Genomic DNA, 112,834 nt, shown 5'->3' with positions numbered 1-112,834 from the left:
CATGTTCGAAGGGGCTACCGGTGTAGGAACTCGTACCCAGGGTACTGCGAGGGACAGTGTAGTCCGTGCCTCCCGTTCCGCGCACCCAGATCACGCCCCAGGCGCTGAGCAAGGGATTGATCAGCCGCTGCCCGACCCGCACCCGCCAGAGCGGGATCCCAGCGGCCAGGAGCCGATCACAGGTTTGGGTGACGATCTCGACCGGGGAGAGAGCCTCGCGTGCCGGGCCGACCAGCCAAGTGGTGAATTCGAGGATATCGAAGTCGAGGATCCGCTGATGAGGCATGGCTTATCACACCTGTGCGTTGCCGATGCCGGAAGGATGCAGTTACAGTTACACTCGTTTGGAGCGCTCCAGACGATTATCTGGCCAGACCCATGCCGACACAACCCTGCGCAAGGGCCCTCGTGGCACTTCTCGCAAATCGACCCAACGTCGGCTCAAGCGGACAACACCGGACGTTCTTAAGAGGCACAGATCATCGCCTTCTGATCCAACGCGGACATTCTATGAATGAATTCATAAGCGGAGCCGCCCTACAATTTTGCGACTAGGCCTTCGTAAGCAGGCACCGTTAATGGCCACGATCCACGCCCAACGGCGCCTCGCCACCATCCTGGTCGAGGTCGTCGCCTGTACGGTGGCCGTGCAGAACGGCGTCCCCGACCGATAGGTGGAGGGGCCACCCGGCGGGGGACCGGAATTCGGATCGGGGTCAACATCGCCGCCCGCGTGGAGCATGTCTGCAAACCCGTCAGCGTGATGATCTCATCCTGCCCCGGATGGAGAGTCGATCACTCCATCCTCGGTGACAACCTCGAAACAGTACTGCTCGAACAGACTGGGCAGGAACGGGTCCAGGACAAAGAGCCCAATGCCGAGCCGCGCGAGTTCCCGCGCAGCGGCATCATCGGGACAGTCATGGCCGATACTGTCCCGGGCGACAATGCAGGGGCCCAGTCTGAGATGGAAAAAGTAGCGGGGCATCAGGCCCTCCTCATCCCACCGTCATGGCCGCTGACGTGAGACCGCCTCAAACCCCGTCAGCGGAGCTGAGCCGATCGCACGCCTCCCGCAGGAGTTGCCACACGCGTGCGATGTGTTCCTCGGTGGTGCGAATGTTGCCGACGGCGAGGCGCAGGGTGAACCGGTCGTGGAGCTTCGTATGCGAGAGGAACGCCTCGCCGGTCGCATTGACGGCATGCATGATCTGCTCGTTCAGGCGGTCGAGGCGGGCGGCGTACTCGTCGTCAGGCGCTTCGCTGCGCGGCGGGCAGGCGCGGAAGCAGACGAGGCTCAAGGGGACAGGCGCGAGCAGTTCCCAGCCGGGCGTGGCCTCGATCCACGAGGCGAACAGCCGTGCGAGGCGGCAGTGCTCGCGGATGCGCGCCGCGAGCCCGTCGCGACCGAAGTAGCGCAGGACCATCCAGAACTTGAGAGCACGGAAGCGGCGCCCGAGCTGGATGCCATACTCGGAGTGGTTGCGGACAACTTCAGGCTCATGTTCGAGCGTGCGGAGGAACTCGGGCACGAGCGAGAAGGCGCGGTGCAGCAGATCCATCCGCCGCGTGTACAGGACGGACAGGTCGAAGGGCGTCATCAGCCACTTGTGCGGGTTGAGCACGAGCGAGTCCGCCCGCTCGCTGCCATTGAGGATGTGGCGCAGCTCCGGAACGACCGCGGCCGAACCTGCATAGGCGGCATCGACGTGCAGCCAGAGCCGTTCGCGCCCGCACAGCTCGGCGATGGCCGGCACGGGATCGATGCTCGACGTCGAGGTCGTTCCGATGGTAGCGACAACGCAGAAGGGCAGGTGGCCGGCGGCCCTGTCCTCCGCGACAGCGCGTGCGAGCGCGGCCGGATCCATGCGGAACTCGGCGTCCGTGGGGATCTTGCGCAAGGAGCGCTGGCCGAGGCCGAGCGTGATGACGCCTTTCTCGACCGACGAGTGGGCCTGCTCGGAGGCGTAGACGCGCAGCAGCGGCAGGTCGGCGCGCCCGCTCATGCCGTCCTCGCGCACGCGCAGATCGAGACCCTCGCGTGCAGCCGCGATGGCGTGGAGGGTCGAGACCGAGGCGGTGTCGTAGATGATCCCCGAGAAGGCCTCGGGCAGGCCGATCATCTGGCGCAGCCACGACAGGGTGACTTCCTCGAGCTCCTGCGCGGCGGGAGCTGCGCGCCAGAGCAGCGCCTTTGTGTCAAAGGCGGCCGAGAGCAGCTCCCCGAAGATGCCGGGCGCCGAGGTGGAGGTGGCGAAGTAGGCGAAGAACCCCGGATGACTCCAGTGCGTGAGCGCCGGCACGATGAGGCGGTCGACGTCGGCGATGATCGCCTCCATCGACTCGCCGGTTGCCGGCGGTTCGGCCGGAAGTTTCGCGATGAGCGCGCCCGGCTCGACCTGGGCTAGGACGGGGAACCGTTCAATGCCCTCAAAGTAGTTGGCGATATAGTCGACCATGGTACGGCCGTAGCGCCGGAATTCGTCAGAGCTCATGTCGCCGAGCGGCGGAGCAACCCCGTCCGGGCCGACAACGTTCAAGGCTTCCGTTGTCGTCGCACTCGGCGCCACGCTCAGCGGTTGGTCCTGAAGGTCGTCCTGGGGCATCGGTACGCCTCCATCATGGCCGCACGACGGGTCGCGCCGGACGGTGGGCAAGCGGGAGAACCTCCGCAGGATAGATGAAATCCACATGGCAGGCAAAAGCGGCGGCTGGCTGAGGCTCGAGGTGCCACTGAGACTGGTTCTTGACTGACCCTCGGCCTGCCACCACAGCCGTTGCGCGCCGTCGAGGTTGCGGCTGACGCGCCGCACGGCTTTTGGGGCATTGGGGTCGAGTTCACGACCCCGAGGCCCAGAGCGTCGGACTGGGAAATCGGACGTCTGGGCTGATCTGCGGTTCCTCTTTATGATGGGATGTGAGCGATGGGACGTTCCCCGTCCCAGGATTGGGATACGGTGCTCACGACGGAGGTCCGAATGCCACAGCTTCTTGAACCCAGCGCAACGTGGTCAGCCGCACGCCAAGACGAATTCATCAGTAACCAGTTCAATCCTTGCGTGGGAACCCGCCTCCTGTCCCAGGACCGCCGAGTGCGGGTTTGGGAAGTCCGGCTGAAGCCCTCAGAGCGGCTCGGCTTCCATCGCCATGTTCTGGACTACTTCTGGGTCGCCATAGCACCCGGAAGAGCGCGCTCGCACCAGCAGGACGGCACGGTGGTGGAGGCCGCCTATGTGGCGGGCCAGACGAGCCATCTCACCTATGGGCCAGGAGAGTTCAAGATCCACGACCTGGAGAACATCGGGGACACTGAGCTGATCTTTACGACGGTGGAGTTTCTCGACAGCGCCAACCCGCCTCTTCCGTTGCCGAGCGAAATAGCGGTCGGGCCCCAAGGAGCCGGATCCGCTGAGACTGAGGACTTTCTCTGAAACGACGAGGAGACGCGTCATGAAGGTCGACGGGCGCTGCCACTGTGGCTTCATCACCTTTGAGGCTGAGATCGAGCCCGACAAGGTGTGGCTCTGCCACTGCACCGATTGCCAGACGCTCTCGGGATCCGCCTTCCGCGCGGTGGCTCCCACCCGGGAGGGGGCCTTCAGGCTGCTCTCGGGTGAGGTGAAGAACTACGTGAAGATTGGAACGAGTGGAGCGAGACGGCTTCACGGGTTCTGCCCCGAGTGTGGGACGCCCATCTACTCGACGTCGGAGAGCAATAGACCGAAGGTCTACAACCTGCGTGTCGGAACGATCCGGCAGCGGTGGGACCTCGTGCCCCGAAGGCAGATCTGGTGCCGGTCGGCCCTGCCCTGGGCCACCGAGATCAAGACCCAACAGCAATTCGAAATGGGGCCGGATCGACGCCCATAGAGTCATCACTGATACGTGTGCCGTGCACAGCCTTCCGCGAAATTGAACCATAATTAGGAAGGTCTCTCCTTGGCACGTTCCCACGGGGACGAACGTCCGCTTTGGACCGGAACATCGGATGTTCCTGTCAGTGAACGAATTTCAATGCCTGAGCCCAAGCCGACATTCCTGATTGGCTGTCTTCGCAGGTGCAGCGACAGGAAGGCAGCTCAGGAGTAGAATAAACCCTGTGGCGTTCTGTTGACGCTCTGACGAGTGCCTTAACCTCTTGTGCATGGGAGCAGCCCATGTCTCTCAGGCTTGAGCTTCTTGTCCCTGTTCTTCTCGCCGGACCTTTGCTGCCGGCAGCGTCGGCCGATCCAGTGGACTGCAACGACATGGCCCCCATTGTCAGCGAGATGCTCGTCGACCGCATGCAGGTGCCCGAGTACTTGGCACTCGATACCGCCGCAGCCGCCGAGGCCACCTTCCGGATGAACTATCTCCATGCCGAGCAGCGTGAATTCCATCGCACCGTCTGCTCAGCCGTAATCCGATTCAACTCCAGCCGCTTTGCCGAAGCAGAGCGCCGGGCGACGGCCAACGATCCAGCGCGGGCCCTTCACGATCTGGCCGGAGCCGCTACAGGTGGGCTCGCGCGGTATGCCGACTTTCCCGATGGGCTCAAGCTCCACTACCGGCTTGAGCTGATCGGCAATGGCAGAACCTGGGTAGTCACCCTCTCGGGCGACCCCGCTGCCGGACACATCTGTGCGCTGCAAGATCGACATCGCTATGTGGTGGATGACAGGCTGTGTACGCCCTCCGGACACGACCTGCAATGGCGCCGGTCCGGCCTGGTCGACGCAGCAGGTGTGTCGGCTTCCGACCGTTGAAATGTGCTCTTCTGTGAGGAACCCGGCATGGCCATGGCAGGCAAGGCGGTTCCCGCATCGGCTCTGTTAACTCAGTCCCGCCAGTTCCAAACCACGCTCGGAGTGTTCCAGGTCAGCCAGCATCGTATTAGGCCGGGCAAAACGCCCGCTTAGACTGGTTCGTTGCTGGCTCACCTCCTGATGTACCGATGGAGCCTTCCGGATACGCTCGAACGCACCTTTATCCGGCTCCATCAAGGCGCTTGTTGGAAATTCGCGGCCGCACTTCGCGCGCGACAAGGGCCTCACTGGAGAGTAGAGTGGCCGGAGTAGCGTTTCCCGACGCTCTGACGAGCGCCGCCAACCCCTTATGAGGGAGAGCGGCCTATGTCTCTCAAGCTTGGCCTCATTGCCGTTCTGCTCTTCGCCGGCTATGAGCCGACGACCGAAGCCCACGACATCTACTCACCTCTCAGAGACAAAGCCGGGAGGAATTGCTGCGATGACGGGGCTTGTCGCCCTGCGTTCTACCGAATGAGGCCAACCGGGGTGCAGATGTTCGTCGAGGGAAAGTGGATCTGGGTGCCAGACCACACGATCCAGTATCGGGCGCTAGCTGGTGATACGGGTGAAACCGACGGGGGGCATTGGTGCGGGCGGTTCGAGAACGGGCCTGGCTTCATGAGGGGCTATGCAACCTACTGTGCCATCCTGCCGCGAAACCCGACAGCGATTTTCGAACCTGCGTTTGCCCTTCGCGAGCGGTCCATCCGGCCTGTCCCATGACGAAGCCTGCCCTTGAGAAGGCGAGAGGGCGGACGACTTCGCAAGGTCGACCAAAACGGCTGCCCGCTGAGCGGTGCCGGATCCAGCTTCATCTCCCGGCGATCAAGGATGGGCATGCTGGCGGTACCTGACGACTGATCCATCGACGGACCTTCCGACCCCGGCAACAACCGGGACGTCCGGACACGTTGGGTGAGTGATTGCTTGCCTTCCTGGGGATCGGGCGTAAGATTCCGCCATGCTACGGTGGTGTCAGTCGCTGGATCGTCGTGGCGATTTGGATCGGGCGCACGTCGGAGATGAGCGTGATGCGGTCCTCATGGGTTTTCGCCCTGGCCTTTGCCGTCTGCCTCGGGGGCATCGGCGGCCAAGGGAATGCCGCGCCGCTCCATGACGCGGCCCGCACAGGCAACATCGACCAGATCAAGCAACTCCTTGCCACCGGCAGCGACGTAAACAGCCGCGACGACAATCGCGAGACGCCCCTGATCGAGGCCGCCCTCGCGGACCAGCCCGAAGCCGTTGCGGCGCTGATCGAGGCCGGAGCCGATCTCGAGGCGCGCAACGACCGCGGGTTCACCGCACTCCATGCCGCGGCCTATGCGGGCAGCCTACGCATCGCGATCCTGCTGCTGGACCATGGCGCCATGGTCGATGCCAGGAGCCTGCACGCCATCAGGCCGCTGCATGTCGCCGCCGAGCAGAACCAGGCCGCGGTTGCCGAGCTGCTGATCGCACGCGGAGCCGATGTCGAGGCGGTCCAGGGCGACGGCTACTCGCCGTTGACCCGGGCGACCTTCTACAAGAGCGCCGCAGTGATGGCGCTGCTGAAGCGGCACGGCGCCCGATGCCAGCCGAAGGAAAAGATCGGCGCCTCGGAGGCCGCGTGCCTTGCGGCCGCGAATTGACCGGATCGGAGAAGAGGAGTGCCTGCCATGGTCTTGCGCTGCTTCCCAACCTCTGGATGGTTGCCACGTGCGGTGAAACCCGTCCCGCTGCTCCTCTGCCTGGGCATCGGCACCGCCGTAGGAGCCGACGGCGTGAACACCGGTTACTTCGGCAACATCGCCATCAAGGGCTACGACCCGGTTGCCTACTTCACCGAGGGCCGCCCGACCAAGGGGGCTCCCGAGTTCAGTTACGATTGGCTCGGCGCCACGTGGCAGTTTTCGAACACAGGGAACCGGGACGCCTTCGCGGCCGAGCCCATTCGTTACGCGCCGCAGTATGGCGGCTTCTGCGCCCTGGGAACGGCGAACGAGGAAGCCTCGGCCAACATCGATCCGGAAGCCTGGCGGATCGTTGACGGAAAACTCTACCTGTTCGGCGGAGGGGAAGGCCTGGAGGAGGATTTCGACGCCCACGCCGGCGATGTGGTCGCGAAGGCCGACGTCAACTGGCCGGAGATCCGGCAGAAGGAATTCCAGGCCCGGCGGGCTGGCAAATGAGCGTCGGCCTCGAGCCTCCGACCTGGGCCGCGGCCCTTCGTGGCGACGTCATCGGGCGACCGAAAAGTACCGGACGGTGGTGGAGTCGGGATAAACGTACTCGTCCCGAGTCTCGGCGCTTCCGCCGGGATTGCGGTAGACCGGGCTACAGAATTTCCGGCCGAGCAGGACCCCCGCGGATTGCGTGCAGAAGCGGTCCTGTTCGAGCGTGAACCGGCCCACGGCCATCCTCGTTTGCGTACGCACCGCGAAATCGCCGTTCGAGCCGAGCTGCATGACGAACGATGCGCCGTTCTGGAGGTGCCCGGTCCACGTCCTGCCCGAAGCGAGGGAGCGGATCGCCGCCGCGTCCAGCCGATCCTCCGGGCGGCCCCTGAACCCGAAACACCACTCCGGCAGGCCCGCCTTGAGGAGGGCCGACATCCGGTGGTCCAGATCCTCCGGCCGCCGATGATGCCCGTACATGACGCGGAGACTGGCAACACTTTGACTGTCGATCCTCCTGAGAATGGCCTCCACGGCCTTGTGCGCATCCTCCATGCGGCCCAGTTGGGCGCTTGCCATGGCGATGGTCTCGATGCCGACATCGCCCAAGCCGTCAGGGCCGGCCGAGCGCAGGACCTTGAGCGCCTCCTCGTACCGGCGGTTCATGTACAGCACCAGGCCGTAGTAGTCGTAGACCTGCGCCTTCGGCTTCGGATCGAGTTGCAGCACCCGTTCCATGGCCGTCAAGGCTTCGGGGTGTCGCCCCGCATAGGTGAGCACGATGGCGAGGTTGAGCTTGGCGTCGGCGCCGTTCGGATCGAGCGCGACCGCCCGTTGCACCGACTCGATCGCGCGGTCGATCTCGCCGTCGAGCATTTGCAGGATGCCGAGGACGGCATAGGCCCGCGGCAGTCCCGGATTGAGTTCCAGGGCCCGACCTGCCGACGCATAGGCCTGCTGGCGGGCGACCGCACTCAGCATTAGGGGCTGGAAGTCGAAGGCGAGGACGTCGACGATCGCTCGCGCATGGCCCGCATAGGCGTCGGCGAACCCGGGATCGAGGGAGATCGCCTTCTCGTACATGGTGAGGGCTTCGCCCAGGGATCGGGCCCCGACCGAATAGACCTTCTGTTCGGCCCGCAGGTAGAAATCGTAGGCTTCGAGGTTGCGGGTGGGCAGGCGGGTGATGGCGGAGGCCTCAGTCTCGGTCAGCCGGACCGACAGGGCCTCGACGACACGCTTGATCAACTGGTCTTGCAACTCGAAGATCCTGGTGGCGCTGCCGTCATAGCGCTCCGCCCAGACGGTGCTGGCGGTGGCGGCATCGGCAAGCTGCATATTGACCCGGATGGTGTCGCCCGCACGGCGGACGTTGCCCCCGAGCACGTACCGGACGCCCAACTGCCGGGCGATCGTGCCGACGTCCTTGGGCTGGTCCTTGAACGCGAACGCCGAGTGGCGGGCAATCACCGTCAGCCCTGAGATCTTGGACAGGTCGGTGATGAGATCGTCGGTGAGTCCGTCGGCAAAATAGTCCTGCTGGGGATTGTCGCCGGGACCGTCGAACGGGAGGACGACGAGCGAGGGCTTGCCGCCCCCCAGCCCGGCCGAGCGCAGGAGGTCCGACACTAGGGTGGCCGGCCGGGGCCAAAGCGCCACACCGGTCGCGGCCACGATGGCTAACAGGACCAGCGCCGCAGCCAGGGTGGACCAGCGCGGCCGCTGGCCTAGGCGTCGTGCAGGCAGCTTCAGCAGGACGCGATAGACCCGGACCGGCTCGGGGATGTTCTTCAGGTGTCGGTTGCCAAGCGACTGGAACGCAACGTCAAGCTTGTTCCTGGCTTGGTCATAAGCCGGTCCGGAGATGACGATCCCGTCAGGCTCACAGATGGCTTCCAGCCGGGCGGCAACATTGACCCCGTCGCCGTAGACGTCGTCGCCATCGACGATGACGTCGCCAAGGTTGATGCCGATCCGGAGCGAGATCCGCGCCTGCTCGGGGAGGGTCTCGCGCTGGGTGGCGATCGCACGCTGGATCTCCACGGCGCACGCCACGGCATCGACCACGCTCGCGAACTCGACCAGCGTGCCGTCGCCCATGAGCTTGACGATGCGGCCGTGATGGCTCGCGATCACCGGATCGACGACATCGTGGCGCAGCGCCTTGAGCCGGGTCAGGGTGCCCGTCTCGTCGAGGCTCATGAGGCGGCTGTACCCCACCACGTCGGCGGCGAGGATCGCGACCAGCTTGCGTTCGACCTGCGGTGTCTCGTCCACATCGGCCATGATAGAGAAATCGGTCGGCGAGGCCACGGAAAAGGCCGTCTCACCAGGATGGTCCCAGGCGGGGAAACCTCCCCAGCAGCCGCCTCCTTACCGTACCTGGCATCGATACCATCTGCCGCTTCCCCCGAATTCGGGCCGATGCTCTGCTTGCCCCTGCCGAGGGCCGGGCCGCGGGGATCGATACGAGCATCCATGAAGAGAGTGGACGCGATGCACGGTAGCCCTCCGGGTCGTCGCTGCCGCCATGGAGGTCTCGCATCCAGACAAGTAGCAAAAGCCGCCGAATCTGATTTGGCTTGCTGGGGACCCTCCAGGTCCTCTGGTGGTTTGTGGAACGTGAGAGTTGAAGAGGTAGAGAGGGCAACCAGCCGTCTTCTCTGTCCCAGCCTGAACGCGCTTTCCACCGCAGGTTACCTGTTCTCGATCTCCTTCACGGCATCCCTCGCGTCGGATCCGAGCAAGTCATCATCTTGGATAGCCGCAAGGGCAGGCAGCGCCGCTCGCGCTGAAGGGCCGATTTTCCTTAAAGCGATGATGGCTTGCCATCGCACGGGAGGTTTTCCATCCGCGAGCACGTGGATCAAGGCTGGAACCGCCTCCGCAGCTTGGGGCCCAAATTGTCCCAGAGTTCTTGCCGCCCACCCGCGCTCGAACACAGTGCCCTGTTCCAAAGCAGGTACAAGGTTCGGTACCGTCACCTCCATGGGCAACGTGGCTATGGTGAGGCCGTCGAACAGCCGCTCTGCCGTCTTAGCTGCCGCCGCAGACCACCTGTACGGAAGTCGATAGGTAACCGGATAATACTCCAACTCCGATTGGTGTGCTCCCGGCTTCCAAACCAGAAGCAGTTCGCGTGCCTCCCGCCGCCGCCCGAGGTGTGCATACGTCGCGGCGAGAGGAGGCACCAGTTCGATAGCCTGCGGGTCGGCCTGGAGCGCCCTTGCGAAGACACGCGCGGTTTCGTCGAGATCACCTTTCGCGAACAGCGCTACGCCCCGGGCTAGGGCGTAGTGACTGGGGTAATTAGGATTGAGCCGCATGGCGGTCTCGATGAATTCCAGGCCGGCTTGCGGCTTGCCCGTGGTGATCATGGCCCAGGCCATGCCGAGATGGGCTTCAGGATCATTGGGATCGAGTGCAAGTGCCCGCGCCGCGTCGGCAAAGGCGTCGTCATGCCGCCCGGCGTACAGGTTGAAATGCGCCGCCGCGACGTTCGCAAGCGACGACGGCCGCGACTTCGCCTCGCGCATGTATAGCCTGGCAGTCTCGGCCGCTTGTTCGGTGCTCATGCCCAACGGCTCGCTCCAGTGCCATGCACCGCCCCGGAAATAGACCAGCGCCAGGGCGGCATAGGCCCTCCCGTAGTTCGGATCGAGAGCGATCGCGGCTTTCAACTCGCCCGCGGCCCGTGCGTTCTCCGCAGGCGTGAAGCGGAGATAGGATTCCCAGCCGCGCTGGAAGGCCTCACGCGCGGCGATGCTCTTCGTCTGCCCGCGGCCGATCTCCTCCTGCTCGTCCTTGGAGAGGTTGAGCGCCAAAGCCTGAACGATGATTTGGACGAACTTGTCCTGAACGGCGAATATGTCCTTGGCGCTGCCGTCGTGACGCTCGGCCCAGAGGGGCACGCCCGTGGTCGCGTCGATGAGCTGCGCATTGACACGGACTTGGTCACCGGCCCGGCGCACGCTGCCTTCGAGCACGTAGTGCACGCCCAACTTCTCCGCCACCTCACGCGCAGTCACGGCTCGGCCCTTGAACGGAAAGACCGAGTTGCGGGCGACAACGAACAGCCCCGCGACCTTCGACAGGTCGGTGATGAGGTCCTCGGTCATGCCGTCGACGAAGTACTCCTGCTCCGGATCGCCGCTCAGGTTGGCGAACGGCAGAACGGCGATCGACGGCTTATCGGGCAGCGGCAGTGCCATCCGCTCGACGGATGCAGGCTCCAGCCGCGGTTCCCATGGACGCAGCCAGAGCAGGGGTCCAATCACCAGCAAGGCCAGTACGGCCGCCCCTGCGGCGGCCCATCGGCGAAAGCGCCGCGCATGAAGCCGCAAGCTTGGCCGCGATCCGTTCAGCCGGACCCGATAGGTCCGTACCGGCCGGCTGATGTTCTTCACCCGCTGCTCGCCGACGAAATCCAGGGTCAGGTCGAGCTTGCCCTGAAGATGGTCATAAGCTGTGCCGGAGACCAGAACCCGGCCCGGCTCGCACAATTGCTCCAGCCGGGCTGCCACGTTGACGCCGTCGCCGAGCAGGTCCTCCCCCTCGACCACGACGTCGCCAAGATTGATGCCGATGCGAAACACGATCCGGTGCTCGGCCGGCACATCGGCCTGCCGCTCGGCTGCGCCCTTCTGCACGCCGACCGCACAGGCTACAGCGTCGACCACCGAGCCGAACTCGGCAATGGCCCCGTCGCCCATCAACTTGACAATCCGGCCGTGGTGCGCCGCCAGCAGCGGCTCGATGACCTTGTGTCGCAGGTCCTTTAAGGCCGACAGGGTAGCGGCCTCATCCTGCTCAATGAGGTGAGAATAGCCGACGACGTCCGCCGCCAGGATCGCCGCAAGCCGCCGCTCGACCCATGCTGTTGCCATAGCCGTCTCTCCCTGGAGAGATACGCCGGGTAGGCCCCTGCTGCGTCCGCAGTCGACCCCTTAACTCGCAGGGCGTCTCAATGCTCTTAACCATGATACCAGTGGCGGTTCGCATTGGCGATAACACCGGATCGGCTGTTCCGGCGGCCGCGAGAGATACTGCGTCAGCGGGACCGGGGATATGGCAATGGACGGTCTGATGGCGTTTGCTCCTGAAGGCCACAACAATCGACGCGCTCCATCGTGCAGATCGATCTGGAAGTAAGTTGAAATTACATTTCATAAAGAGCCTTCTATGAAACTCCATGTCTTAATCCCGGAAGGTCCTAAAATGGCACATTTGAGAAGGTAGCCGAAGGACAGCTAACTCAGCCGAAGCAGACGTTCGCGAACAGTCGGGGATCGGCAGAAATGACCGTTTGCAGCCCTTCGAAATTCCCACGGCGAACATTGGCGCCTGATCGCTGCGGTGGAGAACACGAGCAGCAGCATCCGCCCTCAGTGCGCTGTGAATACATTCGGCATTATCGCCCCCCGCAAGCGTGCGTACTCCGCGACGCAAAGCGTCAGATGGTACAAGAGGCGCGTTGGAACGTTTCGCGAGAGCGGCTCGCCTTGGCTCGAAACATGATTGATCCAGAGCGGCCCGGATGAAGGGAAATGCGTCCTCATCATGGCCACGAGGAAAGCGTCGGCCTCGGCCGGATCCGCGTTGAGGAACTCCGTTCGGGCGATGGCTGCCTTGACGGCCTCCGTCTGCGGCCAGAGAAGCCGTCCGGACTCCAGCGTGGCACCGTGTGGGTCGATGGCTTCGACCACGAGGCCCTCACGGTCGACACCGTGCCGACGGGCTGTCTCGTAGAGACGCTCGGCCATGCCGGTCACGTCTTCCTCGTTGATCAGGCGACGGTAATGGTAGAGGAGCCAAACCCATTCGAAATGGTGCCCCGGTTCGCGTATCTGTCCCGCCTGGTCCGGAACTGGTGAGAGGTCAGGGCCAAGGAACTCGCGCAATGTGCCCGTCGGCGCGTCGAAGAATCGCTCCCTGAACAGGCTCAGGATTTCCCTCACCGGCACGATCCAGGCTTCATCTTCCGTTACCTCGTACCAGGCGAGCATCGCCTCGAGGAGGTGCATATGCGGGTTCTGCCGGCGTGGCGCCTGCTCAATGTTGGCCTCTTGCCAGCCACCGTAAACCGGGTCTTTCAGGTTAAGATCGAGGGCAGCCATAGCGGCGTGTGCCATCCGAAGAGCGGCGGGATCATGGCTCGCGCGGTACCACCAGGCCAAGCTGAAGAGCACGAAGGCCTGATCGTAGAAGTCGACGAGATCCGCCTGCGATGTACCCTCGCCAAGGCTTGCCATTGCGGCGAACGCCCCATCGGGACGTCGGAGCCGCCTCGTCATAAAGTCCAGTGCCCGTTCGGCAGCGGTGAAGGCCCAACTCTCGCTCGAGAGGCAGTAGGCATGACTGAAGGTATAGAGCATCCGGGTCTGGACGAGGCAGAGCCGACTCTCCTCGGCGACCGGATGCCCTTCCGGCGTCAACTCAGTAAAGTAACCGCCATGCTGCGGATCGAACGCGCGCTCGGCCCAGAACGGCAGGACTTGGGTAAGGAGAATTGAGAGGGGGCTCACCATGACCTGGAACTTATGATTACGGAGGCACGCGGCTCCGTCGTCTGTGGGCACCCACCCTCAAGCGAATGTCCTCCGCGATCCGACAGCCGATGCCTCTGATCAACCTATCTGGTGCTAAACGGGCTGCGACATCGCCTTACCGTCTTGGCGCGACTTGGCGCAGCCTCTGCTTCGCGGCTCTCTTGACCTGCCTCGGCGAGCACGTGGTCTCGCGCCTGACGAGTTCGGTCGGCACGATGACGGTTCGGGGCGGTGCATCGGGATTCGCGATGCGATGCAGCAACAGGTCGACCGCGGCCTTTCCGATTTCCGGCCGCGACATCGCAACGGTGGTCAGCGACGGGCGCCAGAGCGTGGCCTCGGCGATGTCGTCGAAGCCAACGACAGAGAAGTCCTTCCCGGGCGTCAACTCGCGCGAACGCAGCCCGAGCATGACGCCGAAGGCCATCACATCGTTGAAGCAGACCACTGCCGTCGGCGGCTCTGGCAAGTCGAGAAGCGACAGCACCTGGGCCATCCCCACATCGCGCGTTGCAGGTCCCGACAGCACGAGACGCGGCTCGAGCTGGATGCCGTTGTCGCTGAGCGCCTGCCGGTAGCCCACGAAGCGGTCGCGACCCGTCGAGATCTTCTCGTTGAGGCCAATGAATCCGATCCGCTCGTGACCGAGCCCGATGAGGTGCTCCACGGCCTTGATCATCCCGCCACGGTGGTCACCCTGAACTAGGTCGACCTCCGCGCCTGGCACCGCGCGGGATACCAGCACGCATGGCAGGCGCTGCGACCGCAACTGGTCGATCAGGCTTGCGTCGGTCCCGACCGCCGGCACCATCAGCAGACCGTCGACATTGTACTCGCGCACGGTCTCGACGAACGCGCTCTGCCGAGCCACCGACTCGGCTGTGTTCGACATCAGCACGATGCGGTTCTCGACCGTCAGCGCATCCTCCATGGCGGCGACGACCTCGGCGAAGTACGGATTGGTCAGGTCGTTGACCGCCATGGCGATCAGTTGCGTGTGCGGGGAGCGCAGGCTCGCCGCACCGCGGTTGTAAACGTAGCCAAGCTTCTTTGCGGCACTCAGGACCCGTTCGCGGGTGCGTTCGGGAATGCTCGGGCTGTTGCGCAAGACAAGGGATACCGTTGCCTTCGACACGCCACTGGCCTTGGCGATGTCCACCAGGGTCGGCCGGGGTCCGATTTTCACGGTTTTTGCTGCACTCACGGCCCGGGCACCCTCCAGGAAACCTGGCTCATCCATGTCATTCCCCTTCGTCGGGCGTCAAGAGGCCTGTGCTAAGCGAGTCCATGCAGGGCCAGGACCGTGCGCATGCGCGACGCCGCACGGCCCGGGTCGGCGAACAGGCCGATCGAGGCCGCGTGCCGGAAGACCCGCGACAGGTGCAGGATCGAGCGTGCGCCCTGCTGGGCCCCGAGCATCGTGAAGTGATCCTGATGCCCGCTGAGATAGGCCAGGAAGACGACTCCCGTCTTGTAATACTGTGTCGGCGCCCGGAACAGCTCCCGCGACAGTTCCACCGTGGGATCGAGGATGGCCCTGAAGGCCTCTCGTCCGGACGCTTCTCCCTGTTCCGTGAGGGCACGGAGTGCCGCCGAGGCGGCCGGGGCGATGGGGTCGAAGATGCCGAGAAGTGCATGGCTGAAGCCAGTCTCGTCCCCGGCGATCATTTCCGGATAGTTGAAGTCGTCACCCGTATACATCTTCACGCTTGCCGGAAGGCGGCGGCGCATGGCGATCTCGTACCGTGCCTCGAGAAGAGAGATCTTGATGCCGTCGACCTTGTCGACATTGTCCTCGATCATCCCGAGGCAGACGTCCATCGCCTCGTCGACGCCATTCTGTCCCCAGTAGCCGGCAAGCGCCGGATCGAACATGTCGCCGAGCCAGTGCAGGATGACGGGCTGGTCGGCCTCGGCGAGCACGCGTTGATAGACCGATGCGTAGTCCTCCGGGCCCTTGGCGGCCCGCACCAAGGCGCGACTCGCCATGAGGATGACCCGGCCACCGATCCCCTGCACGAACGAGAGCTGCTCCAGGTACGCTCGGACCACGTCGTCCAACGTCGCGTTGGCGGAATCGAGATGGTCCGTACCGACGCCGGAGAATACGACGGCCCCGGGACGCGACCGTGCCGCCTCGACCGTATTCCGGATCAGGACCTGGGCGGAGGCCCAGTTCAATCCCATGCCGCGCTGGGCGGTGTCCATTGCCTCCGCGACACCGAGCCCGAGGTCCCAGAGGTGATCGCGGAAGCGCTGCGTGGCGTCGAAGTCGATAGCGACGTCCCGCATCGGCGAGATGTCGGCCAGCGGGTTGGACACGACGTGTCCGGCCGAGAGGGCCACCCGCGCCAGGGGCTGCCCGGCCTTCGCCGGACGCCATGAGGCTGCCTTCGGCATCGTGAATTCCTCGAGACGTCCGTCGTCGTTCGGCAAGCGGATCGATGATGTCATGTGTTCTCTCCCTGGTTGGATTGACGGCGGCGCATCAGGAGGGACGTATCCCCATCCTGCACGATCGTTCCGTCTTGTTTGGTGACCTCGAAGGCCAAGGTGAGGATGGCCTGCTCCTTACGCGACAAGCGTGTGCCGGCGACGCGCACTTTCGCGCCGATCCGATCCCCGGCGAGGATCGGGGCGCGGAACCTCCAGTTCCAGCCCAGCGACGCGATGGCCATGAGCCGGACCGAGGATCGGTTCTTCAGCCCGTCGACCAGGGCAAGCCCCAGGAGCCCATGCGCTAGGCGGGCGGGAAAGCCTTGGGCGCGCGCGAACTCGTCGTCCATGTGGACGTCGAAGAAGTCACCGGACAGGCCAGCGAAGCCGACGATGTGGGCGTCGGTCACGACGATGCGCCCCGTCTCGTAGCGGTCGCCCTCGCGCAGGTCCTCGAACCAGTATTCGCCCGGTGCGAGCGGCTGCCCCGACGCCGTCATCAGAGCCTCCTCACGGCCATGCCGCCGTCCACCCGCACGACCTCGCCGGTCGAGTAGGCAAGCTGGCCTGATGCCAGCATCGCCACGGCCCTGCCGATGTCCCCCGGCTCACCCCAGCGCCGGATCGGGATCAGGCCCTCACCGATGAGGCGGTCGTACTTCTCCGTGGCGACCGCCGTCATCTGGGTGCGGATGACGCCGGGGCGGATCTCGTAGGAGCCGATGCCGTGGTCGGCCAGGCGCAGGGCGTAGAGCTGCGCCATCATCGAGAGGCCCGTCTTGGAGATGCAGTAATCCGCCCGGTCGAGCGAGGCGAACTCGGCGTTAAGCGACGAGATCGTGACGACGCTGCGGAACGACGGGGAGGGCGCATCGATCATGCGTCGCGCGACCTCCTGGGTCAGGAAGAAGGGTCCCTTGAGGTTGATCGCCATGAGGCGGTCGTAGCTTTCGGGGGTCACGTTCAGGATGTCGTCACGCACCTTGACCGAAACGCCGGCGTTGTTGACGAGACAGTCGATGCCGCCGAAGGCGTCCCAGGCGGCGTCGACCGCGCGCGCATGGCCCTGCACGTCCGACACATCGAAGGGCAGGGCTTGGGCCTCGCCGCCGCGCTGCGCGATCCCGGCCACCGTCTCGCCGAGATCGTCCGAGCCCGGCAGGTCGTTGACGACCACCCGGAATCCGGCATCGGACAGGGCGAACGCGATGGCGCGCCCGATGCCCCGCCCCGCGCCCGTCACCAGTGCCGTCGACTTTCCTTTGCTCATTGAAGCCTCCCTGGGCCAGCCCCGTATCGGGGGTTCGATAATTTCCGCTTGCCAAAGCCGCTCTGCACGTTTACTAGATCGGTCTACTAGATCGGTCTAGTGGATCGATCTAGTGAAGTCAAGCCAGAAGGCACCCTGCTCAACCGAGGGGCATCACAGGAGGAAAGCCGATGAATTATTCGATCAGCCGTCGCACGTTCGTCACCGGTATGGGAGCCATGGGCCTCGCGGCCACGGGCGTCCGGGCCCAGGGTCTCGGCCCGATGCCGTCATCCCCCGTCGCGCTCAACGTCATCGACGTCGCCGGCAACCTCGCGCTCAGCCAGAAGTCGATTGATGCCTACAAGCAGCTGAACCCGAAGGCCGTCTCCCGGATCACCTACACCAAGGCACCCGCACCCGAGCTCGCCAGCAAGCTCAAGGCCCAGCAGTCCGCCGGCCGCGTCGACATCGACATCGTCCTGACCGGAACCGATGCTTTGTTCGCAGGCATCGAGCAGCAGCTCTTCCAGGAACTCCTGCCGCAGTTCTCCGGTGTCCTGCCTAAGCCCGAGGACATCTTCGATGGCGGCGCACTCAAGATGCAGGCCCTTGCCAAGGGCTACGGCCTGGAGATCGCCTACTCCCCGTCGGGACCGCTGTTCGAGTACCGTCCGGACCGCGTGAAGAACGTGCCAAAGACCGCCGAGGACCTCCTGGCCTACACGCGCGAGAACAAGGGGCGGTTCCTGTACGCACGCCCAGCCAATTCCGGTCCCGGCCGCACCTTCCTGATGGGACTTCCCTACCTGCTGAAGGATCAGGATCCGACGGATCCGCAGAAGGGCTGGGACAAGACCTGGGCCTACCTGAAGGCGCTCGGCGAGAACATCGAGTATTACCCTTCCGGGACCGGGCAGACGATGAAGGAGATCGGCGACGGCTCCCGCGACATGATCGTCTCGACGGTCGGCTGGTACATCAACCCGCGTGCATTGGGCATCGTACCCAAGGAGGTCGGCCTGTTTGCCCTGGAAGGATTCCACTGGGTGTCCGACGCGCAGTACTTTGCGGTGCCGAAGGGCGTCGCGCCGGAGAAGATGCCCGTCGTCATCGACCTGCTCAAGCACATGCTCAAGCCCGAGCAGCAGGCATACTTCTACGACGAGGGCTACTTCTATCCGGGTCCTTCGGTGAAGGCCGCAACCCTCGCCATGGCGCCGAAGGAAAGCCAGGACGTCATCAAGGAATACGGCTGGCCGGACTACGACCGCCTCATCGGCTCGGCGCCTGTCGAGCTGCAACTCCAGCCGGAGCAGCTCGTCGTCGCCTTCCGTCGGTGGGACGAGGAGGTCGGCGGGGCCAAGCGCAAGTAAGTCGGCGGGGAGCCGCAATCAGGCAGCCTGCCTCGTTCAGGCTGCCGCCCATTCATCCCGTGATCGTCGACTGAAGCCAGCGCGCTTGGTCGAGACATAGAGGAGTCAGTTCATGACCATCGCACTTCAACACTTCAACGAGCTTCGGCTCGACCAGGTTCGTCGCGAGTTTGGCAGCCTGAACGCACTCAAGAATGTCACCCTGACCGTCAAGCGCGGCGAGTTCATCGCGTTGCTCGGCCCTTCCGGCTGCGGCAAGTCGACGACGCTGAACTGCATCGCGGGCCTCCTGCCTGTTACCGGCGGCGGCATCTGGCTCGACAAGCGGCGCATCGACACGCTTCGGCCGGAAGAGCGTGGCTTCGGCATGGTGTTCCAGAACTACGCGCTGTTCCCGCACCTGACCGTGCGCCAGAACATCGGCTTCGGCCTCAAGATGCGGGGCACCGCCAAGGCCGAGATGGAGCGCAAGATCGAGGAGGCGCTCAACCTCGTCCGTCTTCAGGGACAGGGCCACAAGCTGCCGGGCCAATTGTCAGGCGGCCAGCAGCAGCGCGTGGCGATCGCCCGCGCCATCGTCATCGAGCCGCCGCTCGTGCTCATGGACGAGCCCCTGTCCAATCTCGACGCCAAGCTCAGACTCGAGATGCGGGCCGAGATCCGGCGCATCCACAACACGCTGGGCGCCACCACGATCTACGTCACGCACGATCAGGACGAGGCGCTGTCGCTCGCCGACCGGATCGTCGTGCTGAAGGACGGCGTCATCCGCCAGGTCGGGACCCCGACCGAGCTGTACGAGGCGCCCGAGCATGTCGACGTCGCCGACTTCATGGGCTTCCGCAACCGCATCAAGGGGCAGGTGGTCCGCCAGAACGGCCGGCAGGCGACGATCGCAGTCGGCGGCAGCGAACTGACGGGCCTGATGCGCCACAGGGTGCAGGACGGCTCGGCCGCGTATGCCGCGATCCGGGCCGACGACCTGGTCGCGGGCGAGGCCGGCCCCAATGCGCTCGCGGCGCAGATCGAGACGATCGAGTACCGCGGCCGCGAGTTCGTCGGGACGGCGCGCACGCGTGACGGCATCGATCTCGTGTTCCGGTCCGACCATCCGGTCGAGCTCGGCTCCAACGTCCATCTCAGGGCGAGCGCGGACCGCGTGCTCGTCTTCGGCGGGGAGGCGTGACATGACCACGATCGCCACACCGTCCCTCGCGGACGCGGTCGAGCAGGGGCCGAACCTGAGGCAGCGCCTGGCGGCGCGCGGCTACGATGCCGTCACGCTCCTCGCGATCCCATCGCTGCTCTTCCTCGTCCTCCTCTTCATCTATCCCTTCACGTACGGCCTCATCCTGTCGTTCGAGCCGAAGGCCGGCGGGGTCCTGTCCAACTACCAGCGCTTCTTCTCGGACCCCTATCTCTATCAGACGATCTGGAAGACGCTGCTCCTGTCGATACCGGTCACGCTGCTCAATCTCGCGATGGCCTTGCCGATCGCGTTCCGGGTGCGCCTGATGTGGCGTCAGCGCCTGCTGACCACGATCCTGGTCATCCCGATCACGCTCGGCACCGTCCTGATCGCCCAGGGACTGCTCAACTACCTCGGTCCGCAGGGATGGTTCAACCGCACCCTGCTGGCGATCGGCCTCATCGATGAGCCCCTGCGGCTCGTGCACAACTACTGGGGCGTCTTCGCGTCGCTCGTCATCAACGGCTTCCCGTTCACCTTCCTGCTCGTCCTCTCCTACGTCACCGGCATCGATCCGGCCCTGGAGCAGGCCGCGGCGACGTTAGGGGCCAGTGCGCGGCAGCGGTTCGCTCACGTCTACCTGCCGCTGCTCATGCCGGGGCTCGCCATCACGTTCTGCCTGAGTTTCGTGCAGGCCTTCTCGGTGTTTCCGTCCGCGGTGCTGCTCGGCGAGCCGGCCGGGGAGACCCGGGTGATTTCCATCGCCGCCTACCAGGCTGCCTTCGAGGAATACGACTACTCCATGGCCTCGGCCATCGCGATGATCATGGGCTTCGTCCAGCTTGCCATCGTGGTAGCGCTCCTTGCCTCACGTGGCCTGTTCTACCGCGGCCCCGCCAGCGGCGCGAAAGGATAAGACGATGATCCGTGATACCTCCCTCTCATCGAAGCTCTGGATCTATGCCGTCTGGGCGGTGGTCGGCTTCTTCGTCCTCAACCTCCTGGCCATGATCGCCTCCGTCGTGACGAGCTCGTTCGCCACGCGGTGGCTGGGCACCTGGTTCCCGACGGGCCTCACCACCCGCTGGTACTCGTCGGCCTGGAGCGAGTTCCAGCTCGGGGACGTCCTGCTCGTGACCTTCCAGGTCGTCGGGATGGTCGTCCTGATCTCGGGCCTCATCGGCGTCACCGGGGCCTATGCCCTCGCGCGCCGGGAGTTCGCCGGCAAGAAGCTGATCATGCTGGTCATGATCCTGCCGCTGATCATCCCGCCGATCACCTTCGGCATTCCGCTTGCGACGGTGCTCTACCAGACGGGCCTGGCCGGGACCTTCTGGGGCGTGGTAGCCGCGAACCTGGTGCCGACGGTGCCGTTCGTCATCCTCGTGATGATCCCGTTCATCGAGCAGATCGATCCGAAGATCGAGGCGGCGGCGCGCGTGTTCGGCGCCAACACCTTCAAGCTCTTCGTCCATGTCCTGATGCCCCTGCTGCTGCCGGGCATCCTCGCGGCGCTGCTGCTCGTCCTCGTGCGCACCATCGCGATGTTCGAACTGACCTTCCTCGTCGCCGGGCCGACCAGCCAGACGCTCGTGGTGGCCCTGTACTACGCGGTGTTCGCCTCCGGCGTCCGCGCCGTCCAGTCGATTGATGCCATGGCCGTCGTCTACATGGTTACGACACTCATCTGGCTCGTCATCGCCCTCAAGTTCGTCAACCCAACCCAGATCGTCACCCGTGCCAAGCAGCAGCCGGCGCACTGACGCCGGACGCATCCAGGGAAAAGGAAATCTATCATGCGCAACAAGATCATCTCGGCGGCGGATGCCGCAAAACTCATCCCCGACGATGCCGTCATCTGCATCGGTTCGTCGGCCGGCCTCAACTGCCCCGATCACATGCTGGCCGCGATCGGGGAGCGCTTCCGCCAGGAAGCCCACCCGCGCAACCTCACGGTGTTCTCGCCGATCGCCGCGGGCGACATGTACGGGATCAAGGGCATCGACCACCTTGCACAGGAAGGTCTCATCTCGACGATCCTCGCAGGCTCCTATCCCAGCGGGCCGTCGTCCCTCCCGTCGCCGGCCATCTGGGAGATGATCGGCCGCAACGAGATCGCCGCCTACAACCTGCCTTCCGGCGTCATGTACGACATGGCTCGTGACGCCGCGGCCAAGCGGGCAGGCGTCCTGACCAAGGTCGGCCTCGACACGTTCGTCGACCCCCGCCTGAATGGGGGCAAGATGAACGATGCCGCGGCGGCGCGCGGCGACGTCGTCCACCTGGTGGAGTTCGGTGGCGAGAGCTGGCTACATTTCCCCAACCACTTCCCGCACGTCGCCATCGTCCGCGGCACCACCGCCGACGAGCGCGGCAACATCTCGATGGAGCAGGAAGGAGCCGTGCTCGGCATGGTTGATCTCGCCCTGGCGGCGCGCAACTCCGGCGGTATCGTGATCTGCCAGGTCAAGCGCACCACGTCAGCAGGCTCAATCCCCACGCAACGGGTCCACATTCCGTCGACGCTGGTCGACTATGTCGTCGTCGATCCGGAGCAGGCCCAGGCGACCGAGATCCTGTATGACCCGGCCATCAGCGGAGAGACACGGCGACCGCTCAACTCCTTCGCGGCGGAACCCTGGAGTGTGGACAAGGTCATAGCACGCCGCGCCGCCATGGAACTCGCCGATGACAGCGCGGTCAATCTCGGCTTCGGCATCTCGGCGCTGGTTCCCACCATCCTCATCGAGGAGGGACAGGCCGAAGCAGTGACCTGGGTGATCGAGCAGGGTCCTGTCGGCGGCGTGCCCCTGACCGGCTTCGCGTTCGGGTGCGCTGCCAATGCCCAGGCGATCTTCCCGACCCCGCAGCAGTTCACGTACTTCCAGGGCGGCGGCTTCGATTGCTCACTCCTGTCGTTCCTCGAGGTCGACGCCTTCGGGAACGTCAACGTGTCCAAGCTTGCCGCGCGCCCATACCTGACGGCCGGCTGCGGTGGCTTCGTCGACATCACCGCCAATGCCCGCAAGGTCGTCTTCAGCGGCTACTTCACGGCCGGCGGGCTGAAGGTCTCCGCCACCGGCGGCAAGCTCCGGATCGAACAGGAGGGCAAGATCTCCAAGTTCGTGCCCGAGGTCAGCCATGTCACGTTCAGCGGTCGCAGAGCCTTGGAAGTCGGCACCGACATCACCTATGTGACCGAACGCTGCGTCCTCAAGCTGACGCCGGCTGGACTGACGGTCGTGGAGCTTGCCCCGGGAGTCGATCTCGAGCGCGACGTCCTGGCTAGGGCCGGCATTCCTCTCGCTGTTGCTGCCGACCTGAAGCCGATGGACGAGCGCCTGTTCCACCCGGAACCGATCGGGCTCGACCTCAAGCCGCGCAAGGGCGTGTCCCGCGATGACGCGCGCCGCGCAGCGTAAGGAGGGCGAAATGTCGGATACCATCATCGCCAACCCCGTCTTCGAAGCGAGCATTGCCGCCCCCGGCGTCCTGCTCGTCCGCATCGTGTCGCAGCCGTTCGGGGTCTTCACGATCGAGGCCCGCCGCCAACTGGCCGCGTTCCTCGAGCGTGCGCATGCCGATCACGGCGCCCGCTGCATCGTCCTGACAGGGACGGGTCCGTCTTTCTCGGCCGGCTCCAACATCCGCGAGTTCGAGGTAACGGAGGAATGGATCGAGACCGCGCGTCGGGCCGAGACGCACCTCAACGAGACGATCGAGCGCGGACCCGTTCCCGTGATCGCCGCCTGCAACGGGCACACCCTTGGGGGAGGGGCCGTCATGGCCCTCGCCTGTGACGTGCGCATCGCCGGCCGGAGTGCGACCTTCGGTCTGCCCGAGGTCCGCCTCGGCGCGATGGCCACGGCAACCGGCACGATGCGCCTGCCGCTCCTCGTCGGGCGCGGGCACGCGCTCCGGCTGATGCTGACGGGCCAGAGGATCGATGCGGAAGAGGCGTATCGCATCGGCATCTTCGAGGAACTCGTCGACGACGATCAACTGCTGCCCCGGGCGATCGAGATGGCAACCCAGATTGCCTCCATGTCCCCGAAGGCGGTGCACGCGACGCGTCGTTGCGTCTCGACGGGCCTGCGCCTCGGCTACGACGCGGGACTCGCCATGGAGTCGGAGATCACGGTTCCGCTCGGCCTGTCCGATGACGCCGTCGAAGGCAAGGCAGCCTTCGTCGAGAAGAGGGCGCCCCGGTTCAAGTGAGCCGACCGTCATGTTTCCATGCCCGGTGGATCGCCGCCGGGCATCCAACCTTCAATCTCGGGAGTTTCCCATGGGCGTTCCGGAATTCACGACGCTTCCGCTTTCCCGCTGCTCCATCAACACCGCGACCCTCGGACACCGCTCGCCGATTGGTGAGGTCATCGAGCGGATCGCGCGGCATGGCTTCGGCGCCATTTCCCCGTGGCGCCGCGATCTCGAGGGACATGATGTCAACGCCGTCGCCCGCCAGATCCGTGATGCCGGGCTGTCTCTCAGCGGGTATTGCCGCGGCACCTACTTCCCCGGGGCGACGCGTGCGGACTTCGAGGCGCATGTCGACGACAATCGCCGTGCCCTCGACGACGCCGCTGCCCTCGGGGCACCGTGCTTTGTCCTCGTGGTGGGAAGCCTGCCCGAGGGACGGAAGGATCTCGGCGATGCACGTGCCCAGGTGGCCGAGGGCATCTCGTTGCTCCTGGAAAAGGCCCGGAGCGTCGGCGTCACCCTCGCGGTCGAGCCGCTGCATCCGATGTACGCCGGGGATCGGTCGTGCGTCACCAGCTTAGGGGAAGCGCTGGCGCTTTGCGAAGCCCTGGATCCGGACCGCTTGGGCGGGATCGGCACGGCGATTGACGTCTACCATGTCTGGTGGGACTGGCGCCTGGAAGCCGACATTGCGGCGGCAGGCAAAGCCGGGCGCATCTCCGCGTTCCACGTCTGCGACTGGCTGGTGCCGACGACCGATCTGCTCCTCGACCGCGGCATGACGGGCGACGGCGTCATCGATGTCAAAGGCATCCGCCGCACCATCGAGGCCGCCGGATACGATGGCTTCGTGGAGGTAGAGGTCTTCTCCCGGCGCTGGTGGTCGACGCCCGAGGACGAGGTGTTGCAGGCCTGCGCCAAGGGATTCGCCGGGATCTAGTCCTCGCATGAATCCCTGAACCTAACGAGCATTGGCGTCGCGCCCCGGGAGGTATGACGGTGCAATCCGACGATCGATCCATCCTTCACGCGCTCTTCCAGGCTGCCCTCGACGCGGCACGTCCCGCGGGCAAGTTCGCGGGACGCCTGCCCGAACCGCCGAAGGGACGCACGATCGTGCTCGGCGCCGGCAAGGCGGCGGCGAGCATGGCGCAGGCGTTCGAGAGCGAATGGGAGCAGCCGTTCGAGGGGCTTGTCGTGACCCGCTATGGCCACCGTGCCCCGACGCGACGGATCGAGGTCGTGGAGGCCGCCCATCCGGTCCCCGACGCGGCAGGGGTTGCGGCCGCGCAGCGGATCCTGGACCTGGCTACCGGGGCGGGACCGGACGATCTCGTGGTCTGCCTGATGTCTGGCGGGGCCTCGGCCCTGCTGAGCCTCCCGGCGCCCGGCCTGACACTGGACGACAAGCAGGCCGTCACGAAGGCGCTCCTCCATTCCGGCGCGCCGATCGGCGCCATGAACGAGGTGCGCAAGGCCCTGTCGGCCATCAAGGGCGGTCGCCTTGCCGCAGCCGCGGGTCCGGCAAGGCTGGTGACCTACGTGATCTCGGATGTCCCGGGGGACGATCCCGCCAGCATCGGCTCGGGCCCGACGATCCCCGGGATGTCCAGCCCCGGGGAAGTGCACCGAATCCTTGAGCGATACGGCGTGGCGGTCCCACCCCATGTCGCGTCAGTCATCGAGCGCAATGCCGTCCCGACGGGCGTGGGAGGCGAAGTGCACATGATCGCGACGCCGAAGATATCTCTCGACGCTGCGGCGCACGCCGCACGCCACATGGGGCTCACGCCGCTGATCCTCGGCGATGCCATCGAGGGCGAGGCGCGGGAGGTCGGCACCGTCATGGCGGGGATTGCGCGCTCGGTGGCACGTCATGGCGAACCGGTCCGGTCGCCTTGCGTGCTGTTGTCCGGCGGGGAGACGACGGTGACGGTGCGTGGCAAGGGCCGGGGCGGGCGGAATGCCGAGTTCCTGCTCTCATTGGCGACGGCGTTGCAAGGAGCTCCCGGCATTGCAGGACTGGCGGCAGACACCGACGGCATTGACGGCTCTGAGGACAATGCCGGCGTCTGGTTCGATGACCGGTTCGTCGCCTCGGCAGGCGAGCGCGGCGTCGATCTCGGCGCTGCCCTGACACGGAACGATGCCTATGGCGCCTTCGCGGCCATGGATCGGCTGGTGATGACCGGCCCGACCCTGACAAACGTCAATGATTTCCGTGCGATCCTGATCCGGAACGACCGGATCAGGCCTTAAGATCACAGGCCGGAGACCTGTCGCAGCCCAGATGAGCCAGGGAGCTAGCAACCATGGACTTCTTCGATGATATCCTGAACTGGAAATTGAAGCGGGGCTCCCACACGTTTCCCGGCCGGGATGACGGTACCTGCATCAACGAGGCCGCCATCGTCGCGGCTGGTTTCCCCTATCAGCCCGTGCGCTCGGTCGAGGACATGCCGGCGTGCTTTTCGCGCCCGATCTGCCGGTTGGCAATGCGGCTGAACGACAAGGCCTCGGATCAGGAACGCCAGCACCTGCTGCCGTTTGTCACTCGGCTGGCCTGTGCTGACACGCCAGCGGTAGAGCGGGAACGGGAGGCGTACATCAGGACCCGCCTGCGCTGGCGCCTTCCTTTTCGGGAGGGGATGAAGATCCTTGAGGAGGCCCTGGCGATCGGGCGGCAGGCTGATGAGCTTCCTCCACCGGAGGCGCGGGCGCGCATGAAGGACGTTCAGCAGCAGGCTGCAATATCCACTTCGGTGGACGAGCATCCCCTGTTCGTCGCCAACTACCCATGGCTGGTCAATGTTGCCTAGGTTCTGTGCAACGGTGGAAGCTGGCACTTCTTGGAAGAAACGCTTTGGTCTGATCCTGATGCGGTAAGCTGACCTTCGTTTCATTTCCTGTTCGTTAAAGTTTGACCCACAGCAGACCATCCAGCGGCGAACGGACGTTCGAGGCTGGTCATGCCCACCCTCGGCCCTGCACCTAAGCGCAATGCGGGTTCAGGATGCACGGCTGAGGGGCGTGTGAGTACCCTGTCCGGGGCTACTCGGACCCGCTGTGGCTTCCACTCAAGCCGCGTTGGTTCCGTTGAGCTATCGCGTCACTGGGCAATTGCGGAGTTGTTCAGGAGCCGCACAGCAATCAAGGCGGCGCCGAGTACCACCAGCGCGCTGACGAGGAACACCGTGCCCAAGCCAGCCGCACCCGCGACCGCCCCCAACGCAGGGCTGGCCAAGCCAATCGCCAGGTCGAGGAAGGCAGTGTAGGCGCCCATCGCAAGGGCGCGGCTTTCCGGCGGCGCGCGGCGCACCGCCTCGATGCCGAAGCTGGGATAGACGAGCGACCAGCCAATCCCGCTGAGCACTGCCCCGGCCAGGGCCACCATAGGCCCGGGGGCCAGCCAGATCAGAGCTTGGCCGGCCGCCTCGATCAGCACGCTGGCCAATGCGACCTTGGCGCCGCCGAGCTTGTCCGGCAGATGGCCACCGACCACTCGCGCTACGATGAAGGCACCCGCAAAGGCGCTGAAGGCGAGCCAGACCGGAGCCCACCCCCGGTCGACGAAGCGCAGCGCGATGAACGCGGTGATCGCCCCGAAGCCGACGCTGCTCAGGGCCATGCCGATGCCGGGCACCCAGACGGCACCGATCACCTGGGTGAAGGCGGGGCGGATCTGGGTCGGGGGCACGACGGAGCGCAGCGGCAGCACGAGCAGCAGGGTGGCGAGCGGGATTAGGGTCGTCGCCAGCGCGATCGCCACGAAGCCGTAGCTCGCGTACAGGGCACTGCCGAGCGGAGCGCCCAAGGCGAAGGCGGCCCACATCGCGGTGCCCACCCAGGCGATGACCTTGCCGGCGTGCCGGGCGTCGACTTGCGCCAGAGCCCAGCCGAAGGCTCCGGTGATGATGAAGCTCTCGGCCCCGCCGAGCAGAGCCCGCCCCAGCAGCAGGATGGTCGCCGAGATCGCGGGGGTGCCAATGAAGGAGAGCGAGACGAGATAGAGCAGCCCCGCCGCTGCGCCGCCGAGCAGGCCGGGGACGACCGCGCGTTTGGCGCCGCGGCTGTCGGCGTAGTGGCCCGACCACAGGCGCGAGATGAGCGAGGCGGCGAACTGACTGCCGGTGATGAGCCCGACCACGAAGGTGCTGAGGCCCAATCCCTGGTGCACATGGAGCGGGAGCACCGGCAGCGCGAGGCCTGCGATCAGAAAGCCGAACAGGACGACAGCCATGATCGGCAGCAGGATCACGAGGACAGATGGAGCGGTGGACGCCCGCGACTTAGAGGAAGCAACAAGCATCATGGGCTCTCGCGGAAAGGACGCAGGACTATCTAGCCGATGCCGCGGCATGCGATTAGATGGCATTGTCTGCATGGGCCTATTAGGGGAGCTTATGAATGCCGGGCGAGAGCCTGAACGACCTCTCTGCGTTCCTGGCCGTTGCGCGGGAGCGGAGCTTTACCCGGGCTGCGGCGAAGCTCGGGGTCTCGCAATCGGCGCTGAGCCAGACCATCCGTCAGCTCGAGGAGCGGCTCGGGCTCCGGCTTCTCACCCGCACCACGCGCAGCGTCTCGCCGACGGAAGCAGGAGAGCGCCTCCTCAGGAGCGTCGGGCCGCGGCTGGACGAGATCGAGGCCGAACTCGAATCCTTGAGCGAACTCCGCGAGAAACCCGCTGGGACCATCCGGATCACGGCGACCGACTATGCCATCGATCATGTGCTCTGGCCGAAGCTGGAGAAGTTCCTGCCGCAGTATCCGGACATCAAGGTCGAACTGTGCATCGATTACGGCCTGACGGACATTGCCGCCCAGGCTTTCGATGCCGGCGTTCGTCTCGGTGAGCAGGTCGCGAAGGACATGATCTCGGTGCGCATCGGGCCGGACCTCCGCTTTGCGGTGGTCGCCTCGAAGGCATACTTTGCCAAACATGCCCCACCGGAGACACCGCAGGACCTGATCGATCATACCTGCATCAATCTGCGCCTGCCCACCCATGGCGGGCTATATGCCTGGGAGTTTGAGAAGGACGGCCAGGAGCTGAGGGTGCGGGTGGAAGGCCAGCTCATCTTCAACGGGATCCAGCAGATCCTCACCGCGGCGGTGGCGGGGTTCGGTCTCGCCCACGTGCCGGAAGGCCTGGCGCAGCCTTATCTCGCGAAGGGGCGCCTGACCCGGGTGCTTGCCGATTGGTGTCCAGCTTGGCCGGGCTACCACCTGTACTACCCGAGCCGGCGCCAGGCTTCTCCGGCCTTCGCGCTGCTGGTCGACGCCTTGCGTCATCGAGGGTGAAACATCGGCAGCGTGAGGGCTGAAAGCCTTTGTGGTCCGCAAAGTGTCATGACCGCTATGGCAATCCCGAGACGTAAGCCCGAGGGCAGCATTCCTCGCGGAACCAGACCTCCACCAAGTTCACGAATATCGCTGCCTGACCTGTTTCTGCCATTCAGAAGGGCCGTGATCGACATGGTGGTGGCGCGGAGGGATCGGTCGACTACACTCCCCGATCAGCGTCACGCGAACGAGGGCGAGGAGTTGAGCCATGGCGATCGACCCACAGAAGGTTTTGCGCCTCAACCTGCCGCAGTGGCAAGGCGGGGACCGGCCCAACTACCGCATCGGAGGGCGAGTGCTTGCGGCAATCGCCCCTGAGCCGCAAGGGCCCGAGGAGACCGTCCCGGTTCCCGTCGTCGCGAAGGACGAGCGGACCGTTGACGGCGGCATCGTCTCGCGTTCCGCGCTGCTCGAGCAACTCGCCGCCGCGCGCTCGGCCATCGATCGGCATACCCCCGACGCAGTCGTGACGCTGGGTGGGGACTGCCACGTCAATCTGGCCCCGATCGCCTATCTCAGCGAGCGCTATGGTGACGACTTGGCCGTGCTGTGGATCGACGCTCACCCGGACATCATGCGTCCAGCGGAGAACCGATACGCCCACACGCATGTCCTCGCGACGCTCATGGGCGAAGGCGATCCGGAGTTCGTGGCGGCGGTGGGTCGGCCGCTGGATCCGAGGCGCGTTCTCTATGTCGGCCTGACCGAGATCTCGCCTGTCGAAACCGACTTCATCCGGGAGCATGGGATCGTCCGTCTCAGCCCGGAGGACTTGGCGGGTTCACCCGAGCGCGTTCTGAAGTGGCTACACACCTCGGGGGCGACGAAGGTTGCGGTCCACTTCGATGTCGATGTTCTCGATCCCTCGCTCTATGACTTCCTCCTGTTCCACGATCCCTATGCCGCGCCGGGTACCTATGATGAGGTGCCCAAAGGCCGGATGCGGTTCGAGGAGGTCGCCGCGATCCTCAATGCGGTCGCGGCGGAAGCCGACATCGTCGGCCTAGCCATCACCGAGTACATGCCTTGGAGTGCAATCAAGTTGTCGCGCGCCCTCCGTTCGCTCCCGCTCCTTGGCAACGAGTAGGGCGGCAAGGAACGACCGCTCATGGCACGAGGCGGACGAGCCTGTGTCAAAACGCGAGCAGGTCGCTCAGTGAAGCAATTTGATTTCATGCAAGCGCTGGCAGACCGCGGAATTCTCGGTACAGGAGCATAAATTCGTACGAATCTTTCGACACGGCCGACTCTGTTTGAGTTTTGACACGCTCTCGGACGAAAGCCGAACTCATAGGGTGAGCTGACTTTCATAAGGCCATGCCTAACGGCTCAGGTTGACCCATGCGGACTCTTTATTGGGTAGCTTCTCATTTTCTGCGGCTCTGTTTCACATGAGTTAGAGCAGTCCCATGCGGGCAGGTGCATCGTGATAGCTGGAACGGGGGTGGCTTTTACCGTGGGTTCCTCAAGCCGCCCCGCTCACATGATCCGCCTGAACCGCGCACCCGCCGCGGCTTGAGCTGAAAGGGAGGCCGAGATCGATAATCCGCCTGGGCTGCGACCGCCTCCCTCATCTTCTTGCGTCAGGGGTGCCCGTCTCAGCTTTACAATCAGAGCCGTTTGACCGGATCATCCGGAACACCGTCAGTGACGTGTGACCTGCGGGTCACCACGGGCCCGTCGCCCCGCGACCGGGCCCGCTCCATGTCGGCGATCCAATCTGCCCCGACTGGGACGTGCGGACCTTCAAAGGGATGTTTTGGCCTACGGAGTGCGCACGAGATCAGGCAGGGCCTGAACCAGCGCCCGAGGGTTAAAGGGCTTCTGCCACCGAGGGATGTCCTGGTACTGAGCCGGCACAGTGGCTTGGTCATACCCGGTGGCGAATACGACAGGGATCCCGCGGGCTGCGAGAGCCTCCATGACCGGAAAGACCATCTCGCCGTCTAGGTTGATGTCGAGAATGGCCGCATCGAGGCGCTCGCCGGTGGCCAGGATTGCCTGCACCCCATCCCGGCTTGGCACCGGCCCGACCACCTCGGCCCCGAGCGCGTGCAGCGCTCGGCCAATGTCCCGGGCGATGAAGTACTCGTCCTCGGCCACCAGCACCCGGCGGTTCGCAAGAGCGCCGCGTGGTTGAGCGGTCATCCGTCTTCCTCCCGCAGATCCTCGTCAGTGACTTCGGGCAAGCTAAACTGAAAGGAGTCGCCGCAGTTTAACACAGGTTGCCGGATTGTGCTGTCGGATGGCGTCCGATGACACCGCTCGGCTCCAGGAAGGTTTTGGCCCCAAGGCCGAAAAATGATGATCGACCTCCTGATCGCCGCCCCCAGGATCAGAGGGGTACGCAAAGGCTTGGCTTCCGGTAAAAAGTTGCTTTGGGCCGATCGTCGCAGCGTGCAATTGAGAACAGCCCTTGCACGCCTTGCTGCGTTGACTTGCGACACCCTTGTTGAGATTGCTCGCCTCAGGCTTTGGGACATTACGTCTGATCATCTGCGGGCCAGGTTGGACCCTTGCTTCGATGGCGAGTGACAGACCTCAACTGACCGTGGCCGATAATGGCTTCGAGCGCTTCCCAGGAGCCCGCGAGTTGGACAAGATCGCGGGCGGACACCCGTTGTTGCCCGTGCTCGAAGTCTTGCCGGCCGCGGTGTACACCACCGATGCCGCGGGGCGGATCACCTTCTACAACCAGGCCGCTGTCGACCTGTGGGGGTGGCGCCCGGAACTGGGAAAAAATGAGTGGTGCGGCTCCTGGCGCTTATACTGGCCGGATGGGCGGCCGATGCCGCACGATCAATGCCCCATGGCCATTGCGCTGAGGGAGAACCGGGCCATCCATGACGGCGAGGCCATTGCTGAGCGCCCCGATGGCACCCGGGTTCCGTTCCTAGCCTCTCCGACCCCGTTGCACGATGCGTCCGGAGCGGTGATCGGCGCGGTCAACATGCTGATCGATGTAACCCGGCGCAAGCGCAGTGAGGAGCACCAGAAGGTGCTGATGGCCGAGTTACAGCACCGGGTCCGGAACACGCTCGCGGTGATCCGCTCCATTGCCCACCAGACGGCGGAGACCAGCGAGTCGGTAGAGGACTACACCATGCACTTCGCGGGCCGGCTTGACGCCTTTGCACGGGTGCAGGCGGCGGTGACGCGCGATCCCAGCGCCGGGATCGATCTGGCATCCCTGGTCGCCGAGGAGTTGCTCACCTGCGCGGCTCAGGAGGGCGAGCAATTCAGCCTGTCCGGGCTCCCCATTCGCCTCCAGCCCAAGGCGGCCGAAACCTTGGGGCTGGCGATTCATGAGCTGGCAACCAACGCGGTCAAGTATGGGGCGCTGGCGAACCCGCAAGGGCAAGTAGCGGTGGCTTGGCACCTGGAGGACAGGGAGGGCGATCCGCGCCTGAGGATCGAGTGGACGGAGACGGGAGTGCCGGTCATCGCACATGCACCCCGGCGCAGCGGCTTCGGGACCGAGCTTCTGACGCAGACCTTACCCTACCAGCTCAGAGGAACAACGACGCTGACGTTCAAGCCAGGCGGGCTGCAATGTACCATCGAGTTCCCGGCCAAGGGGGTGTTGCAGTAGCAGGAGCCGGCTGATCGGTGCGACTGGCGCGCCCGATGCTGCAACCCTCTTTGGGCGCGTCCTATGCTCGGTTCGGCTGCGAGCCAAGCAGCCGGCACGAAGGTCGCCGTCTGGCACTCCCGAGACGTTAGACCGAGGGCAGCAGTCCCCGCATGACCAGACGTTCCGAAGGAGCCGGGGTTTACAGTGCGTGCCCCTTTGTGGCCCAACGGCGGCTCCTTACGGAAATGTAGTTTCCCCGATCGGCTTTCGTCAGGCCGCCCGACTGAACAGACGTCCCCAGCCTCGCTTCTGAGGCTCTGCTTGGGGTTCAGCCTCAAGCGGCGGGCTCGGTTCTTCGGCGCTTTCGTCGAACTCCCTCTGTGACACGTGATCTGCTTCGGCTCCGGATATCGCCTCAACCGCCGGCTCTGCTGCGGCGTGGGCGGCGGGCTCCAAGACTTCGATGCGACCCTCGAAATCGTCATCCTTCACATAGGCGATGATGTAGGGCAGGCTCCGAGGGGTTGCGATTTCATGGCCGAGGACGACTTCCCGCGTCGTTTGGAGCGAGAAACTCAGGCCTCGGAAAGTGTTGATCTCGTTGCGATCGATGATGCCTTCCACGAAACTGCGTGTAGAGTTAGGAGGATAAAAATACACACGTACCTTATCGCCAACTGCAAGTTCCATCTACTTACCTTTTCTTCTCGTTGGGCAGAGGAGATTTCAAGGGTGAGCAGCCTAACCGCAAATCGTCCTTTTGTTGGGCAACACTAATCGCAGAGCAGCGGCCTCCAAACCGACGGCTTCAGCGGCTAAGGCCTACGGGAGGAGAAGCATGAACCACCGCAGGGATGAGGGGGGCTATCCCTCAGGCTGGCGAAACTCGGTGGTGCCCGCCCGCTCGAGTTCACCGGCCGAACCCGTTACCGTGCCTGGGGCATCGTGTGAGGGACAAAGCTTCCATTAGTCTGCGCCACCCACCGTGTGTCATCGGTTCGTCTTAGGACATAATTCAGCCTTACTGAGCTAGCAGGTCCCGACACATGCGGCCGACGTCATCGCCGCAACTCAGATACCGAGTTGCGCATGGCGACCTTGAGCGTCCGCAGCGCAGACAATCCAAGACGAAATTCAAGACCGCCCTAACCTGAGCAGTTGGCCTGATGATCGACAAGACACGAACCTTCAGCCTGCCCACATGGCGGTTCACACGCTGGCTGGCAGATCCCATCCAGGAGGTGCCCTACGAGATCCGCCTGGCCCTGATCTCAAGCCTGTACGGCACCCTGCCAATCTTCATCGGTGGTGTGGTCAACACCGTGCTCGTGTCGGCGGTGATCGCCATCCGCCAGCCGCAAGCTCCGTTCCTGGCGTGGTTCGCGTTCGAGGCCATCCTGTGTGTCGCCCGCACATACCTGATCCTGAGATCCTATCGGGCGGCTGACCGGCATCGTGACACACCGACAGATCTCTATATCCTCCTCGCCCTGCTGTGGGCTCTTGGCGTCGGCGCCGGGTCGTTCATGAGCTTGCTGAGCGGCGACTGGGTCAGCGCCACCCTGGCCTGTCTCTCGTCGGCCGCAATGATGGGCGGCATCTGCTTCCGCAACTTTGCGGCGCCTCGCCTGGCCACAGCCATGATCGTGCTCAGCTTCGGTCCAACCTGCCTCGGGGCGATTGGGTCGGGAGAGCCGATCATGCTGCTGACGGCGCTGCAGATCCCCTTCTATCTCTACGCCATGGGCAAAGCCGTCTATCGCCTGAGCGCCATGCTGATCTCCACCATGCGGGCCGAACGCGACAACGACCATCGCGCCCGGCACGACGTGCTGACGGGCCTGCCGAACCGCCGCTTTCTGATGGAGACAAGCGAAACGCTGGGCTCACATTCCATGGTCTTTGCTATCGTTGACATCGACCACTTCAAGATTGTGAATGATACCCATGGTCACCGAATTGGTGATGTCGTTCTGCAGACGGTCGGATCGCTCATGGCGACCCACTTGGCCGCGTATGGCATGGTCGGTCGGCTTGGCGGGGAGGAGTTCGCTCTCATCGCTCCAACGGCGTCAGTCGATCAGATCGTTACAGGGCTTGGCGAGCTGCTCCGAACGGTGGAGACCACACCGATTGTCATGTCGGGCGTGACGATCCAGGTCACCCTGTCGGCCGGTGTCGCTGTACGCAAGGTCTCTGAACCGTTCGACAAGGCGTATGCGGAGGCGGACGCGGCGCTGTATCGGGCCAAACATGCCGGCCGGAACAGGATTGAACTTGCACGGTCGACGCAGGTGGACCATGGCTCGGTCACTGAGATGTCTCAGAGCAATTGAAACAGACGCCCCGCTGCGCTCGTCCTCTGCATGGCAGGGCGGTAACAGGTCCCTCTATCCCACTGTTCCCTGACTTGCAGTTTCAAATTTGCTCCGAGCGCTTGACCTGCAGGAATCCCGATTGGGATGTCTGTCTCAAGAGCCCACGAAGTGCCTGCAAAATTCTATGCCACACACTGACCTCTCCCACTCCGTTCCTGGCCTGCAGAGAGCCGAGCCTCACCTTCCTCTGTGATGTGAGCCTTCGTGCATGATTTCCGGCTTGGCGTGATGCACACATCGTGAGGGATCTGTCGAGAGGCCCCAGATGCCGGTTTTCCTGATGAGCCGTCGCAGCCTTCCTCAAGTTCGCATGCAGGGGATCGGCGCAAGTTCTGCTCCTGGTTGAGCGCTAACGCAGTACGTAGCAGGAACATGCTCTCCAACGCAGGTGTGTCGAGCGGGCCGGCGGCCTAATACGCCTCGGTTCGGGCGTCTGAGGAGCCATACAGCATCGCGGACGCATCGACAGAAAGGATGCGGTTACCCGGAAGATCCGCCCTAGCGAGTGACTCTGCCTGGAAGCTTCGGGGGCAGGATTAGCAAGAAACAACAGCGGTTTACCCGATGAATGTCCAGGTGCTTTGCCCTACGCATAGAGCCAAACTTCAAGCCTCGCGCCACCAGTTGTCGATCCATTCTATCCTAGCGCTCAATCAGGAACGGATCTTGTGTTGGCCCCAACGTGCCTCGGGACGAGTTTTACAACACGACGTGCGCCAAGGCTCTCACCGCTTCCGATCCGGGCGCGATCATTTACCCCATTTCCTTTGTCGAATGGATTTCCAGAGGCTTATCTGGCTTATTTCGATCAGGGCCGGATTGTGGCCTGTGATGCACAGATGTCGTTGAAGTCCCGCCCGATGCTCCTCTCTAAGATACTGCCTCGTGATCTCCATCTCCTGGTGTAAGAACCTGCTTGCTCGCCACCCGGTCCTGAACGTTCTGGTTCTGGCTGGGGTCTTCAACTTGTTTTGCGCGGCCCTCGTCTACGATGAACGGGGGAACGCATCTGATCAGGCAAGGGCAGCATCCAGCAATCTTGTTGCATCGGTGAGCCGAGATATCTCCCGCAACATCGAGATCATCGATCTGACGATCCAGAAGGTCATCGAGCGGTTCACCCAGCCAGGCTTCACCGAACTGGGTTCTGACCTTCAGCGCCAGCTGCTGTTCGATCAGGTTGCGACGGCGCAGTACTTTGCAGCCATCGCCGTTGTCGATGAGAACGGGAAGCTAAGATACCACTCCCGTTTCACGGACCCGGACATCATCAACGTCGCAAAGCTACAGTATTTTACTGTCCACCGCGATCGTCCGGATGTGGGGCTTTATGTTTCGCTGCCGATCAAGAGCCCAGTTGGCCTTGGATGGGGCCTCGTGTTCAGTCGGCGGCTTTCTCACCCGGATGGCCGGTTCGCCGGGATTGCGTATGTCGGCCTGGGCCTGGACTACTTCACCGATCTGTTCCGCAGGATGGACCTGGGACCGAATGGCTCCATGTCGCTCATGCGAGCGGACAGGAAGCTGGTCGTGCGGGAGCCATTCACCGAGAAGCATCTTGGCACTGATGTCAGCAGGGCGGGGATCTACCGCTACTATCCGCAGCAGCGTTCAGGATCGTTTGAGTCCAGCTCCTCGCCAATCGACGGGATCCCGCGGCTGTACACATTCACCCAGATCGGGGATTTCCCGCTGACGATCAGCGTGGGACGCTCTCTGCAGGATGTCTATGCCGCCTGGCGAAGCCGAGTTCTGACGATTGGTGGCATCGTGCTAGCCCTGACCGGGGCCATGATTGCCCTGGCTCTGAACCTGCGGCAGGAGTTTCGCCGCAGGTGCGCTGCGCACCAAGAGGCCTTGCACAACGAAGCGCTCTTTCGCGGAGCCATGAAGGGCGCCGGCATCGGAACGGCGCTGCTGCGCCTCGATGGGACCGTGTTCAAGGTCAATCCGGCCTTCTGTCGGCTGTTCGGATTTACGGAAGAGGAGATGCTATCGCGGACCGCCGCAGACCTGACCCATCCGGACGATGCGCCTCCAGATGATAGCGCTCTCTTAAGGGGTGAGACAGACTTTGCAGCGACGGAACGGCGCTTTGTTCGCAAGGATGGCACCGAGGTGTGGGTCCTTCGGTCGTCCTCACTGGTGCGTGACGAGGCGGGGCGGCCCGCTTATCTGATCGTGCAATTCCAGGATATCACGGCCCGACGCGAAGCCGAGGAGCGGCTCAGATACAACGCGACCCATGACGAACTGACCGGTCTTCTGAATCGATCCGCCTTCGAGCAGAAGCTCGAAGAGGCTCTGGCGCAAAGCCGTGACACCGGCATCAAGCATGCCCTAGCCTTTGTGGATCTCGACCGGCTGAAGATCATCAACGATTCCGCCGGCCATGTCGCGGGTGACGCCTTGTTGCGAGGGGTGGCAGGAGCCTTGCCCAATTACCTGCGCGAAGGCGATGTTATCGGCCGGCTCGGCGGGGATGAGTTTGGCATCATCCTGCTCGGATGTTCCCTTGATGATGCGACAGTGATCCTTGAGGAACTCAATATCGCGGCCAGTGCCATTCAGTTCCCCTGGGAGGATCGCAGCTATAGTGTCGGGGCCAGCATCGGGGTGACCGAGATTACGCCGAGCACCCGCTCCCCAAGCGCTGTCCTCGCTCAAGCGGATGTTGCCTGCCTGGCGGCCAAGATGGCAGGACGGAACCGGGTCAGCATCTACAGACCCGAGCAGAGCGAAGCGGTTGATCGTCACCGCGAGATTGCGGTCGCGGCTGGGATCAAACTGGCCATAGAAGAGGGTCGGCTACGGCTCTTTGCTCAAAGGATTGTTGCGTGCGCGGATCCGACCCAGCAGCGGTATGAGGTCCTGGTGCGGATGCTAGACAGGGATGGGACGGTCATCCCGCCGTCTGTGTTTATTCCGGCGGCAGAACGATATGACCTCATTGGGGCCATCGACCGTTGGGTCGTCCGGGAAGCGCTGACCTCGATTGGACGGGCAGGGTGCCTTGAGCGGGATACTCAGATCCATCTCAACCTGTCCGCAGCCTCAATCGGCGATGCGTCGTTTGCGGCTTACGTCCTCAAGGTTCTTGAATGTACTGGCGTCGCGCCAGAAATCCTGGTCTTTGAGATCACGGAAACGGCCGTGGTCAGCAATATGGCCGTGGCAGCCACGACAGTCGGCAGGTTGCGGGAGATGGGATGCCAGATTGCGCTGGATGATTTTGGCGTTGGCCTGAGTTCGTTCAACTACCTGCGCCAGTTCCCGGTCGATATTGTCAAAATCGACGGGAGCTTCGTTCACAATATGACGACCAATACGGTGGACCGCTACATCGTCAAATCCATTCACCAGATCGCCACAGAACTCGGCGCACAGACGGTCGCTGAGTTCGTCGAGGATCAGGCGACCTTCGAATTGGTCTCGTCCATGGGCATCACGTTCGCCCAGGGCTACGCGATCCACAGACCTGAGCCCTTCGAGGAGATCATGGCAGATCACGAGAGCCGGGTCGAAGCATAATGCTAATGTGCCATTACTGTTGGGACAGGGTAACGTTCGACCAGATCTTGTAAGAATGGCGACCGTGTCCGGTCGCATAAGCTTTCCTTAGTTGTGCCGCGAGCCTGTCATTGGCTTTTCATATTCAATGGGTTAGTGCTTGATCCCGTTCGTAGGGACGGTTTCCCATGTTGATGTGGAGCACAGTGGTTACTTTCCTCCTCTCGTTGGTGGCCGTCGGGCCGCTGCGGGCGAGTGCTCCCTCCTGGCTCCTGTCTGGGGCAGAGCTGGCGGCGGTGATCAGCGTCTTTGCCCTGGTGTGCTTCCTTGAAGGCAGCGGCGGCAACACCGATCGCTCCAATCCCACCGGCTGACAAGTTTTCGTAAGGAACTCCGCCTGGGGTGCGGCTCCGTCCTTGATCGGAGACAGCCCATGAGACGCTTTCTGCTCGCCGCGATCGGGATTGTTCTGGCGTCCCCAACGGCGATCGCTGACGGCCTGAGCCTTGCAGGCTCCCTCTGGGAATGCATCCGCACCTCTGATCGGTCTCAGTTCGTGATCACCTTCTACCCTGGTGGCGGCGTCGGGGGAGGCGAGTTGGAGAATGGTGAGGTCAGCCCCTACATCTTCGATGCTTCACAGACGAGGCCGGGCGAGTGGCCGGGCAAATGGGAGCAGGCAGGCCAGCGTTTCACCTGGAACTTCCCCGATCAGAGCATCCGGATTGAAGGGAGCCTTTCAGGTCCAGGGCAAGCAAATGCGCGGCTCACCGGCACTGAAACCTCGTCGGGAGAGCACTCGGCTATCACCTGCGCCGCCCTATCCAAGCTGCCAAAGATCGGGGAGGGGTTGGTCATCCCCAAGAACGGTCGCTTCATCGACCTGGATCAGGAAGACGGCGCGTTGAAAGTGCCTGCGGGCATTTCTCTGCAGGAGCCGGGGAGGCGATAAGTATTATGGTTGCGGTGATCAGGAGTCAGTCGCAGATCCTTGTTCTGCGCACTGTGACATCGCCATAGGCGTCGATCCGCTTCGTTAAGACAACGCGGCATTCCTCGACCGGCGTAGGAATGCCGACAACGCTCTCCTGGTAGATGGGCGGAGGCAGGACCGGCTGCACAGAGACAATAGGGACATTCCGAGGAGGAACCAACGCAGGCCCCTCAAAGCCTTCGCTCTCCTCCAGAGGCACAATCGGCAGAGGCTGCTGCGGCACCAGAGCTGGCCCTTCATAACCGCCAACAAAGCGGCGCTCGATCACGCGGCGGTCGATCACCCTGTGCTCGACCGGTGGGGCGATGTAAGTCTCCTCGACCGCGAGCCGGCTCCGGACGGGTGGACGCTCCAGAACTGCTCCTTGATCCTCGAAGTATGGGGGTAGATCTGCGGCGAGGGCAGCCGCTGTGCTCACCAGAGTTGATCCGCCGAGCACCAGTGCGGCAAAGCCCGCGTGTGCAACTTTGTTTAGATCAAACACCCGCATGTGAACTCCTGACGTCCGTGAATGGCAACGTCGCCTCACAGTCAAGGTTCCCCTTCTGGTCTCGCGCTCCTCTTCCCTTGCCAATGCCTCCAGGTGTTCGGCTATCGCAAGGAGTTGCTCGCGGGTCTCGGTGATCGAGATCTTTTCGACAGCAGTGCCGATTTCCTGAACCTGACGGCGGTACTCCGCCGCTTTGTCATGACAGGGACGATTCACGGCCGACACCTCCAATCGAATCCGGGACTGTGCCTTGCTAAAAAGGGCGACGCCGGCGCGATCGGAGTTGAAGGCGCTCCTGGATCGGCAGGCGTCGGGGCCTCGCAATCAGGGCGGTCCAGCGGACCAGGCCGTGAGAGGCCGCTGCCATCAGATTGCCTCGACGAGGCGGTACGCCGAAGCTCTCCTTTGGCTTAAGTTGCTACTCCATCCGTGTGTCCGGAAGGGCTGGGCCGTTCACCCGGCGAATGCAGCCGAAAGCTATCGGTTCGAGATGGTCAGGCTTGAGCAGCACCCACTGGAGCCGGTGTCCGGAGGGGCACAACGTTGGCCATCTCGGAGGCACGCGCGGCTGCCTGTTGGACTGCGGCTTCGAGGTCATCCGGCACATAAGGCTTCCGCAGGACCGCAAAGCCTTCCCTGTCAGCCTCCGCGACCGCCTCGCTGTAGCCGGTGGCCAGCACGATGCCGACCCAAGGCCAGCGGTCGCGGACGATCCGCGCGAGATCAATTCCGTCCATCTCTCCCGGCATCACGAGATCCGAGAGCACCACGTCGAAGCGGCTGTTCGCCTCCAGCATCGCCAAGGCATCGCCGGCATTGTGCGCCCTCGTGACATGGTGCCCGCGCTCGGATAGCACCGTCTCGGCCATCTCTGCCACCTGCACGTTGTCCTCCACCACGAGGATGCTCAGGGCGCGCGGGTTCTGCGGCGCGGGCACGCTGTCCGGCACGGCAGGCTCGAGTTCATCCGCCGTGGCCTTGGGCAGGTACAGCGTGATCGTGGTGCCGCGTCCCACCTCGCTGCGGATGTCGACGGATCCGCCGGAATGCTCGACGAGGCCATAGACCTGCGCCAGGCCCAGCCCCGTTCCCTTGCCGACCTCCTTGGTGGTGAAGAACGGCTCGAAGACGCGGGCGAGCACCTCCCGCGGCATGCCCACGCCGGTATCCGACACGGACAGCGCCACCCCCTCCAGGGCTTCGCCATCGCGCAGCACCGTGTTCTCGGTCGTCACGCGGAACGTTCCGCCTTTGGGCATGGCATCGCGGGCATTGGCCGCCATGTTGATGAGCGCCACCTGGAGCTGAGACGGATCGATCCGCACCGGCCAGAGCTGCTCGGCCAGCTCCAGCTCCAGCCGAATGTCGCCGCGCAGGGACTGAACGAGCATGTCCTCGGCCTGGCCAATGACCTCGTTGAGGCTCACGGTCTCGGCATGCAGCGGCTGCTTGCGGGCAAACACCAGCAGCTTGCCGGTCAGGGTCCGGGCCTGCTCGACGGCGCTCAGCGCATTGCCGATCAGGCGGCTGCGGCGCTCGTCGTCCTTGGCGCGGCGCAGCAGGTCGAGGTTGCCCATCACCACCGCAAGAAGATTGTTGAAGTCGTGGGCGATGCCCCCGGTGAGCTGGCCGAGAGCTTCCATTTTCTGGGCCCGGCGCAGGCGCTCCTCCACCTCCTCGCGGAGGTGCGTCTCCTGGGCGAGCTGGGACGTGGCCGCCTGCTCGCGTCTGTAGCGCGCCAGCGCCAATCCGGTCATCACGGCAAGCCCCGCCATGATCACCAGGGTGATCAGGCCATACCGGATCAACTGCTCACGCCAGCCCGCCAGAACCGCGTCCGTTCCAAGGGCAAAGCGAACATAGATCGGGTAGCGGTCGAGCTTCTGGTAGGCGATGATGCGCTCGATCCCGTCATTGGAGGAGACGCCGGTGTAGACGCCCGCAGGGCTCGACTGGGCGGCCTGCATAAACCGTTCACCGGCCCGAGCAGCGTTCGTGCTGGTGTGAGCATCCCGGACCAGGAAGGTGCCATCGGCGCGCACGAGGCTCGCCGCATGGTCCATGTCAGGGGCGCTGCGCCGGTAGAGATCTTGGAAGTAGGACGGGTAAGCGGCCACCAGAATGGCGCCGGTCAGGCGGCCGTCGGCTCCCACCAGCGGCCGCGCGACGGTGAACAGGTCATTGCCATTGACGCGCCCGCGCAGCGGTTCGCCGACCATGAGCTCCCGCCGCCCGGCCCGGAAGGCCATCATATAGGGTCGGTCGGCAATGCTCACCTGTGGGACAGGGTAGTGGCCGCTGGCGCTCTGGAGCACCCCGTCCTGATCGACCACCCAGATTGAGCCGATCTGCTTTTGCTGCGCGACGATGCCTTTCAGCAGGTGGTGCAGCTGAAGGGAGTTGCGCAGGTCGCCCGGTGCCATCGAGGCGACCCGATCCTCGACCCGGTCCATGACCAGCTCATAGGACTCGAACACCTTCTGGGCATGGCCCTGGAGAACGAGCGTGGCCCGTTCAATCGCCTTGTGGGCTTCATCCAGGGCATGGGTTCGGCTGTGCCAGGCGGCGGCACCGAACAGGCTGACGGGAAGCACAAGGGAGACGATGAACAAAGCCCAGAGGATCCGGTGAGCCCCCTCCTGCCCGAACCATCGACGCGCCACATTGGGCAAGGTGTTCTCCATGCGAAGCTGACGGGCTTCCGCCCTGTGAGGGGCGAGGTAGGGCTTTGTCACTGTTCTGCCAAGCTCTGCCCGAGGAGGTGCATCCGCAGACCTTTGTAGCTTAGCCGGACTGCCAAACGCCATTGGGCCGGGAAAGTTCCTGGTGTGAAGGGGCGATATTCAGACTCCGGAAGGTCGGCCGGCGGCGAGCCTCTTGAGGGTTCAGGCTCCGGCTTTTCGCTCACGCTGGCTCGTGGAGGTGGCGAGAGCGGAACTGGCGTGGTTCCAAAGCCTGACGATCCGGTTGATGTCAGTGCAGGACCGGCTCCAGCGGGATGGACAAAAGGACCTCACCGGACGGGTTCACCACGTCGAGCCGCCAGCCCTGCCAGGATGCGCCGCTCTGGATGGCCTCCTCCCGGATATCCTCGATGGCGACCAGAGCCTGAGCCTTGGCATCCTCCAGATCCGAAACCTCGATCCCTTCGTCATCAAGGATCTCTTCGTGGCTGTTCACCAGGTGAAAGTAGCAGCGCATGAGCGTTGTCGGGACCTCAGTCCAAACCACATGATCGTTGAAGACATCTGTCATATGTCACCGGATGATGGTCCTATCTGGGCACATAGGCCTTGTGATTGGATCTGGCCAATCCTCCTATGTGCTGAGGCCCGTATAGGGAATGAACGGCTGGGCTTATCCGTTATGATGTCTTATCGGCCGGCTGCCCTACAGGTTCACCAAGCAGAATCCTATTCCGATGAAAGCCACGGCTGCCAGGATCGACAGCCAGAACAAGCCGGTACGGGTTGTCTGCTCCTGCTCGTCCATCTCAGCCTCAATGGCTTTGATCCGGCGTTCCTGCTCGCGCTCGTGAGGCGGCTCGCTGTCCTCGGGCATGGTTGTCGGTCCTCGTCCGAGAGACCGCCATATCACATGGTGTGTGAGAAGAAAGTCCGCTAATTGCGTGTAATGCTTTGTCTGGAACCGAATAGGACGTCTTCTAAGTCGGCCCAAGCCGTCCGTGACTACTGGTAACAACTTACAAGATAAAGCGGCCAAAATCTCCGAGAGCATAAGGATTCGTGGGGCACCAAGTCGTGAGTCGACTTCAGGCGCTCGCCATTCCGACATGTTGATTTCGCCGTGAATGAGGGATGTCCTCAAGTGCACCATCGCTGCCCCACGAAACCTCATCCTCTCATGGCCGAGGCCCATAGGGGTCAGGCTGCAAGCCTTGAGCGGCGAAGTCGGAAAGCCGCGCCTGAGTTAGTGAAGAGAGTATTCAGCTAAGCCGCCCAAGGATGCTTGGAGCTTACTCGCGGGTCTTCGTCTTGGATGGTGCGCGACGCTTGGGCTTTGAAGTCTCAGCCCGAGCCGCTCCCGTCTCATCGGACGCAACGGTTGCTCTTGCGGCAGCCTTCCTTCGCTGCTGGCCAAGGCCGCTGCTTCTCGCGAGTTCCGAGCGCTTCTCGGCATAGCTCGGCGCAACCATCGGATAATCGGCAGGAAGCCCCCACTTTGTACGATACGCGTCGGGGGTCAGCCCCAGCTTCCCAAGATGGCGCTTGAGGGTTTTGTACCTCTTGCCGTCCTCGAGGCTGATCAGGAACTCCGGCGTGACGGACCTGCGGATCGAAATGGCCGGCTCTGGCCGGGCAGGTTCTGTCTGCTTGGGAGTAACTAATCCCTGGAGCGCAGCGTGCACGGACGCAATCACGGCCGGCAGATCGGCGCGATGGACGGCATTGTTCGCAACGTACGACGCAACGATATCAGCGGTGATACTGGCTAGATCGAGGATCGGCGGATTGGTTTGGTTCATGGTCATTCACAACGTGCCAAGTGAGAGTCAGGCGCAGAGACGCAATCATTGCGATCCGGCTAGAGAGACAATCTGCGGTTCTCACTAATATCTCTCTGCTCTAGTCGCCGGGACCAGTAAATGGAAGCGCCCTGGCCGTGACGGGTCTCAGGAAATCTCGGCCAGGGCGCCGTGATATCCGTAGGGGGCAAAATTACGGAGCCACACCGGATAAGCTAAGCTGTTCCCGCGGACGGTCAACTGAGCGACCGGAGTGAGTCTCCATTCCTGAAACGCTCAACCCTCGGCATCGGGAGTAGTCCAGAGACAGGAGCACCCGGGCTGAGGAGATCGGATAAACCGTCAACCAGGAGCATCCAGATATGACGATACCGTTCGGCATAAGCTGCGAATTTCGGCGGGTCGCTCTCATTTCGGTGGAGCCCGGAGGCGCAGATATCAGCTGCCAGCCCGAGCATCCACGCAGACTAAAAGCGAAGCTTTCTGAGCAAATATCTGCTGCTTGGGGAACCAGTCGGCTACAATCGAATTATTCGAACATGCGGACCCATCATTATCCCCGCATTCCCCTTGTGCAGATGGGTCCAAGACTTACGAGTTACATATTGCTCGACCCGGCGCTTGAAAAAGCGGCCGGGTTCTTTTTAGCTCAATTACTCCATCCCATCTTCGATGGCGAGACAGGATGATTTTACCTGACCAGCCCCACCGCACGACGAGGAGAGCCTGATCCATCCTCCTGCTCAGAGGCCCGTCAGGGCTGTCTTACTGCAAGGCTGGAAAAGCCCGGCGGTCGGGCCTGGTTCCAAGAGCCGTGATAGCGGGCTCGCCAGCAGTCGGCCCCTGATCTCAGAAAGAGACAGTGGCGAAGTTGTCTCAGCCGATCTCTCCAGGGTCGACCACGACCGATCTTTGCCTATTTAGGAGGCATTATTTTGAGATCTTGGCCTTAGGAACAAAGACCGTTGCTTCCGCTTTCGTCGGGCATGCCTGGCCCGAACCCCCACCCGCGTGCTCTCATTCTTGTCGTCGAAGACGAGCCGCTCGTCCGCATGACCCTCGTGGATGTGCTGGAGGATGCCGGCTTCAAGGTAATCGAAGCCGCCCATGCCGACGAGGCCCTGCGGGTGCTGAGTGCCGTCTCGGGCATCCATGCGGTGGTCACCGACGTGGAGATGCCACGGGGCAGCATCAACGGCTTCGAGCTGGCCCGCAGGGTCCGCTCGGATCGCCAGGACATCGGGATCCTGATCGCGTCCGGCCGGGCCGCGCCCAAGTCAGGGGACCTACCGGAGGGAGCCTTGTTCCTCGGCAAGCCGGTGCACCCCGAGACGCTCGTGCGCCTGCTCAACACGCTCTTGACCTTGGATCAGACCTGACGTTCGGGAGAACCTCTTCGCCGGCCAGCGTGAGATCTAATCTCAGTGGCACATCTCGAAAGAAACACTTTGGTCAGTTCATGAGGTGGTAAGCGGACCTTCATTTCATATGCGGTTCGTTACTCTTGGACCCGTTCCGGCCCTTCGACGGATTACCTGGGATATCACTTCCCTTGAAGTCAGAGTGTGCGGTCACGTCCCGGAAGCGGTCATCTCGTAGTCCAAAGCCATGGATCTGGGAATGGCCTAGACCAGAGTCCTGATGTTGAGGTTTGACTCTCAATCGTCATCGGCCAGGTGTCCGTGCTATCAGCAAGTCCACGACTTCCTCAGCAGGCATCGGAGATCCGAAATAGTAGCCCTGTCCCAAGTCGCAGCCGTGCAGCCTGAGAAATGAGGCTTGGGCGGCCGTCTCGACACCTTCGGCTACCACCCTCATCCCGAGACTCTGCCCAAGGCTCAGGACTGCTTTGACAATGGCCGCATCTCCTTCGTCCGTCTCCAGGTCACGCACAAACGAGCATCAATCTTGATGACATTGACCGGAAACTGCTTCAGGTGCGACAGTGAGGCATAGCCGGTGCCGAAATCATCAAGAGCAACGGAAATCCCCCCTTCGCTCAAAACACGCAATGTCTTTTCGACGTTCTTGATATCGCGGTCGAGAAACACCGTCTCGGTGACCTCGATCCCGAGCCGGCTCGTCGGAATGTCTGCCTTGCGAAGGCTGTCGAGAACACGTTCGGCATAGTCATCGCGCCGGAACTCGGCAGAGGAGGCATTGATGGAGATCTTGCCGATATCGAGGCCCGCATCGAGCCAGCTACGCATGTCATGGATCACGCACGAGAGCATGCGATCCCCAACCGCGATCCCCAGTTCATTGTCATCGAATGCGGGAGCGATTGTGCTAGGAGGCTGGATTCCCAAACGGGGATGGCGCCATCGCAGGAGCGCTTCGAAACCAGTCAGCTTGCCTGAACGCAGGTCCACTTTCGGCTGGTAGAATGGCACGATCCACTCGCGTGCCATCGCTTGGCGGGCAACTTCCAGTGCTGAGGCCCGTTTCTGCGCCTCATCCCTCATGGCCGGCTTGAACATCTCATACAGACCACGTCCCGCAGCCTTGCAGCTAAACAGCGCAAGATCGGCCTGCTTCAGAAGTTCGTCTGAACTTGTCCCCTGCAGGCCGGAGATGACGCCTCCGATGCTGGCGCGAGCCTCCTGCACCCTGGTGCCGAGCCGGAGCGGTTCCCGCAAGCGAGCCTGAATGGCCCTGGCGACCCGCGCCACATCGTCTTCGGTTGCGGTACCGTGCAAAATGACAGCGAACTCGTCGCCGTCCAGCCGAGTCACCGTGTCAGACGTCCCGACCAGATGGACCAGACATTCACCGAAAGCCTTGAGGAGCTCGTCACCGGCATCATGGCCGAATCTGTCGTTGATCTGCTTGAAGTCATCCAAGTCCATGATCAGCAGGCCGATCGTCTGCCCTCTTTCATCGGCTTGTTGCAGGACCTGCCGTAGACGTTCCTGAAAGAACCTGCGGTTGGGCAAGCCGGTGAGGTCGTCCTGATACGCAGCCTGACGGAGCTGCTCCTTGGCAACCTTGTGCTCGTGAATGTCCTCGAACGTGCCGTACCATCGCACGATGGTGCCCGTCTCGTCGCGTTGGGCTCCGGCCCGGGCGCGGAACCATCGATGGACGCCATCAGGGGTCTTGACCCGGTACTCGCATTCGTAGGGCTGTCCCGTGGACAGGCTCATGCGCCGGGTCTCGTTGAGACGGGGCCTGTCCTCCGGATGGACGAGTCGCATCCAGTCACCGCGGAGCACCTCCTCAAGGGGAATGCCAATCACGTCGTCCCAACCAGGGCCGACATGGAGGATCTTTCCCTCGGCATCCGACATCCAGGGAACCTGCCGGCTGAGCTTGACCGCGTGCTGGGAGAGCTTCTCGCTCTCCTCCAGTGTCAGAACAAACGGCTCCTGCCGGTCTTCACGGGAAGCTTTGACTTCTGGGACAGGGATTGTGTGACCGTTCCCGCTGGCATCATTCGTCGACCGGAGCATCCTACCCAAAGCGGGATGCACGCGCCTGAGGGCACGGAGCATCAGCAGAAAAGCTGCTTTCATCGGGTTGTCTTGAATGACGGCATGGCGGGGATGAACAGGAGTTACCGCTCGCAATGGGCCGAAGTGATCGTGGATTCAACTGTTTCCGGATGGATTCGATCTGCGACGAATCGTCGAGAGCAAAAATTGCCTTGAACGCCGAGTGACAAATGTGGGGCGTCAGCCGGGAGGGCAATCTTTGCTCTTGATTGGTATGATCGCGAGTTCTCCGCCAAGGACCGGGACAAATCCGATCCCCGCCTGCTCCAGGGTGCCGCGGATGGCCAGCAGAATCCGACCATCGCGGCTCTGTGCGTCCTCAACCCGGCGGATTGTCGAGAGCGATATGCCGGACTTGTCCGCCAGCTCGCGGACGGACCATCCAAGAATGCCCCGGGCGGCCCGCACCTGCCACGATCTGAGCTGGCCATTGGCATGTGGCGGGAGAACGCCTTGCGGCGGACCGGTGAACGTTCCCTCGGGCTCGCGGCCCGGGCCGGAAACCCGCTGAGCGGCGCCCATCCACTCGACAGGGGTGCCTTCCTCATTGAGGACAGGGCAAATGCTGCTTCTGAACCAATGGTATTCGCCGGCCCTGTCCCGAACACGGTACTCGTAGGACGACACCAGGCGCGTATCCATGATGCGCTGTACGGTCTCGCGAATCCGTTCCCTGTCGGCGGGATGGACCGCGTTGAGCCAGCCCCAACCTTGGATCTGATCGATGTCTTGCCCCGTCAAGGCCCGCCACTCCGGCGAGTCGGAAACCCTCCCGTCGGGACTGACGGTCCAGACAAAATCGCCCGCGGCCTTCATGAGCGCCTGATGACGAGCATCGAGTTCCCGCAAGGCCCTCCTGGTTTCCTGGCTCGCGAACTCCGCTTCCTTCTGGGACGTCATGTTAAAGGTGATGCCGATCACGTGATCCGCCCCGCCATACGCAGCTGGCATGACCCTGACCCGCGAGCGAAGCCAGACAACCCTGCCGTCCTTATTGGTCCGTCGGTACTCGGAACTGAATGCCTTCCCTGAGTGCCGCGTGGCCCGCACCAGGGCTTCGATCTTCGCGCGGTCGTCAGGGTGGATGCTGCTCTGAAACTCCTCGACCGTTTCCGAGCCGACGCCGAGGATCCCCTGGGCGTTGTCTGAGCGCGTGACCTGCCCGGTTTCCAGATTGAAGTCCCAGGTTACCATGGGACCTTCGAAGCGGGCCTGGCGCAGTCGCTCCTCGTGAACCCGCAGCAGTTCCTCCATCTCCCGTTTGGCGTGAATATCCTCGGCGGTCCCGACCCATTCCCGCACCGGTCCGTCCTGAGGCTTGATCGGCACTGCCTTGCAGAGCACCCAGCGGTACTGGCCGCTCCGGTGCTGGAGGCGAAAGCTCATCTCAAAGTACGAGCCGATCCGCACCGCCTCATCCCAGGTGGCTCCGACGGCATCCACGTCCTTGGGGTGAATTGCAGCAAGCCACCCCCGGCCTGTGCAGTCGTTGACAGGCCGGCCGGTGAAGTTGGCCCAGGACTGCGCCTCAATGGCGTCTCCTTGCGACGTCGCCCGCCATTCACCGATGCTGCTGGCCAAGGCCAGAGCGCGATAGCGCTCCTCACGGGCCGACAACTCCGCCTGGGCCTCGCGGATATTCGTGATGTCGATCAGCATGCCGGCGGCCCAACTGGCCTTGCCGGCCTGATCGCGGAAGACCTCGCCCTTGCTGGCGACCCATCGCACGGTGCCTTGCGGCTGAATGATACGAAACTCGGAGTCGATGTATTGGCCTCGATCGGCCAGAACCTGGCTGGCGGCGGCGCTCGTCGCCCGGTCCTCAGGGTGGACCATCCCCAGGAAGAGATCGTAGGATGGTGCCACGGACCGGGGCTCCAGACCCATGACGCGGAACAAGCCATCCGACCATGTGACGCCACCTGTGTTGCAATCCCATTCCCAGTAACCAAAGGGGGGCTGGGCCCTGCCGTGGTCGATCGGGTCCGGGCCCTCATGCGTCTGAGCGGCGTTATCCATCGGCTTCATCTGTGGGGGAAATCTCGGGCTCTGGGGCTTTGCAGTGGCGGGAAGGAAGACACTGTCGCCATCGTCCAGCGGCCGGTATCCTCCGGATCCAGGTTTTTCCGGCGTTCGGTAGAGGTCGGGGCAGGTCAGAGCAAATTCTGCTCTTCACTCCTCCTTCGCGCAAGCCGGAGGCGCCCGCAAGAACATTTTTTGCCTTCGCCCGGTCGCTCCAGAAGGCTCGACTGGTCGGTCGCGGCAATTATCGGCATATTGGCGCCGCGGCATGTAACAAACTCAAGGCATGGCTCAGTAAACATGCCGGATTTTGGTTGTCGTCGTGACCCGCCGGTCAAGCAACTGCCGGCGAACTGCGAACACCCTGAACTCCTGCGATGCCGATGCGGTGGTATTTCAATCTCACGGACGGAATTGACATCATCCACGACAACGAGGGCGTGGAGGTATCCTGCCCTGACGAGGCCTTGCTACATGCGTGCAGGGCCGTCGAGGAACTCAGCAACGACGATCCATCGGCCTCGAGTGAATGGCAGGGGTGGTGGCTTGAGATCGTCGATGGTTTGGGGGTTTCGGTCAAAAGCCTTCCGCTCGACGGGCCATTCCTTCAGCACTGAGGCCAACCGCACGGCTTCGCAGATCATGTGAGCTGTCAGGCGTGTGCATGCCCAGACGGGACCAGGACCCAGTCGGATTTGGAGACCGCAATGCCTAGTACGCTTGGCACTCCCACCGGACTTGCCTGGGCCGGGATGAGCCCCGACGGCGACGAGGAGCGCATCATCCGCGCCTATGTTCAGCTGGCCGTCACGCGCTGGGAGGCGCACGGCTTCCGCACGGTGACGGTTGCCCGGTTCGGCGCACTGGAGGTGCGACTGACAGAAATCCTGGAAGAGCAAAGGCTCCCAAACAGGCCACGGCTCTGGCTGGAACTCTGTTCACCCGCAAGACACCTCATCATCGACAGTTGCGGATGCACTGAACTCGACGAATCCGAGCTGGCTCAGGTGGCGGAGTTCATGGCCGCCGCCAGGCAGCGAACCCAGGAGTTCCACCAAGAGGATGCGATTTCGCCCGACTGCATGTGGGAGGTCCTTCGCTCTGGACCTTTTCGTCGTCCCCGTGCCGAGCCGGGAAATCCCGCCAGACGGCGCAGGGCTCACCTGCACGAGGGGTGACATGCCACGCTTCTATTTCGATGTCTGGGAGGGAGCAGAATGCATGCCCGATCCGGAAGGTCTTGAACTTGATAGCCTGGAGGCGGCCGAACACGAGGCGACGCAGACTGTGCTGACGCTCGGACGGGATTGGCTGCCACGAGCCTGGGAGGTTCGCGTCGAGGTCAGGGACGAACAGTCTCAGATGCGGCTGACCTTGAGGGTCACACTGACCGTGGAGCGGCCAGGATGAAGGTTCTGGAACCGGCGGAATACATGGTTAGGTGGTGCGGGAACTCTTCGTCCTTCTGACGAATCTCTTCAGGATGCATGCCATGACCTAAACGACCGCTCATGGCACTCCTGAGACGTAGGCGCTTTGTCTGCTTCGGCGCTCGAGGGTTGACGTTCAGCGAGGGGACTGAATGCGTATGTCTGGCCCAGACATTCGAAGATTTATTTTACATCATTAGGCCGGCCTATAAGGCTGCATTTCACTTCTATGGGTTTACATACATCTCTGTCTTGACCGTCAGGATTTCGGATATGCAACGAAAACTAGCAAGTATCCTCAAGCAATGGAGGCTGAAGCCTGTCTCACGTTGCTGGTGGCTGAGCTAACGAGCTCGGCGGAGCGGGCAATTTCGCCCATGCTACGGCTCACGGAAGACACGCTGTAAGAGGCGGTCTTCATGCTTGCTGACATCTCCCGCGTGACAGCCGATTGCTCCTCCACAGCTGCAGATATCGCCACTGAGATTTCATTGACCCGTTCGACGGTCGCTGTGATCGCGTCGATGGAACTGACCACTTCCTGAGTGGCCGCTTGGGTCTGACTGATCTGGCTGCTGATTTCCTCCGTGGCTTTGGCAGTCTGGGTTGCAAGTTCCTTGACCTCCGCCGCCACCACGGCAAAACCTCTGCCGGCCTCGCCCGCCCGCGCGGCCTCGATCGTCGCATTGAGGGCCAAAAGGTTGGTTTGACCGGCGATATTGTTGATCAGCTGGACCACACTGCCGATCTTCTCAGCCATGGCAGCAAGAGCTTGGACATTGGCATTGGTTTGCCGTCCCTGAGCTACCGCTTGCTTCGAAATGTCTAAAGCTTGGTTGACCTGCTGGCTGATCTCGTTGACAGACACCGCCAGTTCATCGGCTCCGGCTGCGACAGCTTGGACATTGGCGGATGTTTCACTCGACGCACTCGCCGCATTGTTGGTCTGCATCGTCACATCGGAAGCTGCTTGTGAGATGTCCTCAAGATCCCTCGCGATGGCCGCTTGTATCTCAGTCCGTCGCAGACGCTCCTGGACCGCGTCTGTGATGTCGGTTGCAAACTTCACGATCTTGTAAGGGCGGCCATCCGGGCACAGAATGGGATTGTAAGATGCTAGGATCCAAACCTCGCGGTTGCCTCTTGCCAGCCGCTTGTACCTGTCGACTGTGAACTCGCCTCTGTTAAGCTTGGCCCAGAACTCGCGATACTCGTTGCTCTCCGCAACTCCCGGTGTCGCGAACATGGAGTGATGGCGGCCCTGGATCTCGTCCAAGCGGTAGCCCATCAGGGTCAGGAAGGTCTCGTTGGCGGTCAGGATCGTGCCATCCAGATTGAACTCAATGACGGCCTGAACACGGCTGATCGCATCGATCTTGCCCTCGAAGTCGGCGATGCGCATCTTTTCCTGCGTGACGTCCGTGGCGAACTTCACGACCTTGTAAGGCTTGCCGTTACGCCCGAACACAGGATTGTAGGTGGCCTGGATGTAGACGCTCTTGCCGTCCTTGCTGATGCGCTTGAATTCCGCAGACTGGTATTCGCCCCGGCCAAGCCTGGCCCAGAACTCCTTGTAGTGAGCGCTCGTCCGTTCGGTTGGGTCAACGAACAGGCTGTGATGCCGTCCCTTGATCTCATCGAGGGTATATCCCATCACGGCTAGGAAGTTCTTGTTCGCGTTCAGGATTGTGCCATCGAGCTCAAACTCGATCACCGCTTGGGACCGGTTTAGGGCCTCAACCTGAGCCTTCATCTCTCGTGCGGACAGAAACGCGAACATGGCCCCTAACTCCCTTAGTGTTTTTTGCGCGCATGCCACCGCTCGCTCCGCGAGGGCATGAGCGCCAAAGGGGAGGGTGGAATGCATCAGCGGCGGGGTTGTCCCCGCTTAAGCTGATCTAATTTTAAGCAGGAGTTCTTAATAAGGGATTATATCAGGCATAAACTCATGACAGCATCAATGGCCAGGTCGGCGCGGCCGAACACCTGGATTGGTGCCTGCTTCGAATACGAATTCCACTCCCGCCCGCTCTAGAGCTCCACGGATCGCTTCGGCGCTTACATTGTTTGTGCCTAAGTCGCCGACCTTCGCCTCAAGGCGCTTCACCGTGATCGGAGCCACCCCTGCCGCTTCGGCAAGCTCTCGGACGGACCAGTTTACCATGCCACGTCCTGCGCGGACCTGTGCCGCGGTCAGAGTAGGCTCAATCTGGAAATCGAGATTGACATCCCTTGGCCTTATGGCTTCGGCATCAGCCAAACCTGTCTGCTGTAGGTGATGGAGCCACAATTCGTCCACCGCCAGTCGTGCCAGGTTCGCGAGCAGTCTCATTTGACCGGGCGTGAAGTCACGAGGCACATGATCGACGAGGCAAATTGAGCCAATCCGAATCCCAGGCTCGGTGACAAACGGAGCGCCAGCGTAAAAGCGAAGGGGGGGAGTGGCTGTCACATAGGGATGGTCTGTGAAGCGCCGGTCGGCCTTGGCGTCGTTCACCACGAACACCTCATCGTGCATGATGGTGTAGTTGCAAAAGGACGGCTCCCGAGGTTCCTCCAAGAGGTCTGGCTGAGAGCCGCTTTTGATCCAGGCGGATCGCTCACCGAGGAAAACCATCAGCACCACCGGCACTTGGAACAGGTCCTGTGCGATGGAGCAGATCCTGTCCATGCCAGACGGGAGCCGACCCTCGAGGATCCTGAGGCGGTGCAAAGCGTCCAGCCGCTCGGCCTCATTGGCAGGGATCGGATAATGTAACGTCATGGCGGAAGATGGTCTTGTGAGAGATCACGATGACAGAGATGAGAAGGCCCTAATTTTGAGCGGTACGAGGATGGTTTGTAAAGTGCGAGGCTCGGGTTCACGCTCAGATGCTGACTTCGGAGTGCCGTTTACTATGATTTAATTAAGGAAGAGCTAAAATGGCTCACCTCATTGCCGAGGCAAGCCTGTTTCGGCATGATTGCTCTGTCTCAAGATGGCAGGTTGAGCGGTGCGCCTCTCGGCGCCCGGTCATAGGCATGATGCCGCCTCTGTCATGCCGGTGTGAGCCCGGTATTCCCCTTGTCCTGGTCACCAAAACAGGCCGCGATCCTTTGGCTCGGCTGCCGCGGACGTTTCATAATGCAAAGCGATCTTCGAGCAATGAGTAGAGCATGTTCGATTCAGGACGGGTCGGAAGACACTCGCCTGAACGCTTTGTATGAGTTGAACCTGCTCGATACAGCACCTAGTGAGAGCTTCGACCGGATCACCCGGATGGCGAGCCAGTTGTTCAATCTGCCAATTGCTGCAGTTTCCCTCACCGACAGGGACCGGCAATGGTTCAAGTCGCGGGTCGGCGTTGATTATTGGCAGATCCCACGGGAGAAGGCCCCTTGCAGGCGGGTCGCGGAAAGCGCTGACCTGCTCGTGATCCCGGATTTCGATAAAGACGAGTACTACAAGGATAGCCTCCTCGCTCATTCCGGGATCCGCTTCTATGCAGGAGCGCCGCTGATGACACGGGATGGACATGCACTTGGCGCGATGTGCGTACTTGGCACTGAGCCCCGGACAGTCACAGAGCAGGAGATGGCAGCGCTCAAAGATCTCGCCGCGATCGTTATGGCTCAGATTGAGTTGCAGCATGCTTTCGGCCGGATCGACCCGGTCAGTGGCCTCTCCAATCGAAACCAGTTTGTTGAAGATGTTGAGGATCTGGCGCGGGATTATCCTGGGGAGCCACGGCTCGCAGTGGCCGTCGATCTGATTGATCCTACCCAACACACGGCAGCGCTCCACGCAATCGGTCCAGCGTTCACCGATGACCTGATAAGGACTGCAAGTCAGCGCCTGCGCCGTCTCGTCAGCCAGACGACACCGGTCTATCAGATCGGTCCAACCCATCTTGGCTACCTCCTTCCAAGTCTCAATGATGGGGATCTGGTTGCCGAAGCCACCCGAATACGGGAGGAACTGGCCACGGTCTCTGGAGCCCAGAGCACACCATTGGCCATTCGGGCGGCTCTCGGCGTGGCGCCGTTCCGACTTGGGGAGGCAACCCCGCAGGACATGCTGCGAGCGGCCCACAGTGCGGCTCAGGATGCACGCAATGCCGGGGAAGCGCTCAGCGTCTACTCAGCGTCCCGCGACGAAGCCCATCGTCGCCGCTTCCAGCTCTTGTCCGACTTTCCAGATGCGCTTGCCGCCCCCGATCAACTGAGCCTCGTGTTCCAGCCCCGGATGGATCAGCGGTCCGGGCGTTGCATAGGGGCGGAGGCGCTGCTGCGGTGGCGCCATCCGACCCTTGGACATGTTTCTCCAGGAGAGTTCATCCCGATCATCGAGCAGACGGCTCTTTCCCGTGACATGACGGAGTGGGTCGTAACCGCTGCCCTAGGGCAACTCGCCACTTGGCGGACGGAAGGCAGTGACCTGACCCTGTCAGTCAACATCTCTGCAGCAAACTTGGACGAAGACGACTTTTCCTCCCGCCTCATTGCCATGGCTCGCCAAAGCAACGTTCCGCCGCAGGCCTTTGAGCTGGAACTGACCGAGAGTGAAATCATCCGCAAGGGCCACAGTGCGCTAGAGCAGATGAACGCACTGAGAGTCGCTGGTTTTCGGATCGCCATTGACGATTTCGGCACCGGATACAGCAGCTTATCCTACTTGGAGAAGATCCCAGCTAATGTTGTGAAGATCGACCGCTCATTTGTGCAGGATTTGGGCAGCCCTGGTCGCAGCGTCACGGTTGTTGGCGCTACGATCTCGCTCATCCGCAGTCTTGGATTTCGGGTGGTTGCCGAGGGTGTCGAGACACAGCAGGCTTATGACACCCTGCTTCGTCTCGGATGTGATGAAGCCCAAGGCTACCTGATTGCCCGGCCGCTTCCCTCCCAGGAATTTCAGGGTTGGTTGCAACATGCCAGGTGCTCAAAACGACTCGTTGCGTGATGCTCTCTGAAGGACTTTAGGTAAATCCTTCATCAAAATGCTGAGTGGCCACTTCTGGCACGTTCCGGAATTAAGCCGAACGTCAGCTCCGGCAGGGAACACCGGACGTTCCCAGAGGGCAGGGGACCGTCAGTGCTTGACCCAACTCGGACGCCACAACGACTCAGTCACAGACTCCGAAGGTGGCCGAGACCAAACCGACCGCTTCCGGAGCTAGGAGGCTGAAGACTGCCCTTGAAAACCTACGAGCCACCCAGCGCTCATCCCTGATCGATCACCGCCGATCAGCAGGGAATTGTTCGAACGGCCAACAGCGGCGCAGCTCGCTGCCGTTCTCCAGGTGACCGGGACCAAGCTTACGGAACTTGGACGGGTCTGACCCGCCCATAGCGCGATCAGCACCTTTTGACTGGGTGGCCGAAGAGCCGCAGATTCACCAGCGACCGTCCGCCTGACGCTGACGGAGGGCAAGTTCGTCATCGCTTGGGGGCTTTGTGGCAAAACTGCCGGTGCGAACCTCTCCATTACGCACAAACGATGCGAAGTGGACGCCCTTCGGCGAGTGCGCCTGCTCGACCAGCGTCCAGGACCGGGCTGTCGCCGGATCGCCCGAGTACCAGCGCTTGCCACGCCCAAGCATGACCGGGAAGGTGATCAATGCCAGCTGATCGACAAGGCCTGCGGGAAGCAGCGCCTGATAGAGCATGCTGCTGCCCTGAATAAGCAGGTCCGGTCCATCGCTGGCCTTGAGGCGTGCGACAGCCTCGGCGGGGTCGCCGGCGAGCCGCTGGCTGTTGTTCCACGTCAGCGGCCGGTCGGACGATGTCACAACATGTTTTCGAACGGCATTGAACGTCTCGCCGATCGGCTGGTCGCCGTTGTGCGGCCAGTAAGCGGCGAAGATCTCGTACGTTCGCCGGCCAAGCAGAAGCTCATAGCTGCCGCCCAGCAGCCGCCCCATCGGCCCGTCCAGCGTGTCGTCGAAATAGGGGAACACCCAGCCGCCGTGCGCAAAGCCGGTCTGATCCTCCTCGGGTCCGCCTGGTGCCTGGATCACGCCGTCGAGCGACTGGAACAGGGAGCCGATGATTTTACGCATCGACGGCTACTCCTTGCTCCGCAGCCTCGATCCGGGCGATGTCGATCTTGCGCATCGTCATCATCGCTTCGAACGCTCGCCTGGCCGCGGCCTTGTCAGGATTGCTGTTGGCCCGCAGCAGCCCACGGGGTGTGATCTGCCACGAAAACCCCCAGCGATCCTTGCACCAGCCGCAGGCACTTTCCTGCCCGCCATTGCTGACGATGGCGTTCCAATATCGGTCCGTCTCGTCCTGATCGTCGGTCAGGACCATGAAGCTGACCGCCTCATTAGCTTTGAAATTGGGCCCGCCGTTCAGGCCGACGAACCGCCGGCCGAGCACGGTGAACTCGACCGTGAGTTCGGTGCCCTCTGTTCCACCCGGAAAGTCCGACGGGGCGTGCATGGGAGTGCCAACACTGCTGTCGGGAAAGGTTGCGGCGTAGAACTCCGCAGCCTTGCGGGCTTCTCCGTGATCGAACCACAGGCAGGTCATGAGCTTGTCGTTGGCCATGATATTTCTCCTTACCGACGCGGGCCGACCAATCCGAAGGCGGCGCCCTGGGGGTCAACAGCGGTCAGCGAATACTCGCCGCCCGGGATTTCGCTGGGGCCATGAAGGATCGTACCACCGCCGGCCCGCACGGCGTCCGCGGCCCGGTCGATGTCGCCGACTCCGATGTAGAAGGTCCACGCAGCCTGGGGCACCTGCGGCATCCTCGGCATGATGGCGCCGATCATGGTCTCGCCGTGGTAGAGGAAGCGGTAGGAGCCGAAGTCGCCCATATCCATGTCGCCCTCCTGCCGCCAGCCAAAGTGCCGGGTGTAGAAGGCGACCGACCGATCCTGGTCGCTTGCCTGCAGCTCGTTCCAGCGGACGTGCTGCGGACGATCGACGGAGAAGACGTCGCTCTCCACATCAGGCCGACCGGCGGGCGCGGTTGGTGTCATCAGGTAGAAGGGCGCGCCGTCGGGATCAGTCACCATGGCGATGCGCCCAACGCCGCGAATGTCGTGGGCCGGCATCAGCGTCCGCCCACCGTCCTCCTCGATCCGGGCGACCGCCGCATCGACATCGGGGACGCCGAGGTAGCCGAGCCAGCACGGCCGCGCGCCATGCCCCTGCATCTCCTCGGTGAGCCGCAACACGCCGCCGCTGTTGCCGCCATCGCTTCGGGAAATCATCCGGTAGTCCATCTCGCCTGACGGCTGCGCCTCGATGGTCCAGCCCGCGACCACCGCGTCGTAGAAGCGCTTGGACCCGTCCGGGTCAGGGGTCATCAGCTCATACCAGATGAAGCTGCCCGCAGGATTGGCCATCGTCCCTACTCCGCCGCCGTATCGAGGATCGGGCGGAAGCCGCCCCAGAACATGCGCTTGCCGTCGAACGGCATCGGAGTGCTCTGCTCAGGATCCGCTGCCATCATCCTGGCCCAGCCCGCATCCCGGGTCGCCTTGTCGGGCCACTGAATGTAGGAATAGACGACCTCTTCCCCGTCCTGGGCCTGCACGGCGCGCCAGTAGTCAGTCACTTCGCCGTTCGGCACGTCGTCGCCCCAGGCCTCGAGCACCCGGACCGCACCATACTCCTTAAACTTGCCGGCCATACGCTGGGCCAAAGCCAGGTAGTCCGCCTTCTTCTCCGACGGGACCGGCACGACAAAGCCGTCGGTGTAGCCGGCCGTGCCCGAGCTATCCTCATCGACAATAGTGTCGAAGCCGCCGAAGATCATGCGCTTGCCGTCGAACGGCATCTGCTCGCCCATGGCCTGCATGCGTGAATCGGTCATGATCTTGTGGTTGGCGGCGTCCCGGATCTCTTTCGACGGATACTCGATCCAGCTGAACACCACGGTCTCGTCGTCCTTGGCCTGCACCGAGCGGCGGAAATCCGTGAGCTTGCCGTCCGGCACGTCGTCGCCCCAGCACTCCACCATCCGGGTGGCGCCGAACTCCTTGAACAGGGGAGCGGCCTCGGCGGCGTGGCGGCGGTATTCTTCCTTCTTGTCCGCCGGCACGGCGAGCACGAAGCCATCGACATATGTCATTGCGTATCTCCCTTGAGACTCCTGGAATCGGAGCCGGATGCCGCAGCGCTTCCCGCGCCTGTTCTACTTGACAAATCAGTTGATATCAACATAATCAGGCAATGTCAAACCCTCAGGACGTGCCCTACGAGACCACCCGCCTGATCCGCGACGCCTGCCTGTGCCTGCACGTCCAGCGCGCCGCTCGCGCCCTGTCGCGGTTGTTCGACGAGGCCCTGCGGCCTGTCGGGCTGACCTCGGGGCAGTTCTCACTGCTGAACGCGCTCAATCGTCCCGCACCGCCGTCCATCGCCCCGGTGGCGCAGCTGCTCGCCATGGACCGGACTACGCTGACGGCCGCCCTGAAGCCGCTGGAGCGGGACGGCCTAGTGGCCATCGCCCGGGATCCCGAGGACCGCCGCAATCGCCTCCTGCGCCTCACCGACAAGGGCAGGGAGGTCCTGGCCTCGGCCATCCCAATCTGGCGGGAAACCCATGACAACGTTGAAGCCTGCTTGGCCGAGAGGGAGCCCTCTGATCTAAGAGGAGCACTCAAGGCCCTCTCCTGAGATCATCGGTCGCCCGACTCGGGGAGATCGGATAAAGCCTACTCGCTCGATGGGTTCAGCGCCGGTCAGGCCTGTGTGTTTTCACCACCCCGGCTGCCCGAAGGCGGGATCCGGGCCCAGACTTCCGCGGCCCGTGCGATCATCACGCCTACAGCACGCTGGATTGCTGCATTGTTCGTACTGACCCGTGCGCTCTGAAGAAGGGATCGGCGCAAGATCTGCTCCTGGTTGAGCGCTAACGCAGTACGTAGTAGGAACATGCTCTCCAACGCAGGTGTGTCGAGCGGGCCGGCGGCCTAATACGCCTCGGTTCGGGCGTCTGAGGAGCCATACAGTATCGCGGACGCGTCGACAGAAAGGATGCGGCTACCCGACAGACCCGCCCGAACGAGTGACTCTGCCTGGAGGCTTCGTGGGCAGGATTAGGCCGAAACAACAGCGGTTTACCCGATGAATGTCCAGGTACTTTGCCCAACGCATAGAGTCAGACTTCAAGCCTCGCGCCACCAGTTGCGGATCCGATCGTACCAAACGTGTCATTGCACAGCTCTTGTTCTGATCTCCTCCTGAGCAGCATCACACTTTTGCCTCGTTCGAAAACTTTTTCGAAGTAATATTTCAGGGAACCATAGCTATAGCGGTTCGCTTACCCTCCTTGCGATGAGGGAATTGTTCGACAAAACGCGGTCTCTTCGACATCTACCATGGTCTGTTCGCTACGGTGCGACAGCTATCCTTGTGGCAGTGGCGTTCATTCTCAGGCAAATCTTCTCTGATGTGCTGAGGGAATTTCCTTTTCTTCTGTTCTTTCCGGCGCTTATTCTGTCAGCTGTTCTCTTCAACCGAGGGAGCGGCCTCGTTGCAACGGTGCTGAGCGCCGCCCTCTCAGCTTATTTCCTTCTCGAGCCGATCGGCAGCTTCGCAATCGGAGACCCGGGCCAGTTTCTCGGCTGGTGTCTGTTTGTGGTGATCGGGATCGCCATCACGCTCATCATCGAGGCTCAGCATGCTGCCTACCGCCAACTCAAGGAAGCCCATGCAGAACTGAAGCGGGCACATGAAGCTGCGAAGGCCTCGGAAGCCGACAAGGCCGAGCTTCTCATCGAGTCCAATCACCGGATCATGAACAATCTGCATACGGTGATCTCGCTTCTCCACCTCCAGGCCCGCAGCGCCAAGGAGCCTACTCGCGAGGATTTCATGACCGCCGCGGAGCGCGTGAGCGTCATGGCCAAAGTGCAGCGGCGTCTGGTGCGGTTCGAGGGAGCCGTGTTGGCGGACAGCCGCTCGTTCATCGAGGAACTCTGCTGCGACCTGGAGGCAGCCTTGATCGGCCTTCGCCCCATTCGCCTTGATGTCGAAGCCGAAAGCCACCCCATTCCACTCAATCAGGCGGTTTCAGTCGGGCTCATTATCAACGAGCTCCTGGTCAACGCGCTCAAGTACGCCTTTCCGGATGATCGTAGCGGATATGTCAGGGTGGCGTTTACGCGTACCGGCGATGAATACTGCCTTGGCGTCAGCGATAATGGCGTGGGTCTGCCCGCTACCCAGGGAAGCACCTCTTCCGCGACATCGACGGGTCTGGGTCGGCGCCTGATCCGTTCGTTCGTGATGCAGCTTAACGGTCGGCACGAGATCGAGCCGCTCTCGCCTGGAACACGCGCTCAGGTGTGTTTCCCGGTGTCTGCGTCTCAGGGATGAAGGAGGCTAGGTCCGGGTTGTAGGAATGACAAGCGACGATGCCGGGCAGCCGATTACCGTGCCGCCATCCCTTGTCGACCGGGAACTTCCTTTCATCTCAGGACATAGAAGCTTAGCGGGCCGGAAGAGCTCCGCCGGATGAGAGGACACGCCCATGCTCAAGACTGCTGCCGCCTCTGCCCCGTTGGCCCGCCACGCCATGGCCTATGTTCTCGCCGGCGGGCGCGGCAGCCGCCTCCTGGAACTCACCGATAAGCGGGTCAAGCCGGCCGTATACTTCGGGGCCAAATCGCGGATCATCGACTTTGCCCTCTCGAATGCGCTGAACTCCGGCATTCGTCACATCGCGGTGGCCACGCAGTACAAGGCCCACAGCCTCATCCGGCACCTGCAGCGGGGGTGGAACTTCTTCCGAGCCGAGCGCAACGAGAGTTTCGACATCCTACCGGCGAGCCAGCGTGTCTCCGAGACCATGTGGTACGAGGGCACGGCCGATGCGGTCTACCAGAACATCGACATCATTGAGAGCTATGCCCCCGAGTTCATCGTGATCCTGGCAGGTGATCACATCTACAAGATGGATTACGAGCTCATGCTGCGCCAGCATGTGGACTCGGGCGCGGATGTCACGGTCGGTTGCCTCGAAGTGCCGCGCATGGAGGCAACTGGCTTCGGCGTGATGGACATCGGTGAGACGGACCGCATCGTCTCGTTTCTGGAGAAACCTGCTGATCCGCCGGGGATGCCCGACAAGCCTGATATGGCACTCGCCAGCATGGGGATTTACGTCTTCAACACACGCTTTCTCTTTGATCAGCTGAAGCGCGATGCCGCTACGCCCGGCTCGAGCCGGGATTTCGGCAAGGACCTCATCCCGTATCTCGTCGAGCATGGTAAGGCCGTGGCGCACCGGTTCCCGCACTCCTGTGTGCGCTCCTCCGGGGAAGCAGAAGCCTACTGGCGCGATGTCGGCACTCTGGACGCCTATTGGGCGGCCAACATCGACCTAACCCATGCTACGCCGGCCCTGGACCTGTACGACACCGCCTGGCCGATCTGGGCCCATGCCGAGATCACCCCGCCGGCCAAGGTGATCGAGGAGGAGGTCGGACGGCGAGGAGAGGTCGTCAACTCGGTTCTGTCCGGCGGCTGCATCGTCTCGGGAGCGGTGGTGCGAGGCTCGCTCCTGTTTACCGGCACGCAGGTTCACCCCGGAGCACAGCTGGAGGAGGCGGTGGTGCTGCCGGGGGGCGAGATTGCTCGCTCGGCCCGGCTGAGGAAGGTCATTGTCGATCGCGGTGTTCGGATCCCGGAGGGGCTCGTGGTGGGCGAGGACCCGGATCTGGACGGACAGCGCTTCCGGCGCACCGACAGTGGCGTCTGCCTGATCACCCAGCCCATGGTTGATCGACTCGGCAAGTAGGGCCTTGAGCACCGGCATCTGCGGTGGAGAATCGAACACCGGCCGGGTGGCTTCCGGTCTTGACTGCCTGCCCCAGGCTCAGGGCAGGGAGGCTCTGACGCCGACTGTACCATCTGTAAGGGAGGACTTGCCTCGTGAAAACCTACTGTTACGTTCCGGCTCTCCGGATGACCACCGCAATGACCCGCCTTTGCGCAAGAACGGCAACGGGTCGTCGCCCGCCCTTCGTTGATGCTGTTCTGGGGCATTTTCTATAACCCCTCACTGTCCGGCCCAATCGTTCCGATCACAACCGGCCCACAGTTGTTCCGAGCGGTGCCGCAAGAAGGGTAGCCCACGCCCAGGCCATCATGAGCCGAATCTACCATTCTCACGCAAGCTGTTCTTGAACCCCAACAGAGCTCTGGATCTTGCCCTCAGTTTGATCCATCCGGCCCTCGGCCCGCAGCTTGCTGTCGCCGAACAAGCGCCCGAAAAACTCCTTGACGCGTCTGCCCAATGTGTTCGCGCCGCCGATCCGATCACGGTCCGTGGCACCGCTCCTGAGATCTAGCCTGTTCCGAATTCGGACACCCAGCAGCGCCCGGCTTCTTCTGAGATCCACACTCCTGCCGCACTGCGCCATTAGCAAGGCTGGCCCGAGGGTAAGAGCGAGGAGAGGGATCAATGCGCGCTTACAACCTGTTCCGGCGCAAGGGCGAAGCTGATTTGTTCTGTGCGGTGCCGGAAGACATTCCCGTTCCGGCATTCGTCACCCCGGAGGCATGGGAGTACGGCTGTTCGCTCGACATCCAAGCCCTGTCAGGTTTCGATGCCGAAGCGGCGGAGATTTCAGCCGGAGCCAACGGCTTCTATCTCTTCCACGCGGCAGCCTGATCGGATGCACAGGAACGAGGCGAGTTGCGTCTCCGTCAAACGATTTGATTGGTACGATATGGCCGGCGCCCATGAAGTCGAACGGGCGCCGGGCATCCATATGCCCACAACACAAGACAACAGAGTGGAGACAGAATGTTCTTTGTCGTAACCGGAAACGGCCAGAACGGAGTCGTGGCCATCACCTGCGACAGCGCCGCCGCAGCGCTCGCGAAGGCTCGCCAGCTGGACACCGACGGGATCACCGACATCCTCATCACGGATGCCGATGGACTGCAGCATGTCCCGGCCGAGTTCGACCGGCTCTACGTCGCACAGCTTCCGTAGGGCGTGCTTCCGCGGGGCACAGAATTGTGTCCGAACTGCTGAGTTGGGGCATCCATCCCTCAAGGCTGCAGATCACCACCGTGACGAGGACGGATCCACCGAGGAGGATGATGTCCTGCCACGAGCCCAGGTCGACCATGAAATGCCTCCTACCGTTGATGGAACAGACGTTGCTACTCTCCTACTCAGAAACCGAAGTCACCGCTTATCCCTGACTGCCCTCCGTTTCACAGGGCATTCTACGGGCCCAATTGGCTGACCCAACCGGACCTTGAAGGACGGGTGTGGGACATGGTTAGGCTTTGCGACAAGCCCAGCCTTGCCGCGGGAACGTCCCGGGCATGCACCGGTTCCGCGATGGCGGTTCAGCTCTCGGCAAAGCGGACAAAAGCCCGCAAGCCATCAATCAGCTGCGTTCGCTGATCCGCAGGCAAGCCGGGGCAGGTGGCATCGACCAGAGCCGTCAGCTCCTCACGGCTGGGCCGGCGTTCCCTGATTTCGTTGGCCCACATGGCGATCTCCGAAGCCGTGCCCGCACACGAGGGGCACTCATCAATGATCTCATGGGCGAGCTCAATGATCTGATCGAGCGGGGCAGCGTCAGAAGCTAACCGCATGTTGGCACCAAGTCACTATTTCGGCTCGACGCTTTGGTCGCCACCTGGCGATCCCGGGGGCGGAATGACGGGCGTGGTGCCGGGGTGCGGAACCGGTGGGCGAACCGTCATGTCGGGCGCGATGTTGGCAGGCGGACGGATCACGCCATCGGTGCGATCCAGCTTGTCGCTGAGCGGTGCGTTCGAGCGGCCGACCGAGCCAGTTGAGCGTGGATCCTGCGGGCCGGTGCTTTCGGATTTGAGCGTCTCGGAGGATTGAGGCTGGCCCTGAGCCTGTGCCTTTTCCACCATGCCGGCCATGGCAACGCCGACGATTAGGAACGTTCTCGGACTGAGGCGCATGTGCGGCCTCCCTTAACCTGGGTTAAGTTCTGCTGTCCAACGCGGGCTCGTCTGGGACCGTTCCGCTCATCGCCCCCCAATTCATTCCGCTGCCCTCAGTCCTGAGAACATAACGATATTCAGGATTTTCCCTGCTTTTCCGGTTCTGCCACCGAACTGTCCAGCTTTCCCGGAGTTGTCGGGCTGATCCCAGATCGGATCCAGTGGAGAAAGTTCATGCAGAAACTTGTGTTCGTGACAGCTCTGTGTCTCCTGGCGGGTGCCTGCGCCACGCGGCAGCAAACCACCAGCACCGCAGTTGGCACCGCTGCCGGCGCGGTGGTCGGAGGACCGGTCGGGGCCGTCGTCGGGGCTGGAGCTGGGGCGGTGGCAGGAGCGCCCGGTGGTGTCGTCGATCAAGTCCAGGGCGACACCCGGCGGCGTACGACGCGGCGGCGCTAGTCTCGTTCGGCATAGAAAGACCGCAAGAGCAAACCCCGTGTGGCTGGCGCCACACGGGGCCGAAGCAAACTTAGAGCCCGAACTCCTTTCAGGCTTATCGCTCGATGACGGTGACGACGCGTCGGCTGCTGCCCTCGACGATATAGTAGCGGTCGCCCACCAGCACGACCTTACAGTCACGCACGCCCGTGATCAGGCTCTCCAGCGTCGTCGGGCAGTCGACCAGCTGGGTCACCGTGGTCGGCACAGTCTGGCCCACCGTGATGTTGATGTTCTCCCGGACTGGCGAGATGTTCACGCTACGGAGAGACTCGACCGCCCGGGTGCGCTGCTCGCCCGTGATGTTGACGGTCGTTGAACTGCTGGCGCCTGCTGCCGCGCCACCACTCGTGCCAGACGTCCCGGAAGCTGCGCCGCTCGAAGTTGTGCCCGAGGCTGCCCCACCAGAACTCGTGCCACTCGCAGCGCCACCAGACGTTCCACCTGCGGCTCCGCCGGACGTGCCACCAGCAGCTCCGCCCGAACCCCCAGATGAGGTTCCTCCAGACGTTCCGCCCGAGGTGCCGGACGCAGCGCCTCCGGAGCCGCCACCGGACGTGCTGGGTGCAACCGTTGTTCCACCCGACGAACCACCGGACGCACCTCCTGATGAGCCACCGCTCGTCTGAGCCACAGCCGCAAGGCTCAGGGAGAAAGCCGCAGCAGCAACCGTCGTCAGCAACGCTTTACGCATCTGTGTAACCTCCATTCATGATCGGGCTCGTGGGAGCCCGCATCAGCGCACACAAACGAGCTGACGAAGGTCGATGTTCCCACGCACCACATCTGTAGGAAGATAAATTTGATGAATTCGATTGCCAGAAAAGTCTTCACCGAGCTGGCTCCATCTGTCCGCATAGCTATAAAGGCAGAGGCTGGTTCATTTTTCTGAATATTTGTTCAGAATAGATTTCTTAGAAGGCTGCTACACTTCTGCCATTGCGCCATCGTATGATTTGTTGCTTTTGCCAGATAGAAACCACACTATGTTGACTACGAAGATCAGGCAAAAGAAAAAGCGCGGAATATCCGGGTTGGATGGGAGCACAAAATACCTGGTGGACCATGGGCTTTCGGGCGAAACCGCAGGCCCATAGCGTCCTTGTAAACGCCATCTACTCGGGGTGAATGATCATCACCACCTTGTCGGTACCAGGATCGACTGGAGGAATCTGGTTCTTGACCACTGCAATCCGGCACCGCTGAACGCTCAAGACCGTATGCAGCTCAACCAATGACGGAGGCTCCGTGCAGACTGTGACAGGCGACAAATTTGGCACATCGACCGAGCTGAGATGGTGTTCGGTCACAGACTTGGTGTCGGTCGTCTCTTCGGCCGGGTCTGTGGCTTACCGATGGACCTGAGCGCCACCTGCACACAAGCTTGGACCACTATGTTCGAATGAGGATATTTGATAACAAGCCGGCCCTTTGTGCGTGGACCAAGCTGAATTCATGATGGAAGATTATAGGCAGGTCGAGGCACACGTGGGCGCACTCCGCCTCGGCTCGGGATCCCCCCTGTCAGATCCGATCCCTGCCAAGATCCTGGTGGTTGATGACGATCACAGGAATCTCCTGGCCGCGGAAGAAATGCTGCGCTGGCCCGGCATCGAGATCATCACGGCTGATTCCGGCGAGGCGGCCTTGCGGCACGTCCTGCAACATGATTTCGCTGTTATCCTGCTCGACGTGCAGATGCCGCGGATGGATGGGTATGAGGTCGCCGGCCTGATCCGGGCCCGGCCGCGCTCGGCGCGGGTGCCGATCCTGTTCCTCACGGCCGTCAACAAGGACGACGTGCATGTCTTTCGCGGCTATTCGGCGGGCGCGGTGGACTACGTGTTCAAGCCGATCGAGCCGCTGATCCTGAAATCCAAGGTCGAGATCTTCGTCGACCTCTACCGCAAGACGGAGGAGATCCGCCGGAAGGGCGAGGAGGAGCGGCGGCTGCTCATGGAAAACCTGCGGGTCCGCAGCGAGAAGCTGAAGGCCGAGCAGGCCCTGCGGCGGCGCGAGGAGCACCAGTCTCTCGTCCTCCGGTCGCTGCCAATCGCGCTCTATACCGCCTCCGTGACGGAGGATAACCGGCAACTCCATTTTACGAACGAGAGCATCGAGCGGATCACCGGCTTCGGGCCGGAGGCCTTTCTCGAACGGCCGGATTTCTGGTCGTCCCGGCTCCATCCGGAGGATCGCGACCGGATCTTGGCTCAGCTTCACGATCTGGCGGAGGACGGCACCGTCAGCCTGGAGTACCGCTGGCGCTGCGCCGATGGGACGGACCGCCATGTCCTCGACCAGACCGTGCTCATGGGCGACGAAGAGGGACGCCCGCGGGAATTCTTCGGCATGTGGTTCGATATCACCGAGCGCAAGCAGATGGAGCAGAACCTGCTCCACGCCAGCAAGCTCGATGCGGTCGGCCGCCTGACGGGCGGCATCGCCCACGACTTCAACAACATGCTGAGCGTCGTCATCGGAAATCTCGATCTGCTTCGGAAATCCATCCAGGGCAACGAGAAGGCCGAGAGGCGCGTTCGGATGGCAATGGAGAGCGCTCAGCATTGTGCCGATCTCACCTACAGGCTTCTCGCCTTCTCGCGCCGCCAGCCCCTGCAGGTTTCGACCATCGACGTGAACACCCTCATGCCAGGGCTGCTCGACCTGATGCAACGGACGCTGGGGGAGCGCATCAACGCCAGCCTTCAGCTGGAGCAGGAGATCTGGCCCATTCAAGTCGACCGGGCGCAGTTCGAGGCTGCTCTTCTCAACCTTGCGGTCAATGCCTGTGACGCCATGCCCGAGGGCGGCGACCTGACAATTGCCGTCGAAAACCGGGTGATGGAAGAAGGCAATGCTGTCTCGGCTGGCGAGTACGTCATGATCACGGTCAGCGACACCGGAACCGGCATGCCTCCCGAGGTGCTGCAGCGCGTGTTCGAGCCGTTCTTCACCACCAAGGAGAGTGGCAAGGGCACGGGCCTTGGGCTCAGCATGGTGTATGGCTTCGTCCAGCAATCCCATGGCCATGTGGAGTTAGACAGCGTACCGAACGAGGGTACGAGCATCCGGATGTTTCTGCCCCGGACGGAAGGCGTCGTCGAGCGTCCGCAGGAAACCCACCCCGCCATTGAAGAGCCCTTCGGGGCTGGGCAGACCGTGCTCGTCGTCGAGGATGATCCGGCAGTTCGCCAAGTGGCGATCTCGACAATCCGCTCGCTGGGTTTCGAGGCAATCGAGGCTGCATCCGCCGACGAGGCGCTTCGGCTGCTGAAAGAGGACGGACACGTGCGCCTCGTGTTCTCAGACGTACGGATGCCGGGTGAACTCAACGGCATCGATCTTGCACGCGTGATTAAGCGTGAAACGCCGGACATCCGGGTGCTCCTGACCACCGGCTATGTGGACGACGGGACGATCGATGACGTCGACTTCCTCTATAAGCCTTATCGGACCCACGATCTCGCAGCGAAGATCCAGTCCGTCATGGCAGCTCCCCAGCCTCGTGATGTCGGATCGCTTCCGGCATCCGCCGCGGAGTAATTCATCGCGGGAGTGTCAGACGGTCTCATCCCAGGTGTGGATGGGTTGCAGCGACACAAGCCTCCAACGTGAGCCAAAAGAAAGGCCCCGATTGACCAGGGCCTTCTCACACGCGAGCTACAGGTTGGGGGCAAAGAGCACCGCGTGTTCAAGCCGACATAGCGTCCAAAGCGTGCGTCGCAAGAGACCTATTGTCTCATAAGCGACGGGTGGCACCCCCGGGGCTCGGCTGTTCGCTGCTATCCACCACCCATTATGGCTTTCCTACCAGCCGTAGTAGCCGTAACCTACCAGCCGTAGTAGCCGTAAGCGGGACCGCCCCAAGAATAGCCGTAGCGCGCGGGCGCATAGCCGTACGTGACCGGCGCCGAGTACCGGACCACCCGTCTGGTGCGGTAGACCGGGGCCGGCGCATAATCGTAATCGTCATAGGTGCGCACCACACGGGTCGTCATGACGGGCGCATAGCCATAGGCCGGATAGCCGTAGCCATAGGCGGGAGCTGCGTAAGCGCTGGACGCGGCAGCGCCAATCAGGCCGCCGGCCGCGAGGCCGGCCACGCCGGCCGCGACCACGGCTCCGGTGTTGCGGCGCGAGCGGGCTTCCGCATCCGTGCTGGCCGCCATGGATCCAAACCCGACCAGGGCCACCGCCGAGAGAACTGCCAGTTTACGCATGACCTTACTCCTACAGAGTGGGACAAGCCTCAGGGAAGCTAACGATGCTTGGCGAGTTTGGGTTTCAGCGGGACCATTGAGCCGAAGCAGGGCTGCATGGTGGGCCCTGGGGCTTGGCGCTCAACGAGGGCTACGCTGAGCGACCCAATTCCCGTTCCTTCCGCCTGAGGGCAAGGAGCAGATCAACGCACTCGTCGGGGATCGGCTCGCCGATGAGGGGGCGGTAGACCAATCGCAGCCTGCGGCCGATCCGAACCTGGGCTGCTTTGCCAAGATGTCCTTTTTCGAAATTCTGTCTGTCACCAGCCATGGTATCTCCGGGATTCACTGAACCTGAGGATGTAAAGGCATGGTTAATAGCTGGTTAAAGCCCGGCTTGGGGGAGAAGATTAGCCAGCCGTCTCTGAGGTTTAGCTTGGCTTTTTCGGATCGATCATCCGGTTCTTGCTTTTGGCGCTAAGCCACTGCTGAGGTTTCACTTGAGGGTGCAATTGTCACCAAGGGCAGGGCCGGAGGAACGAAACTGGTGCTGTGGCCGTTGCCGAGGCAGTTTTGCAGTGTACCCGTGAATTGTCTCAATGAGTGATATTCCCACCCCGGCGAGCCTGAGTGCCGTTCAGAGGCGGATCGAGGACGTTGCCGATCAGGCTGGAGTGGAAGGGGCTGCGCGCCTGAACGTGGACGACACGTTGGCCGCCCTGCCGTGGCCCTACCGTCGCCGTCTGGTGCTCACCCTCCAGAGTCTCCAGGCCTTCTCGCCCGATCCCGATGTCCAGCGGGCCGCCGAGTTCTTTCAGCTGAAGGCTGCAAGGGCGTGGGCGGCCATGCCGTTCCAGGGCCATTCGGCTGAGAAGACGCCGGAAACCGAGGTATTGGTTGAGCACGGATCCCGGCGTCCAGTTGCCGCCAAAGGCAAGAAGCTCTGATCGGGTTTCAGGGGAGACCTTCTGACATCGGGTTCAGCTGGAGTCGTCCGCGAGGATGGCAGCTCTCAGAACTGGGAACCAGCGCCGACGGCTCGGGTTACGGGAGCAATGGCCAGCTCTTCGCGGCTGGTTTGGTCAATTGGCCCCTCCAGGCCAGGAGGAAGCGGTGCGTGCGCGCTTGGGAGCTTGGAGCCTTGCCCTCGGCCTCACCCTTGGCGTGATGGCCTGTGCACCTGGGGACGTGCCCAGCCTGAGAGAACGGGCCCAGCAGGCCTGGAGCGAGGTGCTCCGCGAATACCACCAACGGGCCGATCAGGTGCCCCCGTTGGTCGAGGCCGTGCGGAAGAAGGCCCCGGCCGAACGCGAGGTGCTCGACGCGGTCATGGCGGCCCATGACGAGGTGGTCGCCATTCGTAACGCCGATGGCTTCCTCGCCGAGCCGGATCGCTTCCGGCACTACGAACAGGCCCAACAGCGCCTCTCAGATGCCTTGGAGAGGCTGTATGCAACCATCAAGCGCTACCCCGAGCTCACGGGCGACACGGCCTTGCAGAACCGGCTGCGGGAGTTCCAGCGGCAGGAAGACCAGCTGGTGGTGGCCCGCAGCGATCTCATCGGCGCCGTGCGGGCCCATAACGAGAAACTGGGCCGGTTCCCGGGCGGCTGGGTTGCTACCATCGTCGATCCGAAAGCGAAGCCGCTGACCACGTTTGCCCAGGCCGAGATCGAACAGCCGCCGACCCCGGCGAAGCCGTAGCTCGGCACGACCATGCCCTGAAGTTCGTAAATCCCTGTCGGTGTGGAACCAAGTTTGCAAGTGCCCATTGCTGCGCACATGAAGCCCCGCAGCGAAATCCTGAATCGGCCGGTAGTCCTCCTGGTCGGGGACGAACCGCTGGTCCGCCTGACACATGTCGACATTCTGCGTGAGGCAGACTTCTGGGTCCTGGAGGCTGAGAATGCCGACGAGGTTCGAGATCATGACGCAGCGGCCTGACATCAAGGCGGTCCTGGCCGACGCTGACATGCCGGGCTCCCTTGACTGGTTCGAGTCCGCGCGGCTGGGATGGCCGGACTTCGGAGTGTTGGTGATCTCAGGCAAAACTGGGCCGGGCCCTGGCGATCTCCCGCCTCGAACCGCCTTTGCGCCAAGCCGGTGCGTCCGACCGTTGACGTGATTGATCTCAAGATGGCTGCGGTCCAGGCGCGAAACGCCATTGACGAGCATGTCCTAGTGAGCGGCACGAGTGGTCAATGTCTCTTGCCGCACGGGAACGGTGTTGAGCGGTTGAGGATTAATTTTCTAGTTCAATTGTGGAGGCTACCATGATCGGTGTCAGAATTCCCGCAGCCGCGATGTTGCTGGCGGGCCTTACCCTCTCCGTTGCCGCAGCCGAGAGTACCGTATCCGAGAACACGATCTCCGATACATCCTGGCAGCATCATCTCTGGTCCCAGAAGTTCGACACGGTCTCCGATCCGGAAACAACCGGGTCCATCAATTCCCAACCTGCCTCAGGCCTGAGTACGAGCCGTCCTGACTGTGTTCCGGCCGGGTTGATGTTCAGCCATCCTCCTCTTCCGGATTGGCAGATCGGGTCCTGTTCATAGACCGCGTGGTTGGCCACAGGCAATAACGCCGCAACCCTCTACAATCCTTCTCAATCCGGGCGCTCTAAACCGGGGAAGGAGACAGCCCCATGCACTTGTTGGGAGCCTTTGAGCTGGTGATCACTCCGGGAACTCCCGACAACCCAGCCTCCGTTAGGGTTGCCCTCCTGCGTTACACCAGAGGCGAGGACGGCCGCCTGTTCATCACTCCGGATTGTGCCTCCCTCGAGGAGCTGGAAGCGCAGATCAATTCCCTCCAGGACGAGTTGGACGAAATCCGGGAACGAGCCCGCCGAGCCTTCCAGGCGACCTAGAGCCCACCTCACGTTCTCCACTCTCTCGGCCTGGTCGCGCCTACCTCTGTCATCCAACTCTGGGAGGATTGATTTCGGTCGTACCCTTGGCCTTCGGCTCGGTCTCAGTGACCTGAACAGGCACATCGAACCTTGGCGTGCCGTGTTGAGCACCCAAGCAGGCCGGAACGGGCGCTCCAGCATGACGTTCCCCTCGGGAGGAGAAGATCATGCCGACGCAGTTGCCAAACGAAAGACAGTTTCGCGAACCGGGCTCCATGGAGCTCGACCCGTCGGGTAAGGGGATTGCCATTGAGGAGACCCGGCGTCTGATTGCCTCCAGCAAGGTCGAGGGCACGCCGGTGTTCAACCGGTCCGGCGAGCCGCTCGGGAGCGTGTACAACTTCATGGTCGACAAGATCTCCGGTCAGGTCGCCTACGTGGTGATGAGCTTCGGCGGTTTTCTCGGAATCGGCGAGAGTTACCATCCGCTGCCCTGGCGGGCTCTGACCTATGACCCGCGGCTGGGCGGCTATGTGGTCGACATTGACAGCGATCGACTGGTTGATGCCCCGCAGTACGGCGCCGGGGAGGATCCGTTCACGGACAACGAGTACGGCGCCAGGGTCGATGCCTACTACAAGACCACCCCGACAGCGTGAGCGATGCAGCAATCCTACTCTGCTATGGGCTGAGGCGCTGTCGGTGTGACCAGGATCTGTGGTGGCATGGTCGGGGGCACGCCAAGCGGCTCGCCCGGAGGCGGAATGTCGCCGGACGTAGCTTGCGGTAGCATAAGGTCTCGCGAGGCCGCCAACCGCTGTTCATCCTGAAACGATCCGCATTTCACCGGGCAACTATCAAACCGCTCCGCACGTCTTCATGCTCCCGGTGCGTTTCGCTCCTGCGTCATTCTGTCAAGCCTGCATGGCTTGTGCTCCTTCAAGCCTTCGGAGAGGCTGACACGCGACAGTCCTCAGAAGGCTGCACGACAGGGGCATCATGGTTCACGACCCGACCTTCCGGGAAGCAGTTGAAGATCACGGTAAGGGCAGCAGCTTTGAGGCCGCCGCACGGGCGCATCTCAAATCCCTTGAGGATGCCGGTGAGACCCCGAAGCAGATTGTGAGCCAACTCTCGGATGTCGTAGCCGCCTATGCCACCGACGGTCTCGAGGATGAGGCCAACACTCTTCGCGAGATCGTACGTCAGTATCAGTCGCGGTGGGCACAGGACAGAACTCATACCACCTGACGCCGAACATCCTGCCATCTCCGATCAGACTTAAGGGGCGTCAGACCCGGGCTCTTCATGGGTACGTTCTGCTCGTGGTCTACCGATGGAGGATATCCACGGCGCAGAGCGCTTATCCCGCAGAGGGTTGCGCCAACTCGCTGTTCACTCTCTTTCCCGCTCCCCGTCTCCCTCGCTGTCCCGCTCCGCAGGCGGAGGCGTTTTGGCCCAGACTTCGGAAGCCAGTCCGAGCATCACCGCGACCGCATCCCGGACGGCCTCGCTGTTCGCGCTGACACGTGCACTTTCCAGGATCAACCCCAGACGCCGCCGCTCCGGCCACGCCAGGGCCGCTAGGTGGGTCTCAAGATCCAGACGCTCAGAGGCAGATACACCAGCACGCTTGGCAATCTCGTCCACTTTTGTGGAAAGAGCGCTCAGGTGATGGGCAATCTCAGCGGAAGCCCGATTTGAAGAATCAAAAGCCATGTCGTCCCAAAGGCAATGCTCCCCAGCCATCGCCGTGAGTTCCAGAAACGTCGCGATGGCCGCATCTGTTCCGTTAAACACTTGTGGATAAAGAGGAATATTGCCGCACCTATTGGGGCATTGTTAATCGCCTGGGATCGGGCCGACGTGATCGCTGTGCTGGACGGACGCTGCCTCCGCCCTACCTTCCGGAGTATCTAGGCCGCTCCGCCCCTGGTCCTCCGGAGCCTTAGGTAAGGTAAGGTCTGGGTGCCGCTGGGGGGCTCCCAGGCCTTTCTCTTGGCGCGGGCACAGGCCCCACCCTGTAGAATACTCTCTGACCCAGCTTCACAAGGGAGAGCTTTGCTCGTGGGCAAAGGCTATGACGTCGGTTGGAGAAGTGATCCACATGGCCCTGAATCCGCGCCTTCCCCTTTGTCTGTGGATGGCGGGGCGAGATCCTGATCCCTTGGCTGATGGCACTCGCCCGTATAATGTCCCGGAGTGCAACAACCATCGGTTTTCTATGAGACGCAACGAGCGGTTCGCATGGTATGGGCGCCTGGGGCTGGTCATGGCGGCATTCATCGTGATCGGTGGGATTATCGCAGCACCACTCCTCCACCGGATCTGGGCTCCGGCTTCGATCGTGGCGCGGCGATAGACCTTCTTTCGCCTGCGTCACCGATCAGCATGTCTTAAAGGCAACGCCCGGGAATTGACGTAAGCCATCCAGCGATGACTGAGCTCATAGACAACGCCGTGACCCGGAGGATGATGTTGGGGTGCTCGATGCGTTAATTCGTCAGGGATCGACCACGAACCTCGGAGCGCAAACCCGGCTCGAGCGTCGCTCCTCGAAAGCCAGTGGAGCCGGTCAGGTCCTCCGGTGCGGTCTTAGGCAACTGATCGGAGCCTGCCACACTGCCGACGGAGCTTGCAGAGCGAGGTTCCGGATCAAGCTTGGATAGAATGCCGGGGTCGAAGAGTTCCTCCTGTACCGATCCGTCCATCCTGATGATCGTCTTGATCCCGGTTTCGGCATCGAGGAAAACCGACTTGATGGCTGCCTTACGGGCATTGTCGGTGCGAACTGGCTCCGCAGAGGCTCGGGAGTCTGGCCCCGACGGTGGAGATGCTAGAGTCGCGACGGCAACGGTCTGCCGGCCTTCGGTTGTTCCCGCCGGCTCGCTGGCATTGTCCTTTGCAGCTCTTGCAAAGTCCTCATCCTTGGTGGCCGGCGAAGGACGTTGATCTTTGCCCGCTGCCGCAGCTTGCTGCTGATCCGAGAGGATCTTTTCAAATCGCGCCTGAGCCTCCGCGGCCTCTCTTTGGATCTGCGATCCGAAGAGGGCGACCAACGGATTGCTCGCCCGTTCTGCCGCGGCCTTGGCGTGGGCGATCTCTAGGGCCTTCGCCGCTTCGATTTGCTTGCGAGCCGCCGCTGCCTGCTTGCGATTACTGGTGTCGTATGAATACCGCTGACCGTTGATCTCATAGAAGACGGTTTTCGCCTGCACGCTCCCGATCAAGGTTCCGAGCGCAACAACTGAAACCCCGAGTGTCGTGAATAGCTTCCCCATTCGAGTTCCCCTTTTATTGTCCAGCCGGCGTAAGTTTCGGTTAAGGAATGCGGCAACTCTATGGCACGCCTCTGCCTTGTCCACGCGTGCGCTCGGTGCAGTCTCTTCGGATGTGATGATTTGAGATTTGAAGCCCGCGATGGACACCGTGCCAGCTCGCATGACAGCAGTCGGTAACACCAGCATTCTCAACGACAGCTTGATATGCCGGAACCATGCATCGCATTCGGGGTTAGATCCGGCAATCAGAACAAGGGGTTTATCGCATGCGGAAGGCTGTCATCGCGTTTGCTTCATTATCGGCGCTTACACTTTTTCCAACTTTCGCCTTGGCGCAAAATCGCACAGCGGTGGGCGTTGGGACTGGTGCGGTGGCGGGCGCCCTTGTCGGTGGTCCCGTCGGAGCCGCAGTCGGCGGAGTAATTGGCGGTGTCATCGGTGCGAACACCGGCCGCGGACACAATCGTGCCTATCGGCATTATCGGAAGCCGGTTTATACCAGCTATAGAACCCGTTATCGGCCGGTGCGCCAGCCCACCCGTGAGCTTCCTCAGCGTAGACGAGAGTTCCATCCGCTCGGATAACCCGCTCTACCCAACATCTTTGCGAAATCGGATCGTTGAGGCGCTGCATGCTGGCGGTCCGCGACCATAGGGAGTAGGAGCGACATCCCGTGCAGCCCGTGTGTCCATCCACGGTGAATTGTGCGGACACGCGAAAGCCGAGACACAACCGCAATGTCCCCAAGCGGGCATTCATCGCGTGATTGTCAGCATAAGATTCGACCTGGATTCCAACGGCTTCTCGATCAGCACAGGAACGTGCCGCAATTGACGGGCTGCTCGAGCGGCCTGTGGTCACGGCGCTGTATCGAAATGTGAGCTCGATTGCCATCAAGCAGTTTGGTCATCACCAAAGCGTTCATCTGCTGGCGCATGATTGCCCCATTCGGGCGCTCATCTCTGGACTGATTCTGATGGGGGACGCAGCAATGGATTTTACAGAGGCTTTACGCATGGCTGAGCGGAACCTGACCGAAGGCGCCAACCTCACCGAACTCAAGGAACTCGCACAAGATCTTCAGGCTCTCATTGCCAACAGCATTCTCGCGGATCTGATCGAGATCAAAATCGCTGTGATCGAAGGACATTGGGATGAGGCGTGAGGCGTGAATTTACTGGCACCAATTGCTCAGTGTGTTTGTCCAATGTCACTGATCGAACCAGACCTCTTCAGGAAAGCGGCCTGCCACTGTTCGACAACCACATCGGAACGCAAGTCTCGCCTAAGTTGGGTCTGGGTTTTTCAGCAGAGTGATAGGGGAGAAACCGGTCACATCCATTGCAAACTCGATCGCGTCGGCTCTCATGTGTGAGATGGCTCGATCCGGTCCACGCGGATCGACACGGTCACAGCGAGGACCTGTTGTCTGTGCTCATCCTTGACCTCGACTCTGATGTCCTCGGGACTTCCATTTTGCAGCCGGGATCGCGCGATCTCACCTGCTGTGTGCATGGCATCGCGCTCGGCCGCTTGCAGGCTACCAAGTTCATGACCGTCATCGTCGCGCAGGTAGTCCATCCCTAGCACCAAGTCGAAATAGAAGCGCGGCATCCACCCGTCCTTCACAAAGGCACAAACCCCTATCAACGGCGGGCAGAGGTTATCGTTCGCTTCGGAAGCCAGCGAGAAATCACCCGGCGGGTCGCGGTACGCGCCCCAAGGACAAGGGCCTGGAAAAATCCAGGTTGCCCTGGAGCCGAACACGGTCGCCGCCCATCACGGCCGGCCGTTGCCCGCGTCCGATGAAAAAGCAATCAGGGCCGCAAGGTCATTTCACAGCCCCGCTGAAACCAGATCACGAGCGCATGAGTTACGATTAACCTGTGTTAATTGACGCAACTCTGAACAGACCTTGAGAATAATCCCATGCCATGGAACGACAACCGTGAGATTATGAACCCTATCCCAGACAGCCTGACTTTCTCGCAGCATCAAGTGAACTTCATTCTCGGCCATTCCTTGAGGAGTATCTATCAGGATACCTTGAAGTCACCTTTGCCGGAGCATCTCAGAACGCTCGTTGCTCAACTCGAGGCAAAATTTTCATCGTAGTCGGATTGAGACCAGCATGGCGGTTGCTCTTTCAGTTCGACAGCCTTTTGCGTGGGCGATCTTCCATGCCGGGATGGATGTCGAAAACCGGGACTGGCCGACCCAACTCCGCGGGCGCGTCCTGATCCATGCCACTGCCACGGTCCGCCAGGAGGATTATAGCGCCTTCCAACAGGCGTGCCGGAGCCCTGAGCACTGGCTGTGTCAGGCGATCATACAGAGTGGAGGCTTGCCGCGGAAAGAGGACCTTCCCCGAGGGGGAGTCGTCGGCGAGGTCGAGATCGCCGACTGCGTGACCGAGCATCCTTCCCCCTGGTTCACCGGCCCCTACGGCTTTGTGTTACACAATCCACGGATCATGCCCTTCAAGCCACTTCCCGGCTCGCTCCGGTTCTTCGACGTCGAGGAGAACCATCTCGGCGATGTCGGATGATCTGTGTAATCTGGCCGTGAAGGGGAGGGGGAACCGCTGCCGTTCAGAGGTCACTCAAGACGGACAGGTGGTCTGAATTCCCGCCTCTGCACCCTCCGCCTTACGCACAGCGCAAGCTGCCACGACCCTCATGAGCCCAGACCCGGCCGGCAGCCTGCCGGACCGTCCGGGCCGCCTCGGCGAGTTCCACGTCGGTCCGAGCCTGCGCCCGGCTCTCGACACTCTCGAGCACCAGCATGACCTGATTGCGGCTCTCGGTGGGCAAGGCCGTAAGCGATGCTTCCAGATCCACGGGATTGCCTAGCGAGGGATCCGTCTGCCGCGCCATGGCGTAAAGGCGCTCGAGGATGATGGTGAAGGCCCGCGAGGATTCGGGCCGGGTGGTTTGAGGAAGTGCGTGCATGAATGCCCTTGCAGGTTCTTGGTGGGCTGCTGGAACAGCCACTCTTCGTTATGGCTCGACGCCTGATGCCTCAGGTCGAGCCCACATAACGCCAAGCTTCGAGCAAAGTTCCCTGGCCAAGCAGAATCCACACTCGTGTCTATCCAGGGCCTGGCTGTTGAACGGCTGCCTGACGGCCCGCCCCCATGCAAGTGAATCCCAGCTGAAGGACTCATTCGGGTGGGCGTCACACCCCCTCCGCCATTGTTCTGGTCATGGTCAGACTCGGCTTCTAGCCTGACCGCATGGAAAGATTGGTGCGAACACACACGGCAATTCTCATCGCAGGGCTGACCGGTCTGTGCCTGACCATTTCAGCCCAGGCGGCAGATTATGGGGTCGCTCCCTAGGAAGGTGTTGAGGTAGAGAGCCGAGGAGAGATCTACGAGGCCCCACCACCTGCTGTTACCGAACGCTCCTACGAGGAGTGGATCAAGCGTGGCCCACGGTATGTCGAAGACGAGCGGATTTACGGCCGACCGGGACCAGGATGGCAATGTCTTGGTTACACTGTTGCGACCCACCCCTGGTGGAAAGGCGAGGATTGCCGCCTGACCATCAAGCGCCGGATGAATCCGTGGGGTGAGGTGATCGAGCGGCGTGTCAGGGTCTGCGATTGAGGAGCATACGCAACCGGGCCTCACGCTCACGGTTGTCCCAATCAGCGGAGGAGGTAGTCATGAGAGCAACAGTGCCACTGATCCTGCTTGGGACGCTAGCCCTCGGCTGTGGCTCTCCCGCACTGTCTCAGCCGGCACAAGGAACTCCCGTCGAGTCCGGTGAGCCGATCCCGCTTTCCTCCGAGAAGCAGAAGATGATCCTGGACCAGGTCAAGGCCTCCCCGGATCTGCCGGAGGCCGATCTGAACGAGCCCCTCCGGATCGGTATGGTCATTCAGCCAGAGGTGGAATTGCTCGAGTTGCCCCAGGATGCCGCCACCGCCGTTCCGACTGTCACGACTTACAATTACCTGATTGCCGGTGATCAGATTGCGATCGTGGAGCCGGAGAGCCGGAAGGTCATTCAGCTCATCAAACGCCCATAGAGTTCCCGCAGGCCCCGAGAGCCTGATTGCTTTGAAGAGAAAACCCTCTTGGTGATCTGTCCGGCTCATTCCTCCTTCGGGATCGGAACAATCGTTCCCTCGGTTGGCTCGACCGCATCCGGAGCGGGGCGTGTGACTCTGGCGGCCGAGTGCACGTAAGACACCAGGGTCTCACTTGGGCAGGGCTTGGCCAGGAATGCGGCTCCTGGCGGCGGGCCCCTCCCTCGGCCAATCACCGGCCGTATGTGATCAGGATCTCGACCGTTTGCCAGCACCCATGCGTGCGTCGAGCAAGCTCATAGCCATTGATGCCGTGCGGCATGTCCGCAGCCGAGAGCAGGACGTCCACCTCGACCCCAGCTCGCGGGACGGTCAGGGCTTCCTCAGAATTGGATGCTTCGATCACACGGAAATTCGCGTCGACGAGAATGTCGGCCGCGATCAGCCGCACCAGCGGCTCGTCCTCGACCGACAGAGCCAAGCCCTTGCAGAACGACAGGGAACCGAGTTCGAGCAACCGCCGTTCTTGGCCCTATGAAGGTCAAGCCCCGCGCCCCGATCCTGGATCAACCCGTCGTGCTCCTCGTGGAAGATGAACCGCTGGTGCGGCTGACGCAGGTGGACATCCTGCGTGAGGCCAGCTTCTGGGTGCTGGAAGCCGAAGATGCGGACGAGGCGTTCGAGACCCTCAGGCGGCGAAAGGACGTGAGCGTCGTTCTCACCGACGTCGACATGCCCGGCTCTCTCGATGGATTTGAATTCGCACGCCTCGTGGCGCAGGGCTGGCCGGAAGTCGGTGTGCTGGTCATCTCCGGCAAGGCCTTCCCGAACCCGGGGGATATGCCGCCGTCGGCCGTGTTCATCCCGAAACCTGTGCATCCTGATGCGCTCGTCGGGCACCTGCGTGCCTTAATGAGCGGCGGCAATCCAGCCGAAGGATGACTCTGGAAGCAAACAGGCCTCAGCCGAGCAGATGGTTGGAGACCGCTTTCCGCGAACGCACCGCCCATGACACTTCAATGGCCATCGGGATGATCGCAAGGTCCCGGTCAGCCGGGCTCGACCGCAGCCGAGAGATCCTCTCACAGACGGCCGCACAGATCATCATGCTCCCCTGTTGGCCCCGTCCAGCGAGTTCCTCTGGACGGGGCGAGCGGCCGGCTCGCAAATGGACCAAGCTCCCGAGCCGAATCTAGTCCGGACGCCCGAAGAGATGTGCGATATCGTTCAGTGCATCCTTCGACAGTGTCGTGTGGCGCTGGTCCGCGACGGCCGCCTGTCCCAGAAAAGCCCAGTAGAGAAACAAGGCTCGATGGCCCGCGCGTGTGGTGTCCAGGCCAGCATCGACCAGCAATTGAGCGACGCGGGCGATCCTCCGGTCGTCCACGGCGGCAACGATGCGGGCAACATCCTTGTCGTGGGCAGCCCAAGATCGGACAGCACGGTCCAGCCTGGGCTGTCGGCCAAAGGCTTGGTGTAACAAGTCCTTCAACCGGTCCGGGTCGCTTGGCCTTGCGTCCAGTGCATCGATGATCTCATCCGTCGAGGTTCCCTGCCAGTGCTGCAGAAGCTCGGAGCGGAAATCCTCAATATCCTGGAAATGCCAGTAGAAGCTGCCGCGCGACACGTTGAGCTTGGCGGCCATGGGACCGACCTTCAACGCGCCCGGCCCGTCATTCGCCAGCGTCCGCAGGCCGTGCTTCAACCAGTCCAGCTTGGTCAGCTGCTCACCCATGGCTGCACCATACACATGTGTATTGACACGTCCAGCGGCTGGATTATGGTCATGACCATACAGAGGTGTATGGTCATGACCAGACACGACGCTGCTCTTATTTTCGCCGGGCTCCTCGGCAGCTTTGGTGCCGTCGTCCATGGCCTGCTGACCCAATCGCATCTCGTTGATCCGGTCCGGGAGCTCGCGGCCGCACGGATCAGCGTGCCGATCCAGAGGCTGGTGACGCTCCTGCTGCAGTTCAGCACCTTCAACTGGTTCATCGGGGGGCTCGCGCTGATCGCAGCGGCCTGCCTCTCAGGGCAGGAGGGAAGGCTGGCAGCGGGCCTGCTGGTGGGGAGCTCGTACCTGTTCGCCGCCCTCGGCAATCTGTGGGCGACCCGAGGCCGGCACCCGGGCTGGATAGTCTATGGAGCAGCATTCAGCTTGATCCTCTACGGCCTCGCCGAACCTCATGCGTGAGCCCCATCCGAGCTTCACACCCGACCAGGCCGTGTGATTGTCTCAAACAGGCACAGGGGGCCAACATGTTGACTCTGATCGCCGGGCAAGTGGAGCGACTGGCCGAGTCCTCGTCCTGCACTGCTGCAGTATGGGCGGGATCGTTGAGCGGCATAGAGACCGGGAGCGGCTGCCGCGTAGGAGGGAGCGATGAGATTTGCACGATGGGTCTTCCGACTTGCCGGTCTCTACGGGATCGTTCTACTCACCCCCTTCTACTTTCTGGAGAAGCAGATTGGTGCGGCGACCGTCCCGATTGCCCATCCTGAATATTTCTACGGCTTCGTCGGCACGGCGCTGGCAGCTCAGATCCTCTTTCTCATCATCTCGACCGACCCGGTCCGCTTCAGACCGGCAATGATCGCGTGCGTGATCGAGAAGCTGGCATTCGGAATCCCGGTCTGGATTCTCTGGAGCATGTCTCGTGTTGGATCGGATGTCGTGTCACTTGGCACCGTCGATCTGATCTGGGCCGCGCTTTTCACGATCGTCTACTTCCGTCTTGGTGTGCAGGTGCGGATGACCGGAGGCGCGACGGGGGTCGTCAACTCAACCCTGTGAGTTTGCCCACCCCTCCTGGGAAGTCCGATCAGAGAGGGGCGGAACAGGAACTGCATGAGGCTGAACGTCAGCTGGCAGCTGTTTCCGGTGAACGGCTCGTATGTCGATGATCGGGGCGCCGGGAGCATCACCAGCATCGCCGCTGCAGTTCTCGTGTTCACTCGCTGACGAGAAGGAATGAAGTCATGCTTCTCCGATTGATCGCCTTGTCACTGACCGTCATTATTCTCCTTCCCAGCGGCGCCCACCTGCTTGAGCTGCCCGGCAAGATCGGCCTTGATCGCAACGCCTACTTTATCGTCCAGCAGATCTACGCCGGGTGGGCTCTGTTCAGCATTCCGATTGCTGCGGCATTGGTTGCCAACAGGGCTCTCGCCCTGACGGAGCGGCGCCGCGACCCGGGAGCCGCACGGGCGGCGATGTGCTCGGTCGGACTCATTCTAATGAGCCTTGTTGTCTTCTTCATCTGGGTGTTTCCCGCCAATCAAGCCACAGCCAACTGGACCCAGATTCCCGACAATTGGGAAACACTGCGGCGGCAGTGGGAGTATGGCCACCTGGCGAGCGCCATCATTGTCTTCGGCGCCCTGCTGGCAACTGCGCGGGCAACCATGCATCAAGCACAAGCTCGGTTGAACTTACCAGCTCGTCCGCAGCCATCAGCTTGGTTTGACTTTTGACATCGGCTCCATGGGATGTTGACGTGAAAACCGGTTTTCCAAAGGATGATAGCCCAAAGCCGTCCAGCCTCAGGTCTGACCCATCACAAATGAAGAGCGCCTCACGGGCGCTCTTCCTGTCAGGCTGCTTGCCCAACACTCAGGCAGCGCGATGGACCCGCTCGGCCGTCTTCTCGGCCTGCACCGTCACGGTGCGGGTGGCCTCCTCGGTCATCTGGAGCGTGAGCTCGGCAATGCGCCGGCTGTTCTCGACCGTCTGCTCCAGGTTGTCGCGCAACAGCGAGCTCTGCACCTCGACGACGTCCGTCACCGACCGGCAGCGGGCGAGGGACTGCAGGCCATCAAGGTTGCGCTGCAGCCGCTTCTGGCTGCGGTCAATCACCTCCCGTGACACATCCTGCAGACCACGGACCAGGACAGTCCCGGACTGGGCCACCGCGCGCAGGTTATGGGCCGCCTCTTCGCTCAGCCCCAGGGCCACCGCATCGGGCCGATCGGCTGTCGACAGGCCCTGGCCGGCCGAGCGACGGGTGAGCTCCGAGAACGCCCCAAAGCTGGTCTGGACAGCCTCCTGCATCGCTTGGACCAGGGTCTGGGCGCTCTCCACCCCGGACCGGAGTGTGTCGGCCACGTCCTCCGTCACCCGCTGCACGGCTTCGCCCTGCTCACGGGCACGTCGGGCCTCGAACCGTTTGGTGTCGTCAATGTTTGCCATTTCATCCTCCACTGTCTCGACAATGGCATTGGCTTCCTCGTCGCTCAGCACCTTGAGCACGGCAGGAAGCAGTTCCTTCCGGTCGTCGCGGATGTGCTGCTGGAACACCCTCCGCAGTTCCGTCACCTGGCTGATGAACTCAGCACTGTTCTTGGGCATGCGCTCCAACTCGTCTAGGAGCGCGGCCGTTTCCTGATTGTCGTTGATGGCATCCTGCAGGAGATCGTGCATCCCGTGCCGTCGCAGCACAGGGAACAAGTGCTCCTCCTGAAGGCTGGCGAGAAGTTCCAATTCGTCCTTCAGGTCTGCAAACAGGCGTTCGCGGGTTTTGACCGCGTTGTCAGATGTGGCGAGAAGCTTTTCGAAGAGCTCGTTCGCTTTGTCCGGGGGTGTCTGGCTGAATTGTCCATTCGGCATGGTTCCTCGCAAGAAATGAAATCAAAGTATGAACGAGACGGTCTCAAGCTCCGCAGCCTGAACCGCATCATGTGACACGCGTGTGTCGACCAAGGGCGAAACTGTTACGCACAACTGAAGACTGGATGGGCAATACTATGCGCCCGCCGGTGACTCGTCCGGCGTTGCCTTGACACTGAACTTCCAGGGCGCTTGTCCCTCAGGCCACTCTCTCGGAGCGGACCGTTCTTGGTCTTGATTAACCCATGTTAAATGGGTGATGGCGCCAGAGGTTCCAGCCGATGTCATCAGGAATTCCCACCTCAGGACAGATGCCGGTCGAGGGGCTATGATTTCAGACCCAGCAGGGGAGGCCGCTGTGCAAGCCCTCATCCTCCAAGCCACACGTCACAAGGCGCAGGCTCTCTTGACGGCCAATCTATTGATCATCGTTCCGGCCTCGGGCTTCGCCCAGCCAGCCACTGGCCCAGCGGAAAAGGGATGTTCCGCTGGCGAGGCGCAGTCGCTGGTAGGGCAGCCATATTCCCCGGAGCTTGCGGAAAGGGCCCGCCGGGCAGCCGGCGCCCGCGAGATCCGCAAAATCGAACCAGGGGGTGCTTACACAACGGACCTCGACTCGAACCGGTTGAATGTCGAGGTGGACCGTGCCGGCATCGTGATGGGTCTCCGCTGTGGGAGAACCTCTCCTCTACCCTTGCCCGCGGTGAGGCTGGTTGGGATCAGAACAAGGTGTGCCGCGAGACGGCAAGAAGGAGACGGTGCAAGTCCATCGCAATGCTGGAATAGGGGTTCACATTGGCCCCGCGTCATGCGCGGGCGGTCTTGACGCCCGCTCCCGAAGCGGGTGGAGCCCGCACCTGACCTGGAACCTGGTGCCATCACGGTAGCTCCTCGTCCAGCGGAGTTTTCCTCAATTGAGATATCGCGGCCCGGGAGATGCCCCGTGATCTGGGTCCCAGGGTCATTGCCCCAGCCGAATGGAACGAGGTCCAAGATCAGTTCGAATGCCGTGCGAGAGGATGGGCGGAGCCGGAATTTGCTCCGGCATTGCCCCACCGGTTCTACAGAGCAAGAACGGGAGCCTGAACACATTCAAAGGGCGTGCTGCCCCCTTCGGGTCAGAAATGACCGGGCAAGACCAGTTGCGACCGAATGGGAGCAAATGCTGTTCTCGCCTCTTTATTGCCACGGTTCCCTCGCCCAACTAGCGTCCTTCGCGTGACGGATCTGTCAGCGGAGGGTGGAACATGACGTTCTACCAGCGGGAACGACGAGGGACTAGAGACGAATGGCTTCTGGAACAGTCAAATGGTTTAACGAAACCAAGGGTTACGGCTTCATTCAGCCTGACAACGGCGGCAAGGATGTTTTCGTGCACATCAGCGCGGTGGAGCGTGCCGGCTTGCGCAGCCTGAAGGACGGGCAGAAAATCTCATATGAGGTTGAATCCGATCGACGCACCGGCAAGGAATCTGCGACCAATCTACAGGTTTAAGACCGCACGTAAGTTGCAGATTTCTCCGCCTTCACAACGAGCCGCTCCGAACTTGGGGCGGCTTTTTGGTTGGGTCTGATCTGATGGGGCATCGTCGGGTTGACTGGAAGGTGATCGCAGCGAGCTATAGGAGGGAGAGGATCAGGGCCGTCATCCTCGCTTGGCCCGCCATCGCTTCCGGCTGAAGTGATCAGCCAAGCTGTCCGAGGGTCCTTCATGTTTCCGCTCAGACGGCGCTAGCCTAGCCGGTTGATCTGACTGTGCCGTTTGAACATCATGCACCTCGGGAATTGGCCGGAGACGTCGCCGAACTGAGTTCCCGAAGGGGTTTGCGAAGTACCGTCAACAGGGCCAACCTTCTTGCCTCGCTGACGCAACCGAGCTTGTTGGGATCAGGCCCTATCTCATCGGGCTGTTCATAAGTCGCAAGGTGGCCTTCCGTGGCGGCCGAGTAGTCGAGGCAGAGCCGATGGTGATTATCAAGGGACCTCTGCGCCTGTTAACGTTCCTGAGCCACCCGCCCAATTCCGGCTGGGCTGCGAGGATAACTCGAAGCCCTCGAATCCACGCATCATGCATCAGCGACCGGCATCCAGAAGTATTGGATGCGCCCATTCTCAGCGTTTGTAGCTATGCGCATGCAGAGTGACCATATGTCTCCTGCAAATGGTCACTCAGAACGCATAAGAAGACAATATTGCGAATTATTTATTGCTCCTCTTTAGCCGATTTGCTCTCGGCTAAGTCAGACCGTGCATTCCCATGAATAAGCCATCTTACCCGATTCAAATCTACTCCCCTCGATCTCAGGCGGATATTGTTCCGCATTACGGGCGGCAGACCGGGCATGCCCGGTCTCGGGTATTAGGTCGTGCCTCAGCCCGCTATGTCAGGGCGATCCTGCGCTTGCCTCTCTACGGCGTGCGGATCGTCATGCATCACATTGCTGGCCCTCGCGCTTGGCAACGGATGCGGCTTTTGCCCGTGCCGATCGGGACAGGTCCGATGTATATTCCCCGTGGACCTGAACGGGTTGAGGCGATCGTCTCCGACTTCCATGCCCTTGCTCCGGATCAACAGGCGAAGGTCGCCAAGAACCTTGCCCAGTTGTGGGACAATTTCTTGGGCGTCTTCGGTGGATTGAGCGGGTTCTGGGCATCGCCAGTGGAGGAGCAGAAAGCGTGCATGAACAAACTTGAAGCGGCCGTCCTGCGCTTGGAGCCTCACAAGCGCTCCGAGACGGGCTTCCAGTATGTCACGATTGAGCTCATGCGGCTCTACCTTGCCTTCTTGTTCGTCGGTCGCACCGACACATTGGCGGTTGAGCTTGGAGCCCTTGTGGTTCCGCTGATCGACCGGGGACGGTGGATGGTTGCAACGTCACAAGAAATCGCCCTCTGACCCCAACAACATTTCCGTAATCTGGTTGAGTTGGCACTGTCACGAATTCTCAGGGACCACTCGCAGGATGATAGCTGGAACGGGAGGACTCGTAAGCCGGAGCTAAGCCAACGGCACGGGCGGCAGCAGTTTGAGAAGCTGTGATGGGCCTTGCCATTATCAGCGACAAAGGCGAACGCGACGGGTGTAGGTGTTCCCCGAGGAGCTGATCACTCGGCGCGGAGCGACGTAGCAACGTGGAGCCGCACGGGCCGCGGAACCGGCTATGATGGCACCCAAGGCCATTCCACCGATCAACCCGGCTGCGAGAGCCGCACCGGTGTTCGAGCGCCGTTCGCGGTAGTAATAACCCGGATCATAGCCGTAGCCGCCGTAGTACGCCGGGGCATAGCCATAGCCCCCATAGAAGCGGGAATGATAGCCGTATCCGCCATAGGAGCCGGGATGATACCCGCCATAACGCCACCCACCGTAAGCAGGCCCACCATAGGTGCCGAGAGGACCATACCAGCCGATGCCGTATGGACCCGCTACCATGCCGTTGCGCCATGTCCCGGTTCTCATGCCCGCCTCCGCAACGGTCGGCGGGAGGCTCAAGCTTGTGCAGGTCAGAACCGTAAGGACAACCTTAGTCACCTTGGAGGTCATGACACCCTCCCGGAGAACTCACGCTATCATCATACCACAGAAGCCCCTGTACGGGCTGAGTTTCGGGCGCAGCGAACAGGTAGGAGCTGACCCTCTCATCAACAGCCGAGCCGTTCGAGCCTTGCCGGAAGTGCATGCTCTCCTTCGGCTCCGTTCGTGCAGCTGCGAGTGTCGGCCGCAGGTCAGATGAGTTCGCGCGCCGCAAGCTCGTTCTTCAGATATGCATAATAGATCGGGGCGGCCACCAGACCGGCAATCCCGAACACAGCCTCCATGACCAGCATGGCGACGAGAAGCTCCCACGCGCGGGCGCTGATGTGAGTTCCCATCACATGGGCATTCACGAAATACTCCAGCTTGTGAATGGCGATCAGGAACAGGAGCGAGCTCACGGCCAGGAAGGGAGACACGCTGAGGCTGACCACCACGATTGCAGTGTTGGAGATCAGGTTGCCGATCACCGGCAGAAGCCCGGCGATGAAGGTCACCGCAATCAGGGTCTTGGTCAGCGGAAGCTGCACCCCCAGCATCGGAACGAGGCCCAACAGATACAAGCCCGTCAGAGCAGTGTTCAGAGCGGAAATCCGCACCTGCGCGAACACGACGCTGCGGAAAGCCTCGCCGAGCAGGCGCGCCCGCTCTCGGAGCGCTTGTGCCAGCGGACCGTGCTCGGTCTCGCCCGCCTCGTGGCTGACGGCGATCATGGCTCCAATGACCATGCCGACAATGATGTGGACCAGCGCCCACCAGACATCCTCGCCCACCAGCCGGAGCTGGCCCGCATTCTCGCGCAGCCAGGCCGAGGCGGCACCCTTCAGCTCCTGGGGGTCGGCCGGAACATAGCTACCGAGCCAGTCGGGCAGCAGGGGACGGGCGCTCTCGATGACCTCGGCCATGCGCCGCAGCAGAATGGCCAAACTGTCCGGCCCACCGGACAGCAAGGACAGCAGCCCGAGAATCGCCGCGCCGATGACAACAACCACGATGGTGGCGAGCAGCGACACAACCAGGATCTTGCCGGCCCGGCGGGTCACGAGGGTGCTGGGGCGTGGAGCCAGCGCATGCACCAGTTCATGGACCAGCAAGCCAGCCAAAAGGGCGGTGAGCAGGCCCACCTTGAGCGCACCGAGCAGGGCAACGCCCGCGAGGACCTGCGTCGCTGTCGTGAGCCCCTGAGATTGGCTCACAGCTCGGCGGGATGGAGGCGGCTCCTTAGACGAAAGATCGCGCCCGGAAGCATCGAGCATCGCACACCTTCGATCGGGTCGAAGGCCTCAATTGTGCCCACCCTTTGATGAGCTGTCGATGGAATTCGCGGCCGGCGCGGTCCGGGCCGGGCGGCTGGATCCCTCAGGCAGCCCGGATGCTCCGTTCATCGTCGCAGAAGGATCATGCCTGTCGATCGTGACGGGGGCCTCGGAGGGCGACATGGTGCGGTGCGGGTCGGAGGGATATCTTTGTGGAGCAGGGCTGGCCTCCGGGATCGGCTTATGGGTCCTTCGGCGGCGCCAGGCCTCGATCATAGTCTGGCGCAAGGGTGGCCTTGGTTTGGGCAGAGCTCGCCAGATGAAAAGCGTACAGGCCTTGCTGACGGCAAGGACGAGACCCATGCCATAGAGGAAGATCACCGGTGAGAAACGCTCGTCCATTCGTCACCGTTCTCTCGAGGTGCGAGCCAAGATACCACCCGATCCATCAAATCGACAGCACAGGGCCGGTGCGCCTATAGTGTGACTGGGGCGATGGAGGCAGGCAATGCTGCTGTCTCTTGCCGTGGCGCTGTTCCTTGCAGTCACTCTCGGCGTGGATGCCGCCCCGGCAAAGCCGACGACGAAGCCGAGAGCGGGCAAGACTGCCCAGATGGTCACGGTCTCCGGTGAATGCACTAGGCTGACCCATGCCGGGCACCCGGTCGAGGGCTGCAAGCCCATCTTAGTGAACATGAACTACAGCACGGGCGTGAGCGGGTACTGGTTCATGACCGGGAACAGCATCCTGTCCTTTGCAGGCGAGAGCGCCCGCCGGATTGAGCAAGGCTCCGGCAACGCGGTTCAGTCCATCGAGCGGGTGTTCCTGGCCAATCCGTCGAACATCGGCCAAGCGGACGATGCCGCGGCGGAGGCTGCGATCGGCTCCTGCCGCTTTGGCGATGTGACCCGGAAGGGCTCGATGGTGGAGTGTGTGGCCCATACCCGGGCCGGGGTTTACGAAGGATCCTTCGTGACTGACGGAACTCCGCCGCAGCTCGACACATTCCAGATCGGTCAATAGCGGCTCAGAGCGAACCCCATCGAAGGTGAGGACATCCTGAATGCCGGGCTCCCTTGCATGAGCCTTAGCGGTTGGCTTGGCGCATTCGGGAGGCAATTGCACGAACGACTCAACGCGCGATGGCTTCAGCAGTACCTTAACCCCTTGCGGCCGGTCCCAGAAGGTCCAAAGCGAGGAACAGCCCACAGCGTAGGAGCGTTGGAGCTTGCAATTGGACCTAGGAGAGCATCAGTGAACCGCATTATCTGGATTATCGGAGCCATCGTTGTCGTGCTTGCGATCCTCTCGTTCCTCGGGCTTCGATAACTCTCTCAGGGACACTGCTCTACATCCAATATCCGAGGCGGCTGAAGCTCAGAGGATCTATGGGAGCAGATACTCCTCAAACGGCAGTGCGTCATCCGTGAGAGACTGGATGATGAGTTGACCCTCCGGCAGAGGCGCTGTTCCTGCACTGTCGTTCGCAATCGCGCCGGTCGTCAGTTCCAGGGCGGGCGCAAGATCAGCAGCTATCCATGCAAAGGTCTCGTCCTCGTAAAGGTCAAGGAAGAGCTCAGGTGCAAGAGATCCCTCTTCATACTTCTCAGCAGGTGTGGCGCTGACCAGATCGGCGGGAGCGGCTGGCTCGGAGCGGAGTTCCACCCGATTACTGTTCGATGCATCGGCCACAGACACTGGCTGAGCGGCCTCGGAAGGCGTGAAAGACGCCGCACCCTGAAGCATCGCGAGATCCACCGCGATGAGAGCAGCCGTTTCGGTCTCATGAGCATCCACGAAGGGCTCAGGGCTGAGGAGGTCGACTTCGGCATGGACAGGAGCAGCAAAAGCTAACCCGGTGAGAAGGGCTACGGCACTGAGACGAACATTCATCTGATGGCTCCTGAGTGCGAGTGAGGGGCTTGAGTGTTGCCAATGGCTGACTAACGCCGGTTTAGCAGACGTGGCTAAGGAACCGTTACACGGGCCCGCCTCTGGCCCTCCCGGAGTCAGAACAAGAGCGGTGCCCATCTCGCTGATCGTGTCATTGAGCAGCTCTTGTTCCAGACCCAACCACATGGCTGCGGAGTACGAAACAGGGCAGGGGCGTTTACAGGCACTTGCGGTCGGGTTTCCTTGCCCGCGCTGGCCAGCGTCCACGGCACGGGCCGCCAGCCTTTCGCTTGCAGCGCCTGCTCCACACCGCCGAGAGCGCCGGCCCACTGCACCGTGAACGGCTCCTCGACCTCGCCGGTCAGGTCGATCCAGTAGGCGGAAAGCCGCTGTCAAGCGCCGCCGAGCCAGTCGGCCTCGGAGATCGTGAACACCTGCTCCCGAATGGCATAGCGCTCGACATCCGACGCATGCCGGCGAACGATGTTGAAGCCCATAATTGCCACTGAAGCACAGGCCACAACGGCGAGCGCTTTGGGATTGAGTGAGGGCGGATCGTGATACGTGCAGGCAACGCCCAGCGTCACGGTCTACACCGTCGGGAAGGCTCGGCCGCCGACCACGTCAGTTCCTTATAGACCGCCCCAGGAGAGGTGCGAGACCACGCTCCAGACGCAAAAAACCCTGCCCGTTGCGGGGCAGGGCTAAGTCTCTCCTCGCCTTCGGAGTGTCCGAAAACAGGACTAGTAGGGCATGCGGTCCCCACCCTGTCAAATCCACGAAGTGTTAACGGCTTGGTAAGCATAATCACCGTCACGGCCTCATCAAGCAGGGCCTAAACCGGAGCGGTGTTGCATCTTTGTCATAGCCTTTCTTTCCCGCCTCTCCATAATCTGCCTCAAGATCTTCTCGCCCTAAGGATTCTCCTCATGAAAACCCGTCTTCTCGGCTTGCTCGCCGCCACCACCCTCGCGACGGCTGGCATTTCCGCAGCTTCCGCTGCTGACCTCCCGCTCCGCGCTGCTCCGCCGGCTCCCTACATCGCGGCCGTTCCGGTGTTCACCTGGACCGGCTTCTACGTCGGTGCCCAGATCGGCTATGGCTGGAATGCCAACGACAACGACATCGTTCTGCCGACCGGCTTCGTGGTGCAGAGCGGCGATTTCGCGGACAGCGGCGACGGCTTCCTGGCCGGTGTCCATGCTGGTTACAACTACCAGATCGGCTCGTTCGTCATCGGCGTTGAAGGCGATGTCGAAGGCGTGTTCGGCGACGACGACGATGACCTGGTCATCACCCGCGATGGCGTCGTGTTCACGAACTACGGCTTTGCTGGCAACGCTCTCGACTGGCAGGGCTCGATCCGCGCTCGCGCCGGTTTCGCGTTTGACCGCGCTTTGATCTACGCCACCGGTGGCTTCGCGTTCGCTGGTGTCTCGGATGGTTTCGGCATCCTTGGCAACGACGACACGCTGACCGGCTGGACGCTGGGTGCTGGTGTCGAATATGCCTTCACCAACAACCTGACCGCCCGTCTGGAATACCGGTACACCAACTTTGATGGTGGTGATAACTTCTTCGACAATGTCGCGCTCGGCAGCAACGACATTGAATTCCACACGGTCCGTGCTGGCATCAGCTACAAGTTCAGCACCTACTAAAACCTGTCTTCTACAGAGACAGACAAGGCCCGGGCAAACACCCGGGCCTTTTGCGTTTCAGGTGGAGGAAAGAGGAAACGGTGCGGTCAGGCCCTCGAGAGGATCGCAGCAGCCAAGCGCCGGCGCGGGTATCGAAACGTGTGGGCGCCGCAGGCTCATGTGAGATGTAATGGAGCAGCGAGGGGCTCACGAACGGGTTAATGCTCCCAGTGAGGTTGCCTCAAAGAAAGAGCGCCCGCTCATGCGGCCGGGTGCTCAAGGAGCCGGCTCCTCTTGGGAAAAGCCAGTCTCCTCCTGCGAGAATATTTCGACGCCGTCTGTCCATTGAGCCAAATATTTACTCCACCAGGTCAGGATGCGCGGACCGGTCGTGCCCCGCATCAGACGGCCGGTCTATTGCCTCCAAGCATGGAAGTCGCCCTGGCTGAGTGTCCTGAACCGTCCTCGGCTGGGGCTTCTTACCGCCGTGCCCGCTGCCTACGTCTTAGATCCCAGCCGATCCGCCTTCCGGGCATCGTAGATGCTTGTGGCCGCGATAGTGAGCCCTGCCATCAGGCCGCACAGCAGCAGAAAGACCATAAAGCGGTTCTCGGCCCTTGTGCCCCAGATCCATGCAAGGTCAGCCAAATGTTGCATACGCCACTCGAACCAAGATGAGGGCAACGACGATAAACGGTTATCAGCCACTGGACAGGTAGACATCCGGGTCAGTAGTCTTTCGCCAGCCTGCTCATTGGGTAGGCCCATGTACTACCTTGAGGATCAAGAGCTAGCCGCTCTTGGTCCTACTTTTTGGCCCATGCCACTTGAGCCCGCTGCCCTTTTGAATATGCCGCTACTTAAGCTGCTCACGACAGGCGGTACTCATTTGATATTGAAGGTCTACGTCCGGCCAATGTCCGATACGTATGTAGGGATTATCGGTCATTGACGATATTTCGCAAACGCCACGATCTACGGGTCCATGACGTGATGAGTCTCGAGTAACACGATCAATCACAGGTAAGCTCGCCTTTGTGGCAAGGCGCAATCGTTGTGCCCAGGTCCAGGTCCTCATCTTGCATTCATGAGACCAATCCATGAGGAGTTGGCAGCGGCGAGCGCACGCTGGTACTCATGCATGCGCGTCATTTCAGGGCTGGGGCCGCTGCTCCTCTTGGGCCTCGTGCCCCCTGCGTTAGTTCGTTCCTTGTCATGCCGGGACCGGTACTGCGAGCCGCTCCTGAATGGCAGGACCTCAGAGCCCGAACAGCCTCTCAAAGAAGTTCTTCTGGCGCCTGGGGCGCCGCTGGGGTTGGCTCCTGCCGCTTTCGCCGGCATTGGCGTAGCGCGAATCCTGTCCAGCGCCACCCACACCCGGCAGGCCCACCGGCTTCTGATCCTTCAGGGCGATCTTCATGAAGTTGTGCCAGACGTCGGTTGGCAGGTTGCCGCCAGACACGCCCTTGGTGGGCGTGCTGTCGTCGTTGCCGAGCCAGACGCCAGCGACCAGATTGCCAGTGAAGCCCACGAACCAGGCATCCTTGTAGTCGTTGGTGGTGCCGGTCTTGCCCGCCATGGGCCATCCGGGCACCAGCGCCTTCTTGGCCGTGCCGATGACGAAAACGCTGTGCATCATCTTGTTCATCATGGCTACGACACTTGGATCGATGACGCGGCCCGGACTGTCCGACGTCGGGCGGCTGAAGAGGAGCTTGCCGTCTGTAGTCTTCACTTCAGTGATCACGTAAGGCACAACCCGGAAGCCCCCATTGGCGAAGGCTGCATAGGCGCCCACGAGCTCAAACGGCGTGACTTCCGAGGTGCCGAGCGCGATGGTGGGGTCGGTTTGGAGCGGGGAGGTGATGCCGAGGCGCTGGGCCGTTTGCACCACGGCCCCGGGCCCGACCTCCATGTTGAGCTTCACCGCCACGGTGTTGAGCGAGAGCGCGAGAGCATTGCGTAAGGTGATCGGCCCCCGATAGCCCCGGTCATAATTCTCGGGCTTCCAGCCGTTGATGTTGACCGGCGAATCCGTGCGCACGGTGTCGGGAGTAAGCCCCCGCTCAAGAGCCGTGAGATACACGAAGGGCTTGAAGGACGAGCCCGGCTGGCGGCGGGCGGTGGTGGCCCGGTTGAACTGGCTCGCCTCGTAGTCGCGGCCGCCCACGAGGGCTGTTACAGCCCCGTCTGGCCGCAGAGCCACGAAGGCGCCCTGGCTCACATTGAACTTCTGGCCCTTGGCGTTGAGTTCGTCCACCAGCACCCGCTCGGCTGCCGCCTGCAGGGACGGCTCAAGAGTGGTCGACACCACGATGTCGGAGTCGATGGTGCCGACGACGTCGTCGAGCACGTCCACCACGTAGTCAGCGGCATAATTGGCGGAACCGGCTCCTTTGGGACGCACGGGCTCGGTCGGTGCGCCGAGCGCTGTCTTGGTCATGTCCGGCGTGATGAAGCCGAGCTCGTTCATGGCCGCGAGCACGAGTTCGGCGCGGGCTTGTGCGGCCTCCGGGTTGCGGTTGGGGGCCAGGCGTGAGGGCGATTGCACGAGGCCTGCCAGAACGGCCGCCTCCGAGAGCGACACGTTGCGGGCCGACTTGCCATAATAGCGCTGGGCGGCCGCCTCGACCCCGTAGGCGCCGGCGCCGAAATAGACGCGGTTCAGATAGAGTTCGAGGATCTGGTCCTTCGAGTAGTTGCGCTCGAGCCAGAGAGCCAGGATCGCCTCCTGGATCTTCCGCGAGGCAGTGCGCTCCTGGGTCAGGAAGAGGTTCTTGGCGAGCTGCTGCGTCAGGGTCGAGCCGCCCTGCAGGCCGCCGCTGTTGCTCAGGTTGCGGTAGGCGGCGCGGCCGAGGCCCATCGGGTCGATGCCCCAATGGTCGTAGAAGCGCCGATCCTCAATCGCGACGAAAGCCTTGGGCAAGTAGGGTGGGAGTTCCTCTAGGGAAACCTCGCGCCCGCCCGTTTCGCCGCGGTTGGCAAGAAACGAGCCGTCGCTCGCCAGGATGGCGATGTTCGGGGGCCGTTTCGGCACGGTGAGCTGATCGATCGGCGGCAGATGTGAGGCGTAGTAGGCGACGATGCCGCCCAAGCCGATGACGCCGCACAGGCAGAGCCCGAGCCCGGCATAAACCACCTTGCTGAAGAACGAGCCGCCGCTTGTGCGCTGGGCCTTCTTGGGATGACAAGGCCCGTCATCGCCGGTTTGAGAGGCCCGCCTGGGCGCTACGGCCTCGCCCTCCCGATTCTCGGACGTGGGACAAGAATCCAGCTCCTGCGCTTCCGTAGCCGGCGCGTCGACAACCGGCTCGCGCCGGTCACATCCGTTCGCCACGTGTGATCAACCCCATTCATCCCATCGGTGCAATCGGGCGTTTCTGCCATAGGGGCTTGGCACAACCAAGCCCCGGAGGGGACATGCATGTCACTCCCCGAGACCCCACGCGTGAGGGCACGTTCAACTTAACTGAGTAAAGGCGGTATTCCGCTGTTCTCCGCTCTTCCGCGACTGGTCTAAGCTATTGAAACATCATGGCCTGCTTCGGACCGAAGCACCGGGAAGGGTAAGTAAGCGTAAATTGATGGTGCCTTGCAGGCCTCGCCCAGTGTCGCCATGTTCTTACTCCTAATCGAAGGGAAAGAACTTCCAGCGCACGGAAACGCCCCGGTGAAAAGCGTGACGGTCTTCAGCCGGGGCGTCTGTGGCTTTAGGGGGCTTATGCCACACCAGCTAAGCTAGGTTGTCCTGATCGACCCGCAACTGGACAAAAGAGGCGAGTCTTTATTCCTGCTTACGCACTCCGCATCGGGAGTTGCTCGGGCAAGGTAATGCCCTAATCGAGGGAGCCTTCCCCGACCTCTAGCTTAGGGCTTCAATCGCCTTGGCCGATGGATTAGGCTCGGCGCTTCAGCTAGGGGATCTATCCTGCCCTCGGTCCGCAGCTTGGGGTCGCCGAACAAAGGTCCGAGGAGTTCCTTGACGCGCCCGCTCAAGGTCTTGGCGCCGCCCCGATCCGATTTTGGTCCATCGCACCGCTCCTGAGATCTAGCCTGTTCCGAATTCGGATACCAGCAGCGGCTGCCTTCCTCTGAGATCCACACTCCTGCCGCAGTGCGCCATTAGCAAGGCTTTCCCGAGTGTAGGAGCGAGGAGAGGGATCAACGCGCGCTTACATCAGCTTCCTGTTTGATCCGCTGCTTCCGCTCTCCCGGCAAGTCTTGCTATGCGATCCGCCGCCTCAGGCAGGTAGTTGCAGATGCTGCTGCGCCCACATGGCGGCCTGGGTGCGGTTGCCCGCCTTGACCTTTCTCAGAATGCTCTTGATGTGGACCTTCACGGTCGCTTCTGCGAGACCGAGCTGACGCGCGATCATTTTGTTGGATGCGCCCTGCATGAGGCATCGCAGGATCTGGGCTTCCCTGTCCGACAGCCGCCCTACAAGCTCGACACCCGGGAACGGAGGACCTTCCTGAGCGTCCAGCCCGCTCCAATGGGGCTGCTGTTCGAGCAGAGCCAAGCCTATCTCAGCCGGAAGGAACGTCTCACCGTCGACAACCAACTCCAGAGCCTTGACCAGGCTGCTCCCACCCATGGCTGGGGAGCAAAGCCCGTTCAGGCCGGCTTGGAACAGACGGAGGACGGTGTTGGGCTCCAAATGGTCGGCCAGAACAACCACCCGGGCTGAGGGACACTGAGCCTTCAGCCGCTCAAGGGTTTCCAGATAAGCGTTGGGCGAGAGGCTCTCTCCCAGCAGGATGAGAACGCGGTCGCTCCCAGCAAAGATTGATATGTCCGACGTCAGATCGACGACATGATCCGTCAGAGCGAACGGCGTGTTGGATAGGATCAACCTGAGACCAGTGCGAAGAACAGTGTTGCGGCAGATCAACAGGGTCGTGGTACGCGGTACGGCATTATAGGCAATCGAGTGCGATTGCATCCTGACAACAACTTCTTGTCTCATAACTCAATGCCCCTTGGCCCCTTTAGCGGGTAACTCAATACTGTACCAAGAGCTTGCCCAGTGGTTTGTCCCGAACGGGGCAGCAACTGGGCACGGGTGGGTTAACTCTTTCGGCAGCCTGAACCTCAGAGGGTCACCGTCCGTAGGCTCATTGGCACCACAGGCCGCAATTTGCCAGGGTTAAGGAAGGCTCTAAGGCCAGCGTCTTAGAGCATAACGTACATCAGGATCACACAGCTCAGGCCGGAAAGTGCAAGGGCGAGCGTCACGATGGAGACAGCCTGGTTTCCAAACCGATCAAGCTCAGCCTGAGCCGCTTCGGGTTGGGCATGACGTTCCAGGTCAAGAAAGTTCATTGTGCCGCCTCAGGTCCGGATCCCCTCTGACATACAAACGCCGTGGTACTCCCTAAGGTTCAGCTTACAATGCTGAGAACGAACCTGAATGAGGGTTGGTTTCCGATCAACGCTGCGCCGCGTGATGGCACACCCGTAATTCTCTGGATGAGCGGCGAAGAGACCCCGCCGGAGGCCCCGGAGCCTGTCGGGTACTGGACGGCTAATCCGAATGCCGGCATCGGCTATTGGCGACTCTTCGGTGACCCACCCCGCTTTTGCGGGGATCGGCAGATCCGCGGCTGGCGCCCGCTTCTCCGGAGGGATGATACCCCGCGGTTCTCGGCAGAGCCTGGGAGGAACAGCACAAGACGGTGCGGCGGCACATAAGACGTTAACCCCGGATCATGAGGATTAGGAACGGCAGCCCATCTCCTTTGTTGGGGGTTCTATCAACCATTGGCAGATCTCAGCCCCATGTCTGTTTTCGAGCCTCGAATGGTGGTCCTCGTGGTCGAGGACGAAACCCTCGTACGCATGTTCATGGCCGACTTCCTGGACGAGGCCGGGTTCAAGGTCTTTGAGGCCGTCAATGCCGATGAGGCAATGACCGTTCTCAAAGCTCGTCCCGACGTTCAGGTCGTCGTCACCGACATTGAGATGCCCGCAGGGTCCATGAACGGCCTCACCTTGGCTCGGGCCATCCAGGAGCGTTGGCCGGAGATCGGGATCGTCGTCACGTCTGGTCGAGAGCGCCCCGGCCCCGACGACCTGTCGGACAGGGTTGCTTTCCTCGCCAAGCCCTACTTGCCCGACACCATCATCAACGTGATCCGGCAATTGGCCACCCCTCAGGTCGTGGAGCGGCAGTCTGCTCAGAGCGCCTGACGTCCCGTCTGCTGTCAGTGGACGACTGGATCCAGAGGGATCGACGCGAGGACTTGGCCGGATGGGGTTACAATGTCGAGCCGCCAGCCCTGATGCCATGACGCATCGAGGTCGAGCGCAGCCTTCCTGATGTCTTGGATGGCTAGGAGGGCCAGTTCCTGAGCCCTCTCCAAATCTAACACCTCAACGCCGACCTCATCCGGGATGATCTCGTGCTGGTTCACCAGATGGAAGTAGCAATGCATCGGATGCCTCTGGATCCATGCAGTCCCAGGCTGCTCAACCATGACTTTGACGGTATCGGTACTGCAAAGATATTGCTTTGGTAGCTACACACTGGCGAAGGGTCTGCCAATACCACTCCATGATGACCTCCATGGCGGGAATAGATGCTGGGCTCCCACCGTTAACGTAACTTGTGCTGGTCAGATCACTGGACGGTATGGCAGGGATGCTGACGACCGCAGCAGGTTGGAGACGTCGATCAAACTATGAAAACCGCAGCAGAATACAGCAAGCACGCTGAAGAGTGTCGGGTGCTCGCCAAGCAGATGCCCGATGGTGAGCAGAACAAGCAGCTTCTGGAGATGGCCAGAACCTGGGACGCCCTAGCCGCAGAGCGGGAAAGGTTGGTCCGAAACCGCTCCGAACTCGACACAGCGGAAGAGTCGAGCAAGGCTCGCATGTCCTCCATCCGCCAGTCTTAGGACTAGCTCATGTCGCGCTCCTTCTTCGAGGCTGGATGTCCGGGAACGAGATAGCTCTGACCTCAACCATTGTGATTGCGGCCTTTTCCATCCTGTTCGCGCTTGTCATGAGCCGGAAGAAACCTCCGCGTAAGGAGCCTTAACTTCGCATCGCAACAGTCTGGAACGCGCTTGCTGCTACGAAAAATTTACCATGGCTGCTTCAGGATACCTGCGCCGGGCGTGTTGCGTATCAGCCCGAAAGAGGCGGGGTTGTTTCGTCCTCCGCATGCGCCCTGGCTGAGGGTTCACGACTCCCCTTGGCCAGGGCCTCAGGCGCTCTCAGCCGGAGGTCGGCAATGACCCCTCGGTGAGGGCGCTTTCTCACGCGGATAGAGGCGAAACGGGCTCAGCTATTGCTACTCGCCTCTTGCTCTCCATATGGCCCTGCTTTCACCAGGTGTCTGATTGCTCATGATATCGGTCGCAGAGTACCGGCTACACGCCGCGGAATGCCGCAAGCTCGCCCGGCAGTTGCCTGTAGGCCTCCAGCGCGAGAAGCTTCTTGGGATTGCCGAGCACTGGGATGGGCTCGCACAGGCCCGCGAAGCACAACTGCGCAGGAGGTTAGACGCTAAGGCGGTTAAGCCGCCACCGAACGGGGAAACTTGAGGCTGGCGGCTCCAGGCCGGGGTCTCTATGGACAGAAGCAACCATTCGCCTGATCCCTGGAGGGACCGACTCCTCGACGATTAGGGGAGCATGAGAAAGCGTGAGGCTGCTTATCCAGCTGCACAGGGAGAAGAGGTTAGTGTCGGAGGGGATGGTCTTGGTAACCGTGGACGAGCCTCCCGACCCGCAGGCTGTCTAAGATGTGCCCCACGAAACCTTATGCTCTCGTCAGATAGGGACCAGAACAAGATCTGTATCCATTGACACGCTAAGGTAGCACGGATCGGTAACCCTTCAGATCGGGCTTGCGAGCTGAGCGCTCAAAACGAAGTAAGTTGATGCTCACGCGACCAGGTACCCGTTTGAAAGTATTGCATTAACCCGCCTTCTTGGACCGGTCCGGACAGTACGCTCTCTCAGGCAACACTTCGGAGAGCAGTACACTTCTCCATCGGTTGTTCAGCCCGCCATGATGGCTGTCGCTTTGCCCCTAAAGGCGAGATAAGGAACTCAACAAAATCAAGGGCAATCCTTGCCGCTAAATGTGAGATTTTGCCTATAAAATCGAGATTTTTCCCTCTAAAAGTGAGACAGCGTTTACAGGGGCGTGCGGCTGGCTGCGATGGAGATGAAACGGGACCTGACAGAGTTTGCCAAGGCCGCCTTGCTCCGGACCTATCACAAGGAAGCCCGTTTGCTCGCCACCGTCGATCGTATCGCGCGCCAGATACAGCACCGCGTTCACACGCAGGGATCAAAGAGCAGCGAACAAACCTGATCGGCATCTCGCCTTTAAGGGCAAAGAAAGTCGCTTTTCGACACCCAACGCGACGAATCTCAAAGTTAAAGGCAAAGTGACAGTCGCCCAACAGATCGACAGCGGGGTCTTTCGCATTGGGAACCGATCCTGCGGGGGGGGGCGTTTCCGCCATGCCCCCAAGGAAGGTGCTGTGGCCTGCATTCGCCTCATGCTTCGCTGCCTGCTCGTCGTGACGGTTGCCCTCGGCCTCGCGAGCGCCCCGCTGTATGCGGTCGCCCAGGCTACGGATGGGCCTGCGGTTGACCAGCCCCATCACGGGCATATGGTCATGGTCGACCAGGGATCCGCCGACCATGACCATGCGGCCCCAGCCCAGCCCCATGCAATGGGGCAGACCTGCTGTCACCCCGGCTGCGTCATGGCCGTCGTGCCAGGCTTTGCCGATCTGGCGACTAATCCTTTGCCGTGGGTCACCATTCCAATCCCTGGTGCCCCGGGTGTGGCACCGTTTGCTCCGTTGGGACTCGACCGCCCACCAAAACGGGCCTGAACCAGAGGCGGAGCCGACACACTCCCGTGATGGCTTCCGTTTGCCATAAGACCTGGCCTGCCGGCGCGTCGGGCGCCGTGCCTTTGCGGGCCGACAACTCACCGCGCCTTGAATTCAGGAGATCACCATGAACACTCGTACGCTTGCCCTTGCGGCCGCCTTCCTGTCCGCCGGCACCGCTGGCGCCTTGGCCCAGCAGACCCAGCCGCAGCAACAGATGCATCACCCCTCTGGCGGCCAGATGGCCATGTCGGCCGAGAGCCTGCCGGAGGAGTGTCGGACTGCGGTTCAGGCCAGCGGCCAGATGCAAAACATGCAGAACATGCCGGGCATGGACATGTCCGGCATGATGCAGAGCATGCAGGGCATGATGGCCAACATGAACGACGCCCAGAAGGGCTACATGCAGGCCATGATGAAGATGCACGGCCCGATGATGGCCGCCCACATGATCAAGGACTCCGACGTTGCCTTCATCTGCGGGATGATCGCCCACCACCAGGGCGCCATCGACATGGCCGATGTGGTCCTCAAGACGGGCGACAATGCCGAGGCGAAGAAGATGGCTGAGAAGACGAAGAAGGAACAGGGCCAGGAAATCGCCGAGATGAAGGAATGGCTATCCAAGAACGCAAAGAAGGAGGGCTCCCAATAGGGCAATTGAGCCCTGGCCGCCGATCGGCGGTGGCTCCTTTCCCATGCCGGGAAACGTGCAGGAGGGGCCGTTCGGCCCCTCTTGGTGTTGGCTTCGTCAATGATGGCTGGTTTGGGTGGTCCGGACAGCCTGAGGCCCGTGCGGATACTCCTTGTTGTGGGAGTGGGTCGAAAGCTCCGTCGCCTGAGCGGCTTCTCCGTCCGGGCCGTAGAAGACCCCGTGCAGGCCCCAGTAGCCAGAGACGAATACCACCAAGGCGACCGCCAGACCGGCTGGGACCCAAGCCAGGCTGCCAAAGCGCGGCAGGGAGCTCGGCACCTTCACGGTGATCGCCTTGGCCTCCCGGCAGGGATCGGCGGCCACCAGGAAGAGGGTTGCCATGATCAGGGCGTGTCCCACGAGGTCGATGCGGCCGAACGGGTACACCGCAGTGAAGAAGATCAGCAGCAGCGACACCGCCGAGAGACGGCGCACCAGCGGGGTCCAAAGCAGGCCGAAGCCCAGGGTGAATTCCGCAACGCCAGCCATCGGGATGAACACGTCACGCGGCATGCCGAAGGTCAGGAAGGGCTTCTCCTCGACAAGCGGGTAGAACCAGTTCGGATAGGCGAACTTCTCGAGCGACGACCACATGAGGGCGATCGCGATGCCCCAGCGCAGGGCTAGGAACCGGCGGGCCCGCCATTTCTCGTCGTTCGACGAAGCCATAACCAGATAAGCCGCGACACCGACGCCAAGCGCTAGATAGTCGAGCAGATGGAAGAGATCGTACTCGCGCAGCGCCACCACCCAGAGGGTAATGATGCCGGCGGCCGCGATCGGCATGGTCCGCCGCGAGAACACGCAGGCGGCGATCAGGAGCTGGGCCCACGAGATCAGCTCCGAATCCGTCTTGAGGTCAGGGGTGAGATAGATCCCGCCAACGGCGAAGATCGCGACGAAGAACGCCGCGGTGGACGAGCGCATGAAGTCGTCGGAGCGGCTCCAGAGAGGGGCGCTGATGCGGTCGAGGCCAGACAGGACCGCCTTGCCGGCAGCCGTGCGCTCGACCGCGAGGGTGGCGAGGAAGAAGGCCAGCACCAGGCCGATGCCCGTCCAGAACCACTGGTTCGTCAGCGTCGCGCTGATCGGCTGCGGCGAGGCGTCCACGATGTAGGGTGCGAACCACTTCACGTGGGCCTCGGCGGGCAGCGTCCAGGCCGCACCGGCGACCAGGGCGACGAGGCCAGACGCGGCCTTGTTGAGGGAAAATGGAACTCTTGATTTCGGCTCGTACGACACGGAGCCGCTCGTGGCGGTCACGGCAGGCATAACGTCCTCGTTACTCATGACTATTGTCTTCGAGCCGAGGGTGTAGGCGTGTTCGGCACCGCGGGAAATTCAGATCATGTCCCTAAGGTCACGCCCCTAAGGGATGTCCCGGAGCATGGGGCCAGCGGCAAGGAGGCCGCGTCAGATCGCACCCGTCAGGCGGCCCATGACGCCGGCCCCGAGGATGGCGAGGAGACCCCAGCACGTCCAGTAGGCCATCGGTTCCCACCAGACAGGCGGAGCGTCAGCTTGTTGCTCCAGACGATGCTTGTCGTACATGCCCCAGGCGTGGACCGCCGCACCGACGAGCAGGAGCGGAAGGCCGAGGGAACCGATGTGGCTGGCGGCCAGCGCCCCGAGACCGACTCCAAGGACGACCGCGCCGACACCCGACGTGAGCTCGGCCAGCCGCAGGCGGTCAGGCCTGGTGGCGGTCACTCGCTCTTTCCATGATGGCGGCCATGGCCCCCGTGCATGAACAGGTGCATCAGCGGGCAGGCCAGCAGCAGCAGGTACGGCAGGGCCGTCAGGATGTGGTCCGTGTGGGTTGCGAAGAGGTAGATCCCAAGGGCGGCCAGTCCGAGCGTGACGACCCAGCCTAAGGGTGTTCCGACCAGAAGTGTCCGCCAGCTTTTGGGCGACGTCGAAGACACGTTCGGTGTGGTGGTCATGGTAGGCCTCCCGATCAGGATAGGGCCAAGTCTAGGCCGCCTGCCGGGAACCTGCTTTGATCTCGCGCAAGTCCATGGCTCCAAGGGCCTCTTTGTCAGCTCGGTGGAGCCATGGACGACTGGATCAGGCGGGCATCAGGTCGATCACGCGCATGACCGCGGGTGAGTTGCTTTGGTTCTTGTCCTCCTCGAACGAGTCCTTGGCGCAGGCGAAGACGTGGCCAGCCTTGGCCGTGTACGTCTTGTCGCCCTGCTTGACCCAGACCTCGCCCTCCAAGATCTGGCAGATCATATCGTTCTTCATCGCCTCGTCCGGAAATCCGGAGCCCGGCGCGAAGACATAGTCGGTGACCACCGCCGTCTTGTACGCCCCGATGGCGATCGGCCACTTGCCGAGATCGACCTGACGGATGCCTGGCATGATCTCCTTGCCGGCATCCGGACCATACATCGAGGCCGCCGCTGCCGGACGCGACAGCCCCATGGCCGGAGCGAGGGCAACACCGAGGAAAAGAGCCGACCTGCGATTGAGGCTTTCCATGGCATCCTCCATCCCTGAGCCATGTGCCAAATGCACATGCAGCGGTCAGTTCACGCCCGGTCAGCCCAGCTGTCAAAACACATTCACAGGCGCACGGTCCGCAGCCGGATGGCATTGCCGATCACGCTGACTGACGACAGCGCCATGGCGGCGGCCGCGATGATGGGCGACAGCAGGATGCCGAAGAATGGATAGAGCACGCCCGCCGCGACCGGCACGCCGAGCGCGTTGTAGATGAAGGCGAAGAACAGGTTCTGGCGGATGTTGCCCATCGTGGCATGTGACAGCCGCCGTGCCCGGACGATCCCGGTGAGGTCCCCTTTCAGTAGGGTCACGCCCGCGCTCTCCATCGCCACGTCCGTGCCGGTGCCCATCGCGATGCCGACGTCCGCGGCTGCCAGCGCTGGGGCATCGTTCACGCCGTCGCCCGCCATGGCGACGACCCGGCCCGCCCGCTTGAACTTGTCCACCACGGCGCTCTTCTGATCCGGCAGGACCTCCGCCTCCACTTCATCGATCCCCAGCCGCCGGGCGACAGCCTTGGCGGTCGTCCAGTTGTCGCCGGTCAGCATCACGACCCGCACGCCCTCCGCCTTGAGGCCAGTCAGGGCTTCTGGCGTCGACGCCTTCACCGGGTCGGCGATGGCGATGGCCCCGGCCACCTTGCCGTCGACGCCGGCGAAGATCGCCGTGGCGCCATCCTCCCGCAGCCTGTCCGCCTGCTCCGCCAAAGGAGCGACGTCGACACCGTGCTCGGCCAGAAAGGCCTTGTTGCCGAGGACGATGCGGCGGCCGTCGACAGTGCCCAACGCCCCCTTGCCGGTCGGCGAGTCGAACTCGGTGACCGCTGCGGTGGCGATACCCTGCTTCTCCGCGGCGGCCACGATGGCTACCGCCAGTGGATGCTCGCTCGCCCGCTCCACGCTCGCCGACAGGCGCAGGACCTCGGCCTCGGTGAAGCCAGGGGCGGGCACAATGGCCGTGACGGCCGGCTTGCCCTCGGTGAGCGTGCCCGTCTTATCCACCACCAAGGTGTCGACCTTCTCCATGTGCTCCAGGGCCTCGGCGTTCTTGATCAAGACGCCGGCCTGGGCGCCGCGGCCGACGCCAACCATGATCGACATCGGCGTGGCGAGCCCCAGCGCACACGGGCAGGCGATGATCAGCACCGCCACGGCGGCCACGAGGCCGTAGGAGAACTGCGGCTCGGGTCCCCAGATCATCCAGGCGAGAAAGGCGAGCACCGCTACCCCGATTACGGCTGGCACGAAGTACCCGGAGACCTGGTCGGCCAAGCGCTGGATCGGGGCGCGGCTGCGCTGGGCCTCGGCCACGAGCTGGACGATCTGGGACAGCATCGTGTCGCGGCCGACCTTCTGGGCCTCGATCACCAATCCACCCGACTGGTTCATGGTGCCGCCGATCGCCTTGGCGCCGATCTCCTTGGTCACGGGCATGGACTCGCCGGTGACCATCGACTCGTCGACCGCACTGCGGCCGTCAACGACCACGCCGTCAACCGGCACCTTCTCGCCCGGCCGCACCCGGAGCCGGTCCCCGACCTGCACGGTGTCGAGCTGAACCTCCTGCTCGGTGCCATCAGGCATGATCCTGCGGGCCGTCTTAGGCGCGAGGTCGAGCAGGGCTCGTATGGCCCCGCTCGTGGTCTCGCGGGCCCTGAGCTCGAGCACCTGGCCGAGCAGGACCAACACTGTGATGACGGACGCCGCCTCGAAGTACACAGCGACGGCACCATCATGACCGCGGAAGGCCGCCGGGAAAACGTCAGGCGCCAGCGTCGCGACCATGCTGTAGACCCACGCCACCCCCGTGCCCATGGCGATCAGGGTGAACATGTTGAGGCTGCGGTTGACGAGCGACTGCCAGCCTCGCACGAAGAAGGGCCAGCCCGCCCAGAGCACGACCGGGGTTGCGAGCAGCATCTGGATCCAGTTCGACGTTTGCTGGCTGATGTAGTGGCTGAGGGCCGTCAGGTGGCCGCCCATCTCCAAGGCCACCACTGGGATAGACAGCACAAGGCCGATCCAGAACCGGCGTGTCATGTCGATGAGTTCGTGGCTCGGGCCGGTCTCGGCCGTTGCCACGACCGGTTCCAAGGCCATGCCACAGATCGGGCAGGATCCCGGGCCGACTTGGCGGATCTGGGGGTGCATCGGGCACGTGTAGATCGTGCCCTCCGGAACGGCTTCCGCCTTCCTCTCGGCTGCGGGCTCTGTGTATCTGGCCGGTTCCGCCATGAACTTCGACTGGCACCCGGACGAACAGAAATAATACGGCTTGCCTTCGTATTGGGCCCGATGGGTGGTCGTATGCGGATCCACCATCATCCCGCAGACCGGATCCTTCACCTTCCCAGAGTCTGCTGCGGGTTCATGGTGATGATGGTGCCCAGCATGGTCGCCATGGGCATGGGGATCATGATGATGCCCATCGTGGGAGTGGCGGTCGACGGCACGGTTGTCGGTCATGGCTCACCTCGCCTGATACGCTGGGACGGATGCTCGCCCTTGCCATCGTGGGAAGGTCAAGCTTCTCCAAGCACCGGATTACCGGCGGCTGCGCCTTGAGGCATTGATCCAAGGCAACGCGCGGCCGCCGATGACGGTCACTTTCCCTTCCGGATGCTGACGACGCTGATCTGGCCGTTCACGCGATCGGCCTGGAACCGAACCCGGTCGCCGGCCTTCACGCCCTTGATCACCGCCGGGTCCTGCGCCCGGAACACCATCGTCATCGCATCCATGTTCAGGTTCGGGATCGGCCCATGGTCGATGGTGATCTTCCCGGCGCCGGTGTCCACCTTCTCGATGGTGCCGGACACCATGGGAAGATTCGCCGCTGCGGCTGGCTGGGCCGAAGCCTGGGGTGCAGCCGATTGCGTTCCGCCGGTCCCGAACCTCACGACGGAAATCTTGCCGTTCACGCGGTCCGCCTGGAACTGCACCTTGTCCCCGGCCTTCACGCCTTGGAGGAGGGCAGGGTCTTGAACCCGGAACACCATGGTCATGGCGTCCATGTCGAGGTTGGGGATCGGGCCGTGATCGATCGTGACCTTGCCTGCGCCGGCATCGACCTTCTCGATGGTACCGGACACCATGGGGAGTTGGCTGGCGGAAGCCTGTGCGGCGGGTTGCGCCGGGACAGCAGCCTGCACCTGCGGGGCAGGGGTGGCAGTCCGCTGATCCAAGGGGCCGGATCCATGCGGCGGCTGGTCCAGCTTGGCGCGGTAATCCGCCTGGCGGTTGCGGACCTGCCACTCCTTCAGTTCGGAAATCTGCTTCTGTTGCTCGTCGATAATTTTCTGTGCGACCCGGCGGAGCTGCTCGTCTGCACCGTGCTCGAGCTGCGTCCGGGCGAGGAAGATCAGGTCCTCGTGGTGGGCGATGAGGAGGGCGGCGAAATCCTTGTCCGGGTCACCGACGAGCTTCATGTCCTTGAAGCGGTCGTCCATGACCTCGCGGACGCGCTCGTAGGCGGCCGGCGCCCCCGCGGCGGGCTGGGCCTGCGCAGTCCGGTCAGGGCCGATGGCGACGTTCGCCAGCATGGCCCCAAAGGCGGTGAGGGTGACGGTCAGGCGTTTCATGGCAGTCTCTTTCTTGAAGCGGGATGACCGCCTCGCGGAACGGCGGGTCTCGGACGCGTTCCGCAAGGCGGGGAGGGCCTTACGAGCCCTTCTTGATCGAGGTGACGGAGATCTGGCCGTTCACGCGGTCGGCGGTGAACTGGACCTTGTCGCCGGCCTTGATGCCCTTGAGCAGGTTCGGGTCCTGGGCGCGGAACACCATCGTCATCGGCTCCATGTCGAGGTTCTGGATGGCGCCGTGGTCGATGGTGATCTTGCCCTGGGCGGTGTCGACCTTCTCGACCGTGCCCGAGACCGTCGGCAGGCCCTGCGCGAAAGCGGTGCCGGAGAGGCTCAGGGCGGCGATCAGGCTGATGGCAATACGCTTCATGGGAAACTCCTTTTCGGATTGCGATGACGAGGGGATGGGAGACGTCACTTGACGACGACGGTGCCGTGCATGCCGGACTCGTAGTGGCCGGGGATCAAGCAGGCGAACTCGAAGGTGCCGGCCTTCGTGAAGCGCCAGACGATCTCGTTGGAACCCATTGGCGCGAGCCGCTTCCCGTTCGGGTCGTCGTGCTCCATGTCCGGGTTCTTCTGCATCTGGACCTTGTGCTTGGCATTGTTCTCGATCGAGTCGAGCATGAACTCGTGATCCACTTGACCGTGGTTCTTGAGCACGAACTTCACCTGCTCGCCGCGCTTGATCTCGACCTTGTTGGGCTCGAACAGCATCTTCGCGTCATCGGTCTCCTTCATGGTGACCTCGATCGTGCGGGCGACAGACTTCTTCGGGTCACCCGGCTCGCCGGCCGCGAAGGACTTGTGGGTGTGGCCGGGCTCGCCGGGAGCGGCAAGGGCCAGCCCGGTCGCCAGTGTTAGCGCCGCAGCGGCGCCCATGACGGTGGAAATGCAGGTCTTCATCGATAGCTCCTTTGGCATCGGTTTTGTCGGGATCAGTGATTGTCGTGGCCGCCGGCGGTGCGGACCGGGCGCTTGCGCGGATCGATGGCGCGGAACTCAGCCGCCTTCACACCGCTGTCGGGAGAGGTTGCACGGGCGGGTTCGGCGAGTTGCTCGCCCTTCCATTCGTAGGCGACCGTTCCTTCCGGGTGCTTGTACCAGCCCGGATCCTTGTAATCGTCGGCGGCGAGGCCGGGGCGCACCTTCACGACCGAGAACATGCCGCCCATCTCGACGGGCCCGAACTGGGCGAAGCCCGTCATCATCGGCAGCGTGTTGTCGGGAAGCGGCATCTCCATCGAGCCCATCTCGCCCATGCCGCTGTCGCCCATCGGCATGTAGCCCGGCGCCACCTTCTTGATGGCGGCTGCGGTCTTCTTCATGTTCACGCCGATGTAGGTCTTCACGTCGTGGCCCATGGCATTCATGGTGTGGTGCGACTTGTGGCAATGGATCGCCCAGTCGCCCGGCGCATCGGCCACGAACTCGAAGGCCCGCATCTGCCCGACGGCGACATCGACGGAAACCTCGGGCCATTGCGCGGTCTCGGGCACCCAGCCGCCGTCGGTGCCCGTGACCTTGAAGTCGTAGCCGTGCATGTGGATCGGATGGTTGGTCATGGTCAGGTTGCCGAACCGGACGCGGACCTTGTCGCCCTGGCGCACCACGAGCGGGTCGATGCCGGGGAACACGCGCGAGTTCCAGCACCACAGATTGAAGTCGGTCATCGTGTTGACCTTCGGCACGTAGCTGCCGGCCTCGATGTCGAAAGCGTTGAGCAGGAACACGAAGTCGCGGTCGACGCGGCGCTCGGCCGGATCGCGCGGGTGCACGACGAAGAAGCCCATCATGCCCATCGCCATCTGGACCATCTCGTCCGAATGCGGGTGGTACATGAAGGTGCCGGACTTCTGGCAGATGAACTCGTACACGAAGGTCTTGCTCGGCGGGATGTGCGGCTGGGTCAGGCCACCGACGCCGTCCATGCCGTTGGGCAGGAGCTGGCCGTGCCAGTGCACCGCCGTGTTCTCCGGCAGCCTGTTGGTGACGAAGATGCGGACCTTGTCGCCCTGCACCGCCTCGATGGTCGGTCCCGGCGACTGGCCGTTGTAGCCCCACAGGTGCGCCTTCATGCCGGGCGCAAGCTCGCGCACGACGGGCTCGGCGACGAGATGGAACTCCTTCCAGTCGCCGTTCTGCCGCCAGGGCAGGGTCCAGCCGTTGAGGGTGACGACGGGTTGGTAGTCCGGCCCGCTCTTCGGATAGAGCGGCGGCTGCATCGTGGCCTCGGTCATGATCGGCGCCTCGGGCAGGCTGGCGGCCTGCGTGCGTCCGCTGACCATGGAGGCGCCTGCGAGAGCCAGGCCTCCGGCGCCGAGAAAACCTCTGCGTGAGAGATCGGTCATTGCGTGTCTCCTTGTCAGTGTCCGCCGCCACCGCCGCTGGCGGCCGCAGCTGTGGTGGCTTCTCCGCCGCCTTCACCGCCGCCGGCCCCGCCGCCGATCAGGGCAGCCTTGAGGTCGGTAGACGCGATCCAGAAGTCGCGGCGGGCGTTGATGGCGTCGACGTTGCTGAGGATGCGGGTGCGGGCGTCGATGATGAGCTGGCTCACGTCGACGAGCATGCCGCTGTATTGGAGCAGGGCCTCGTCCTGGATTGTCTTCTGCAAGGGCAAGACCCGGCCCTGGTAGTGACGGGCGAGATCGTAGTTGCCGCGGTAGCGCAGGTAGGCCTCGCGGGCCTCCGAGCGCACGTTGACGGCCCGCTCCGCCAGGCGGTTGGCCGCGGCCAGGTAGGTTTCCTGGGCATTGCGGACGCCCACCGCGCCGAAGTCGAAGATCGGGATCGTGAACTCGATCTCCAAGCCCTTGCGCTTGATCCGTTCGCTCTCGACCACCGTCTGGCCGTCCTCGGTGAAGACGGACGTCGTGCGTTCGTAGCTGGAGAGGCCGGCGAGTTCGACGTCGGAGACGAAGCGGGTGGCATTCGTCAGGCCGAACTGGCGGGCGGTCGCATCCAAATCGTGCCGCAACGCCTGGAGGTCGACACGGCGTTCGAGCGCCCGGCGCTCGATGTCCTGGGCCGAAGCAATGCGGGCCGGCAGGGGCGGGAGCGAGTTGGGCAGGCGGAAGTCGATGTCCCGGCCCCAGAGACCGAGCTGCCGGATCAGGCGCTCACGGGCAACCTTCTGCTCGATGCGGGCGCGGGCAAGCTGGGCGCCGAGTTCCTGATAGAAGGCATGCTCGCGGGCCTGCTCCAGCTTGTTCAGCGAACCGCTTTCGCCGAGTTGCTTGGCAAGCTCCGAGGCGGTCTCGGCGGTGCCGAGCGCCTGCTGCATAAAGGCGATCTGCTGGTTGGCCGCGATCGCCCGGTAGTATTCCCGGCGGGTCTCGGCCGCGAGCCGGAGCACGGCCTCGGCGGTGCGGAACTGGGCGGCACGGAAGCGCTGCTCGGCAACCGCGGTCCGGGCGGGAAGGGTGGCCAGTTCAAACAGGCCGACGACGATCTGGCGTTCGATCTCCAGTTCCAAGCTGCCGCCCAGCCGCGACAGGGAAGCCGTCGGGCTCGGCGGCAGGCTCGTCTGGATGTACTCGGCCTCGGAGACGCCGAGCTCGTTGAACGCGACCTGGAGGCCCCTGTTCTTCAGCAGGGCGATCTGGACCGCACTGTCCGGGGTCAACGGACGCCGCAGCAGGTCCTCGACCCGCTGCTGGATGCCGATGGCCTCAGCCTCGCTGGTGATCTTGACGACGTCCTTACCCAATTCGCTGTAGGCGACCGTCTGCGCCGTCGACAGGCCACCATCAGCGGAGAACGAGACGCAGCCCCCAAGGAACAGGGTCAGGGCGATGCCCCCGAGCAGCCCCAGCCGGCGGGTTGGTCCCGCATGATTATG

114 protein-coding genes and 1 pseudogene (2 of these 115 cut by a window edge) are annotated in these 112,834 nt (G+C 62.5%); 59 read left to right on the top strand and 56 right to left on the bottom strand.

Going from position 1 to position 112,834, the window contains the following annotated elements:
* The 3 genes from NF876_RS03005 to NF876_RS02995 form a co-directional block, all read right to left on the bottom strand.
* Positions 1-286 carry the start of an adenylate/guanylate cyclase domain-containing protein gene (locus tag NF876_RS03005; protein WP_247654411.1) on the bottom strand. Its footprint begins 656 nt before the window's first position, so only the first 286 of its 942 coding nucleotides appear in the window; the start codon lies at positions 284-286; its stop codon lies off the left edge, out of view.
* 483 nt (positions 287-769) lie between these two features.
* A complete protein-coding gene (locus NF876_RS03000; protein WP_210808490.1) occupies positions 770-988 on the bottom strand; it encodes a DUF6894 family protein in 219 nt (72 codons plus the stop codon).
* Positions 989-1,034: 46 nt separating this feature from the next.
* Positions 1,035-2,606: a pyridoxal phosphate-dependent decarboxylase family protein gene (locus NF876_RS02995; protein WP_210808492.1), complete on the bottom strand. Its 1,572-nt coding sequence runs from the start codon at positions 2,604-2,606 to the stop codon at positions 1,035-1,037.
* Positions 2,607-2,978: 372 nt separating this feature from the next.
* Here NF876_RS02995 and NF876_RS02990 point away from each other — a divergent pair, with 372 nt between their 5' ends.
* From NF876_RS02990 to NF876_RS02965, 6 genes are all read left to right on the top strand, one after another.
* Positions 2,979-3,431, top strand: coding sequence for a cupin domain-containing protein (locus NF876_RS02990; RefSeq protein ID WP_210808494.1), 453 nt, complete (start codon positions 2,979-2,981; stop codon positions 3,429-3,431).
* 19 nt (positions 3,432-3,450) lie between these two features.
* A complete protein-coding gene (locus NF876_RS02985; RefSeq protein ID WP_210808496.1) occupies positions 3,451-3,870 on the top strand; it encodes a GFA family protein in 420 nt (139 codons plus the stop codon).
* Positions 3,871-4,157: 287 nt separating this feature from the next.
* On the top strand, positions 4,158-4,745 hold the full coding sequence (locus NF876_RS02980; RefSeq protein WP_210808498.1) for a hypothetical protein: 588 nt from the start codon (positions 4,158-4,160) through the stop codon (positions 4,743-4,745).
* 366 nt (positions 4,746-5,111) lie between these two features.
* Positions 5,112-5,510, top strand: a complete 399-nt coding sequence (locus NF876_RS02975; protein ID WP_262267374.1) for a hypothetical protein — start codon at positions 5,112-5,114, stop codon at positions 5,508-5,510.
* Between the two features lie 308 nt (positions 5,511-5,818).
* A complete protein-coding gene (locus NF876_RS02970; RefSeq protein ID WP_247654325.1) occupies positions 5,819-6,418 on the top strand; it encodes an ankyrin repeat domain-containing protein in 600 nt (199 codons plus the stop codon).
* 132 nt (positions 6,419-6,550) lie between these two features.
* Complete coding sequence (locus NF876_RS02965; protein ID WP_262265626.1) at positions 6,551-6,958, top strand: YHS domain-containing (seleno)protein; 408 nt, start codon at positions 6,551-6,553, stop codon at positions 6,956-6,958.
* A 48-nt stretch (positions 6,959-7,006) separates the two neighbouring features.
* On the opposite strand, the gene NF876_RS02960 is transcribed toward NF876_RS02965, so the two are convergent.
* The 7 genes from NF876_RS02960 to NF876_RS02930 all read right to left on the bottom strand — a co-directional run bounded on the left by NF876_RS02960 (position 7,007) and on the right by NF876_RS02930 (position 17,197).
* On the bottom strand, positions 7,007-9,256 hold the full coding sequence (locus NF876_RS02960) for an adenylate/guanylate cyclase domain-containing protein (RefSeq protein ID WP_262265627.1): 2,250 nt from the start codon (positions 9,254-9,256) through the stop codon (positions 7,007-7,009).
* A 383-nt stretch (positions 9,257-9,639) separates the two neighbouring features.
* Positions 9,640-11,829 carry a tetratricopeptide repeat protein gene (locus tag NF876_RS02955; RefSeq protein WP_210807339.1) on the bottom strand — a complete coding sequence of 730 codons (2,190 nt, stop codon included), beginning with the start codon at positions 11,827-11,829 and terminating at the stop codon, positions 9,640-9,642.
* 498 nt (positions 11,830-12,327) lie between these two features.
* Positions 12,328-13,470 (bottom strand): AGE family epimerase/isomerase, encoded by a 1,143-nt coding sequence (locus NF876_RS02950; protein WP_210807337.1) that lies wholly within the window; start codon positions 13,468-13,470, stop codon positions 12,328-12,330.
* Between the two features lie 136 nt (positions 13,471-13,606).
* Entirely contained in the window at positions 13,607-14,731 is a 1,125-nt protein-coding gene (locus NF876_RS02945) for a LacI family DNA-binding transcriptional regulator (protein WP_210807335.1), read from the bottom strand.
* Between the two features lie 35 nt (positions 14,732-14,766).
* Positions 14,767-15,945 carry a dihydrodipicolinate synthase family protein gene (locus tag NF876_RS02940; protein ID WP_210807333.1) on the bottom strand — a complete coding sequence of 393 codons (1,179 nt, stop codon included), beginning with the start codon at positions 15,943-15,945 and terminating at the stop codon, positions 14,767-14,769.
* Positions 15,942-16,427 (bottom strand): MaoC family dehydratase, encoded by a 486-nt coding sequence (locus tag NF876_RS02935; protein WP_210807331.1) that lies wholly within the window; start codon positions 16,425-16,427, stop codon positions 15,942-15,944. Before NF876_RS02935 ends, NF876_RS02940 begins: the two co-directional genes overlap by 4 nt.
* Positions 16,427-17,197 (bottom strand): 3-ketoacyl-ACP reductase, encoded by a 771-nt coding sequence (locus NF876_RS02930; RefSeq protein WP_210807329.1) that lies wholly within the window; start codon positions 17,195-17,197, stop codon positions 16,427-16,429. The genes NF876_RS02935 and NF876_RS02930 overlap by 1 nt, the downstream gene beginning before the upstream one ends.
* A gap of 170 nt (positions 17,198-17,367) precedes the next feature.
* Between NF876_RS02930 and NF876_RS02925 the strand changes: the two genes are divergently transcribed.
* The 9 genes from NF876_RS02925 (at position 17,368) to NF876_RS02885 (ending at position 26,763) form a co-directional block, all read left to right on the top strand.
* The gene (locus tag NF876_RS02925) at positions 17,368-18,552 is read left to right on the top strand and encodes an ABC transporter substrate-binding protein (protein ID WP_210807327.1); all 1,185 of its coding nucleotides are present in this window, start codon (positions 17,368-17,370) and stop codon (positions 18,550-18,552) included.
* A 112-nt stretch (positions 18,553-18,664) separates the two neighbouring features.
* The gene (locus tag NF876_RS02920; protein ID WP_210807326.1) at positions 18,665-19,738 is read left to right on the top strand and encodes an ABC transporter ATP-binding protein; all 1,074 of its coding nucleotides are present in this window, start codon (positions 18,665-18,667) and stop codon (positions 19,736-19,738) included.
* 1 nt (position 19,739) lies between these two features.
* The gene (locus NF876_RS02915) at positions 19,740-20,657 is read left to right on the top strand and encodes an ABC transporter permease (protein WP_210807324.1); all 918 of its coding nucleotides are present in this window, start codon (positions 19,740-19,742) and stop codon (positions 20,655-20,657) included.
* Positions 20,658-20,661: 4 nt separating this feature from the next.
* On the top strand, positions 20,662-21,504 hold the full coding sequence (locus NF876_RS02910; protein WP_210807322.1) for an ABC transporter permease: 843 nt from the start codon (positions 20,662-20,664) through the stop codon (positions 21,502-21,504).
* A gap of 33 nt (positions 21,505-21,537) precedes the next feature.
* Entirely contained in the window at positions 21,538-23,163 is a 1,626-nt protein-coding gene (locus NF876_RS02905) for an acyl CoA:acetate/3-ketoacid CoA transferase (protein ID WP_210807320.1), read from the top strand.
* Between the two features lie 10 nt (positions 23,164-23,173).
* Positions 23,174-23,959 (top strand): enoyl-CoA hydratase/isomerase family protein, encoded by a 786-nt coding sequence (locus tag NF876_RS02900; RefSeq protein WP_210807318.1) that lies wholly within the window; start codon positions 23,174-23,176, stop codon positions 23,957-23,959.
* A gap of 70 nt (positions 23,960-24,029) precedes the next feature.
* Positions 24,030-24,884 carry a sugar phosphate isomerase/epimerase family protein gene (locus NF876_RS02895; RefSeq protein WP_210807316.1) on the top strand — a complete coding sequence of 285 codons (855 nt, stop codon included), beginning with the start codon at positions 24,030-24,032 and terminating at the stop codon, positions 24,882-24,884.
* A gap of 53 nt (positions 24,885-24,937) precedes the next feature.
* Positions 24,938-26,203, top strand: coding sequence for a glycerate kinase type-2 family protein (locus tag NF876_RS02890; protein WP_210807315.1), 1,266 nt, complete (start codon positions 24,938-24,940; stop codon positions 26,201-26,203).
* Between the two features lie 53 nt (positions 26,204-26,256).
* Complete coding sequence (locus tag NF876_RS02885; RefSeq protein ID WP_210807312.1) at positions 26,257-26,763, top strand: hypothetical protein; 507 nt, start codon at positions 26,257-26,259, stop codon at positions 26,761-26,763.
* Between the two features lie 290 nt (positions 26,764-27,053).
* Here NF876_RS02885 and NF876_RS02880 read toward each other — a convergent pair whose 3' ends face one another.
* Positions 27,054-28,253: an arabinose transporter gene (locus tag NF876_RS02880; RefSeq protein WP_210807347.1), complete on the bottom strand. Its 1,200-nt coding sequence runs from the start codon at positions 28,251-28,253 to the stop codon at positions 27,054-27,056.
* 98 nt (positions 28,254-28,351) lie between these two features.
* Between NF876_RS02880 and NF876_RS02875 the strand changes: the two genes are divergently transcribed.
* A complete protein-coding gene (locus NF876_RS02875) occupies positions 28,352-29,245 on the top strand; it encodes a LysR family transcriptional regulator (protein ID WP_210807310.1) in 894 nt (297 codons plus the stop codon).
* Positions 29,246-29,495: 250 nt separating this feature from the next.
* A complete protein-coding gene (locus tag NF876_RS02870) occupies positions 29,496-30,374 on the top strand; it encodes an arginase family protein (protein ID WP_210807308.1) in 879 nt (292 codons plus the stop codon).
* A 677-nt stretch (positions 30,375-31,051) separates the two neighbouring features.
* Here the strand turns inward: NF876_RS02870 and NF876_RS02865 are convergent.
* Positions 31,052-31,435, bottom strand: a complete 384-nt coding sequence (locus NF876_RS02865; protein ID WP_210807306.1) for a response regulator — start codon at positions 31,433-31,435, stop codon at positions 31,052-31,054.
* 445 nt (positions 31,436-31,880) lie between these two features.
* On the opposite strand from NF876_RS02865, the gene NF876_RS02860 reads away from it, so the two are divergent.
* Positions 31,881-32,879, top strand: coding sequence for a sensor histidine kinase (locus tag NF876_RS02860; RefSeq protein WP_210807304.1), 999 nt, complete (start codon positions 31,881-31,883; stop codon positions 32,877-32,879).
* 252 nt (positions 32,880-33,131) lie between these two features.
* On the opposite strand, the gene NF876_RS02855 is transcribed toward NF876_RS02860, so the two are convergent.
* Complete coding sequence (locus NF876_RS02855) at positions 33,132-33,551, bottom strand: hypothetical protein (RefSeq protein WP_210807302.1); 420 nt, start codon at positions 33,549-33,551, stop codon at positions 33,132-33,134.
* A gap of 476 nt (positions 33,552-34,027) precedes the next feature.
* Between NF876_RS02855 and NF876_RS02850 the strand changes: the two genes are divergently transcribed.
* The 4 genes from NF876_RS02850 (at position 34,028) to NF876_RS02835 (ending at position 39,701) form a co-directional block, all read left to right on the top strand.
* Positions 34,028-35,197 (top strand): GGDEF domain-containing protein, encoded by a 1,170-nt coding sequence (locus NF876_RS02850; RefSeq protein WP_210807300.1) that lies wholly within the window; start codon positions 34,028-34,030, stop codon positions 35,195-35,197.
* 927 nt (positions 35,198-36,124) lie between these two features.
* On the top strand, positions 36,125-38,770 hold the full coding sequence (locus tag NF876_RS02845; RefSeq protein WP_210805316.1) for an EAL domain-containing protein: 2,646 nt from the start codon (positions 36,125-36,127) through the stop codon (positions 38,768-38,770).
* A 185-nt stretch (positions 38,771-38,955) separates the two neighbouring features.
* Positions 38,956-39,123, top strand: a complete 168-nt coding sequence (locus NF876_RS02840; RefSeq protein ID WP_262265629.1) for a hypothetical protein — start codon at positions 38,956-38,958, stop codon at positions 39,121-39,123.
* Positions 39,124-39,182: 59 nt separating this feature from the next.
* Positions 39,183-39,701, top strand: a complete 519-nt coding sequence (locus NF876_RS02835) for a hypothetical protein (RefSeq protein ID WP_210805320.1) — start codon at positions 39,183-39,185, stop codon at positions 39,699-39,701.
* Between the two features lie 25 nt (positions 39,702-39,726).
* Here NF876_RS02835 and NF876_RS02830 read toward each other — a convergent pair whose 3' ends face one another.
* The 5 genes from NF876_RS02830 to NF876_RS02810 form a co-directional block, all read right to left on the bottom strand.
* Complete coding sequence (locus NF876_RS02830) at positions 39,727-40,449, bottom strand: hypothetical protein (RefSeq protein ID WP_247654152.1); 723 nt, start codon at positions 40,447-40,449, stop codon at positions 39,727-39,729.
* Positions 40,450-40,727: 278 nt separating this feature from the next.
* Positions 40,728-42,968, bottom strand: coding sequence for an ATP-binding protein (locus NF876_RS02825; protein WP_210805322.1), 2,241 nt, complete (start codon positions 42,966-42,968; stop codon positions 40,728-40,730).
* Between the two features lie 238 nt (positions 42,969-43,206).
* Complete coding sequence (locus NF876_RS02820; RefSeq protein ID WP_210805324.1) at positions 43,207-43,434, bottom strand: DUF6894 family protein; 228 nt, start codon at positions 43,432-43,434, stop codon at positions 43,207-43,209.
* 189 nt (positions 43,435-43,623) lie between these two features.
* On the bottom strand, positions 43,624-43,794 hold the full coding sequence (locus NF876_RS02815; protein WP_210805326.1) for a hypothetical protein: 171 nt from the start codon (positions 43,792-43,794) through the stop codon (positions 43,624-43,626).
* Positions 43,795-44,209: 415 nt separating this feature from the next.
* Positions 44,210-44,719: a Ros/MucR family transcriptional regulator gene (locus NF876_RS02810; RefSeq protein WP_373696614.1), complete on the bottom strand. Its 510-nt coding sequence runs from the start codon at positions 44,717-44,719 to the stop codon at positions 44,210-44,212.
* A gap of 965 nt (positions 44,720-45,684) precedes the next feature.
* On the opposite strand from NF876_RS02810, the gene NF876_RS02805 reads away from it, so the two are divergent.
* Entirely contained in the window at positions 45,685-46,098 is a 414-nt protein-coding gene (locus tag NF876_RS02805) for a response regulator (RefSeq protein WP_315974860.1), read from the top strand.
* A gap of 286 nt (positions 46,099-46,384) precedes the next feature.
* On the opposite strand, the pseudogene NF876_RS02800 reads toward NF876_RS02805, so the two are convergent.
* Positions 46,385-48,009 (bottom strand): annotated as a pseudogene (locus NF876_RS02800) (putative bifunctional diguanylate cyclase/phosphodiesterase).
* Here NF876_RS02800 and NF876_RS02795 point away from each other — a divergent pair.
* Complete coding sequence (locus NF876_RS02795; RefSeq protein ID WP_262267381.1) at positions 47,902-48,369, top strand: hypothetical protein; 468 nt, start codon at positions 47,902-47,904, stop codon at positions 48,367-48,369. The pseudogene NF876_RS02800 and the gene NF876_RS02795 sit on opposite strands and share 108 nt — an antisense overlap.
* Before the next feature lie 24 nt (positions 48,370-48,393).
* Here NF876_RS02795 and NF876_RS02790 read toward each other — a convergent pair whose 3' ends face one another.
* Positions 48,394-50,232 (bottom strand): PAS domain-containing protein, encoded by a 1,839-nt coding sequence (locus tag NF876_RS02790; RefSeq protein WP_210805978.1) that lies wholly within the window; start codon positions 50,230-50,232, stop codon positions 48,394-48,396.
* Positions 50,233-50,612: 380 nt separating this feature from the next.
* Here NF876_RS02790 and NF876_RS43385 point away from each other — a divergent pair, with 380 nt between their 5' ends.
* The 3 genes from NF876_RS43385 (at position 50,613) to NF876_RS02780 (ending at position 51,645) form a co-directional block, all read left to right on the top strand.
* Positions 50,613-50,852 (top strand): DUF6894 family protein, encoded by a 240-nt coding sequence (locus NF876_RS43385; protein ID WP_373696613.1) that lies wholly within the window; start codon positions 50,613-50,615, stop codon positions 50,850-50,852.
* A gap of 90 nt (positions 50,853-50,942) precedes the next feature.
* Entirely contained in the window at positions 50,943-51,413 is a 471-nt protein-coding gene (locus NF876_RS02785) for a hypothetical protein (RefSeq protein WP_210805980.1), read from the top strand.
* 1 nt (position 51,414) lies between these two features.
* On the top strand, positions 51,415-51,645 hold the full coding sequence (locus tag NF876_RS02780; RefSeq protein WP_210805982.1) for a DUF6894 family protein: 231 nt from the start codon (positions 51,415-51,417) through the stop codon (positions 51,643-51,645).
* 318 nt (positions 51,646-51,963) lie between these two features.
* Here the strand turns inward: NF876_RS02780 and NF876_RS02775 are convergent, their stop codons facing one another.
* The gene (locus NF876_RS02775; protein WP_210805984.1) at positions 51,964-53,445 is read right to left on the bottom strand and encodes a methyl-accepting chemotaxis protein; all 1,482 of its coding nucleotides are present in this window, start codon (positions 53,443-53,445) and stop codon (positions 51,964-51,966) included.
* A 177-nt stretch (positions 53,446-53,622) separates the two neighbouring features.
* Positions 53,623-54,336, bottom strand: coding sequence for a GAF domain-containing protein (locus NF876_RS02770; RefSeq protein WP_262267373.1), 714 nt, complete (start codon positions 54,334-54,336; stop codon positions 53,623-53,625).
* Between the two features lie 453 nt (positions 54,337-54,789).
* On the opposite strand from NF876_RS02770, the gene NF876_RS02765 reads away from it, so the two are divergent.
* Positions 54,790-56,604, top strand: coding sequence for a putative bifunctional diguanylate cyclase/phosphodiesterase (locus tag NF876_RS02765; protein WP_247654205.1), 1,815 nt, complete (start codon positions 54,790-54,792; stop codon positions 56,602-56,604).
* 433 nt (positions 56,605-57,037) lie between these two features.
* On the opposite strand, the gene NF876_RS02760 is transcribed toward NF876_RS02765, so the two are convergent.
* Genes NF876_RS02760 through NF876_RS02745 form a run of 4 tightly spaced genes read right to left on the bottom strand, consistent with a single transcriptional unit; the run spans position 57,038 to position 59,730 of the window.
* On the bottom strand, positions 57,038-57,703 hold the full coding sequence (locus NF876_RS02760) for a dihydrofolate reductase family protein (RefSeq protein ID WP_210805988.1): 666 nt from the start codon (positions 57,701-57,703) through the stop codon (positions 57,038-57,040).
* Positions 57,696-58,196 (bottom strand): VOC family protein, encoded by a 501-nt coding sequence (locus NF876_RS02755; RefSeq protein WP_210805990.1) that lies wholly within the window; start codon positions 58,194-58,196, stop codon positions 57,696-57,698. Before NF876_RS02755 ends, NF876_RS02760 begins: the two co-directional genes overlap by 8 nt.
* 11 nt (positions 58,197-58,207) lie before the next feature.
* Positions 58,208-59,002: a VOC family protein gene (locus tag NF876_RS02750; RefSeq protein WP_210805991.1), complete on the bottom strand. Its 795-nt coding sequence runs from the start codon at positions 59,000-59,002 to the stop codon at positions 58,208-58,210.
* Positions 59,003-59,007: 5 nt separating this feature from the next.
* Entirely contained in the window at positions 59,008-59,730 is a 723-nt protein-coding gene (locus tag NF876_RS02745) for a DUF1428 domain-containing protein (protein ID WP_262265633.1), read from the bottom strand.
* A 101-nt stretch (positions 59,731-59,831) separates the two neighbouring features.
* On the opposite strand from NF876_RS02745, the gene NF876_RS02740 reads away from it, so the two are divergent.
* From NF876_RS02740 to NF876_RS02720, 5 genes are all read left to right on the top strand, one after another.
* Positions 59,832-60,278 carry a MarR family winged helix-turn-helix transcriptional regulator gene (locus NF876_RS02740; protein ID WP_210804856.1) on the top strand — a complete coding sequence of 149 codons (447 nt, stop codon included), beginning with the start codon at positions 59,832-59,834 and terminating at the stop codon, positions 60,276-60,278.
* Between the two features lie 669 nt (positions 60,279-60,947).
* The gene (locus NF876_RS02735) at positions 60,948-61,982 is read left to right on the top strand and encodes a sensor histidine kinase (protein ID WP_210807558.1); all 1,035 of its coding nucleotides are present in this window, start codon (positions 60,948-60,950) and stop codon (positions 61,980-61,982) included.
* Positions 61,983-62,136: 154 nt separating this feature from the next.
* On the top strand, positions 62,137-63,405 hold the full coding sequence (glgC, locus tag NF876_RS02730) for a glucose-1-phosphate adenylyltransferase (RefSeq protein ID WP_210807556.1): 1,269 nt from the start codon (positions 62,137-62,139) through the stop codon (positions 63,403-63,405).
* A 666-nt stretch (positions 63,406-64,071) separates the two neighbouring features.
* Positions 64,072-64,281 carry a hypothetical protein gene (locus tag NF876_RS02725; protein WP_210807554.1) on the top strand — a complete coding sequence of 70 codons (210 nt, stop codon included), beginning with the start codon at positions 64,072-64,074 and terminating at the stop codon, positions 64,279-64,281.
* Positions 64,282-64,416: 135 nt separating this feature from the next.
* Positions 64,417-64,608: a hypothetical protein gene (locus NF876_RS02720; RefSeq protein WP_210807552.1), complete on the top strand. Its 192-nt coding sequence runs from the start codon at positions 64,417-64,419 to the stop codon at positions 64,606-64,608.
* Between the two features lie 365 nt (positions 64,609-64,973).
* On the opposite strand, the gene NF876_RS02715 is transcribed toward NF876_RS02720, so the two are convergent.
* Together NF876_RS02715 and NF876_RS02710 are read right to left on the bottom strand one after the other, a co-directional pair.
* Complete coding sequence (locus NF876_RS02715) at positions 64,974-65,225, bottom strand: hypothetical protein (RefSeq protein WP_210807550.1); 252 nt, start codon at positions 65,223-65,225, stop codon at positions 64,974-64,976.
* A 15-nt stretch (positions 65,226-65,240) separates the two neighbouring features.
* Positions 65,241-65,567: a hypothetical protein gene (locus NF876_RS02710; RefSeq protein ID WP_210807548.1), complete on the bottom strand. Its 327-nt coding sequence runs from the start codon at positions 65,565-65,567 to the stop codon at positions 65,241-65,243.
* Between the two features lie 216 nt (positions 65,568-65,783).
* Between NF876_RS02710 and NF876_RS02705 the strand changes: the two genes are divergently transcribed.
* A complete protein-coding gene (locus tag NF876_RS02705) occupies positions 65,784-66,008 on the top strand; it encodes a YMGG-like glycine zipper-containing protein (protein WP_210807546.1) in 225 nt (74 codons plus the stop codon).
* A gap of 94 nt (positions 66,009-66,102) precedes the next feature.
* Here NF876_RS02705 and NF876_RS02700 read toward each other — a convergent pair whose 3' ends face one another.
* Positions 66,103-66,741: a hypothetical protein gene (locus NF876_RS02700; RefSeq protein WP_262267372.1), complete on the bottom strand. Its 639-nt coding sequence runs from the start codon at positions 66,739-66,741 to the stop codon at positions 66,103-66,105.
* A 794-nt stretch (positions 66,742-67,535) separates the two neighbouring features.
* Between NF876_RS02700 and NF876_RS02695 the strand changes: the two genes are divergently transcribed.
* On the top strand, positions 67,536-69,593 hold the full coding sequence (locus tag NF876_RS02695; protein WP_262265634.1) for a response regulator: 2,058 nt from the start codon (positions 67,536-67,538) through the stop codon (positions 69,591-69,593).
* Between the two features lie 287 nt (positions 69,594-69,880).
* Here NF876_RS02695 and NF876_RS02690 read toward each other — a convergent pair whose 3' ends face one another.
* A complete protein-coding gene (locus tag NF876_RS02690; RefSeq protein WP_210807540.1) occupies positions 69,881-70,270 on the bottom strand; it encodes a hypothetical protein in 390 nt (129 codons plus the stop codon).
* Positions 70,271-70,400: 130 nt separating this feature from the next.
* Positions 70,401-70,580: a NepR family anti-sigma factor gene (locus NF876_RS43380; RefSeq protein WP_210807538.1), complete on the bottom strand. Its 180-nt coding sequence runs from the start codon at positions 70,578-70,580 to the stop codon at positions 70,401-70,403.
* Between the two features lie 268 nt (positions 70,581-70,848).
* On the opposite strand from NF876_RS43380, the gene NF876_RS02685 reads away from it, so the two are divergent.
* From NF876_RS02685 to NF876_RS02660, 6 genes are all read left to right on the top strand, one after another.
* Positions 70,849-71,196 carry a hypothetical protein gene (locus tag NF876_RS02685; protein WP_210807536.1) on the top strand — a complete coding sequence of 116 codons (348 nt, stop codon included), beginning with the start codon at positions 70,849-70,851 and terminating at the stop codon, positions 71,194-71,196.
* 166 nt (positions 71,197-71,362) lie between these two features.
* Positions 71,363-71,953 carry a LemA family protein gene (locus NF876_RS02680; protein WP_210807534.1) on the top strand — a complete coding sequence of 197 codons (591 nt, stop codon included), beginning with the start codon at positions 71,363-71,365 and terminating at the stop codon, positions 71,951-71,953.
* 569 nt (positions 71,954-72,522) lie between these two features.
* Positions 72,523-72,807 carry a hypothetical protein gene (locus NF876_RS02675; protein ID WP_262267371.1) on the top strand — a complete coding sequence of 95 codons (285 nt, stop codon included), beginning with the start codon at positions 72,523-72,525 and terminating at the stop codon, positions 72,805-72,807.
* 89 nt (positions 72,808-72,896) lie between these two features.
* Positions 72,897-73,121 carry a hypothetical protein gene (locus tag NF876_RS02670; protein ID WP_210807532.1) on the top strand — a complete coding sequence of 75 codons (225 nt, stop codon included), beginning with the start codon at positions 72,897-72,899 and terminating at the stop codon, positions 73,119-73,121.
* A gap of 209 nt (positions 73,122-73,330) precedes the next feature.
* A complete protein-coding gene (locus tag NF876_RS02665) occupies positions 73,331-73,762 on the top strand; it encodes a PRC-barrel domain-containing protein (protein ID WP_210807530.1) in 432 nt (143 codons plus the stop codon).
* 340 nt (positions 73,763-74,102) lie between these two features.
* Complete coding sequence (locus tag NF876_RS02660; RefSeq protein ID WP_210807528.1) at positions 74,103-74,354, top strand: hypothetical protein; 252 nt, start codon at positions 74,103-74,105, stop codon at positions 74,352-74,354.
* A 144-nt stretch (positions 74,355-74,498) separates the two neighbouring features.
* On the opposite strand, the gene NF876_RS02655 is transcribed toward NF876_RS02660, so the two are convergent.
* Entirely contained in the window at positions 74,499-74,903 is a 405-nt protein-coding gene (locus NF876_RS02655) for a hypothetical protein (RefSeq protein ID WP_262265635.1), read from the bottom strand.
* Between the two features lie 695 nt (positions 74,904-75,598).
* On the bottom strand, positions 75,599-76,384 hold the full coding sequence (locus tag NF876_RS02650) for a hypothetical protein (protein WP_210807526.1): 786 nt from the start codon (positions 76,382-76,384) through the stop codon (positions 75,599-75,601).
* Positions 76,385-76,650: 266 nt separating this feature from the next.
* Here NF876_RS02650 and NF876_RS43375 point away from each other — a divergent pair, with 266 nt between their 5' ends.
* Positions 76,651-76,968 carry a YMGG-like glycine zipper-containing protein gene (locus NF876_RS43375; protein WP_371823158.1) on the top strand — a complete coding sequence of 106 codons (318 nt, stop codon included), beginning with the start codon at positions 76,651-76,653 and terminating at the stop codon, positions 76,966-76,968.
* A 269-nt stretch (positions 76,969-77,237) separates the two neighbouring features.
* Positions 77,238-77,549, top strand: coding sequence for a hypothetical protein (locus NF876_RS02645; RefSeq protein ID WP_210807562.1), 312 nt, complete (start codon positions 77,238-77,240; stop codon positions 77,547-77,549).
* 200 nt (positions 77,550-77,749) lie between these two features.
* Here the strand turns inward: NF876_RS02645 and NF876_RS02640 are convergent, their stop codons facing one another.
* Positions 77,750-77,998, bottom strand: a complete 249-nt coding sequence (locus NF876_RS02640) for a DUF6894 family protein (RefSeq protein ID WP_210807524.1) — start codon at positions 77,996-77,998, stop codon at positions 77,750-77,752.
* A gap of 315 nt (positions 77,999-78,313) precedes the next feature.
* On the opposite strand from NF876_RS02640, the gene NF876_RS43370 reads away from it, so the two are divergent.
* Both NF876_RS43370 and NF876_RS02635 read left to right on the top strand, forming a co-directional pair.
* Positions 78,314-78,499, top strand: coding sequence for a NepR family anti-sigma factor (locus NF876_RS43370; protein WP_210807522.1), 186 nt, complete (start codon positions 78,314-78,316; stop codon positions 78,497-78,499).
* 16 nt (positions 78,500-78,515) lie between these two features.
* The gene (locus tag NF876_RS02635; protein ID WP_210807520.1) at positions 78,516-78,932 is read left to right on the top strand and encodes an ASCH domain-containing protein; all 417 of its coding nucleotides are present in this window, start codon (positions 78,516-78,518) and stop codon (positions 78,930-78,932) included.
* Positions 78,933-79,032: 100 nt separating this feature from the next.
* Here NF876_RS02635 and NF876_RS02630 read toward each other — a convergent pair whose 3' ends face one another.
* A complete protein-coding gene (locus NF876_RS02630; RefSeq protein ID WP_210807518.1) occupies positions 79,033-79,335 on the bottom strand; it encodes a hypothetical protein in 303 nt (100 codons plus the stop codon).
* Between the two features lie 718 nt (positions 79,336-80,053).
* Here NF876_RS02630 and NF876_RS02625 point away from each other — a divergent pair.
* Positions 80,054-80,419 (top strand): DUF1236 domain-containing protein, encoded by a 366-nt coding sequence (locus NF876_RS02625; RefSeq protein WP_210807516.1) that lies wholly within the window; start codon positions 80,054-80,056, stop codon positions 80,417-80,419.
* A gap of 232 nt (positions 80,420-80,651) precedes the next feature.
* On the opposite strand, the gene NF876_RS02620 is transcribed toward NF876_RS02625, so the two are convergent.
* Positions 80,652-80,936 carry a response regulator gene (locus NF876_RS02620; protein WP_247654333.1) on the bottom strand — a complete coding sequence of 95 codons (285 nt, stop codon included), beginning with the start codon at positions 80,934-80,936 and terminating at the stop codon, positions 80,652-80,654.
* 17 nt (positions 80,937-80,953) lie between these two features.
* Here NF876_RS02620 and NF876_RS02615 point away from each other — a divergent pair, with 17 nt between their 5' ends.
* A complete protein-coding gene (locus tag NF876_RS02615) occupies positions 80,954-81,361 on the top strand; it encodes a response regulator (RefSeq protein ID WP_210807514.1) in 408 nt (135 codons plus the stop codon).
* A 250-nt stretch (positions 81,362-81,611) separates the two neighbouring features.
* Here NF876_RS02615 and NF876_RS02610 read toward each other — a convergent pair whose 3' ends face one another.
* Positions 81,612-82,154 carry a TetR/AcrR family transcriptional regulator gene (locus NF876_RS02610; RefSeq protein ID WP_210807512.1) on the bottom strand — a complete coding sequence of 181 codons (543 nt, stop codon included), beginning with the start codon at positions 82,152-82,154 and terminating at the stop codon, positions 81,612-81,614.
* 75 nt (positions 82,155-82,229) lie between these two features.
* Here NF876_RS02610 and NF876_RS02605 point away from each other — a divergent pair, with 75 nt between their 5' ends.
* The 3 genes from NF876_RS02605 to NF876_RS02595 all read left to right on the top strand — a co-directional run bounded on the left by NF876_RS02605 (position 82,230) and on the right by NF876_RS02595 (position 83,896).
* On the top strand, positions 82,230-82,616 hold the full coding sequence (locus NF876_RS02605) for a hypothetical protein (protein WP_210807510.1): 387 nt from the start codon (positions 82,230-82,232) through the stop codon (positions 82,614-82,616).
* A 189-nt stretch (positions 82,617-82,805) separates the two neighbouring features.
* Positions 82,806-83,216, top strand: a complete 411-nt coding sequence (locus tag NF876_RS02600) for a hypothetical protein (protein ID WP_210807508.1) — start codon at positions 82,806-82,808, stop codon at positions 83,214-83,216.
* A gap of 185 nt (positions 83,217-83,401) precedes the next feature.
* Positions 83,402-83,896, top strand: a complete 495-nt coding sequence (locus tag NF876_RS02595) for a DUF1772 domain-containing protein (protein WP_210807506.1) — start codon at positions 83,402-83,404, stop codon at positions 83,894-83,896.
* 139 nt (positions 83,897-84,035) lie between these two features.
* Here the strand turns inward: NF876_RS02595 and NF876_RS02590 are convergent, their stop codons facing one another.
* Positions 84,036-85,028 (bottom strand): phasin family protein, encoded by a 993-nt coding sequence (locus tag NF876_RS02590; RefSeq protein ID WP_210807504.1) that lies wholly within the window; start codon positions 85,026-85,028, stop codon positions 84,036-84,038.
* Between the two features lie 259 nt (positions 85,029-85,287).
* Between NF876_RS02590 and NF876_RS43365 the strand changes: the two genes are divergently transcribed.
* From NF876_RS43365 to NF876_RS02580, 3 genes are all read left to right on the top strand, one after another.
* A complete protein-coding gene (locus NF876_RS43365; RefSeq protein ID WP_371823156.1) occupies positions 85,288-85,854 on the top strand; it encodes an I78 family peptidase inhibitor in 567 nt (188 codons plus the stop codon).
* Between the two features lie 462 nt (positions 85,855-86,316).
* Positions 86,317-86,523, top strand: coding sequence for a cold-shock protein (locus NF876_RS02585; protein WP_210807500.1), 207 nt, complete (start codon positions 86,317-86,319; stop codon positions 86,521-86,523).
* A gap of 1,005 nt (positions 86,524-87,528) precedes the next feature.
* Positions 87,529-87,924, top strand: coding sequence for a hypothetical protein (locus NF876_RS02580; protein WP_210807498.1), 396 nt, complete (start codon positions 87,529-87,531; stop codon positions 87,922-87,924).
* A 159-nt stretch (positions 87,925-88,083) separates the two neighbouring features.
* On the opposite strand, the gene NF876_RS02575 is transcribed toward NF876_RS02580, so the two are convergent.
* Positions 88,084-88,572: a hypothetical protein gene (locus NF876_RS02575; protein WP_247654332.1), complete on the bottom strand. Its 489-nt coding sequence runs from the start codon at positions 88,570-88,572 to the stop codon at positions 88,084-88,086.
* 182 nt (positions 88,573-88,754) lie between these two features.
* The gene (locus NF876_RS02570; protein WP_210807496.1) at positions 88,755-89,819 is read right to left on the bottom strand and encodes an AI-2E family transporter; all 1,065 of its coding nucleotides are present in this window, start codon (positions 89,817-89,819) and stop codon (positions 88,755-88,757) included.
* Positions 89,820-90,327: 508 nt separating this feature from the next.
* Between NF876_RS02570 and NF876_RS02565 the strand changes: the two genes are divergently transcribed.
* The gene (locus NF876_RS02565; RefSeq protein WP_210807494.1) at positions 90,328-90,843 is read left to right on the top strand and encodes a hypothetical protein; all 516 of its coding nucleotides are present in this window, start codon (positions 90,328-90,330) and stop codon (positions 90,841-90,843) included.
* Positions 90,844-91,206: 363 nt separating this feature from the next.
* Here NF876_RS02565 and NF876_RS02560 read toward each other — a convergent pair whose 3' ends face one another.
* Positions 91,207-91,713: a hypothetical protein gene (locus tag NF876_RS02560; protein ID WP_210807492.1), complete on the bottom strand. Its 507-nt coding sequence runs from the start codon at positions 91,711-91,713 to the stop codon at positions 91,207-91,209.
* Between the two features lie 392 nt (positions 91,714-92,105).
* Positions 92,106-92,300: a hypothetical protein gene (locus NF876_RS02555; RefSeq protein ID WP_210807490.1), complete on the bottom strand. Its 195-nt coding sequence runs from the start codon at positions 92,298-92,300 to the stop codon at positions 92,106-92,108.
* A 363-nt stretch (positions 92,301-92,663) separates the two neighbouring features.
* Between NF876_RS02555 and NF876_RS02550 the strand changes: the two genes are divergently transcribed.
* On the top strand, positions 92,664-93,374 hold the full coding sequence (locus tag NF876_RS02550; RefSeq protein WP_262267370.1) for an outer membrane protein: 711 nt from the start codon (positions 92,664-92,666) through the stop codon (positions 93,372-93,374).
* 1,237 nt (positions 93,375-94,611) lie between these two features.
* Here the strand turns inward: NF876_RS02550 and NF876_RS02545 are convergent.
* From NF876_RS02545 to NF876_RS02535, 3 genes are all read right to left on the bottom strand, one after another.
* The gene (locus NF876_RS02545; RefSeq protein ID WP_262265637.1) at positions 94,612-96,690 is read right to left on the bottom strand and encodes a transglycosylase domain-containing protein; all 2,079 of its coding nucleotides are present in this window, start codon (positions 96,688-96,690) and stop codon (positions 94,612-94,614) included.
* A 904-nt stretch (positions 96,691-97,594) separates the two neighbouring features.
* Positions 97,595-98,296, bottom strand: coding sequence for a LuxR C-terminal-related transcriptional regulator (locus tag NF876_RS02540; RefSeq protein WP_210808861.1), 702 nt, complete (start codon positions 98,294-98,296; stop codon positions 97,595-97,597).
* 230 nt (positions 98,297-98,526) lie between these two features.
* Positions 98,527-98,676 carry a hypothetical protein gene (locus NF876_RS02535; protein ID WP_210808863.1) on the bottom strand — a complete coding sequence of 50 codons (150 nt, stop codon included), beginning with the start codon at positions 98,674-98,676 and terminating at the stop codon, positions 98,527-98,529.
* A gap of 456 nt (positions 98,677-99,132) precedes the next feature.
* Between NF876_RS02535 and NF876_RS02530 the strand changes: the two genes are divergently transcribed.
* Positions 99,133-99,543, top strand: coding sequence for a response regulator (locus NF876_RS02530; RefSeq protein ID WP_247654455.1), 411 nt, complete (start codon positions 99,133-99,135; stop codon positions 99,541-99,543).
* 14 nt (positions 99,544-99,557) lie between these two features.
* Here the strand turns inward: NF876_RS02530 and NF876_RS02525 are convergent, their stop codons facing one another.
* Entirely contained in the window at positions 99,558-99,788 is a 231-nt protein-coding gene (locus tag NF876_RS02525; protein ID WP_210808972.1) for a DUF6894 family protein, read from the bottom strand.
* Between the two features lie 246 nt (positions 99,789-100,034).
* Here NF876_RS02525 and NF876_RS02520 point away from each other — a divergent pair, with 246 nt between their 5' ends.
* The 3 genes from NF876_RS02520 (at position 100,035) to NF876_RS02510 (ending at position 102,866) form a co-directional block, all read left to right on the top strand.
* The gene (locus NF876_RS02520) at positions 100,035-100,250 is read left to right on the top strand and encodes a hypothetical protein (RefSeq protein ID WP_210808865.1); all 216 of its coding nucleotides are present in this window, start codon (positions 100,035-100,037) and stop codon (positions 100,248-100,250) included.
* Between the two features lie 1,601 nt (positions 100,251-101,851).
* Entirely contained in the window at positions 101,852-102,211 is a 360-nt protein-coding gene (locus tag NF876_RS02515) for a hypothetical protein (RefSeq protein WP_262267369.1), read from the top strand.
* Between the two features lie 127 nt (positions 102,212-102,338).
* Positions 102,339-102,866, top strand: a complete 528-nt coding sequence (locus NF876_RS02510) for a DUF305 domain-containing protein (protein ID WP_210808867.1) — start codon at positions 102,339-102,341, stop codon at positions 102,864-102,866.
* A gap of 96 nt (positions 102,867-102,962) precedes the next feature.
* Here NF876_RS02510 and NF876_RS02505 read toward each other — a convergent pair whose 3' ends face one another.
* The 10 genes from NF876_RS02505 to NF876_RS02460 form a co-directional block, all read right to left on the bottom strand.
* Positions 102,963-104,195, bottom strand: coding sequence for a hypothetical protein (locus tag NF876_RS02505; protein WP_247654457.1), 1,233 nt, complete (start codon positions 104,193-104,195; stop codon positions 102,963-102,965).
* Positions 104,196-104,318: 123 nt separating this feature from the next.
* Positions 104,319-104,615, bottom strand: a complete 297-nt coding sequence (locus NF876_RS02500; RefSeq protein WP_210808869.1) for a hypothetical protein — start codon at positions 104,613-104,615, stop codon at positions 104,319-104,321.
* Entirely contained in the window at positions 104,612-104,848 is a 237-nt protein-coding gene (locus tag NF876_RS02495) for a DUF2933 domain-containing protein (protein ID WP_210808871.1), read from the bottom strand. Before NF876_RS02495 ends, NF876_RS02500 begins: the two co-directional genes overlap by 4 nt.
* A gap of 124 nt (positions 104,849-104,972) precedes the next feature.
* Positions 104,973-105,389 (bottom strand): cupin domain-containing protein, encoded by a 417-nt coding sequence (locus tag NF876_RS02490; protein WP_210808873.1) that lies wholly within the window; start codon positions 105,387-105,389, stop codon positions 104,973-104,975.
* Positions 105,390-105,472: 83 nt separating this feature from the next.
* Entirely contained in the window at positions 105,473-107,878 is a 2,406-nt protein-coding gene (locus NF876_RS02485; RefSeq protein WP_210808875.1) for a heavy metal translocating P-type ATPase, read from the bottom strand.
* Between the two features lie 137 nt (positions 107,879-108,015).
* Positions 108,016-108,993 (bottom strand): copper-binding protein, encoded by a 978-nt coding sequence (locus tag NF876_RS02480; RefSeq protein WP_247654458.1) that lies wholly within the window; start codon positions 108,991-108,993, stop codon positions 108,016-108,018.
* Between the two features lie 79 nt (positions 108,994-109,072).
* Positions 109,073-109,363: a copper-binding protein gene (locus tag NF876_RS02475; protein ID WP_210808877.1), complete on the bottom strand. Its 291-nt coding sequence runs from the start codon at positions 109,361-109,363 to the stop codon at positions 109,073-109,075.
* Between the two features lie 44 nt (positions 109,364-109,407).
* On the bottom strand, positions 109,408-109,899 hold the full coding sequence (locus tag NF876_RS02470; RefSeq protein WP_210808879.1) for a cupredoxin domain-containing protein: 492 nt from the start codon (positions 109,897-109,899) through the stop codon (positions 109,408-109,410).
* A 32-nt stretch (positions 109,900-109,931) separates the two neighbouring features.
* A complete protein-coding gene (locus NF876_RS02465; protein ID WP_210808881.1) occupies positions 109,932-111,344 on the bottom strand; it encodes a multicopper oxidase family protein in 1,413 nt (470 codons plus the stop codon).
* A 14-nt stretch (positions 111,345-111,358) separates the two neighbouring features.
* Positions 111,359-112,834, bottom strand: the 3' portion of a protein-coding gene (locus tag NF876_RS02460) for a TolC family protein (protein WP_210808883.1). 9 nt of this gene lie beyond the right edge of the window; 1,476 of the gene's 1,485 nt are visible here — the last part of the coding sequence; its start codon lies off the right edge, out of view; it ends in the stop codon at positions 111,359-111,361.

The sequence above is a fragment of the Microvirga yunnanensis genome (genome assembly GCF_025460875.1).
This window is presented reverse-complemented; position numbering and strand designations above follow the sequence as displayed.

Bases quoted from the DNA above. Each gene is read 5' to 3' on its own strand.
- NF876_RS03000 (WP_210808490.1), bottom strand. From the start codon at position 988: ATGCCCCGCTACTTTTTCCATCTCAGACTGGGCCCCTGCATTGTCGCC.
- NF876_RS02995 (WP_210808492.1), bottom strand. From the start codon at position 2,606: ATGCCCCAGGACGACCTTCAGGACCAACCGCTGAGCGTGGCGCCGAGT.
- NF876_RS02990 (WP_210808494.1), top strand. From the start codon at position 2,979: ATGCCACAGCTTCTTGAACCCAGCGCAACGTGGTCAGCCGCACGCCAA.
- NF876_RS02985 (WP_210808496.1), top strand. From the start codon at position 3,451: ATGAAGGTCGACGGGCGCTGCCACTGTGGCTTCATCACCTTTGAGGCT.
- NF876_RS02980 (WP_210808498.1), top strand. From the start codon at position 4,158: ATGTCTCTCAGGCTTGAGCTTCTTGTCCCTGTTCTTCTCGCCGGACCT.
- NF876_RS02975 (WP_262267374.1), top strand. From the start codon at position 5,112: ATGTCTCTCAAGCTTGGCCTCATTGCCGTTCTGCTCTTCGCCGGCTAT.
- NF876_RS02970 (WP_247654325.1), top strand. From the start codon at position 5,819: ATGCGGTCCTCATGGGTTTTCGCCCTGGCCTTTGCCGTCTGCCTCGGG.
- NF876_RS02955 (WP_210807339.1), bottom strand. From the start codon at position 11,829: ATGGCAACAGCATGGGTCGAGCGGCGGCTTGCGGCGATCCTGGCGGCG.
- NF876_RS02950 (WP_210807337.1), bottom strand. From the start codon at position 13,470: ATGGTGAGCCCCCTCTCAATTCTCCTTACCCAAGTCCTGCCGTTCTGG.
- NF876_RS02945 (WP_210807335.1), bottom strand. From the start codon at position 14,731: ATGGATGAGCCAGGTTTCCTGGAGGGTGCCCGGGCCGTGAGTGCAGCA.
- NF876_RS02940 (WP_210807333.1), bottom strand. From the start codon at position 15,945: ATGACATCATCGATCCGCTTGCCGAACGACGACGGACGTCTCGAGGAA.
- NF876_RS02935 (WP_210807331.1), bottom strand. From the start codon at position 16,427: ATGACGGCGTCGGGGCAGCCGCTCGCACCGGGCGAATACTGGTTCGAG.
- NF876_RS02930 (WP_210807329.1), bottom strand. From the start codon at position 17,197: ATGAGCAAAGGAAAGTCGACGGCACTGGTGACGGGCGCGGGGCGGGGC.
- NF876_RS02925 (WP_210807327.1), top strand. From the start codon at position 17,368: ATGAATTATTCGATCAGCCGTCGCACGTTCGTCACCGGTATGGGAGCC.
- NF876_RS02920 (WP_210807326.1), top strand. From the start codon at position 18,665: ATGACCATCGCACTTCAACACTTCAACGAGCTTCGGCTCGACCAGGTT.
- NF876_RS02915 (WP_210807324.1), top strand. From the start codon at position 19,740: ATGACCACGATCGCCACACCGTCCCTCGCGGACGCGGTCGAGCAGGGG.
- NF876_RS02910 (WP_210807322.1), top strand. From the start codon at position 20,662: ATGATCCGTGATACCTCCCTCTCATCGAAGCTCTGGATCTATGCCGTC.
- NF876_RS02905 (WP_210807320.1), top strand. From the start codon at position 21,538: ATGCGCAACAAGATCATCTCGGCGGCGGATGCCGCAAAACTCATCCCC.
- NF876_RS02900 (WP_210807318.1), top strand. From the start codon at position 23,174: ATGTCGGATACCATCATCGCCAACCCCGTCTTCGAAGCGAGCATTGCC.
- NF876_RS02895 (WP_210807316.1), top strand. From the start codon at position 24,030: ATGGGCGTTCCGGAATTCACGACGCTTCCGCTTTCCCGCTGCTCCATC.
- NF876_RS02890 (WP_210807315.1), top strand. From the start codon at position 24,938: ATGACGGTGCAATCCGACGATCGATCCATCCTTCACGCGCTCTTCCAG.
- NF876_RS02885 (WP_210807312.1), top strand. From the start codon at position 26,257: ATGGACTTCTTCGATGATATCCTGAACTGGAAATTGAAGCGGGGCTCC.
- NF876_RS02880 (WP_210807347.1), bottom strand. From the start codon at position 28,253: ATGCTTGTTGCTTCCTCTAAGTCGCGGGCGTCCACCGCTCCATCTGTC.
- NF876_RS02875 (WP_210807310.1), top strand. From the start codon at position 28,352: ATGCCGGGCGAGAGCCTGAACGACCTCTCTGCGTTCCTGGCCGTTGCG.
- NF876_RS02870 (WP_210807308.1), top strand. From the start codon at position 29,496: ATGGCGATCGACCCACAGAAGGTTTTGCGCCTCAACCTGCCGCAGTGG.
- NF876_RS02865 (WP_210807306.1), bottom strand. From the start codon at position 31,435: ATGACCGCTCAACCACGCGGCGCTCTTGCGAACCGCCGGGTGCTGGTG.
- NF876_RS02855 (WP_210807302.1), bottom strand. From the start codon at position 33,551: ATGGAACTTGCAGTTGGCGATAAGGTACGTGTGTATTTTTATCCTCCT.
- NF876_RS02850 (WP_210807300.1), top strand. From the start codon at position 34,028: ATGATCGACAAGACACGAACCTTCAGCCTGCCCACATGGCGGTTCACA.
- NF876_RS02835 (WP_210805320.1), top strand. From the start codon at position 39,183: ATGAGACGCTTTCTGCTCGCCGCGATCGGGATTGTTCTGGCGTCCCCA.
- NF876_RS02820 (WP_210805324.1), bottom strand. From the start codon at position 43,434: ATGCGCTGCTACTTTCACCTGGTGAACAGCCACGAAGAGATCCTTGAT.
- NF876_RS02815 (WP_210805326.1), bottom strand. From the start codon at position 43,794: ATGCCCGAGGACAGCGAGCCGCCTCACGAGCGCGAGCAGGAACGCCGG.
- NF876_RS02810 (WP_373696614.1), bottom strand. From the start codon at position 44,719: ATGAACCAAACCAATCCGCCGATCCTCGATCTAGCCAGTATCACCGCT.
- NF876_RS02795 (WP_262267381.1), top strand. From the start codon at position 47,902: ATGGACGAGTCGCATCCAGTCACCGCGGAGCACCTCCTCAAGGGGAAT.
- NF876_RS02790 (WP_210805978.1), bottom strand. From the start codon at position 50,232: ATGGATAACGCCGCTCAGACGCATGAGGGCCCGGACCCGATCGACCAC.
- NF876_RS43385 (WP_373696613.1), top strand. From the start codon at position 50,613: ATGCCGATGCGGTGGTATTTCAATCTCACGGACGGAATTGACATCATC.
- NF876_RS02785 (WP_210805980.1), top strand. From the start codon at position 50,943: ATGCCTAGTACGCTTGGCACTCCCACCGGACTTGCCTGGGCCGGGATG.
- NF876_RS02780 (WP_210805982.1), top strand. From the start codon at position 51,415: ATGCCACGCTTCTATTTCGATGTCTGGGAGGGAGCAGAATGCATGCCC.
- NF876_RS02775 (WP_210805984.1), bottom strand. From the start codon at position 53,445: ATGTTCGCGTTTCTGTCCGCACGAGAGATGAAGGCTCAGGTTGAGGCC.
- NF876_RS02770 (WP_262267373.1), bottom strand. From the start codon at position 54,336: ATGGACAGGATCTGCTCCATCGCACAGGACCTGTTCCAAGTGCCGGTG.
- NF876_RS02765 (WP_247654205.1), top strand. From the start codon at position 54,790: ATGCAAAGCGATCTTCGAGCAATGAGTAGAGCATGTTCGATTCAGGAC.
- NF876_RS02760 (WP_210805988.1), bottom strand. From the start codon at position 57,703: ATGCGTAAAATCATCGGCTCCCTGTTCCAGTCGCTCGACGGCGTGATC.
- NF876_RS02755 (WP_210805990.1), bottom strand. From the start codon at position 58,196: ATGGCCAACGACAAGCTCATGACCTGCCTGTGGTTCGATCACGGAGAA.
- NF876_RS02750 (WP_210805991.1), bottom strand. From the start codon at position 59,002: ATGGCCAATCCTGCGGGCAGCTTCATCTGGTATGAGCTGATGACCCCT.
- NF876_RS02745 (WP_262265633.1), bottom strand. From the start codon at position 59,730: ATGACATATGTCGATGGCTTCGTGCTCGCCGTGCCGGCGGACAAGAAG.
- NF876_RS02740 (WP_210804856.1), top strand. From the start codon at position 59,832: ATGTCAAACCCTCAGGACGTGCCCTACGAGACCACCCGCCTGATCCGC.
- glgC (WP_210807556.1), top strand. From the start codon at position 62,137: ATGCTCAAGACTGCTGCCGCCTCTGCCCCGTTGGCCCGCCACGCCATG.
- NF876_RS02725 (WP_210807554.1), top strand. From the start codon at position 64,072: ATGCGCGCTTACAACCTGTTCCGGCGCAAGGGCGAAGCTGATTTGTTC.
- NF876_RS02720 (WP_210807552.1), top strand. From the start codon at position 64,417: ATGTTCTTTGTCGTAACCGGAAACGGCCAGAACGGAGTCGTGGCCATC.
- NF876_RS02715 (WP_210807550.1), bottom strand. From the start codon at position 65,225: ATGCGGTTAGCTTCTGACGCTGCCCCGCTCGATCAGATCATTGAGCTC.
- NF876_RS02710 (WP_210807548.1), bottom strand. From the start codon at position 65,567: ATGCGCCTCAGTCCGAGAACGTTCCTAATCGTCGGCGTTGCCATGGCC.
- NF876_RS02705 (WP_210807546.1), top strand. From the start codon at position 65,784: ATGCAGAAACTTGTGTTCGTGACAGCTCTGTGTCTCCTGGCGGGTGCC.
- NF876_RS02700 (WP_262267372.1), bottom strand. From the start codon at position 66,741: ATGCGTAAAGCGTTGCTGACGACGGTTGCTGCTGCGGCTTTCTCCCTG.
- NF876_RS02690 (WP_210807540.1), bottom strand. From the start codon at position 70,270: ATGCGTAAACTGGCAGTTCTCTCGGCGGTGGCCCTGGTCGGGTTTGGA.
- NF876_RS43380 (WP_210807538.1), bottom strand. From the start codon at position 70,580: ATGGCTGGTGACAGACAGAATTTCGAAAAAGGACATCTTGGCAAAGCA.
- NF876_RS02685 (WP_210807536.1), top strand. From the start codon at position 70,849: ATGAGTGATATTCCCACCCCGGCGAGCCTGAGTGCCGTTCAGAGGCGG.
- NF876_RS02675 (WP_262267371.1), top strand. From the start codon at position 72,523: ATGATCGGTGTCAGAATTCCCGCAGCCGCGATGTTGCTGGCGGGCCTT.
- NF876_RS02670 (WP_210807532.1), top strand. From the start codon at position 72,897: ATGCACTTGTTGGGAGCCTTTGAGCTGGTGATCACTCCGGGAACTCCC.
- NF876_RS02665 (WP_210807530.1), top strand. From the start codon at position 73,331: ATGCCGACGCAGTTGCCAAACGAAAGACAGTTTCGCGAACCGGGCTCC.
- NF876_RS02660 (WP_210807528.1), top strand. From the start codon at position 74,103: ATGGTTCACGACCCGACCTTCCGGGAAGCAGTTGAAGATCACGGTAAG.
- NF876_RS02650 (WP_210807526.1), bottom strand. From the start codon at position 76,384: ATGGGGAAGCTATTCACGACACTCGGGGTTTCAGTTGTTGCGCTCGGA.
- NF876_RS43375 (WP_371823158.1), top strand. From the start codon at position 76,651: ATGCGGAAGGCTGTCATCGCGTTTGCTTCATTATCGGCGCTTACACTT.
- NF876_RS02640 (WP_210807524.1), bottom strand. From the start codon at position 77,998: ATGCCGCGCTTCTATTTCGACTTGGTGCTAGGGATGGACTACCTGCGC.
- NF876_RS43370 (WP_210807522.1), top strand. From the start codon at position 78,314: ATGCCATGGAACGACAACCGTGAGATTATGAACCCTATCCCAGACAGC.
- NF876_RS02635 (WP_210807520.1), top strand. From the start codon at position 78,516: ATGGCGGTTGCTCTTTCAGTTCGACAGCCTTTTGCGTGGGCGATCTTC.
- NF876_RS02630 (WP_210807518.1), bottom strand. From the start codon at position 79,335: ATGCACGCACTTCCTCAAACCACCCGGCCCGAATCCTCGCGGGCCTTC.
- NF876_RS02625 (WP_210807516.1), top strand. From the start codon at position 80,054: ATGAGAGCAACAGTGCCACTGATCCTGCTTGGGACGCTAGCCCTCGGC.
- NF876_RS02615 (WP_210807514.1), top strand. From the start codon at position 80,954: ATGAAGGTCAAGCCCCGCGCCCCGATCCTGGATCAACCCGTCGTGCTC.
- NF876_RS02610 (WP_210807512.1), bottom strand. From the start codon at position 82,154: ATGGGTGAGCAGCTGACCAAGCTGGACTGGTTGAAGCACGGCCTGCGG.
- NF876_RS02605 (WP_210807510.1), top strand. From the start codon at position 82,230: ATGACCAGACACGACGCTGCTCTTATTTTCGCCGGGCTCCTCGGCAGC.
- NF876_RS02600 (WP_210807508.1), top strand. From the start codon at position 82,806: ATGAGATTTGCACGATGGGTCTTCCGACTTGCCGGTCTCTACGGGATC.
- NF876_RS02595 (WP_210807506.1), top strand. From the start codon at position 83,402: ATGCTTCTCCGATTGATCGCCTTGTCACTGACCGTCATTATTCTCCTT.
- NF876_RS02590 (WP_210807504.1), bottom strand. From the start codon at position 85,028: ATGCCGAATGGACAATTCAGCCAGACACCCCCGGACAAAGCGAACGAG.
- NF876_RS43365 (WP_371823156.1), top strand. From the start codon at position 85,288: ATGGCGCCAGAGGTTCCAGCCGATGTCATCAGGAATTCCCACCTCAGG.
- NF876_RS02585 (WP_210807500.1), top strand. From the start codon at position 86,317: ATGGCTTCTGGAACAGTCAAATGGTTTAACGAAACCAAGGGTTACGGC.
- NF876_RS02580 (WP_210807498.1), top strand. From the start codon at position 87,529: ATGTATATTCCCCGTGGACCTGAACGGGTTGAGGCGATCGTCTCCGAC.
- NF876_RS02575 (WP_247654332.1), bottom strand. From the start codon at position 88,572: ATGACCTCCAAGGTGACTAAGGTTGTCCTTACGGTTCTGACCTGCACA.
- NF876_RS02570 (WP_210807496.1), bottom strand. From the start codon at position 89,819: ATGCTCGATGCTTCCGGGCGCGATCTTTCGTCTAAGGAGCCGCCTCCA.
- NF876_RS02565 (WP_210807494.1), top strand. From the start codon at position 90,328: ATGCTGCTGTCTCTTGCCGTGGCGCTGTTCCTTGCAGTCACTCTCGGC.
- NF876_RS02560 (WP_210807492.1), bottom strand. From the start codon at position 91,713: ATGAATGTTCGTCTCAGTGCCGTAGCCCTTCTCACCGGGTTAGCTTTT.
- NF876_RS02540 (WP_210808861.1), bottom strand. From the start codon at position 98,296: ATGCAATCGCACTCGATTGCCTATAATGCCGTACCGCGTACCACGACC.
- NF876_RS02535 (WP_210808863.1), bottom strand. From the start codon at position 98,676: ATGAACTTTCTTGACCTGGAACGTCATGCCCAACCCGAAGCGGCTCAG.
- NF876_RS02530 (WP_247654455.1), top strand. From the start codon at position 99,133: ATGTCTGTTTTCGAGCCTCGAATGGTGGTCCTCGTGGTCGAGGACGAA.
- NF876_RS02525 (WP_210808972.1), bottom strand. From the start codon at position 99,788: ATGCATTGCTACTTCCATCTGGTGAACCAGCACGAGATCATCCCGGAT.
- NF876_RS02520 (WP_210808865.1), top strand. From the start codon at position 100,035: ATGAAAACCGCAGCAGAATACAGCAAGCACGCTGAAGAGTGTCGGGTG.
- NF876_RS02510 (WP_210808867.1), top strand. From the start codon at position 102,339: ATGAACACTCGTACGCTTGCCCTTGCGGCCGCCTTCCTGTCCGCCGGC.
- NF876_RS02505 (WP_247654457.1), bottom strand. From the start codon at position 104,195: ATGAGTAACGAGGACGTTATGCCTGCCGTGACCGCCACGAGCGGCTCC.
- NF876_RS02495 (WP_210808871.1), bottom strand. From the start codon at position 104,848: ATGACCACCACACCGAACGTGTCTTCGACGTCGCCCAAAAGCTGGCGG.
- NF876_RS02490 (WP_210808873.1), bottom strand. From the start codon at position 105,389: ATGGAAAGCCTCAATCGCAGGTCGGCTCTTTTCCTCGGTGTTGCCCTC.
- NF876_RS02485 (WP_210808875.1), bottom strand. From the start codon at position 107,878: ATGACCGACAACCGTGCCGTCGACCGCCACTCCCACGATGGGCATCAT.
- NF876_RS02480 (WP_247654458.1), bottom strand. From the start codon at position 108,993: ATGAAACGCCTGACCGTCACCCTCACCGCCTTTGGGGCCATGCTGGCG.
- NF876_RS02475 (WP_210808877.1), bottom strand. From the start codon at position 109,363: ATGAAGCGTATTGCCATCAGCCTGATCGCCGCCCTGAGCCTCTCCGGC.
- NF876_RS02470 (WP_210808879.1), bottom strand. From the start codon at position 109,899: ATGAAGACCTGCATTTCCACCGTCATGGGCGCCGCTGCGGCGCTAACA.
- NF876_RS02465 (WP_210808881.1), bottom strand. From the start codon at position 111,344: ATGACCGATCTCTCACGCAGAGGTTTTCTCGGCGCCGGAGGCCTGGCT.